At 62.3% G+C, this 115,343-nt stretch carries 96 protein-coding genes, 4 tRNA genes and 1 pseudogene (1 of these 101 running past the window's edge); 80 read left to right on the top strand and 21 right to left on the bottom strand.

Annotated features, from left to right (window positions below; all coding sequences use genetic code 11):
* Positions 1-70: 70 nt before the first annotated feature.
* Positions 71-538: a cyanophycin metabolism-associated DUF1854 family protein gene (locus tag V6M89_RS06305; RefSeq protein ID WP_332852407.1), complete on the bottom strand. Its 468-nt coding sequence runs from the start codon at positions 536-538 to the stop codon at positions 71-73.
* 12 nt (positions 539-550) lie between these two features.
* Complete coding sequence (locus V6M89_RS06310; protein ID WP_332852408.1) at positions 551-2,824, bottom strand: cyanophycin metabolism-associated ABC transporter; 2,274 nt, start codon at positions 2,822-2,824, stop codon at positions 551-553.
* Positions 2,825-3,085: 261 nt separating this feature from the next.
* On the opposite strand from V6M89_RS06310, the gene V6M89_RS06315 reads away from it, so the two are divergent.
* The 4 genes from V6M89_RS06315 (at position 3,086) to V6M89_RS06330 (ending at position 10,703) form a co-directional block, all read left to right on the top strand.
* Entirely contained in the window at positions 3,086-5,251 is a 2,166-nt protein-coding gene (locus tag V6M89_RS06315; RefSeq protein WP_332852409.1) for a cyanophycin synthetase, read from the top strand.
* A 27-nt stretch (positions 5,252-5,278) separates the two neighbouring features.
* Positions 5,279-7,849 (top strand): cyanophycin synthetase, encoded by a 2,571-nt coding sequence (cphA, locus tag V6M89_RS06320; RefSeq protein WP_332852410.1) that lies wholly within the window; start codon positions 5,279-5,281, stop codon positions 7,847-7,849.
* 201 nt (positions 7,850-8,050) lie between these two features.
* Positions 8,051-9,514, top strand: a complete 1,464-nt coding sequence (locus tag V6M89_RS06325) for a catalase (protein ID WP_332852411.1) — start codon at positions 8,051-8,053, stop codon at positions 9,512-9,514.
* Positions 9,515-9,632: 118 nt separating this feature from the next.
* Complete coding sequence (locus V6M89_RS06330; protein WP_332852612.1) at positions 9,633-10,703, top strand: patatin-like phospholipase family protein; 1,071 nt, start codon at positions 9,633-9,635, stop codon at positions 10,701-10,703.
* 1 nt (position 10,704) lies between these two features.
* On the opposite strand, the gene V6M89_RS06335 is transcribed toward V6M89_RS06330, so the two are convergent.
* Positions 10,705-11,586 carry a LysR substrate-binding domain-containing protein gene (locus V6M89_RS06335; protein WP_332852412.1) on the bottom strand — a complete coding sequence of 294 codons (882 nt, stop codon included), beginning with the start codon at positions 11,584-11,586 and terminating at the stop codon, positions 10,705-10,707.
* An 87-nt stretch (positions 11,587-11,673) separates the two neighbouring features.
* Between V6M89_RS06335 and V6M89_RS06340 the strand changes: the two genes are divergently transcribed.
* The 4 genes from V6M89_RS06340 to V6M89_RS06355 are packed head-to-tail and all read left to right on the top strand — an operon-like array spanning position 11,674 to position 15,124.
* Positions 11,674-13,167, top strand: coding sequence for an acetyl-CoA hydrolase/transferase family protein (locus V6M89_RS06340; RefSeq protein WP_332852413.1), 1,494 nt, complete (start codon positions 11,674-11,676; stop codon positions 13,165-13,167).
* A 32-nt stretch (positions 13,168-13,199) separates the two neighbouring features.
* On the top strand, positions 13,200-14,324 hold the full coding sequence (locus tag V6M89_RS06345) for a M14 family metallopeptidase (RefSeq protein WP_332852414.1): 1,125 nt from the start codon (positions 13,200-13,202) through the stop codon (positions 14,322-14,324).
* Position 14,325: 1 nt separating this feature from the next.
* Entirely contained in the window at positions 14,326-14,790 is a 465-nt protein-coding gene (locus V6M89_RS06350) for a CYTH domain-containing protein (RefSeq protein WP_332852415.1), read from the top strand.
* A 28-nt stretch (positions 14,791-14,818) separates the two neighbouring features.
* Positions 14,819-15,124: a hypothetical protein gene (locus tag V6M89_RS06355; RefSeq protein ID WP_332852416.1), complete on the top strand. Its 306-nt coding sequence runs from the start codon at positions 14,819-14,821 to the stop codon at positions 15,122-15,124.
* 25 nt (positions 15,125-15,149) lie between these two features.
* Here V6M89_RS06355 and V6M89_RS06360 read toward each other — a convergent pair whose 3' ends face one another.
* From V6M89_RS06360 to V6M89_RS06380, 5 genes are all read right to left on the bottom strand, one after another.
* Complete coding sequence (locus V6M89_RS06360) at positions 15,150-16,418, bottom strand: DUF2863 family protein (RefSeq protein ID WP_332852417.1); 1,269 nt, start codon at positions 16,416-16,418, stop codon at positions 15,150-15,152.
* A 175-nt stretch (positions 16,419-16,593) separates the two neighbouring features.
* Positions 16,594-19,302 (bottom strand): aconitate hydratase AcnA, encoded by a 2,709-nt coding sequence (acnA, locus tag V6M89_RS06365; protein ID WP_116987880.1) that lies wholly within the window; start codon positions 19,300-19,302, stop codon positions 16,594-16,596.
* Between the two features lie 104 nt (positions 19,303-19,406).
* Positions 19,407-19,913 (bottom strand): hypothetical protein, encoded by a 507-nt coding sequence (locus tag V6M89_RS06370; protein WP_332852613.1) that lies wholly within the window; start codon positions 19,911-19,913, stop codon positions 19,407-19,409.
* On the bottom strand, positions 19,913-20,917 hold the full coding sequence (locus V6M89_RS06375; protein WP_332852418.1) for an HpcH/HpaI aldolase/citrate lyase family protein: 1,005 nt from the start codon (positions 20,915-20,917) through the stop codon (positions 19,913-19,915). The genes V6M89_RS06370 and V6M89_RS06375 overlap by 1 nt, the downstream gene beginning before the upstream one ends.
* Before the next feature lie 102 nt (positions 20,918-21,019).
* Positions 21,020-22,012 carry a malate dehydrogenase gene (locus V6M89_RS06380; protein WP_116987882.1) on the bottom strand — a complete coding sequence of 331 codons (993 nt, stop codon included), beginning with the start codon at positions 22,010-22,012 and terminating at the stop codon, positions 21,020-21,022.
* Positions 22,013-22,258: 246 nt separating this feature from the next.
* On the opposite strand from V6M89_RS06380, the gene V6M89_RS06385 reads away from it, so the two are divergent.
* From V6M89_RS06385 to V6M89_RS06420, 8 genes are all read left to right on the top strand, one after another.
* Entirely contained in the window at positions 22,259-23,068 is an 810-nt protein-coding gene (locus V6M89_RS06385) for a GntR family transcriptional regulator (protein WP_116987883.1), read from the top strand.
* A 228-nt stretch (positions 23,069-23,296) separates the two neighbouring features.
* Positions 23,297-23,719, top strand: coding sequence for a succinate dehydrogenase, cytochrome b556 subunit (gene sdhC, locus V6M89_RS06390; RefSeq protein WP_332852419.1), 423 nt, complete (start codon positions 23,297-23,299; stop codon positions 23,717-23,719).
* Between the two features lies 1 nt (position 23,720).
* On the top strand, positions 23,721-24,086 hold the full coding sequence (sdhD, locus tag V6M89_RS06395) for a succinate dehydrogenase, hydrophobic membrane anchor protein (protein WP_332852420.1): 366 nt from the start codon (positions 23,721-23,723) through the stop codon (positions 24,084-24,086).
* A 2-nt stretch (positions 24,087-24,088) separates the two neighbouring features.
* On the top strand, positions 24,089-25,867 hold the full coding sequence (gene sdhA, locus V6M89_RS06400; protein WP_332852421.1) for a succinate dehydrogenase flavoprotein subunit: 1,779 nt from the start codon (positions 24,089-24,091) through the stop codon (positions 25,865-25,867).
* A 10-nt stretch (positions 25,868-25,877) separates the two neighbouring features.
* Complete coding sequence (locus tag V6M89_RS06405; RefSeq protein ID WP_090314620.1) at positions 25,878-26,588, top strand: succinate dehydrogenase iron-sulfur subunit; 711 nt, start codon at positions 25,878-25,880, stop codon at positions 26,586-26,588.
* Positions 26,589-26,646: 58 nt separating this feature from the next.
* Positions 26,647-26,928: an FAD assembly factor SdhE gene (locus V6M89_RS06410; RefSeq protein WP_070268579.1), complete on the top strand. Its 282-nt coding sequence runs from the start codon at positions 26,647-26,649 to the stop codon at positions 26,926-26,928.
* A gap of 62 nt (positions 26,929-26,990) precedes the next feature.
* Positions 26,991-28,292: a citrate synthase gene (gene gltA / locus V6M89_RS06415; RefSeq protein WP_332852422.1), complete on the top strand. Its 1,302-nt coding sequence runs from the start codon at positions 26,991-26,993 to the stop codon at positions 28,290-28,292.
* 185 nt (positions 28,293-28,477) lie between these two features.
* The gene (locus V6M89_RS06420) at positions 28,478-31,417 is read left to right on the top strand and encodes an HD domain-containing protein (RefSeq protein WP_332852423.1); all 2,940 of its coding nucleotides are present in this window, start codon (positions 28,478-28,480) and stop codon (positions 31,415-31,417) included.
* A gap of 308 nt (positions 31,418-31,725) precedes the next feature.
* Here the strand turns inward: V6M89_RS06420 and V6M89_RS06425 are convergent, their stop codons facing one another.
* Positions 31,726-32,151 (bottom strand): hypothetical protein, encoded by a 426-nt coding sequence (locus tag V6M89_RS06425; RefSeq protein ID WP_332852424.1) that lies wholly within the window; start codon positions 32,149-32,151, stop codon positions 31,726-31,728.
* Between the two features lie 95 nt (positions 32,152-32,246).
* Here V6M89_RS06425 and V6M89_RS06430 point away from each other — a divergent pair, with 95 nt between their 5' ends.
* Complete coding sequence (locus tag V6M89_RS06430) at positions 32,247-32,558, top strand: hypothetical protein (RefSeq protein ID WP_332852425.1); 312 nt, start codon at positions 32,247-32,249, stop codon at positions 32,556-32,558.
* 112 nt (positions 32,559-32,670) lie between these two features.
* Here V6M89_RS06430 and V6M89_RS06435 read toward each other — a convergent pair whose 3' ends face one another.
* Both V6M89_RS06435 and V6M89_RS06440 read right to left on the bottom strand, forming a co-directional pair.
* Positions 32,671-33,048 carry a BlaI/MecI/CopY family transcriptional regulator gene (locus tag V6M89_RS06435; protein WP_217945371.1) on the bottom strand — a complete coding sequence of 126 codons (378 nt, stop codon included), beginning with the start codon at positions 33,046-33,048 and terminating at the stop codon, positions 32,671-32,673.
* A gap of 79 nt (positions 33,049-33,127) precedes the next feature.
* A complete protein-coding gene (locus V6M89_RS06440; protein ID WP_332852426.1) occupies positions 33,128-33,991 on the bottom strand; it encodes an MBL fold metallo-hydrolase in 864 nt (287 codons plus the stop codon).
* A 104-nt stretch (positions 33,992-34,095) separates the two neighbouring features.
* Between V6M89_RS06440 and V6M89_RS06445 the strand changes: the two genes are divergently transcribed.
* Complete coding sequence (locus tag V6M89_RS06445; RefSeq protein ID WP_332852427.1) at positions 34,096-35,013, top strand: LysR family transcriptional regulator; 918 nt, start codon at positions 34,096-34,098, stop codon at positions 35,011-35,013.
* Here the strand turns inward: V6M89_RS06445 and V6M89_RS06450 are convergent.
* Positions 35,010-36,323: a leucine-rich repeat-containing protein kinase family protein gene (locus V6M89_RS06450; protein WP_332852428.1), complete on the bottom strand. Its 1,314-nt coding sequence runs from the start codon at positions 36,321-36,323 to the stop codon at positions 35,010-35,012. The genes V6M89_RS06445 and V6M89_RS06450 overlap by 4 nt on opposite strands.
* 329 nt (positions 36,324-36,652) lie before the next feature.
* Here V6M89_RS06450 and V6M89_RS06455 point away from each other — a divergent pair, with 329 nt between their 5' ends.
* The 6 genes from V6M89_RS06455 to V6M89_RS06480 all read left to right on the top strand — a co-directional run bounded on the left by V6M89_RS06455 (position 36,653) and on the right by V6M89_RS06480 (position 44,579).
* Positions 36,653-39,508, top strand: a complete 2,856-nt coding sequence (locus V6M89_RS06455; RefSeq protein ID WP_332852429.1) for a 2-oxoglutarate dehydrogenase E1 component — start codon at positions 36,653-36,655, stop codon at positions 39,506-39,508.
* A 73-nt stretch (positions 39,509-39,581) separates the two neighbouring features.
* The gene (gene odhB / locus V6M89_RS06460; protein WP_332852430.1) at positions 39,582-40,829 is read left to right on the top strand and encodes a 2-oxoglutarate dehydrogenase complex dihydrolipoyllysine-residue succinyltransferase; all 1,248 of its coding nucleotides are present in this window, start codon (positions 39,582-39,584) and stop codon (positions 40,827-40,829) included.
* Between the two features lie 107 nt (positions 40,830-40,936).
* The gene (locus V6M89_RS06465; RefSeq protein WP_332852431.1) at positions 40,937-41,248 is read left to right on the top strand and encodes a PspC domain-containing protein; all 312 of its coding nucleotides are present in this window, start codon (positions 40,937-40,939) and stop codon (positions 41,246-41,248) included.
* 14 nt (positions 41,249-41,262) lie between these two features.
* Positions 41,263-42,693, top strand: a complete 1,431-nt coding sequence (lpdA, locus tag V6M89_RS06470; RefSeq protein ID WP_332852432.1) for a dihydrolipoyl dehydrogenase — start codon at positions 41,263-41,265, stop codon at positions 42,691-42,693.
* A 78-nt stretch (positions 42,694-42,771) separates the two neighbouring features.
* Positions 42,772-43,869: a cell division protein ZapE gene (gene zapE, locus V6M89_RS06475; protein ID WP_116987896.1), complete on the top strand. Its 1,098-nt coding sequence runs from the start codon at positions 42,772-42,774 to the stop codon at positions 43,867-43,869.
* A gap of 17 nt (positions 43,870-43,886) precedes the next feature.
* Complete coding sequence (locus tag V6M89_RS06480) at positions 43,887-44,579, top strand: hypothetical protein (protein ID WP_332852433.1); 693 nt, start codon at positions 43,887-43,889, stop codon at positions 44,577-44,579.
* Between the two features lie 22 nt (positions 44,580-44,601).
* Here the strand turns inward: V6M89_RS06480 and V6M89_RS06485 are convergent, their stop codons facing one another.
* Positions 44,602-45,405: a PP2C family protein-serine/threonine phosphatase gene (locus V6M89_RS06485; RefSeq protein ID WP_332852434.1), complete on the bottom strand. Its 804-nt coding sequence runs from the start codon at positions 45,403-45,405 to the stop codon at positions 44,602-44,604.
* 148 nt (positions 45,406-45,553) lie between these two features.
* On the opposite strand from V6M89_RS06485, the gene V6M89_RS06490 reads away from it, so the two are divergent.
* The gene (locus tag V6M89_RS06490) at positions 45,554-45,754 is read left to right on the top strand and encodes a YdcH family protein (protein WP_008450659.1); all 201 of its coding nucleotides are present in this window, start codon (positions 45,554-45,556) and stop codon (positions 45,752-45,754) included.
* Between the two features lie 30 nt (positions 45,755-45,784).
* A complete protein-coding gene (locus V6M89_RS06495; protein WP_442881954.1) occupies positions 45,785-47,821 on the top strand; it encodes an ATP-dependent DNA helicase in 2,037 nt (678 codons plus the stop codon).
* A 133-nt stretch (positions 47,822-47,954) separates the two neighbouring features.
* On the opposite strand, the gene V6M89_RS06500 is transcribed toward V6M89_RS06495, so the two are convergent.
* Positions 47,955-48,929 (bottom strand): NADPH:quinone oxidoreductase family protein, encoded by a 975-nt coding sequence (locus tag V6M89_RS06500; RefSeq protein ID WP_332852435.1) that lies wholly within the window; start codon positions 48,927-48,929, stop codon positions 47,955-47,957.
* 178 nt (positions 48,930-49,107) lie between these two features.
* On the opposite strand from V6M89_RS06500, the gene V6M89_RS06505 reads away from it, so the two are divergent.
* The 9 genes from V6M89_RS06505 to pbpC all read left to right on the top strand — a co-directional run bounded on the left by V6M89_RS06505 (position 49,108) and on the right by pbpC (position 64,748).
* Positions 49,108-49,713, top strand: coding sequence for a toll/interleukin-1 receptor domain-containing protein (locus V6M89_RS06505; RefSeq protein WP_332852436.1), 606 nt, complete (start codon positions 49,108-49,110; stop codon positions 49,711-49,713).
* A gap of 10 nt (positions 49,714-49,723) precedes the next feature.
* Positions 49,724-51,688: a tetratricopeptide repeat protein gene (locus V6M89_RS06510; RefSeq protein WP_332852437.1), complete on the top strand. Its 1,965-nt coding sequence runs from the start codon at positions 49,724-49,726 to the stop codon at positions 51,686-51,688.
* A gap of 69 nt (positions 51,689-51,757) precedes the next feature.
* Complete coding sequence (gene surE / locus V6M89_RS06515) at positions 51,758-52,495, top strand: 5'/3'-nucleotidase SurE (protein ID WP_332852438.1); 738 nt, start codon at positions 51,758-51,760, stop codon at positions 52,493-52,495.
* Positions 52,492-53,367, top strand: coding sequence for a protein-L-isoaspartate(D-aspartate) O-methyltransferase (locus V6M89_RS06520; RefSeq protein ID WP_332852439.1), 876 nt, complete (start codon positions 52,492-52,494; stop codon positions 53,365-53,367). Before surE ends, V6M89_RS06520 begins: the two co-directional genes overlap by 4 nt.
* 29 nt (positions 53,368-53,396) lie before the next feature.
* Positions 53,397-54,341, top strand: a complete 945-nt coding sequence (locus V6M89_RS06525) for a peptidoglycan DD-metalloendopeptidase family protein (RefSeq protein ID WP_332852440.1) — start codon at positions 53,397-53,399, stop codon at positions 54,339-54,341.
* A gap of 7 nt (positions 54,342-54,348) precedes the next feature.
* Positions 54,349-55,356, top strand: a complete 1,008-nt coding sequence (rpoS, locus tag V6M89_RS06530; RefSeq protein ID WP_332852441.1) for an RNA polymerase sigma factor RpoS — start codon at positions 54,349-54,351, stop codon at positions 55,354-55,356.
* Positions 55,357-55,435: 79 nt separating this feature from the next.
* Complete coding sequence (gene rlmD, locus V6M89_RS06535; RefSeq protein WP_332852442.1) at positions 55,436-56,773, top strand: 23S rRNA (uracil(1939)-C(5))-methyltransferase RlmD; 1,338 nt, start codon at positions 55,436-55,438, stop codon at positions 56,771-56,773.
* A 92-nt stretch (positions 56,774-56,865) separates the two neighbouring features.
* Positions 56,866-62,601 (top strand): alpha-2-macroglobulin family protein, encoded by a 5,736-nt coding sequence (locus V6M89_RS06540; protein ID WP_332852443.1) that lies wholly within the window; start codon positions 56,866-56,868, stop codon positions 62,599-62,601.
* The gene (pbpC, locus tag V6M89_RS06545; protein ID WP_332852444.1) at positions 62,598-64,748 is read left to right on the top strand and encodes a penicillin-binding protein 1C; all 2,151 of its coding nucleotides are present in this window, start codon (positions 62,598-62,600) and stop codon (positions 64,746-64,748) included. Before V6M89_RS06540 ends, pbpC begins: the two co-directional genes overlap by 4 nt.
* 150 nt (positions 64,749-64,898) lie before the next feature.
* Here pbpC and V6M89_RS06550 read toward each other — a convergent pair whose 3' ends face one another.
* Positions 64,899-65,579, bottom strand: coding sequence for a Bax inhibitor-1/YccA family protein (locus V6M89_RS06550; RefSeq protein WP_332852445.1), 681 nt, complete (start codon positions 65,577-65,579; stop codon positions 64,899-64,901).
* 249 nt (positions 65,580-65,828) lie between these two features.
* Between V6M89_RS06550 and ndk the strand changes: the two genes are divergently transcribed.
* The 22 genes from ndk to V6M89_RS06660 all read left to right on the top strand — a co-directional run bounded on the left by ndk (position 65,829) and on the right by V6M89_RS06660 (position 86,701).
* Entirely contained in the window at positions 65,829-66,236 is a 408-nt protein-coding gene (gene ndk / locus V6M89_RS06555; RefSeq protein ID WP_020701986.1) for a nucleoside-diphosphate kinase, read from the top strand.
* Between the two features lie 73 nt (positions 66,237-66,309).
* The gene (gene rlmN / locus V6M89_RS06560) at positions 66,310-67,482 is read left to right on the top strand and encodes a 23S rRNA (adenine(2503)-C(2))-methyltransferase RlmN (RefSeq protein WP_332852446.1); all 1,173 of its coding nucleotides are present in this window, start codon (positions 66,310-66,312) and stop codon (positions 67,480-67,482) included.
* Positions 67,482-68,303, top strand: a complete 822-nt coding sequence (pilW, locus tag V6M89_RS06565; RefSeq protein ID WP_332852447.1) for a type IV pilus biogenesis/stability protein PilW — start codon at positions 67,482-67,484, stop codon at positions 68,301-68,303. Before rlmN ends, pilW begins: the two co-directional genes overlap by 1 nt.
* A gap of 13 nt (positions 68,304-68,316) precedes the next feature.
* Positions 68,317-69,306, top strand: coding sequence for a helix-turn-helix domain-containing protein (locus tag V6M89_RS06570; protein WP_332852448.1), 990 nt, complete (start codon positions 68,317-68,319; stop codon positions 69,304-69,306).
* Between the two features lie 17 nt (positions 69,307-69,323).
* Positions 69,324-70,595, top strand: a complete 1,272-nt coding sequence (gene ispG, locus V6M89_RS06575; protein ID WP_332852449.1) for a flavodoxin-dependent (E)-4-hydroxy-3-methylbut-2-enyl-diphosphate synthase — start codon at positions 69,324-69,326, stop codon at positions 70,593-70,595.
* Complete coding sequence (hisS, locus tag V6M89_RS06580) at positions 70,582-71,925, top strand: histidine--tRNA ligase (protein ID WP_332852450.1); 1,344 nt, start codon at positions 70,582-70,584, stop codon at positions 71,923-71,925. Before ispG ends, hisS begins: the two co-directional genes overlap by 14 nt.
* 51 nt (positions 71,926-71,976) lie before the next feature.
* Positions 71,977-72,630 (top strand): YfgM family protein, encoded by a 654-nt coding sequence (locus V6M89_RS06585; protein WP_332852451.1) that lies wholly within the window; start codon positions 71,977-71,979, stop codon positions 72,628-72,630.
* A 106-nt stretch (positions 72,631-72,736) separates the two neighbouring features.
* Complete coding sequence (gene bamB / locus V6M89_RS06590) at positions 72,737-73,873, top strand: outer membrane protein assembly factor BamB (RefSeq protein ID WP_332852452.1); 1,137 nt, start codon at positions 72,737-72,739, stop codon at positions 73,871-73,873.
* A 4-nt stretch (positions 73,874-73,877) separates the two neighbouring features.
* Positions 73,878-75,224: a ribosome biogenesis GTPase Der gene (gene der / locus V6M89_RS06595; RefSeq protein ID WP_332852453.1), complete on the top strand. Its 1,347-nt coding sequence runs from the start codon at positions 73,878-73,880 to the stop codon at positions 75,222-75,224.
* A 272-nt stretch (positions 75,225-75,496) separates the two neighbouring features.
* Positions 75,497-75,733, top strand: a complete 237-nt coding sequence (gene hfq, locus V6M89_RS06600) for an RNA chaperone Hfq (RefSeq protein ID WP_008450615.1) — start codon at positions 75,497-75,499, stop codon at positions 75,731-75,733.
* A gap of 48 nt (positions 75,734-75,781) precedes the next feature.
* Complete coding sequence (hflX, locus tag V6M89_RS06605) at positions 75,782-76,978, top strand: GTPase HflX (RefSeq protein ID WP_332852454.1); 1,197 nt, start codon at positions 75,782-75,784, stop codon at positions 76,976-76,978.
* A gap of 17 nt (positions 76,979-76,995) precedes the next feature.
* Positions 76,996-78,282 carry an FtsH protease activity modulator HflK gene (gene hflK / locus V6M89_RS06610; protein WP_332852455.1) on the top strand — a complete coding sequence of 429 codons (1,287 nt, stop codon included), beginning with the start codon at positions 76,996-76,998 and terminating at the stop codon, positions 78,280-78,282.
* Positions 78,282-79,193 carry a protease modulator HflC gene (gene hflC / locus V6M89_RS06615; RefSeq protein WP_332852456.1) on the top strand — a complete coding sequence of 304 codons (912 nt, stop codon included), beginning with the start codon at positions 78,282-78,284 and terminating at the stop codon, positions 79,191-79,193. Before hflK ends, hflC begins: the two co-directional genes overlap by 1 nt.
* A 187-nt stretch (positions 79,194-79,380) precedes the next feature.
* Entirely contained in the window at positions 79,381-80,541 is a 1,161-nt protein-coding gene (locus V6M89_RS06620) for an ATP phosphoribosyltransferase regulatory subunit (protein ID WP_332852457.1), read from the top strand.
* A gap of 4 nt (positions 80,542-80,545) precedes the next feature.
* On the top strand, positions 80,546-81,856 hold the full coding sequence (locus V6M89_RS06625) for an adenylosuccinate synthase (protein ID WP_332852458.1): 1,311 nt from the start codon (positions 80,546-80,548) through the stop codon (positions 81,854-81,856).
* Positions 81,857-81,872: 16 nt separating this feature from the next.
* Positions 81,873-82,418, top strand: a complete 546-nt coding sequence (locus tag V6M89_RS06630) for a phosphoribosyltransferase (RefSeq protein ID WP_116987921.1) — start codon at positions 81,873-81,875, stop codon at positions 82,416-82,418.
* 265 nt (positions 82,419-82,683) lie between these two features.
* On the top strand, positions 82,684-83,337 hold the full coding sequence (locus V6M89_RS06635) for a choice-of-anchor E domain-containing protein (protein WP_332852459.1): 654 nt from the start codon (positions 82,684-82,686) through the stop codon (positions 83,335-83,337).
* 54 nt (positions 83,338-83,391) lie between these two features.
* Positions 83,392-84,072, top strand: coding sequence for a choice-of-anchor E domain-containing protein (locus tag V6M89_RS06640; protein WP_332852460.1), 681 nt, complete (start codon positions 83,392-83,394; stop codon positions 84,070-84,072).
* 67 nt (positions 84,073-84,139) lie between these two features.
* On the top strand, positions 84,140-84,736 hold the full coding sequence (locus V6M89_RS06645) for a MarC family protein (protein WP_332852461.1): 597 nt from the start codon (positions 84,140-84,142) through the stop codon (positions 84,734-84,736).
* A gap of 81 nt (positions 84,737-84,817) precedes the next feature.
* The gene (locus V6M89_RS06650; RefSeq protein ID WP_332852462.1) at positions 84,818-85,105 is read left to right on the top strand and encodes an autorepressor SdpR family transcription factor; all 288 of its coding nucleotides are present in this window, start codon (positions 84,818-84,820) and stop codon (positions 85,103-85,105) included.
* A complete protein-coding gene (locus tag V6M89_RS06655; protein WP_332852463.1) occupies positions 85,102-85,737 on the top strand; it encodes an SdpI family protein in 636 nt (211 codons plus the stop codon). The genes V6M89_RS06650 and V6M89_RS06655 overlap by 4 nt, the downstream gene beginning before the upstream one ends.
* A 13-nt stretch (positions 85,738-85,750) precedes the next feature.
* Positions 85,751-86,701 carry an alpha/beta hydrolase gene (locus V6M89_RS06660; RefSeq protein WP_332852464.1) on the top strand — a complete coding sequence of 317 codons (951 nt, stop codon included), beginning with the start codon at positions 85,751-85,753 and terminating at the stop codon, positions 86,699-86,701.
* Between the two features lie 11 nt (positions 86,702-86,712).
* On the opposite strand, the gene uvrB is transcribed toward V6M89_RS06660, so the two are convergent.
* Positions 86,713-88,785 (bottom strand): excinuclease ABC subunit UvrB, encoded by a 2,073-nt coding sequence (gene uvrB / locus V6M89_RS06665; RefSeq protein WP_332852465.1) that lies wholly within the window; start codon positions 88,783-88,785, stop codon positions 86,713-86,715.
* A gap of 113 nt (positions 88,786-88,898) precedes the next feature.
* Here uvrB and V6M89_RS06670 point away from each other — a divergent pair, with 113 nt between their 5' ends.
* From V6M89_RS06670 to V6M89_RS06695, 6 genes are all read left to right on the top strand, one after another.
* On the top strand, positions 88,899-90,101 hold the full coding sequence (locus tag V6M89_RS06670; RefSeq protein WP_332852466.1) for an amino acid aminotransferase: 1,203 nt from the start codon (positions 88,899-88,901) through the stop codon (positions 90,099-90,101).
* A 49-nt stretch (positions 90,102-90,150) separates the two neighbouring features.
* Positions 90,151-90,226: transfer RNA gene (locus V6M89_RS06675), tRNA-Asn, on the top strand.
* A 93-nt stretch (positions 90,227-90,319) separates the two neighbouring features.
* Complete coding sequence (locus V6M89_RS06680; RefSeq protein WP_332852467.1) at positions 90,320-90,868, top strand: hypothetical protein; 549 nt, start codon at positions 90,320-90,322, stop codon at positions 90,866-90,868.
* A 114-nt stretch (positions 90,869-90,982) separates the two neighbouring features.
* Positions 90,983-92,353, top strand: a complete 1,371-nt coding sequence (locus V6M89_RS06685) for an HD-GYP domain-containing protein (protein WP_332852468.1) — start codon at positions 90,983-90,985, stop codon at positions 92,351-92,353.
* 61 nt (positions 92,354-92,414) lie between these two features.
* A tRNA-Asn gene (locus V6M89_RS06690) sits at positions 92,415-92,490 on the top strand.
* 136 nt (positions 92,491-92,626) lie between these two features.
* Complete coding sequence (locus tag V6M89_RS06695; RefSeq protein WP_332852469.1) at positions 92,627-92,917, top strand: hypothetical protein; 291 nt, start codon at positions 92,627-92,629, stop codon at positions 92,915-92,917.
* A gap of 16 nt (positions 92,918-92,933) precedes the next feature.
* Here the strand turns inward: V6M89_RS06695 and V6M89_RS06700 are convergent, their stop codons facing one another.
* On the bottom strand, positions 92,934-93,788 hold the full coding sequence (locus V6M89_RS06700; RefSeq protein WP_332852470.1) for an ABC transporter substrate-binding protein: 855 nt from the start codon (positions 93,786-93,788) through the stop codon (positions 92,934-92,936).
* 138 nt (positions 93,789-93,926) lie between these two features.
* Between V6M89_RS06700 and V6M89_RS06705 the strand changes: the two genes are divergently transcribed.
* The 4 genes from V6M89_RS06705 (at position 93,927) to V6M89_RS06720 (ending at position 96,615) form a co-directional block, all read left to right on the top strand.
* Positions 93,927-95,261 carry a GAF domain-containing sensor histidine kinase gene (locus tag V6M89_RS06705; RefSeq protein ID WP_332852471.1) on the top strand — a complete coding sequence of 445 codons (1,335 nt, stop codon included), beginning with the start codon at positions 93,927-93,929 and terminating at the stop codon, positions 95,259-95,261.
* 141 nt (positions 95,262-95,402) lie between these two features.
* The gene (locus V6M89_RS06710) at positions 95,403-96,023 is read left to right on the top strand and encodes a choice-of-anchor C family PEP-CTERM protein (protein ID WP_332852472.1); all 621 of its coding nucleotides are present in this window, start codon (positions 95,403-95,405) and stop codon (positions 96,021-96,023) included.
* 59 nt (positions 96,024-96,082) lie between these two features.
* Positions 96,083-96,158: transfer RNA gene (locus V6M89_RS06715), tRNA-Asn, on the top strand.
* A gap of 328 nt (positions 96,159-96,486) precedes the next feature.
* Positions 96,487-96,615, top strand: a complete 129-nt coding sequence (locus tag V6M89_RS06720) for a BrnA antitoxin family protein (RefSeq protein WP_332852473.1) — start codon at positions 96,487-96,489, stop codon at positions 96,613-96,615.
* A gap of 10 nt (positions 96,616-96,625) precedes the next feature.
* Here V6M89_RS06720 and V6M89_RS06725 read toward each other — a convergent pair whose 3' ends face one another.
* On the bottom strand, positions 96,626-97,492 hold the full coding sequence (locus V6M89_RS06725) for a substrate-binding periplasmic protein (RefSeq protein WP_332852474.1): 867 nt from the start codon (positions 97,490-97,492) through the stop codon (positions 96,626-96,628).
* Between the two features lie 203 nt (positions 97,493-97,695).
* Here V6M89_RS06725 and V6M89_RS06730 point away from each other — a divergent pair, with 203 nt between their 5' ends.
* The 8 genes from V6M89_RS06730 to V6M89_RS06765 all read left to right on the top strand — a co-directional run bounded on the left by V6M89_RS06730 (position 97,696) and on the right by V6M89_RS06765 (position 106,035).
* Positions 97,696-97,908 carry a hypothetical protein gene (locus V6M89_RS06730; protein WP_332852475.1) on the top strand — a complete coding sequence of 71 codons (213 nt, stop codon included), beginning with the start codon at positions 97,696-97,698 and terminating at the stop codon, positions 97,906-97,908.
* Between the two features lie 9 nt (positions 97,909-97,917).
* Positions 97,918-98,613, top strand: coding sequence for a DUF3334 family protein (locus tag V6M89_RS06735; protein WP_332852476.1), 696 nt, complete (start codon positions 97,918-97,920; stop codon positions 98,611-98,613).
* A 124-nt stretch (positions 98,614-98,737) separates the two neighbouring features.
* Positions 98,738-100,753: a methyl-accepting chemotaxis protein gene (locus V6M89_RS06740; RefSeq protein WP_332852477.1), complete on the top strand. Its 2,016-nt coding sequence runs from the start codon at positions 98,738-98,740 to the stop codon at positions 100,751-100,753.
* Positions 100,754-101,069: 316 nt separating this feature from the next.
* Positions 101,070-103,256, top strand: coding sequence for a TonB-dependent receptor (locus V6M89_RS06745; protein WP_332852478.1), 2,187 nt, complete (start codon positions 101,070-101,072; stop codon positions 103,254-103,256).
* Between the two features lie 65 nt (positions 103,257-103,321).
* A tRNA-Asn gene (locus V6M89_RS06750) sits at positions 103,322-103,397 on the top strand.
* A gap of 155 nt (positions 103,398-103,552) precedes the next feature.
* Positions 103,553-104,278 carry a substrate-binding periplasmic protein gene (locus V6M89_RS06755; protein WP_332852479.1) on the top strand — a complete coding sequence of 242 codons (726 nt, stop codon included), beginning with the start codon at positions 103,553-103,555 and terminating at the stop codon, positions 104,276-104,278.
* 53 nt (positions 104,279-104,331) lie between these two features.
* On the top strand, positions 104,332-105,519 hold the full coding sequence (locus V6M89_RS06760; protein ID WP_332852480.1) for a basic secretory protein-like protein: 1,188 nt from the start codon (positions 104,332-104,334) through the stop codon (positions 105,517-105,519).
* 66 nt (positions 105,520-105,585) lie between these two features.
* Positions 105,586-106,035, top strand: a complete 450-nt coding sequence (locus V6M89_RS06765) for an Hsp20/alpha crystallin family protein (RefSeq protein WP_332852481.1) — start codon at positions 105,586-105,588, stop codon at positions 106,033-106,035.
* Here V6M89_RS06765 and V6M89_RS06770 read toward each other — a convergent pair whose 3' ends face one another.
* On the bottom strand, positions 106,036-106,815 hold the full coding sequence (locus V6M89_RS06770; protein WP_332852482.1) for a hypothetical protein: 780 nt from the start codon (positions 106,813-106,815) through the stop codon (positions 106,036-106,038).
* A gap of 118 nt (positions 106,816-106,933) precedes the next feature.
* Between V6M89_RS06770 and V6M89_RS06775 the strand changes: the two genes are divergently transcribed.
* The 5 genes and pseudogenes from V6M89_RS06775 (at position 106,934) to V6M89_RS06795 (ending at position 112,190) form a co-directional block, all read left to right on the top strand.
* Positions 106,934-107,773: a M15 family metallopeptidase gene (locus V6M89_RS06775; RefSeq protein ID WP_332852483.1), complete on the top strand. Its 840-nt coding sequence runs from the start codon at positions 106,934-106,936 to the stop codon at positions 107,771-107,773.
* A 483-nt stretch (positions 107,774-108,256) separates the two neighbouring features.
* Positions 108,257-108,787: pseudogene (locus tag V6M89_RS06780) on the top strand (AAA family ATPase); the annotation flags it as partial.
* Positions 108,788-108,801: 14 nt separating this feature from the next.
* On the top strand, positions 108,802-109,668 hold the full coding sequence (gene tssA / locus V6M89_RS06785) for a type VI secretion system protein TssA (RefSeq protein WP_332852484.1): 867 nt from the start codon (positions 108,802-108,804) through the stop codon (positions 109,666-109,668).
* A gap of 101 nt (positions 109,669-109,769) precedes the next feature.
* On the top strand, positions 109,770-111,488 hold the full coding sequence (locus tag V6M89_RS06790; RefSeq protein ID WP_332852485.1) for a methyl-accepting chemotaxis protein: 1,719 nt from the start codon (positions 109,770-109,772) through the stop codon (positions 111,486-111,488).
* A gap of 33 nt (positions 111,489-111,521) precedes the next feature.
* Positions 111,522-112,190 carry a tRNA-uridine aminocarboxypropyltransferase gene (locus V6M89_RS06795; protein WP_332852486.1) on the top strand — a complete coding sequence of 223 codons (669 nt, stop codon included), beginning with the start codon at positions 111,522-111,524 and terminating at the stop codon, positions 112,188-112,190.
* Here V6M89_RS06795 and V6M89_RS06800 read toward each other — a convergent pair.
* Both V6M89_RS06800 and V6M89_RS06805 read right to left on the bottom strand, forming a co-directional pair.
* Positions 112,173-115,055 carry an Hsp70 family protein gene (locus V6M89_RS06800; RefSeq protein WP_332852487.1) on the bottom strand — a complete coding sequence of 961 codons (2,883 nt, stop codon included), beginning with the start codon at positions 115,053-115,055 and terminating at the stop codon, positions 112,173-112,175. The two genes, V6M89_RS06795 and V6M89_RS06800, sit on opposite strands and share 18 nt — an antisense overlap.
* A 2-nt stretch (positions 115,056-115,057) precedes the next feature.
* On the bottom strand, positions 115,058-115,343 hold the end of the coding sequence (locus tag V6M89_RS06805) for an Hsp70 family protein (RefSeq protein WP_332852488.1). The gene runs 1,568 nt beyond the window's last position; 286 of the gene's 1,854 nt are visible here — the last part of the coding sequence; its start codon lies beyond the right edge, outside the window; the stop codon is at positions 115,058-115,060.

The raw sequence follows: 115,343 nt of genomic DNA on the forward strand, positions 1-115,343 counted from the left end.
CCATTAGAGCATGAGTTCGGCTAATCAGCCGAGCTCATGCTCTAATGGCGGACCTGACCCCGGATTACGCTTACAGGAAGCGGTCGAGGATTTTCTTGCTGTGTTTATCCAGATCGCGCACGTCGCGGATCAGGTAGTGGATGCCGTGGATGTCGGAGATCAAGAGCGTGTCCACCGTCAGGCGGCGGATGTCTTCCTCGCCGCGCAGCACGAACTCGGTGTCGCCGCGATCGGTCGCCACCGACCATGTGCACGGCGTGGCGAAGCTGGTCACGCTGTTGATGCGCGCGATCTCCGGCATGAACTCGCGTCCCTCCAGCTCCTCGCGCACCAGCTGGCCCACGGCCGCCGGCAAGTCCTCGATGCGGTCGATCCAGCCCACTTCCTTGCCGTCGGTGCTCACCAGCGCGATGCCGTCGTCCGGCGCCTGCACCGGGAAGGCGCGCACCGGCGCCACGCTCTCGTGCACTTCGCCCTCGGCCGTGGTCAACACCAGGCGGCCGAAGGGATTGCGTGTCAAATCAAATTTCGTCGTCATATTCTTGTTCTCTTATTCTTTGCTGCCGCTGTCGTCGAGATCCGTGTCGACGTTGCGGGCCTGCGCCTGATACAGGCGGAAGTAGGCGCCTTCGCGCGCCATCAGGTCGTCGTGCGGACCTTCTTCCACCACCACGCCGCGGTCCAGCACCACCAGCCGGTCCGCCTTCTGCAAGGTCGACAGGCGGTGCGCGATGGCGATCGTGGTGCGGCCTTGCACCAGGTTTTCCAGCGCGCGCTGGATTTCTTTTTCGGTCTCGGAGTCGACCGAGGACGTGGCCTCGTCGAGGATCAGGATCTTCGGATCGATCAGCAGCGCGCGCGCGATCGAGATGCGCTGGCGCTCGCCGCCGGACAAGCCCTGTCCGCGCTCGCCCACCATCGAATCGTAACCCTGCGGCAGGCGCAGGATGAATTCGTGCGCGTGCGCGGCGCGCGCGGCGGCGATGATCTCGGCGCGCGTCGCTTCCGGCTTGCCGTAGGCCAGGTTCTCGGCGATGGTGCCGAAGAACAGGAACGGCTCCTGCAGCACCAGGCCGATGTTGCGGCGATAGTCCGACACCGCGAACGAGCGGATGTCCACGCCGTCCAGCATGATCGCGCCTTCCGACACGTCGTAGAAGCGGCAGATCAGGTTGACCAGCGTCGATTTGCCGGAGCCCGAATGGCCCACCAGGCCGATCATCTCGCCGGCCTTGATGTCGAGCGAAATGCCGCGGTTGACGGCGCGGTTACCGTAGCGGAAGCCCACTTCGCGCAAGGTGATGTTGCCATCGACCTTGGCCAGCTTGACCGGATTGGTGGGTTCGGGCACCGACGACACGTGGTCGAGAATGTCGAAGATGCGCTTGGCGGCCGACGCCGATTTCTGCGTCACCGAGACGATGCGGCTCATCGAATCCAGGCGGCCGTAGAAGCGGCTGGAGTAGGCGATGAAGGCCGACAGCACGCCAACCGTGATATGGCCCTTGGACACCTGGTAGATGCCGAACACCCAGATCACCAGCAGGCCCAGCTCCGTCAGGAAGGACACGGTCGGCGAGAACAGCGACCAGATTTTATTGAGCTTGTCGTTGACCGCCAGATTGTGCTTGTTGGCGGTGCGGAAGCGCGACGCTTCGCGCGACTCCTGCGCGAACGCCTTCACCACGCGGATACCGGGGATGGTGTCGGCCAGCACGTTGGTCACTTCGCCCCACACGCGGTCGATCTTTTCGAAGCCGGTGCGCAGGCGGTCGCGCACCACGTGGATCAGCCACGCGATGAACGGCAGCGGCAGCAGCGTGAACAGCGCCAGCCACGGGTCGATCGAGAACAGGATCACGCCGGTCATGATGATCATCAGGCAGTCCGACGCGAAGTCCAGCAAGTGCAGCGACAGGAACACGCAGATGCGGTCACTCTCGCTGCCGATGCGCGACATCAAATCGCCGGTGCGCTTGCCGCCGAAGTATTCCAGCGACAGCCGCAGCAGGTGGTCATACGTCTCGGTGCGCAGGTCGGCGCCGATGCGCTCCGACACCAGCGCCAGCACATAGGTCTTGCCCCAGCCCAGCACCCACGCCAGCACCGCCGACGCCACCAGGCCCGACATGTACAGCGCCACCAGCGAGGCATCGACCGGCTGCCCGTTCTGGTAGGGGATCAGCACCTTGTCCATCAGCGGGATGGTCAGGTAGGGCGGGATCATGTGCGCGCCGGTCGACAGCAGCATCAGCGCGAAGCCGAAGCCCAGCGGCAGCTTGTACGGCTTGGCGAAACGCCACAGGCGGAACAGCGTCCAGGTCGACGGCGGCGTGTAGACCACCTTGGTGCAGATCGGGCACTCTTCCTGTTCCGGCTCCAGCGGCGCCTTGCAGCTCGGGCAGACGTTTTTTTCCTCGCGCGCCACCGGCGTGCCGGTCGCATGGCTGTCGCGGTGCGCGGCGAATTGCTCGACCAGGCGGATCGCATGCAGGTTCTGGCCCAGCGTGAAGCGCCAGGCGCCCAGGCGGCCGCCGTCGTCGATCAGCTCCAGGTGGCCGACGCCCGCGTGGTCGTGGTGTTTGAGCGCCAAATCCTTAGCGAAAGGCCAACGTTGCCAGTCGCTGCGGCCCGGCGCGCGCGCCAGCACGCCGCGTTCGGTGACGAGAATTATCCCCTTGGCGAAACGAAGTTGTTCATCCAAGTCAACCTCCAGGGCACTTACAACGTTTTCCCCTTGGGAAAGTTGTGCCTGTATCTCGGAACGCCAGCGTTCAGGAAGCTCGCTCTGGCTGGAGTTGGAGGAAAGTTGTTCTGTTGTCATCGTGCAGCGTACTCCGGTGGCGAAAAGGTGGAACAAAGGTGGAACTAGTCGAAGTTGCGACTGATATAAGTGCTTTATTTACGGTATTCTGTCATTGGTTACATCCTTGACAGAAATCAAGAATAACCAGTGTTTTGTTGGCGGCAAGTATAACGCACGCGCAGGTTGGACCAAATGCAATTTGGCCGCCGGCGGTGGTACAGAGGTTAAAATACGGCGCGGGCTGGCCACGGCTGATAACAAAGATACAAGAATAGAAACATGACCAAGAAGAAAGACATAGAAGTTCTCCGCGTAACCCATTTGCGCGGACCCAACATCTGGACCTATCGCCCGGTGATCGAGGCGTGGCTGGACATTGGCGAACTGGAGAAATTTCCCTCGAATTTGTTGCCTGGCTTGTATGAGCGCCTGACCGCGATCCTGCCGGGGCTGATCGTTCACCGCTGCGGCGTGGGCGAGCACGGCGGCTTCCTCGAGCGCCTGCGCGACGGCACCTATGCCGGCCACATCCTCGAACACGTGGTGCTGGAACTGCAAAACCTGGCCGGCATGAAGACCGGCTTCGGCAAGACGCGCCAGATCGGCGACGGCACCGGCCTGTACAAGATGGCCTTCCGCACCCGCCAGGAGCAGGTGGGGCGCGCCGCGCTGGCCGCCGGCTGCGAGCTGCTGATGGCGATGATCGAAGACAAGCCTTACGACCTGGCCGCCACCATTATCGACCTGACCGACCTGGTCGAGTCGGTCTGCCTGGGACCGAGCACCGCCAACATCGTCGACGCCGCCACCGTGCGCAAGATCCCATCGATCCGCCTGACCGACGGCAACCTGGTGCAGCTGGGCCACGGCGCCATGCAGCGCCGCATCTGGACCGCCGAGACCGAGGAAACCAGCGCCATCGCCGAAGGCATCGCCAGCGACAAGGACTTGACCAAGTCGCTGCTGGCCTCCTGCGGCGTGCCGGTGCCCGAAGGCGAGCTGGTCACCAGCGCCGAAGCGGCCTGGGAAGCGGCGCAGGACATCGGCGTGCCGGTGGTGGTCAAGCCGTACGACGGCAACCACGGCCGCGGCGTCTCGCTCAACCTGATGACCGAAGCCGACGTCACCGCCGCCTACGCGCTGGCCGCGCGCAAGGGCGACAGCAAGAGCGTGATCGTCGAGCGCTTCATCGCCGGCAACGAACACCGCCTGCTGGTGGTGGGCAAGCGCCTGATCGCGGCGGCCGCCGGCGAATCGCTGTGGGTCACCGGCGACGGCAAATCGAACATCATCGAGCTGGTCGACGACCAGATCAACACCGATCCGCGCCGCGGCACCACCGAGGATTCGCCGCTGAACGCGCTGGCGCCCGAGCACGGCGCCGAGATCATCCTGGAGCTGGAGCGCCAGGGCATGACCGCCTATTCGGTGCCGCAGGACGGCCAGAAAGTGCTGATCCAGCCGAACGGCAACGTCGCCTTCGACGTCACCGACCAGGTGCACCCGCAAGTGGCCGCGATGGCCACGCTGGCCGCGCGCGTGGTCGGCCTGGACATCGCCGGCATCGACGTGGTGGCCGCCGACATCTCGCGCCCGCTGCATGAAACGGGCGGCGCCATCATCGAAGTCAACGCCAGTCCGGGCCTGCTGGCCCACCTGAAGCCGGCCAGCGGCGAGCCGCGCAACGTCGGCGAAGCCATCGTCGACCATCTGTTCGCGCCGGAGCAGGGCGGCCGCATGCCGATCGTCGGCATCACCGGCAAGCACGGCACCACCATGGCCTCGCGCCTGATCGCCTGGCTGCTGCAAATCAGCGGCAAGAAGGTCGGCCTGGCCTGCGCCGACGGCTTGTTCGTCAACGGCCGCCTGCTGCCGCGCGACGGCTTCAGCGACTGGGAAACCGGCGAGCGGCTGCTGCTGAATAAAAACGTCGAAGCCGGCGTGTTCGAAGCCAGCGCCCGCATGATCCTGACCGAAGGCCTGGCCTACGACAAGTGCGCGGTCGGCGTGGTCACCGACGTCAGCGATTTCGAAGACGTGGCCGAGTTCCATATCCCTAGCCTCGACAAGCTGTACGGCGTGCTGCGCACCCAGGTCGACGTCATCCTGCCGAGCGGCGTGGCGGTGCTCAACGCCGCCGACGCGCAAGTGGTCGACATGGCCGAGCTGTGCGACGGCGAAGTGATCTTCTACGGCGTCGACGAACACCTGGCCGCCATCGCCGAACACCGCCAGGACGGCAAGCGCGTGGTGTTCCAACGCGCCGAGCGCATCGTGCTGGCGCAAGGCTACGACGATGCCGCCAGCCTGCCGCTGTCGCCGCTGGTGCCGCCGGAAGCCGTGCTGGCCGCGATCGCCGCCGGCTGGGCGCTGGGCCTGTCGCCGGAGCTGATCGGCGCCGGCCTGCGCACGTTTGATGCGAACCCAAAGCGAACTCATCACTGATACATCACTGAAAGAACAAGCAGATTTATGGAAGTCATCCGCACCCGCGCCCTTCGCGGCCCGAATCTTTGGAGCCACCACACGGCGGTGGAAGTGATCGTATCGTGCCCGCCCGAGGAGCAGTCGATCGCCACGCTGCCCGGCTTCGAGCAGCGCCTGCACGCGCGCTTTCCCGCCATCGGCGCCCTGCAAACCACCGGCCACACCGACGCCGTGCCGCTGGCGCGCGTGCTGGAAGTAGCGGCACTGAGCCTGCAAGCGCAGGCCGGCTGCCCGGTCACCTTCAGCCGCACCACGGCCACGCTGGAAGACGGTATTTACCAGACCGTGGTCGAGTACACCGAAGAAGCGGTCGGCCGCCTGGCGATGACCCTGGCGCACAACCTGATCAACGCGGCCCTGGCCGACACCCCGTTCGACCTGACCGGCGCGCTGAACGAATTGCGCGACCTCGATGAAGACGTGCGCCTGGGCCCTAGCACCGGCGCCATCGTCAGCGCCGCCGTCGCGCGCGACATCCCGATCCGCCGCCTGACCGAAGGCAGCATGGTGATGTTCGGCTGGGGCTCGCGCCAGCGCCGCATCCAGGCCGCCGAGATGGACAGCACCAGCGCCATCGGCGAATCGATCGCGCAGGACAAGGAACTGACCAAGAAACTGCTGCACGCGGCCGGCGTGCCGGTGCCTATCGGCCGCTCGGTCGAAGACGCGGAAGACGCCTGGGCGGCCGCGCTGGAAATCGGCCTGCCGGTGGTGGTCAAGCCGAAGGACGGCAACCAGGGCAAGGGCGTCACGGTCAACGTGATGTCGAAGGAGCACCTGGAAAAAGCCTTCCACACGGCCAAGGAATTCCGCGACGACATCATGGTCGAGCGCTACCTGCCGGGCCACGATTATCGCCTGCTCGTCATCGGCAACAAGCTGGTGGCGGCGGCGCGCCGCGATCCGCCGCAAGTGGTGGGCGACGGCGTGCACACCGTGCGTGAACTGGTCAACATCGTCAATGCCGACCCGCGCCGCGGCAGCGGCCATTCGACCTCGCTGACCAAGATCCGCTTCGACGACATCGCCCTGGCGCGCCTGGCGCTGCAAGACCTGGAAGCCGATTCGATTCCCGGCAAGGGCCAGCGCGTCATCCTGCGCAACAACGCCAACCTGTCGACCGGCGGCACCGCCACCGACGTCACCGACGACGTGCACCCTGAAGTGGCGGCGCGCGCGGTGGAAGCGGCGCAGATGATCGGCCTCGATATCTGCGGCGTCGACGTGGTCTGCGACGGCGTGCTGCAACCGATCGAGAACCAGCGCGGCGGCGTGGTCGAAGTCAACGCCGCTCCCGGCCTGCGCATGCACATCGCGCCGTCGTTCGGCAAGGGCCGCGCGGTGGGCGAGGCTATCGTCAACACCATGTTCGCGCCGGGCGAGAACGGCCGCATTCCGGTGGTCGCCGTCACCGGCACCAACGGCAAGACCACCACCGTGCGCCTGATCGCCCACCTGCTGACCGCCAGCGGCTTGCGCACCGGCATGACCAACACCGACGGCGTCTACATCGAAGGCCGCCAGACCGATAGCGGCGATTGCAGCGGTCCGCGCAGCGCCCGCAACGTGCTGCTGCACCCGGACGTCGACGCGGCGGTATTCGAAACCGCGCGCGGCGGCGTGCTGCGCGAAGGCCTGGCCTTCGACCGCTGCCAGGTTGCCGTCGTCACCAACATCGGCAGCGGCGACCACCTCGGCCTGAACTACATCACCACGGTGGAAGACCTGGCCGTGCTGAAGCGCGTGATCGTGCAGAACGTCTCCGAGAGCGGCTTCGCCGTGCTGAACGCGATCGATCCTATCGTCGCCGGCATGGCGGCCAACTGCCGTGGCAAGGTGATCTTCTTCGGCGCCGAACGTGGCCATCCGGTGATCGCCACCCACCTGGCGCAAGGCAGCCGCACCGTGTACGTGGAAGACGGCCATGTGGTCGCCGCCGAAGGCAAGAACCTGCAGCGCATCGCGCTGTCGGAAGTGCCGATCACCCGCAACGGCGCCATCGGCTTCCAGGTGGAGAACGTGATGGCGTCGGTCGCCGCCGCGTGGGGCGTGGGCATCAGCTGGGACGCGATCCGCCTCGGCCTGAAAACCTTCGCCAACGATTCCGACAACGCGCCCGGTCGCTTCAACGTGTTCGACTACAAGGGCGCGACGCTGATCGCCGACTACGGCCACAATCCGGACGCCATCCTGGCGCTGGTGCAGGCGGTGGAAACCATGCCGGCCAAGCGCCGCTCGGTGGTCATCAGCGGCGCGGGCGACCGCCGCGACCAGGACATCACGCAGCAGACGCAGATCCTTGGCCGCGCCTTCGACGACGTGATCCTGTACGAAGACGCCTGCCAACGCGGCCGCGTCGACGGCGAAGTGGTGGGCCTGTTGCGTTCGGGCCTGAACGGCGCGCCGCGCACCACCCACATCCAGGAGATCTACGGCGAGTTCCTCGCCATCGACACCGCCCTGGGCCGCCTGAAGGAGGGCGACCTGTGCCTGATCCTGGTCGACCAGGTCGAGGACGCGCTGGCCCACATCGCCAAGCGCATCAGCGAAGCGTAAAACCCGGGGTCAGGTCCCCCATTAGAGCATGAGCTCGGCTTTGCTAGCCGAGCTCATGCTCTAATGGGGGACCTGACCCCGGGTTTTTTTACGCCTGCTATCATTGTCAATGACTATCGATTCCATAAATATATATAGATTTTATTTATGACGTTGTGTGGGTAGAATGATTTCACTATCAAACAACGAGGAGTCATAGCAATGAGCCAGCCACCTATCACCACCGCCTCCGGCATCCCGGTCGCCGACAACCAGAACTCCGCCAGCGCCGGCCCGCGTGGCCCGCTGCTGCTGCAAGACTTCCACCTGATCGAAAAGCTGCAGCACTTCAACCGCGAGCGCATCCCTGAGCGCGTGGTGCACGCCAAGGGTTCTGGCGCCTACGGCAGCTTCACCGTCACCCACGACATCACCAAATACACCAAGGCCAGGCTGTTCTCCGAGATCGGCAAGAAGACCGACACCTTCGTGCGCTTCTCCACCGTCGGCGGCGAGAAGGGCAGCGCCGACACCGAACGCGATCCACGCGGCTTCGCCATGCGCTTCTACACCGAGGAAGGCAACTGGGACCTGGTCGGCAACAACACGCCGATGTTCTTCATCAAGGACGGCATCAAGTTCCCCGACTTCATCCACACGCAGAAACGCGACCCGCAGACCAACCTGAAGTCGCCGACCATGATGTTCGACTTCTGGAGCAAGACGCCGGAAAGCCTGCACCAGGTGACGATGCTGTTCTCCGACCGCGGCACGCCGGACGGCTACCGCCACATGGACGGTTTCGGCAGCCACACCTTCAGCCTGATCAACGCCGCCGGTGAGCGGGTCTACGTCAAATGGCACTTGAAGACCAGGCAGGGCATCAAGAACCTGCCGGCCGCCGAAGCCACCCGCATCGCCGGCACCGATCCGGACTACGCGCAGCGCGACCTGTTCGGCGCCATCGCCGCCGGCGACTTTCCGCAGTGGGACGTCAAGCTGCAAGTGGCGACCGAGGCCGAACTGGCCGCATGGGAAGCGCGCACCGGCTGGAATCCGTTCGACCTGACCAAGGTCTGGCCGCACAAGGACTTCCCGCTGATCCCGGTCGGCGTGTTCGAGTTGAACCGCAACCCGCTGAACTACCACGCGGAAGTGGAGCAGGCCGCGCTGTCGCCTTCGAACGTGGTGCCCGGCCTGGGCTACTCGCCGGACAAGATGCTGCAAGCGCGCCTGTTCGCCTACCACGACGCCCAGCTGTACCGGGTCGGCACCAACCATCAGCACCTGCCGGTGAACGCGCCGCGCTGCCCCTTCCACAACCAGCAGCGCGACGGCGCGATGGCGATCGCCAACGGCGGCGCCGAGCAGAACTACGCGGCCACCGAAGCGGGCGGCAGCCAGCCGCAAGGCCTGGGCCACGGCGAACCGGCGCTGGCGCTGCAAGGCGGCGCGGCCCGCTACGACGGTCGCGGCAAGGAGGACGATTACACCCAGGCCGGTAATCTGTTCCGCCTGATGCCGGCGCAGGAGCAGCAGAACCTGTTCGACAACATCGCCGGCCCCTTGAGCCAGGTCAGCGCCGAGATCATCGCCCGCCAGCTGGCCCACTTCGACCAGGCCGACCCGGCCTACGGCGCCGGCGTGCGCGCCGCGCTGGCGGCCAAGGGTGTCGTGGTGGCTTAAAGGAAGACTGCGGGCCGCGCTGAATTGCACTACAATCGGATGGTGCAGTGCAGCGTAGTCCGCATCCTTCCGGAGGTCACACTTGAATCGCAAACCCGCCCCACTGTCGTCGCCTTCAATGCCGGGGCAAGTCGTACTGGCGCTGCAAGGTGGCGGCGCGTTGGGCGCCTACCAGGTGGGCGTCTACCAGGCCATGCACGAAGCCGGCGTCGAGCCGGACTGGGTGATCGGCACTTCCATCGGCGCCATCAACGGCGCCATCATCGCCGGCAACGAGCCGCGCTACCGCATGGACCGGCTGCGCCAGTTCTGGCACCGCATGGAGCAGAACGCGCTGGGCTTCTCCGTCATGCCGCGCGCGCTGGCCAACGCGGTGACGATGGGGCAGGGCATACCGGCCTTCTTCGAACCCAATCTCGGCTCATGGTGGAATCCCGACGCCAGGGTCGGCGTCGAACACGCCTCCTACTATCAAACCGCGCCGCTGCGCACCACGCTCGACACGCTGGTCGATTTCGATCTCCTCAACGATGGCGACACCCGCTTCACGGTCGGCGCGGTCAATGCGCGCTCCGGCGGCATGCGCTATTTCGACAGCCGCAAGGACACGCTGGGCGCCTCGCACGTGATGGCTTCCGGCGCGCTGCCGCCGGCCTTTCCGGCCGTGCGCATCGACGGCCAGCCCTACTGGGACGGCGGCATCTATTCCAACACGCCGATCGAGGCGGTGCTCGACGACGAGCCGCGCCGCAGCTCGGTGATCTTCTCGGTGCAGGTGTGGAACCCGGACGGCGGCGAGCCGCAAAGCATGTTGCAGGTGCTGGACAAGTACAAGGAGATCCAGTACGCCAGCCGCGCCAGCAATATCGAGCAGCAGCGCAAGCTGCACCGGCTGCGCCACGTGATCCGCCAGTTGACGCTGCACCTGTCGGACGAAGCGGCGATGTCGCCCGAAGTGCGCGAGCTGGCCTCGTGGGGCTGCGGCACCACCATGCACGTGGTGTCGCTGAAGGCGCCGCGCATCGGCAACGAGGACCACACCAAGGACATCGACTTCAGCGCCGCCGGCATCCGCGCCCGCTGGCTGGCCGGCTATGAAGACACCCAGCGCATGATCGCGCTGCGGCCTTGGGACCGCGAGATCGATCCCATCGAGGGCATCGCCATCCACGAGCTGCCGCCGCCCTAGGCTAGGCGGGCAGTACGTCCCGGCACACGTCCAGCCACGCGCGCGCCGCGTGCGACAGGTAGGGGCCGCGCCACATATGCGCCGCCTGCCACTGCAACTCCGGTTCCACCAGCCGTACCGCGTCCAGATGGCCGATCGCCAGTCGGTGGATGAACGGTTCCGGCAGCAGCGCCACGCCCATGCCGGCCGAGGCCATCGCCACCAGCCAGTCCCATTGACCGCTTTGCGCGGCGATTTGCGGCGCGAAGCCGGCCGCGCTGAAGGCGTGGCGCAGGCTGCGGGTCAGCGCGAAATCATCCTTCAGCAGCACCAGCGGCATGCCGGCCAGCGCCTTCAACTTGAGCGTGGTGCGGTGCTTTTGAAACGTGCCGCGTGCGGCCAGCGCCCAGATCGGATAGCTGGCGATGGGTGCCGTCTGCAGGTCCAGCTGCGGATCGGCCGGCAGCACCGTCATGCCGATCTCCAGTTCTCCGCTCGCCACCTGGCGCTCCAGCACCTGGCCGGCATCCTCCCTCAGCGTCAGCGCGACGTCGGGGTGGCGCTGGCGGAAGGCCTTGAGCACGGGCGTGAACAGCAGGTTGATCATCGGCGGTATGCCGATCGTCAGCTGGCCGCGCTGGGCGGCCTGGGTGTCGCGCACTTCCGCCGTCAGCTGGGCCATGGTGGCCAGCATCTGCTCGCCGCGCGCATAGACCACGCTGCCGGTGTCGGTCAGCGTCAGCTTGCGGCCGTCGCGTATCAGCAGTTGGGCGCCGACCTCCTGCTCCAGCTGCCGCACCATCTTGCTGATGGTCGATTGGGTGACGTGCAGCGACTCGGCCGCCTGGGTGAAGCTGTTCAGGCGGACCGTTTCGACGAAGTAGCGCAGCGATCGCAAGTCCATGACTAAAACGACTGGAAAGTGGGAATTTAAGTCATACAGCGACTGATCTTCGAATTCTATACTGAATCAAAGAATGAGGAGATCGCCATGTATGAAGACCGTATCCGCCACCCGGCGCTGATGGAAAAAGTGATGAGCGCCGCGCAGGCGGCCAGCTTGTTCAAGAGCGGCATGACCGTCGGCATGAGCGGCTTCACCCGCGCCGGCGACGCCAAGGCGCTGCCGCTGGCGCTGGTGGAGCGCGCCCGCGGCGAGCCGCTGAACCTGACGCTGCTGACGGGCGCCTCGCTGGGCAACGACAGCGACGGCCTGATGGCCAACGCCGGCGTGGTCGCGCGCCGCATGCCGTTCCAGGCCGACGCCGCGCTGCGCCGCAAGATCAACGCCGGCGAGGTGATGTTCATCGACCAGCACCTGTCGGAGACGGCGGAGCAGCTGCGCTCCGGCGACCTGAAAGCGGTCGACATCGCTGTCATTGAAGCGGTGGCGATCACGCCGGATGGTGGCATCGTACCCACCATGTCGGTCGGGAACTCGGCCAACTTCGCCCAGCAGGCGGGCATGGTGATCGTCGAGATCAACCTGAGCGCGCCGCTGGCGCTGGAGGGTTTTCATGACATCTACATCCCGGGCGCGCGGCCGCGCCGGGGCGCGATCCCTCTGCTGGCGCCGTGGCAGCGCATGGGCTGGACTTCGATCCCGGTGCATCCCGACCGCATCGCCGCCATCGTCATCACCGACAGCCCGGACAGCCCCTCCAACGCGCTGCCGGGGGATGCCGAGACCGACGCCATCGCGCGCCACGTGGTCGCCTTCCTGGAAGGCGAGGTGCAGGCCGGCCGCATGGGGCCGGAGCTGCGGCCGCTGCAGGCGGGGATAGGCACCATCGCCAACGCGGTGCTGCATGGCCTGATCGATTCGCCGTTCCGCCACATGACCATGTATTCGGAGGTGCTGCAGGACAGCGCGATCGAGCTGCTCGACTCGGGCCAGCTGGATATGGCGTCGGCGTCGTCGATCACGCTGTCGGCGGCGATGCATGAAAAATTCATCCTCAACATGGAACAGTACCGCGAGCGCATCGTGCTGCGGCCGCAGGAGATCAGCAACCATCCCGAGGTGGTGCGGAGGCTGGGCCTCATCGCGCTGAACACGGCGCTGGAGTTCGACATCTACGGCAACGTCAATTCCACCCATGTCGGCGGCACCCATATGATGAACGGCATCGGCGGCTCGGGCGACTTTGCCCGCAACGCCCAGATATCGATGTTCGTCAGTAAATCGGTGGCCAAGGACGGCGCCATTTCCAGCGTGGTGCCGTTTGCCGCCCACGTCGACCACACCGAGCATGACGTCGACGTGCTGGTGACGGAGTGGGGTCTGGCCGACCTGCGCGGCCTGGCGCCGCGCGAACGGGCGCCGCTGATCATCGAACACTGCGCCCACCCCGACTATCGCCCGCAACTGCGCGCCTACCTCGCCGAGGCGCTGAAGCGCGGCGGCCAGACGCCGCACGTGCTGGAGCAGGCCTTGTCCTGGCATAGCCGCTATCAGCGGGAAGGGAGCATGCTGGTAAAATAGCGTCATCGGTATTCACTTCATATTGGATCGACATGACTATCAAAATCAGCCAAAACTTTGACTCCGGCGCCATCGAGGTGCTGCGCGCGGACAGCGCGGCGGAGATCGAACTGAATCTGCGCAAGGACTCGCACGCCGACATCCACCAGTGGTTCCACTTCCGCCTGCAGGGCGCGCGCGGCCAGCAGGTGCGCATGCGCTTCCTGAATGCCGGCCAGGCCACCTACGCCAAGGGTTACGAGGACTACCAGGCCGTGGCCAGCTACGACACCGAAAACTGGTTCCGCGTGCCGACCGCCTTCGACGGCGAGATCATGACCATCAAGCACACGCCGGAAACCGACAGCGTGTACTACGCCTACTTCGAGCCGTATTCGTTCGAGCGCCACCTGCGCCTGCTGGGCGAAGTGGCCGAGCATCCGCTGGCCCGCGTGCACGACCTGGGCAACACCATCGACGGCCGCGACATGAACCTGGTCGTCATCGGCAAGCCGGAAGCGGAAAAGAAAATCTGGGTCATCGCGCGCCAGCATCCTGGCGAATCGATGGCCGAGTGGTTTGTCGAAGGCCTGATCGATTCGCTGCTGGACGACGCCAACCCGATCGCCCGCAAGCTGCTGCAGCGCTGCGTGTTCTACATCGTGCCGAACATGAACCCGGACGGCTCGGTGCGCGGCAACCTGCGCACCAACGCCTCGGGCGCCAACCTGAATCGCGAGTGGATGACGCCATCCGTCGAGCGCAGCCCGGAAGTGCTGTACGTGAAGCAGAAGATGCACGAAACCGGCATCGACATGTTCTTCGACATCCACGGCGACGAGGCGCTGCCGTACAACTTCGTGGCCGGTAACGAGATGCTGGAGAACTTCAGCGAAGAGCGCCGCGTCAAGCAGCAGGACTTCATCGACCGTTACAAGAACGCCAGCCCGGACTTCCAGGATAAATACGGCTACGCCGCCAGCAAGTACAAGGAAGACATGCTGACCCTGGCGTCCAAGTACGTCGGCCACCACTTCGGCTGCCTGGCGCTGACGCTGGAGATGCCGTTCAAGGACAACGCCGACCTGCCGGATCCGCACGTGGGCTGGAACGGCGCCCGCAGCGCGGCGCTGGGCGCGTCCATCCTGCAACCTATCCTGCTGTCGCTGGACGCCTGAGATGGGCGTTGAAATCGAGCGCAAGTTCCTGTTGCGCGGCGATGCGTGGAAGAGCCTTGGCGAGCCGGTGTTTTTTCGCCAGGGCTATCTGTCGTCGCACAAGGAGCGCGTGGTGCGGGTGCGCATCGAGGGCGATCGGGCGGTGATGACGATCAAGGGCCGCAACGTTGGCGCCACGCGCGGCGAGTGGGAGTATCCGATTCCGATGGCCGACGCGGTCGAGCTGCTGGACCGCTTGTGCGAGCAGCCGCTGATCGAGAAGTACCGCCGCCGCATAGACTACGCCGGCAACGTGTGGGAAGTCGACGAGTTCCTCGGCGCGAACGCCGGACTGGTGGTTGCCGAGATCGAACTGAGCTCGGAAGACCAGGCGTTCGACAAGCCGGAATGGGTGGGCGACGAAGTCACCGCTGACCTGCGCTACCTCAACTCCAGCTTGATAAAACACCCGTATTCGGCTTGGTAGCTCGGTGGATTTGTACTAAGCTGATTGGATGGAGAACGAGCGATTTGCCGCGCTTGAGGCGCACTACAATGCCATCCTGCCGACGCTAGCGACGAAGGCGGACATTGAGGCTTTGCGTGCTGAAATGCACAAGATGTCGGCTGAGGGCTACCGCTGGATGGTGGCCTCGATGGTCGGCATGTTTATTGGTTTCGGCGGCCTGTATTTTGCGGCCAACAGGACGCTGGATGAACGGCCGGTTCCAGTGCAAGCTCAGCCGCAGCCTCAACCTCAGCAGCCCATCATCATCTATTTGCCTCAGCCAGTGCCGGCGCCAGCCGCGCCACAAAAATAAAAAGCCCCGTGAGGGGCTTTTGTCATCAGTGGAAGTGCTCGGTGCCGGTGGGTGTATCCTCGGGCATTTCCGCGTGCGCCAGTTCGCCGACCGGGTCGGCAAACAGCGGCGCGCCGCAGTCGTCGCAGAACTCGGCCACGAAACGCTCGCCGTGCTTCTTGATCTGCGTAACGCCGGCCTCGTTCAGGTGGCTGACGATCTCCTCCACCGGCGTGATCGGCTGCTGCACCACGCCGCCCGGGCCGCCTTGCAGCGGGCCTTCCGGCGGCGTGCCTTCCTCATCTTCCTGTCCGTACAGCGGCCACACCACGCCGTAGATCACGTCCGGCGACGAACGCTGCGTGAACGCCACGCGGTATTCGTCGATCTGGCCGTCGGCGTTTTCCTCGCCGAAGCCGGCGATCACCGCGCGCAGTTCGGACGGCTCGATCGCCAGCGTATGCGTCAGGTAGTGCACGGCGGCGCGGATCGATACCGGACGGATCAACTTGTCCGCCTCGCGGCAGGCCATGTAGTAAGCCTCCGGCAGCAGCAGCTCGACGCCGCAACCCGGCAGCAAACGGTTGATGGTCGGCGTCACCTGCGCGCGCCACTGTTCCAGCGCGGTGGTGCGTTCGGTGACGAAGTTGGCCTGGTTGGCCGGCATCTGCCAACGGAACAGCGGGCCGCCCGCCGGCGCCACCACGGCCACCAGCAGGTAGCGGGTGTCGGCCAGGAAGGGCGCCGTCTCCGGCACCTTGGTGTCGGCCTTCAGCACCGTGCCCTTGAGCGCGGCCTGGGCCAGCTTGTGCACCTTGGCATAGGTCTCGACGTGGCTGCGCGGCAGCTGGTCGATCGAGAACAGCGTCGGCGACATCGCCATGTGCGTACCGTCGGCCAGCAGGTGGGCCGAGAAGTGCGCCGACAGCGTGGTCAGGATATCGGCCGGGATCGCGCCCGAAGCGATGGCGAAGCGGGTCCACGCCAGGATGGGCGCGGCCACCAGCAGCACGTCGTACTGCTTGGCGACGCCGTCGGTTTCGACGGTGATGCTGCTCGATTCGCTGACCGCTTCCACGCCATCCATCAACACGTCGTACGCGTTCAGGTCTTCCTTGAACAGGCTGTTCAAGGTCGAATCGATGGTTTCCTGGTGGCCGGTCTTGAGGAGTTTGTGGAGCTGCGCATCGAGGCTGTGTTCCCAGGAGCGCTCTTCGATACGGCTGGCCGCCTGCCCAACTGCGAGGGCATAGGTGACGAGGCGCTGGCTCTCGGCAGACAACTTATGGGATGAATCTTTGTTTGGACGACGCATAGCGCAATAAGAGTCTCATAAAAGTGGATAAAGCGGATCAGTCATGCAGATGATAACCCTTATGAACCGTATTGTAGTTGATTCGGCAAACGTGCATAAAAAAACGCCCTGTGGCCATGAGGCGGCCTTGGCCGCCTCAGCACACAGGGCGTTCTTCTGTGAAACAACTAACTTTTTACGCGGCCAGCAGCTGGCGCAGCACGAACGGCAGGATGCCGCCATGCTTGTAGTAGTCGACTTCGATCGGGGTGTCGATGCGCAGCAGCACTTTCACTTCCTGTGCCGGCTTGCCTTCGCGATGGATGACCAGGGTAGCCAGTTGTTGTGGCTTGATCTCGCCTTCCAGGCCCTTCAGGTCGTAGACTTCCTTGCCGGTGATGCCCAGCGACTCAACGCTGTCGTTGCCGATGAATTGCAGCGGCAACACGCCCATGCCGACCAGGTTCGAGCGGTGGATACGTTCGAACGAACGCACGATCACAGCCTTCACGCCCAGCAGCTGGGTGCCCTTGGCTGCCCAGTCGCGCGACGAGCCGGTGCCGTACTCTTCGCCGCCGAACACCATGGTTGGCGTGCCTTCGGCAACATACTTCATCGCTGCGTCGTAGATCGACAGCTGTTCGCCGGTAGGCTGGTGAATGGTGATGCCGCCTTCAACCGCCGAACCGTCCGCCTTGGCAGGAATCATGCGGTTCTTGATACGCACGTTGGCGAAGGTGCCGCGCATCATGATCTCGTGGTTGCCGCGACGCGAGCCGTAGGAGTTGAAGTCGGCCTTCATCACGCCGTTGGCCAGCAGCCATTTGCCCGCTGGGCCGTCTTCCTTGATGGAGCCGGCAGGGGAGATGTGGTCGGTGGTGATCGAATCGCCGAACACGCCCAGTGCGCGCGCGCCGGTGATGCCGGTGGCGGCCGCTTTCGGGGTCATCTCGAAGCCGTCGAAGAACGGTGGCTCGGCGATGTAGGTCGATGCCGGCCAGTTGTAGACATTGCCTTCGGTCGACGACACGTGTTCCCACAGCTTGCCTGGGTTGCCCTTGACGTCGGCGTAGTTCGACTTGAACACTTTCGAGTTCATCGCGAACTTCATCAGCTTGGCGATCTCTTTCGAGGTCGGCCAGATGTCGCCCAGGTACACGTCCTTGCCGTCCTTGCCCTTGCCAACTGGCTGGGTCATCAGGTCGACGGTCATGTTGCCGGCGATGGCGTAGGCCACGACCAGCGGTGGCGATGCCAGGAAGTTCGAACGGATGTTCGGGTGGATCCGCGCTTCGAAGTTGCGGTTACCGGACAGCACGGCCGAAGCGACGATGTCGTTGCTGCTGATGGCGGCGTTCAGTTCCGGGGTCAGGTCGCCGGCGTTGCCGATGCAGGTGGTGCAACCGTAGGCGGTCACGCCGAAGCCCAGTTGCTCCAGGTATGGCAGCAGGCCGGCGGCGGTCAGGTACTCGGTGACGACGCGCGAGCCGGGAGCCAGCGAGGTCTTGATGTGCGGAGCGACGGTCAGGCCGGCTTCGACGGCTTTCTTCGCCAGCAGGCCGGCGGCCAGCAGCACGCTCGGGTTCGAGGTGTTGGTGCACGAGGTGATCGCAGCGATCAGCACGTCGCCGTTTTTCACGTTCACGCCGTTGGTGGTGGTGTAGGTCTTGTTCAGGTCGTCGGCTTTTTTGTTGAAGCCGTTGTCGGTGGTCGGTTTCGAGAACAGTTCGGTGAAGTTGTTCTTCACGTTGCCGATTTCGATACGATCCTGTGGACGCTTAGGACCGGCCAGCGAAGGAGTAACGCTGGTCAGGTTCAGTTCCACCACGCGGGTGTAGTCGATGTCGCCGGCTTTCGGTACGCCGTACAGGCCCTGGGCCTTGAAGTAGGCGGCGAATGCAGCGATTTCGTCCTTGGTGCGGCCGGTGCCTTCGAAGTATTCGATGGTGGCGTCGTCAACCGGGAAGAAGCCCATGGTCGCGCCGTATTCAGGCGCCATGTTGGCGATGGTGGCGCGGTCGGTCAGCGACAGCGTCTCGGTGCCTTCGCCGAAGAACTCGACGAACTTGCCGACGACTTTTTCCTTGCGCAGCAGTTCGGTGATGGTCAGTACCAGATCGGTTGCGGTGCAGCCTTCGCGCAGGATGCCGGTCAGGTTCACGCCGATCACGTCCGGGGTCAGGAAGTAGACTGGCTGGCCCAGCATGCCGGCTTCCGCCTCGATGCCGCCCACGCCCCAGCCGACCACGCCGATGCCGTTGATCATGGTGGTGTGCGAGTCGGTGCCGACCAGGGTGTCCGGGTAGTACACGCCGTCAGTGGTCTTGTGCACGCCGCGCGCCAGGTATTCCAGGTTGACCTGGTGGACGATGCCGAAGCCGGGAGGCACGACGCCGAAGGTGTCGAAGGCTTGCATGCCCCATTTCATGAACTGGTAGCGCTCGTTGTTGCGCGAGAATTCCAGCTTCATGTTCAGGTCCAGCGCGCCCTTTTCGCGGAAGTGATCGATGGTGACCGAGTGGTCGACCACCAGGTCGACCGGGACCAGTGGTTCGATTTTCTTGGCGTTGATGCCCATCTTGTAGGCGACGTTGCGCATCGCGGCCAGGTCGGCCAGCAGTGGCACGCCGGTGAAGTCCTGCAGCACCACGCGGGCGACGACGAATGGAATCTCGTCGGTACGGTCGGCGGTCGCGCCCCAGTTGGCCAGCTGCTTGACGTGTTCTTCGGTGACTTTTTTGCCGTCGCAGTTACGCAGCACGGATTCCAGCACAACACGGATCGATACCGGCAGGCGGGAGATTTTGGCGCCCAGGCTCTTTTCCAGGGCTGGCAGGGAGTAGAACTTGCCCTTTTTGCCGGAAATGTTGAAATCCTTAAGCGTGTTCAGAGTGTTGCGGGACATGACCTCTCCTTCGTGGGTATCGTCTATTATTGAAGTTAAAACCGTGGTGCTGGCGCCCGTGCCGGCGCGCCCCTTTGGAACTTGAAACTGTGTTTGAAACTCGATTACTGAATCGTGATCTTGGTGCTGCTCGGCTCCGCCGCGGTCGGCGCTACCGGCTTCAGTTGCTCGGCGTTGCGGCACTCATTGGCCAGCTGGCGGTTCTGCTTGGAGTCCAGCAGCATGCCCTTGGCCGGAATGCCGATCCAGATCAGGCCGTACAATTTGTTTTCAAAGCGCTGTGCGCCGGTGGTGGTGCCCACGCGCGTCAGGCGGTGCAGGCGCTTCTTCCAGCGCAGCGCGATGTGCGCTTCGTCGTTGGTGTTGGCGTAGATGGTGATCTTGTTGCCCAGTTCGCAGTCGAAGTCGGTCACTGCCGAATCGGTGACGGCCGGTTCGTCGGCATCCTCGTCCGGCGTCTTGGTGTCGGCCGGCGTGGCGGCGGCTTTGCTTTTGCCAGCCTTCTTGACGGCTTTCTTGGCTGGCGCGGTGGTCTGCGCTTGCGCGCCGGCGGCCAGGGTTATGGAGGCCAGCGCGAAGCTGCAAGCGATGAGTAGTTTGGAGAGGGACATCATGGTGTTTCCAGTGTGGGGTCGGTGGGGCTGCCGTTGATCAGCGTGGCGGCGGACTCGGGCAAGCTCAGCCCGGCCAGCTTGGCGCGCTGTAAAACGGTCCAATAGTATCTGTAGCTTGCACGGTCATGCAAGCGCCCGTTTTGGGAAATTGGCCCCCATTGCTTCGCCTCTGCTTCAAGCAGGATGGCGGCCGCCTCGCTGACCTCGGACAGGCGCGGCGTGAAGGTCTTGATAATAGGTTTGATCTGGTTCGGGTGGATGCTCCACATGCGCGTGTAGCCGAATTCGGCGGCGGCGCGCTGGGCATCGTTGGCGGCGACCGCCGTGTCCTTGATCTCGGTGGTCACGTTATGCGACGGCACCTTGCCGTGCGCGTGGCAGGCGGCGGCGATCTCCAGCTTGGCGCGCACCACCAGCGGGTGCGTGAACTGGCCCGGCGTGCGCATCGCGTTGGCGGGGATCGCGCCGTAGTGCGAGGAGACGAAATCCATGATGCCGAACGACAGGCACTGCACCTGGGGCAGGGCGGCGATGTCGTAGGCTTCGCGCAGCGCGCCGTGGGTTTCGATCAGCACGTGCACCGGCAGGTCCTTGCGGCCGGCCTTGGCGGCGTGGGTGTTGATCAGCTTGATGGCGGCGGCGACTTCCTTGGCGCCGTGCACCTTGGGCAGCACCACGTAGGCCAGGCGCTGGGCGGCGGCGCAGATGATCTCGACGTCCTGGGCGAAGAACGGGCTGGCGACATCGTGCACGCGGGCGCCGATGCGGTTGAATTTGTTCTCGTCCGACAGCAGCAGCTCCGCCACCAGGCGGGCGTGGGCTTCCTCGTTGCCGGCGCTGGCGCCGTCTTCGCAATCGAGGGTGATGTCGAACAGGGGGCCAAGCTCTTGTTGCAGGGCGATCGATTTACGCATCAGCTTTTCGGAGCCGGCGTAGTGGTCGCAGGCCGGCAGCAGCAGCGGCTGGCGATTGCCCTGGAATAAAACCTCGGATGGGTGCATGCGGGAATCTTGAGTGGATACAGACACCGCGCTGCTCTCGGCAGCGCGGCGGGTGCGGCGGATCGGTGGTTTAACCGGTTCCACTTGCGGTGATGTCAGAACTTAGGCTGGCAGCAGGTGCTTGACGCCTTCGCGCTCTTCGGTCAGTTCTTTCAGCGTCAGGTTGATGCGCTCTTGCGAGAACGCGTCGATTTCCAGGCCCTGGACGATTTTGTATTCGCCGTTTTCGGTGGTCACTGGGAAGCCGAACATGGTGCCTTCAGGGATGCCGTACGAACCATCCGAAGGAACGCCCATGGTGGTCCACTTGCCGCCGGTGCCAACGTGCCAGTCGTGCATGTGGTCGATCGCTGCGTTGGCTGCCGATGCTGCCGACGACAGGCCGCGTGCTTCGATGATGGCGGCGCCGCGCTTGCCGACGGTCGGCAGGAAGGTGTTGGCGTTCCATTCCTGGTCGTTGATCAGGTCCTTGACGTTCTTGCCGTTCACGGTAGCGAAACGGTAGTCGGCGTACATGGTCGGCGAGTGGTTGCCCCATACGCACAGCTGTTCGATGTCCTTGACGGCGGTGCCGGTCTTGGCAGCCACTTGCGACAGCGCGCGGTTGTGGTCCAGGCGCAGCATGGCGGTGAAGTTCTTGGCCGGCAGCGAAGGCGCCGATTTCATGGCGATGTAGGCGTTGGTGTTGGCTGGGTTGCCGACCACCAGTACTTTAACGTTGCGCGATGCGACGGCATCCAGCGCCTTGCCTTGTACGGTGAAGATCTGGGCATTCGCTTCCAGCAGGTCTTTGCGTTCCATGCCTGGGCCGCGTGGACGGGCGCCAACCAGCACGGCGTGGTCGACATCCTTGAAGGCGGTCATCGGGTCGGAGTGGGCGGTCATCCCGGCCAGCAGCGGGAAGGCGCAGTCGTCGATTTCCATCATGACGCCTTTGAGCGCTTTCTGGGCTTTCTCGTCGGCGATTTCCAGCAATTGCAGAATGACTGGTTGGTCCTTGCCCAGCATGTCGCCGTTGGCGATGCGGAACAGCAGAGCGTAACCGATTTGACCGGCGGCGCCGGTGACAGCAACACGCATTGGGGTTTTAGCCATGATGAATCTCCAAAGTGGGAATTAAAACGTTCTCGAAGCAGGACCGGTGCCGGTCCGGGAAATCGTAATCATACTGCAAATTGAGCGCTTAGAATGGTTGCCGAAGCGTTAGCTAAAGCGTCTCGCCGGGGAGTGTAGGCCTGTGGATGGCATCTGTCAATCCTATCTTATGTCTTATATAAGACAGATAAGTTATTGCTTGTTTTTGCTGGACGGCACCGGGCATTTGTGGTGAAATCTTGGTCTATGAATTCAGTCCCGCCCAATCCGAACAGCAATTCCACTGCCGTCAGCACCGGCGGGGCTGCCGGACCGTCTGCGGGCTCCGCGGCCGCGCCGTCGCCGACTTTCTCCCCACTGTACCAGCAAATCAAGGCGCTGATCACGCAAAGCCTGCAATCGGGCGAGTGGAAGCCGGGTGAGTTGATCCCCAGCGAAGTGGAGCTGGCCAACCGCTTCAAAGTCAGCCAGGGCACGGTGCGCAAGGCGATCGACGAACTGGCGGCGGAAAACCTGGTGATGCGCAAGCAGGGCAAGGGCACCTTCGTGTCCACCCACCATGAGGCGCGCGCCCATTTCCGCTTCCTGCGCCTGATGCCCGACGAGGGCGTGCCGCACTACCCGGAAAGCAAATTCATCGAAGTCAAGCGCATGCGCGCGCCCGCCGACGTGGCGCGCCTGCTGGACCTGAAGTCCGGCGATGCCGTCATCTTCATCAAGCGCGTGCAATCCTTTGACAGCCTGCCGACCATCGTCGAGGAGCTGTGGTTGCCGGGCATGACCTTCAAGGGACTGACCGCCGAGCGCCTGGTTGAATACAAGGGGCCGATGTACGGCCTGTTCGAGTCCGAATTCGGCACCCGCATGATACGCGCGACGGAAAAGATCCGCGCCGTCTGCGCCGGCGCCGAAGATGCCCAATTGCTGCATATTCCCGTCAATACGCCCTTGCTGGCGTCCGAGCGTGTGTCGTTCACATATGGCGACAAGGCGGTGGAATTGCGCCGTGGCTTGTACTCCACGGAGCGCCATCACTATCACAATGAATTGAATTAAGGAGACCCTGAAGCACCGGAAAAGCCGCTTCAGGCAGCGAAAACAGGGCGCCGTCACACCCCGGTAGCATTGTTGCGCTGATAATACGTTGAGCTACGGAAAGTAGCCGCCGCATAGTGTTGCCAAACACTATTTTAGTTATATGTAACAATAGATATTGGTTATGAGTGCGAAAATCGGCGAAAATCGCAGTCTCGATATTTTTGTTTAAGCTTAGGAGGTCTTGTTATGTCAGAAGCCGTAAGGGAAACCCCAAAAAAAGAACGGCCGGAGTTCCGTAACATTCATGTTACCGAATTGTCCAACTACCGCATGCCTTTGGCGAGTATTGTCTCCATCCTGCACCGCATCAGCGGCTTCATGATGTTTGGCTTGCTGCCTTTCGTGCTTTATCTGCTGGAGCAGAGCTTGCGCTCCGAGATCTCCTTCGCCTACTACCAGGGGATTGTTTCCTACCCGCTGGTCAAACTGATCATCCTCGCCTTGGTCTGGGCGTATATGCATCACTTCTGCGCTGGCGTACGCCACCTGGTGATGGATGCCCACATCGGCCTGGACAAGGATTCCGCCCGCAAATCGTCCGTCGGCGTGCTGGTCGTCAGCGTGACGCTGACCGTAGTCGTCGCCCTCAAACTGTTTGGAGTTTTCTGAGATGGCAAATAACAATGTTGGACCTAAACGCCTGGTAGTCGGCGCCGGCTACGGCATGCGCGACTGGCTGGCACAACGCGTGACCGCCATCATGATGGTGCTGTACACCGCCATCCTGCTGATTTCCTTCCTGACCGGCCAGAACTTCACCTATGAAGGCTGGGCTGGCCTGTTCGCCCAGCAGTGGTTCAAGCTGATCAGCGCAGTGACCCTGTTCGGCCTGTTCTTCCACGCCTGGATCGGCGTGCGCGACATCTGGATGGACTACGTCAAAGCCGTCGGCCTTCGCCTGACCCTGCAAATCGCCACCATCCTGTGGTTGGTCGCTTGTGCCGTTTGGTCGGTACAGATACTCTGGAGTGTGTAATCGTGGCAGCTATTAAATCTGCAATCCCTACCCGCCGCTTTGACGCGGTAATCGTCGGCGCCGGCGGCTCCGGCATGCGCGCATCCCTGCAACTGGCTGAGGCCGGTCTGAACGTGGCGGTGCTGTCGAAAGTCTTCCCAACCCGCTCGCACACCGTGGCGGCGCAGGGCGGCATCGGCGCATCGCTGGGCAATATGGCTGAAGACAACTGGTTCTGGCATATGTTCGACACCGTCAAGGGTGGCGACTACCTGGGCGACCAGGATGCGATCGAATTCATGTGCCGCGAAGCACCGAAGGTCGTCTACGAGCTGGAACACTTCGGCATGCCGTTCGACCGCAATCCGGACGGCACCATCTACCAGCGTCCGTTCGGCGGCCACACCGCCAACTTCGGCGAGAAAGCCGTGCAGCGCGCCTGCGCCGCGGCCGACCGTACCGGCCACGCGCTGCTGCACACGCTGTACCAGCGCAACGTCCGCGCCCGCACCCACTTCTTCGTTGAGTGGATGGCGATCGACATCATCCGCGACGCCGAAGGCGACGTGGTTGGCGTGGTGGCACTGGAAATGGAAACCGGCGAAACGATGATCCTGGAAGCGAAGACCACCATCTTCGCCACCGGCGGCGCAGGCCGCATCTTCGCCGCATCGACCAACGCCTTCATCAACACCGGCGACGGCATGGGCATGGCGGCACGCGCCGGCCTGCCGCTGCAGGACATGGAGTTCTGGCAGTTCCACCCGACCGGCGTGGCCGGCGCCGGCGTCCTCATCACCGAGGGTGTGCGCGGCGAGGGCGGTATCCTGATCAACTCCGAAGGCGAGCGCTTCATGGAGCGTTACGCTCCGACGCTGAAGGATCTGGCGCCGCGCGACTTCGTGTCGCGCTCGATGGACCAGGAGATCAAGGAAGGCCGCGGCTGCGGTCCGAACAAGGATCACGTCATGCTGGACCTGCGCCACATCGGCGCCGACACCATCGCCAAGCGCCTGCCGTCGATTCTGGAAATCGGCCACAAGTTCGCCAACGTCGATGCCACCAAGGAACCGATCCCGGTCGTACCAACCATCCACTACCAGATGGGCGGTATTCCAACCAACATCCACGGCCAGGTCGTCACGCCTAGCGCCGACGGTTCGCAGAAGGTCGTCAACGGCCTGTACGCGATCGGCGAATGCGCCTGCGTTTCGGTACACGGCGCCAACCGCCTGGGCACCAACTCGCTGCTGGACTTGCTGGTCTTCGGCCGCGCAGCCGGCAACCACGTGGTCGCCTCGAACCTGAAGCAGAAAGAGAACAAGCCTCTGCCGAAGGACGCCGCCGACTTCGCGTTGAGCCGCCTGAACAAGCTGGAAACCTCGACCGGCTCGGAAAAAGTGCAGGGCGTCGCCAACGACATCCGCGCCACGATGCAGAAGTACTGCGGCGTGTTCCGTACCGACGAAATGCTGACCCAGGGCGCCAAGGAAATCATGGTGCTGGACGAGCGTCGCAAGCATGTGTCGTTCAAGGACAAATCCATGGTGTTCAACACCGCGCGCGTCGAAGCGCTGGAACTGGACAACCTGATCGAAACCGCGAAAGCGACGATCACGTCGGCCGTGGCACGCAAGGAATCCCGTGGCGCCCACGCCCACAACGATTTCCCGAACCGCGACGACGACAACTGGATGAAGCACACCCTGTGGTATTCGGAAGGCAACCGACTGGAATACAAAGCGGTCGTTACCAAGCCATTGACGGTTGATACCTTCAAACCGAAACCACGTACTTTCTAAGGGCTAGAACATGGCACGCACTCTCAAACTGAAAATTTATCGTTACGATCCGGACCAGGACGCCAAGCCGTACATGCAGGACGTGACGGTGGAACTGAAAGACACCGACAAGATGCTGCTGGACGCACTGCAGCGCATCAAGTCCGACGTCGACGACTCGCTGGCCCTGCGCCGCTCGTGCCGCGAAGGCGTGTGCGGTTCGGACGCGATGAACATCAACGGTAAAAACGGCCTGGCCTGCACCACCAACCTGAACGAGCTGACCGAGCCTATCGTGCTGCGTCCGCTGCCAGGCTTGCCGGTGATCCGCGACCTGATCGTCGACATGACCCAGTTCTTCAAGCAGTACGATTCGATCAAGCCTTACCTGATCAACGATTCGATCCGTCCTGAAAAAGAACGCCTGCAATCCCCGACCGAGCGCGAAGAGCTCGACGGCCTGTACGAGTGCATCCTGTGCGCCTGCTGCTCGACGTCGTGCCCATCGTTCTGGTGGAATCCGGACAAGTTCGTCGGTCCTGCCGGCCTGCTGCAAGCCTACCGCTTCATCGCCGACTCGCGCGACGAAGCCACCGGCGCGCGCCTGGACAACCTGGAAGATCCGTACCGCCTGTTCCGCTGCCACTCGATCATGAACTGCGTCGACGTTTGCCCTAAGGGTTTGAACCCGAACAAGGCGATCGGCAAGATCAAGGAATTGATGGTCCGCCGCGCGATCTAAGCGGTACCACACGGGCGGCGGCCTCGTCGCCCGTTTTCGTATAAAGTAGCACATCCATATGACTGAACCGAACAGCTCAGCGCATCAGGCCGACCCCGCCAACCGAGCGCGCCTGCGGTGGCGTTCCCGCCGGGGCCTGCTGGAAAACGACATTATCCTGACCCGTTTTCTCGATGCGCATGAAACCGAATTGACCGACGAAGAAGTGGACGCATTCACGCGGCTCCTCGATTTGTCGGACAATGCCCTGATGGATCTGGTACTGGCCCGCAAGGAGCCGGAAGGCGAGGTCGATCTGCCGCATGTGCACGCACTGTTGCAGCGACTGCGTCTCGCGTAAAGACACACCCAGAAAAGTTTCGTTTTTTTTATTTGCCGCATCTCTCCAAGAAGGAAGAGTCCATGAACACCTCTGATAACAAAGCCACCCTATCGTTTTCCGATGGCAGCCCATCGGTAGAATTCCCGATCTACAAAGGCACCGTCGGTCCTGACGTGATCGACATCCGCAAACTGTACGCCGGCACCGGCAAGTTCACCTACGATCCAGGCTTCATGTCGACCGCGGCATGCAACTCGTCGATCACCTACATCGACGGCGACAAGGGCGAGCTGCTGTACCGCGGCTACCCGATCGAACAGCTGGCCGTGAACGCCGACTTCATGGAGTCGTGCTACCTGCTGCTGAACGGCGAACTGCCGAACAAGGTTGAAAAAGAGAAGTTCGTTGAAACCGTGACCAAGCACACCATGGTCCACGAGCAGATGCAATTCTTCTTCCGCGGTTTCCGCCGCGACGCGCACCCGATGTCGGTGCTGGTTGGTACCGTCGGCGCGCTGGCGTCGTTCTACCACGACTCGCTGGACATCAACGATGCCAAGCAACGCGAGATCTCGGCCATCCGCCTGATCGCCAAGATGCCGACTCTGGTCGCGATGGCGTACAAGTACTCGATGGGCCAGCCGTTCATGTATCCGCGCAATGACCTGTCGTACAGCGCCAACTTCATGCGCATGATGTTCGGCAATCCGTGCGAAGAATACAAAGTCAACGACGTGCTGGTGCGCGCCCTGGACCGTATCTTGATCCTGCACGCGGACCACGAGCAAAACGCATCGACCTCGACCGTCCGTCTGGCCGGTTCGTCGGGCGCGAATCCGTTCGCCTGTATCGCTGCCGGTATCGCCTGCCTGTGGGGTCCTGCCCACGGCGGCGCCAACGAAGCGGCACTGAACATGCTGAAGGAAATCGGCACCGTCGAGAACATTCCTGCCTTCATCGCTCAGGTGAAAGACAAGAACTCCGGCGTCAAGCTGATGGGCTTCGGTCACCGCGTGTACAAGAACTTCGACCCGCGTGCCAAACTGATGCGCGAAACCTGCTACGAAGTGCTGGAAGAGCTGGGCCTGCAAGACGACCCACTGTTCAAGCTGGCGATGGAACTGGAAAAGATTGCACTGAACGACGAATACTTCGTTTCGCGCAAGCTGTACCCGAACGTCGACTTCTACTCGGGCATCGTGCAATCGGCGCTGGGCATTCCGGTGTCGCTGTTCACCGGTATCTTCGCCATGGCTCGCACCATCGGCTGGATCGCCCAGTGGAACGAAATGATCGCCGATCCAGAACAGAAAATCGGCCGTCCACGCCAGCTGTTCGTCGGTTCGACCACCCGCGACGTCAAGCCGCTGGACCAGCGTTAATCGCCGGTCTTTGCAGCACAAAAAAAAACGGGCTTCGGCCCGTTTTTTTGTGTGCGTAACTTACTCATAAAGCTACTTCCCTTAGATTTTAAGATAAGTATTTTAATAAGCCTGAATGTTTGATATTGTATGAAATGCCTAAGAGCGAAATTGTTGTTTGTTTAACACTTAACTAAAAATATCTTATGATTCGGCTTCCACTGCTATTCTCAAAAATTTTATCTACTTCGCCTGTTCTTGAAGCCGACGTGCAGCGAAGCTTTGACGCTTTTGAGCCATGGCTTGAGCAAAGCGGCATGCCGTTTTTTCCTGGTTTCACAGATCATAGTCCGAGACATATAACAGACGTTTTGAATACCGCAGCCTCATTAATTTCTGATGCCAGTCATGAACTTCTTAGCGCTCAAGATGTTGCAGTTTTATGCATGGCTATATTGCTTCATGATTGCGGAATGCATCTGACTCAAGATACATTCCGCGAATTAGTGCAAGAAAGAGATGCTGTGTTAATAGATGGTTTTGGTGATGCTCCTTGGGGACGGCTATGGAAGGATTTCTTGAGTGAAGCTAAACGATTTGGACAAGAGAAGCTCATTGCTATTTTTGGCAGTTCTGATCCATTAAAAATTGACGAGATAGATTTAAATAATTTAAACGAACATAATTGCCTGTTAATTGGTGAGTTTGTCCGACGACATCATACTAGGTTGGCTCATGAGATAGCTATTAATGGTGTTAAAAGGGTAGGCGGGTTGCCATTGGAACTAATAGGATTTGATGCCGATCTTAAAGATCTATCCGGTTTGATTGCTCGTAGCCACGGTATGAGTATAAGGGGCACCTTTTCCTATCTTCAAGATAAATATGATATCTTGGGTGTGTATCGTGATATAAAGACACCATACCTAATGGCTGTATTGCGCATAGCGGATTATATACAAGTAAAAAGTGAACGCGCAATCCAAACACTTTTGCGCGTGAAAGAGCTTAGAAGTCCAATATCACGGCAGGAATGGGCTGCGCATTTTGCAGTGCGCGATGTTTCAACACATCATGCCGACCCCGAGGCTTTTTATGTTCATGCCGCCCCGTTGGATGTAAGAACTTATCTGAAATTAGTATTGCTTTTTAAAGATATTCAAAAAGAGTTAGATGAAAGTTGGGCTACTTTGGGTGAGGTTTATGGCAGGAATGCTACCTTGTATCGGTTGGGGTTGACGATTAGGCGTATTCGTTCAAACTTGGATATGAGGGAAAAGTTTGCAAAAAATGTAAATTACATACCTATTAAGGCTGGTTTTGATTCTTCTGGCCCAGATCTTTTAAAGTTATTGGTCGGTCCACTATATAATTATGAGTACTCGGTTGGGATTCGAGAGCTTGTGCAAAATGCTGTAGATGCTTGCCGAGAGGCTGAAGACTTAGTCGGGCAAATAGCTAATATTGAGAGTAATTACTCTCCGGAAGTGATTGTTCAAGTCGAGGAGCAAGATGATGGCACTGGGTGGATTACTATTGCAGATAATGGCGTAGGAATGACCTTGGATACCGTTACTCGATATTTTTTGATAGCAGGCGCCTCGTTTAGAAATAGTGATTTGTGGAAGAGTCAGCATACAGTAGAGAACGGCGAAGTTCGAGTTATTCGCGGCGGCCGTTTTGGCGTCGGAGCACTTGCTGCCTTTTTGATGGGAGAGGAAATAGAAGTAACTACTCGCCATATCGATAGGCCCAGCGATTCTGGTATAAAATTTGTTGCTAGAATTGATAATCCACTTCTGGAATTGAATAAATGCACTGCTCCTGCCGGAACGACGATTCGTGTTCGTGTTACTAATAAAGAAGTGTTTTCGCACCTGCGACCACGGGCGCCGCTAAGTTTGTTACAGTCGAGGGAAAAGTTTAAGTTAAAATCATGGCATGAAGTGGATTGGTTTATTCAAGAGGAACCAGCAGTTTCGTACCATTGGAATGGGTTTAGTTACCCTATCGGTAATTATGGGGATGGCGACGATAATAGACCGATTAAATTTAACGCGGAATTTTCGCCAGATAAAGAATTGTTTGCGCCAAAACTGGGAGCGGAGGATCCGCGTTGGCGCTCTTTATCACAACCTAATCCGTACAGGGAGGTGCGGTGGAGATATGCAGATAGGGTTAAGCAAGGCTCAGGAGACAAGGAGTATGTACTATTGCCAATTAATCTGGTCTCTGTAAATGGAATTAGGGTTGAGGAACTTCGAAACCACGAGGAGCGCGGCAATCTTACTTTGCCACAGGAAGAAAGTTCATCTGGTCCGATTTACTCCATTACGCGGCCATCGATTGCAATATATGATCCCGCTGGACTATGCCCAATTAACTTGCAAAGGAGTACAGTGGCTTTTGAACGCATGGATCTCGATGAAAAAATAATTCCTGAAGTTCTAGATATGTATTTTAAAGATATTCGAAATAAAATCAGTAAATTTCTTTACTTTTATAATTTTATGGAGTTATGTAAATTGCTTGGGCGAAGTGGTTACGTCCGTTATTCTGGTCAGGTTTCGTCCGTTTTTTGTACGTCCTCTGAAGTTAAAATATTATGTGCTTCAAATATAAAAAAACTGGGCATTAAGAGAATATTTTTTGCTGATGTTTATGGCGAACCATCTAAAATTTTAATTTCTGATTTGTTGCAGCCAGATGAGGCTCTTGTGATGCGTGTGGGAAATGAAGGATATGGTTCTCAAGCTGCATTGAGCTGGTTTCGTGCCGTATTTTCATCTGATGCGACTGAGGAATACTCTAGGTCGCGCCAAGTTGGCTTTCCAGTGCTTGCTCATGATGGCGCTGTTTCAGTTATGCCAAAAAAAACCTGGGCCTCCGCTAGTGAGAAAGGAAAGGTGGCGAGATATATAATGGATAATTTGGTAGTAGATACAATTGATAAAAAATACTTTTCAATTAGTGCGTATGATTCTGGCGAAAACAGTTTTTTGATTGATCGCTGCCGGGATATTTTGACTTCGCTTGAGTCAAATGTCCCGATGGAAGTGGCAGCTTGGAAATTGAAGGAAGAACAGCCTTTTTCTGAGGCGAAATCTATACTTGCCGACGCATGGGATAAGGTGTTTTTTCAATAAAATATTTGAAATGGATGTAAATAAAATTCTTGGGTGCGCGCTTTGAGAAAACATAAACATCTGCATTTTCGGTAACAATGGCTTGGACCTGAGCTTATGTTTGTACGGCACCATCTGTTACTAAGGCTGATGTTGTTGACCTGAAGTTGAGTTGAACGAAGCCGCGCCGAAGTACATCCATCCGGAACGGTTGGACTGGCTGGAGGTGGACGCCGTGCGCAAGATCGAGGCGGACGTAGGTTGGGCAGGGGTGAAGTCATCAAGCTCGAGGTCAACGGCCAGCCCCGGAAATGATGGAGGCCCTCTACTCAGTCTTCGTCCGTTTCGGATGAAAGGCTGCGTTGGTCAGGCCGTACCACCAGCAGCCACCAGGCGATTACGCCCAGCGTCGCCTGCGGCAGATTGAACAGGAACTTGTCGATGACGACCTCTTGGCGCAGCGGCCAAGGGAGGTTGGCAGTGTCCGCGATGATATTGGTGTGATACAGGCAAACGCCCAGCAACAGCACCATAGCGATCGCCCAGATCGACGGCAGGCTGGTGACCCGGCGGCGCAGCAGCGCCGCGACCGGATAGACCACGATGCAGCAAGCGAAATAAGCAAACAGATTGGCCATCAAATCCTGCAAGCGGAAATGTGGCAGCAGGATGGGTACGGCGCAAATCGCCAGTGCTAGCATGACAGCGATAACGGGGTGAGGGCGCTCGGGCCAGTGGTTGACGCGGCTGATCATGATAGGGTTCTGATGAATGGGACCTCATTGTAGTTGAACTTGTTTTGGCGTCGCGAGTCTAAATTGGTTTTGGTCTTGTTTAAGAAGGTGATGTCATGAACATCGCTGCGCTTGAGTCATTCAAAGAACTCATGGCAAAGGTGAGGGAGTCGGAGGCATCGCTGCCGTCGGCGCCAGTTGTTGGTGAGCTTCCTCCTCTTGCTGGCCTGAGCGCGTTCGAAACTGAGATGATGTTTGTTCGCTTGCTGGAACAAGTCGGAATGCGGCTGGATGTAGAACTAGACTGCCTTGACGGCGTCCCGACAAGGGATGAACTGTTGAGCAAAATTACGAACGCCGAAGTGGCGAGTATGCTTCGGGAAGAGTTTCGGCGACTAGGCCTGACCGGTGGCGTGAGTGAGTCTTGAAGGCCTGTGCTAATGTTACGAATGATGAGATCGGTGAGTGGATTGACGAGCTCGAAGCTGGCAACGATCGTGCTAAGCCGCCAGCATGTCACACGTAATTTGGACCCTCGCCTTATTTTTCCTGATCCAGCAAGGCCTGGATTTCCTCGCGTTCCTTCTTGCTGACATGGCCGCCGCGCAGCGCTGCCAGCACCAGCGCCTTGCCGGAGCCGGAGAAGGCTTTCTGGATCAGCTCTTTCAGCAGATTGGTTTGCAGCGAGTCCTGCTCTTGCGCCGGCGCGTAGACGTGGGCGCGCTGGCTTTCGTCGCGGGTCAGCAGGCCTTTGGTGTGCATGACTTGCAGCAGCCGCAGCACCGTCGCGTAGTTCATGTCGGGGCGCGCTTCCATCGCCGCCTGATGCACCTGCTTGGCGGTCGCCGGCCCGCTTTGCCATAACAGACGCAGCATTTCCAGTTCGGACGGGGTGGGCTTCGGTGGGGCAGTGGTCATGATGATGATGGAATGCGGGACAATGCATCTAGAATAAAATATCTAGATGCATTTGTCTAGTTCTACCGCGTTCTTTACATCACCACTTCATTTCACCCTTGGCGACCTTGGCGCTGGTTTCCAGCGCGCCGTTCAGGCCGGCGTTCGGATACAGCTCCTTCATGCGGGCGATCAGCGCGGCCGAGTTGGCTGCCTTGGTGGTCTCGGCTTCGAAGCGCACCAGGTAGTCGCGGGTGAAGGCGATGCTGTCCGGCGTCAGCGCCGTGCCTTGCTTGAAGTGGCCCGGTACGACGGTGGCCGGTTTCAGCGCATTCACGCCGTCCAGCGTCGCCAGCCATTGCTTGCGCGATTCAGCCGTCTGCGTATCGGCGGTCCACACGTGCAGGTCGTTGAACAGCACCACGCCGCCCACCACCGCCTTGATCGACGGAATCCACACATAGCTGCGCTCCGGCGTCGCGCCTTTCAGGCCTTCGATCTTCAGCGTCTGGCCTTCCAGCTTGATGGTGTCGCCCTGCAGCGGCTGAGGCACGATGATGCTCTTCGGCGCGTTGTCTTTCAGTATAGGACCCCAGAACGCCACCTTGGCATCCTTCTTCTTCTCGATGCCGGCGATGGTTTGCGGCGTGGCGACGATCTTCGCATCCGGGAAGGCGGCGTGGATCACGTCCAGGCCGAAGTAGAAGTCCGGGTCGCTGTGGCTGACGTAGACCGTGGTCAGGTGCTTGCCGCCGGCGCGGATCTGCTCGACCAGCTTGAGCGCTTCGCCGCGCGAGAACTGGGCGTCGATCAGCACCGCATCCTTGGCGCCGCTGACGATCACCGAGGCGACCGGGAAGATGGCGGCTTCACCCGGATTGAACACTTCCAGTGTCAGCGGTGCGGCGGTGGCGCCGGCAACGGTGGCGGCGAGGGCGGCGGACAACAGGCTTTGCTTGATCATGATGGTCTTTCGTGTGGAGTTGGAATGACGTCATCTTAAATTTCTTTATCCGATAGAAAAATAGGGTAATCTGCACCTATTAATTGCATAAATCGGACGAATCGATGGACAGGATCACGGCAGCGCAGGTTTTCGTCAGCATCGCCGAACGTGGCAGCATGATCGCGGCGGCCGAGGCGTTGGACATGTCGCGCGCCATGGTGACGCGTTATCTGGCCGAGATGGAGGAGTGGGCCGGCGCCCGCCTGCTGCACCGGAGCACGCGCCGCCTGAGCCTGACCGATGCCGGCGACGTCACGCTGGCGCGCTGCCGCCGCATGCTGGAATTGGCCGAGGCGATGGAAGTGGGCAGCGGCGCCGATGCCGACACGCCGCAAGGCCTGCTGCGCATCACCTGCTCGCAATCGCTGGCGCAGGCCGCGCTGGCGATCGCCGTCACGGCGTTCCTGAAGCGCTACCCGCGCACGGCGGTCGACCTGCAAATGAATAACCGCGCCGTCAATCTGGTCGAACAGCGCATCGACCTGGCGCTGCGCATCACCAATGCGCTGGAGCCCAACCTGATCGCGCGCCAGCTGGGGTGGTGCGATTCGGTGGTGTGCGCGGCGCCGTCCTACCTGGCCGAGCGCGGCACGCCGCTGCGGGCCGAAGACCTGGCCGTACACAACTGCCTGACCTACACCTACTTCGGCAAAAGCCTGTGGCAGTTCACGGACCGGGATGGCGAGGCGGTGTCGGTGCCGGTCAGCGGCAACCTGTCGGCCAATGAGGATCTGATTTTGCTGAAGGCGGCAGAGGAGGGCGCCGGCATCGCGTTGCAACCCTTGTACAGCGCGGCGCCGCTGATTGCCGACGGCCGGCTGGTGGCGCTGCTGCCGGACTACGTGCCGCAGCAGATGGGCATCTACGGCATCTACACCTCGCGCCAGCACATGTCGCCGGCGCTGCGGGCGATGCTGGACTTCCTGCTGGACTGGTTCGCCCGCGACCCAGCCTGGATGAGAAGCGCTCAGCCGAGTTAGATGCTGAGCGCTGCGATCCGCTGTTCCACGTCCGCCAACGATGGCCGGGCGGCTGGATCGGTTTGAACACAGGCCGCCTGCAGTTCCGCCAGCGCCGCCTGCTGCGCGGCCGGCAGCTCGCAACGCGCCATCAATTCATCGAGCAAATGGCCGAAGGCTCGCACTTCCAGTCGTTGCAGGCCCGCAGCGTAGGGCTCGTCCAGCGCAAACAGCGAGGCCGCGCCGAAGTCGCCCAGTAGACTGCGGCCTTGGTCGCAATGCAGGATGTTGTGGCCATACAGGTCGCCGTGCATGATGCCGCGCCCGTGCAAGTGGCGCGCCGCCGAAGCGATGCCGCCGGCGATGCGCAACAATTCCGCCGGGCTGAAGCGCTTGCCGTCCGGGTAGGTGTCGCGGGTGCAGCTGTCCAGGCTGGGCGGGCCGGCCAGGTTGCCGAAGCCGGGATCGATCAATGGCATCACGCAGCCTTTCGCGCCTTCCGGGTGATCGTGCACTTCGCCCAGCACGGGAATCAGGTTGGGATGCTCACCCGAACTGACGCAGGCCGTCATCTCGCAGCGCGGCAGGCCGTCGCTGGTGACGGCGCCCTTGAACATCTTGACTGCCACGGCCAGCGCGCCGTCGGCCTGCCGCAGTACTGCCTGATGGATCACGCCGGACGCGCCTTCGCCCAGTTTCTGCTGGATGCTCAATTGATCCCAGCCGATACCGGCGATGCCCGCGCCGGCTTCTGCGGCCAGTTCGTCCGCCTCGCAGAAGGGATTGCCGGCGTAAGCCAGCCAGGACAGGCGCGGCATGTCGAGCAGCCACATCGGCAGTTCGGTCAGCCGGTTGGCGGCGATGCGCAGCAATTCCAGCCGCGAGCAGGCGGCCAATTCGGCTGGCAGGGCGCTCAGCCGATTCCCCGCCAGCATCAGCTTTTGCAGTTGCGCGCACTCGCCGATGGCGGCCGGCAGTTGCTCGACCCGGTTGTCGGTCAAGACCAGCCAGCGCAGCGCCGGCGGCAACGCGGCGGCCGGAACTTCGCGGATCTGGTTGCTTTTGAAGCCGATCATCGTCAAAGCAGGGCAGGCGCCCAGCACCGCCGGCAGCGTCGTGAACTGGTTGGCGGAGCAGAAAATGACCCGCAGCTTGTGCAGGCGCGGCAGGTCGTCCGGCAGCGAGGACAGGGCGTTGTCCGATAAATCCAGGATTTCCAGCGTGTCGGCCAGGTCGAATATCTCTTGCGGAAACTCGGTCAGGCCGCAGGACATTTGCAGTCGCTGGATGCCAGCCAGTTGTCCGGCGCGTAACTGCTCTAAGGTGTGCATGAAGGGTGTGCGGGATCGAAAAGCGCTATTCTACAATCTCCGGGGCTGCGTAAAAAAGCCGTTAAAAATTTGGAAACATTGCGAGCGAACCGAGCAGCCATGCGGTTTAAGTGAAAACGCGTACCGAAACATTTGTTACGCTTTTTGTCGCACAAATGGTTGTTGGGATACAATACCGGTGCTATCCTGAATGACCGATTTTTGTAGTACTGAAGAACTATAGCCCTTCCCCACAACTTGATGTGCAATCCGCTAACCGGTCAGGCCGTGTCGCGGAAGGTTAGATTAACCCGCTAATTCCTCGCGAAGCGCGAAGAAAGGTGAGCAAGATGATGCAACAATATACGTCCAATTCCTACCTGTTTGGTGGGAACGCACCGTACGTCGAAGAACTGTACGAGGCGTACCTCAACAACCCAGGTTCCGTGCCAGACAACTGGCGCGCCTACTTCGACGCCATGCAGCACGTGCCGGCCGTCGACGGTTCCAATAAGCCAGACGTCGCCCACGCTTCGGTCATCGCCTCCTTCGCCGAACGCGCGAAAGCCGGCCCGATCCGCACCGTGGTTGCCTCCGCCGATGCTGAAATGGGCCGCAAGCGCGTCGCCGCGACCCAGCTGATCGCCGCTTACCGCTACCTGGGTTCCCGCTGGGCCAACCTGGATCCGCTGCAACGCCAGGAACGTCCATCGATTCCTGAGCTGGAGCCGACTTTCTACGGCTTCACCGATGCGGACATGGACACCGTATTCAACATCAGCAACACCTACTTCGGCCCTGAGACCGCGACCCTGCGCGACCTGCTGAACTTCCTGCGCGACACCTACACCCGTTCGATCGGCGCAGAGTACATGTACATCTCCGATCCGGCTGAAAAGCGCTGGTTGCAGGAACGCCTGGAATCGATCCGTTCGACCCCGAGCTTCACGCCTGAGAAGAAAAAACACATCCTGGAGCGCCTGACCGCGGCCGAAGGCCTGGAACGCTACCTCCACACCAAATACGTCGGCCAGAAGCGCTTCTCGCTGGAAGGCGGCGAAACCTTCATCGCCTCGATCGATGAAATCATCCAGCGCGCCGGCGAAAAAGGCGTGCAGGAGATCGTTATCGGCATGGCCCACCGCGGCCGCCTGAACGTACTGGTCAACACCCTGGGCAAATCGCCTAAGGAACTGTTCGAAGAATTCGAAGGCAAGCACGGCGACGACCTGCCAGCCGGCGACGTCAAATACCACCAAGGCTTCTCGTCGGACATCTCGACCGCTGGCGGTCCGGTCCACCTGTCGCTGGCGTTCAACCCGTCGCACCTGGAAATCGTCAACCCTGTGGTTGAAGGTTCGGTCAAGGCGCGTATGGACCGTCGCGGCGACACCCTGGGCAAGCAAGTGCTGCCTATCCTGGTGCACGGCGATGCGGCCTTCGCAGGCCAGGGCGTCGTGATGGAAACCCTGAACCTGGCGCAGACCCGCGGCTACGGCACGGGCGGCACGGTGCACATCGTCATCAACAACCAGATCGGCTTCACCACGTCCGACCCGCGCGACGCGCGTTCGACCATCTACTGCTCGGACGTCGTCAAGATGATCGAAGCACCGGTGCTGCACGTGAACGCCGACGATCCTGAAGCCGTGGTACTGGCTTCGCAGATCGCCATGGATTACCGTCTGCAGTTCCAGAAAGATATCGTTGTCGACATCATCTGCTACCGCAAACTGGGCCACAACGAACAAGATACGCCAGCGCTGACCCAGCCGCTGATGTACAAGAAAATCGGCACCCACCCAGGCACCCGCAAGCTGTACGCGGACAAGCTGGTGGCGCAGACCGTGATCGCAGCCGATGGCGGCGAGCAGATGCAAGCGGCCTTCCGCGATGCCATGGACGCCGGCAAGCACACCGTCGATCCAGTGATCTCCAACTTCAAGAACAAGTACGCGGTCGATTGGCTGCCGTTCCTGAACCGCAAATGGACCGACTCGGCCGACACCGCCGTGCCGATGACCGAACTGAAGCGTCTGGCCACCCGCATCACCACCGTGCCGGAAAACTTCAAAGTCCACTCGCTGGTCGAGAAAGTACTGGGCGACCGCGCCAACATGGGCAAGGGCGAGCTGAACCTGGACTGGGGCATGGGCGAACACCTGGCCTATGCATCGCTGGTCGCTTCGGGCTACGCAGTGCGCCTGACCGGCCAGGACGCCGGCCGCGGCACCTTCGTGCACCGCCACGCCGTGTTGCACGACCAGAACCGCGAGCGTTGGGATGCAGGCACCTACGTGCCGCTGCAGAACATCGCCGAAGGCCAGGCGCCGTTCACCGTGATCGACTCCGTGCTGTCCGAAGAGGCGGTGCTGGGCTTCGAATACGGTTACTCGACCGCGGAACCAAACACGCTGACGATCTGGGAAGCCCAGTTCGGCGACTTCGTCAACGGCGCGCAAGTGGTCATCGACCAATTCATCAGCTCCGGCGAAGTGAAGTGGGGCCGCGCTTCGGGCCTGGTCATGATGCTGCCGCACGGTTACGAAGGCCAGGGTCCTGAGCACTCGTCCGCGCGTCCAGAGCGTTTCCTGCAGCTGTGCGCAGACAACAATATGCAAGTGGTGCAGCCGACCACCGCGTCGCAGATCTTCCACGTGCTGCGTCGCCAGATGGTGCGTCAGTTCCGTAAGCCGCTGGTGATCCTGACGCCTAAATCGCTGCTGCGTAACAAGGATGCGGGTTCCTCGCTGAACGAGCTGGCCAAAGGCGCGTTCCAGACCGTGATCGGCGAAGTCGACGAGAAAATCGACGCCAAGAAAGTCAAGCGCGTGGTCGCCTGCTCGGGCAAGGTCTACTACGACCTGGTCAACGCACGCAAGACCCGTGGCCAGACCGACACCGCCATCATCCGCGTTGAACAGCTGTATCCGTTCCCGCACAAATCGTTCGCTGCCGAACTGAAGAAGTTCCCGAACCTGGCGGAAGTGGTGTGGGCGCAGGACGAGCCGCAGAATCAGGGCCCATGGTTCCAGATTCAGCACAACATCTTCGAGAGCATGGACGCAGGTCAGCGCTTGGCATACGCCGGCCGCCCAGCGTCGGCATCGCCGGCTGTCGGCTACTACGACAAGCACTACGCCCAGCAAAAAGACCTGCTGGAAACGGCGTTCTCGAAGCTCAAGGGTTTCATCCTGACCAAATAATCACCACTTACTGACGGAGCGCCCTGCTGCTACGCGGCGGGGCGCCGCAACAATAAAATATACGGAGTTTTACATGGCACAAATCGAAGTCAAAGTCCCCCAGCTGTCGGAATCGGTAGCAGAAGCAACCATGCTGACCTGGCATAAAAAAGTCGGCGAGGCAGTCGCCCGCGACGAAAACCTGATTGACATCGAAACCGATAAAGTCGTCCTGGAACTGCCGGCCCCGGCCGCCGGCGTGATCGTCCAGATCATCAAGGGCGACGGCAGCACCGTGGTCGCCGACGAAATCATCGCCATCATCGATACCGATGGCGCCGCCAAAGTCAGCCCGATGGAAGTGTCGGCCGCACCTGCGCCTGCGCCAGCCGCCGCACCAGCAGCAGCCGCTGCAACCGGTGGTTCGAAAGGCGACGTGGCCATGCCTGCCGCCGCCAAGATCCTGTCGGAAAAAGGCCTGAGCGCTGGCGATGTCGCCGGTTCGGGCAAAGACGGCCGCGTGACCAAGGGCGATGCCCTGGCCGCCGGCGCCAAAGCACCAGCCGTTGCGCCACTGGCGCCAGCCGCCGCCAAGCCGGCACTGCAACAAGTTGCCGCGCCGTCGGGCGCCAGCCAGGGCGATCGTCCGGAAGAGCGCGTGCCGATGAGCCGCCTGCGCGCACGTATCGCCGAGCGCCTGGTGCAGTCGCAATCGACCAACGCCATCCTGACCACGTTCAATGAAGTGAACATGGCTCCGGTAATGGATCTGCGCAACAAGTACAAAGACAAGTTCGAAAAAGAGCACGGCGTCAAGCTGGGCTTCATGTCCTTCTTCGTCAAAGCCGCTGTTGCAGCGCTGAAGAAATACCCGATCATCAACGCATCGGTCGATGGCAACGACATCGTCTACCACGGCTACTTCGACATCGGTATCGCGGTCGGTTCGCCACGCGGCCTGGTCGTGCCTATCCTGCGCAACGCCGACCAGATGTCGATCGCCGACATTGAAAAGAAAATCGGTGAATTCGGCGTCAAGGCCAAGGAAGGCAAGCTGACCCTGGACGACCTGACCGGCGGCACCTTCTCGATCTCGAACGGCGGCACCTTCGGCTCCATGCTGTCGACCCCGATCATCAACCCGCCACAATCGGCCATCCTGGGCGTGCACGCGACCAAGGACCGCGCTGTGGTTGAAAACGGCCAGATCGTGATCCGTCCTATGAACTACCTGGCAATGTCCTACGACCACCGCATCATCGACGGCCGCGAAGCCGTGCTGGGCCTGGTGGCGATGAAAGAGGCGCTGGAAGATCCAGCACGCCTGCTGCTGGACCTGTAATACCCCGGTAGTTCAGGGGCTGACCCCAGGGTCCGGATAGGGGCTTCGCCCCGCCGGACCTGCGGTCCTGCCCCTCGGCGTGTGGGGTTAATCTCTAAGGATCACTAATGAGCGTATCTGAAGAAATCAAGCGTTTGCACGAATTGCACCAGGCTGGCGCGCTGTCGGACGAAGAGTTCGCCGCTGCCAAAGCCCGGTTGCTGGACAAGGAAGCATCCCCCGGCATCTCCAACGACATCACCCGATTACGCCGCTCGAATACCGATCGCTGGCTGGGTGGCGTATGCGGCGGGCTGGGCCAGATCACCGGGGTTGAATCCTGGATTTGGCGTTTGCTGTTCGTACTGTTTGTGCTGACCTTTGGCTTCGGACTCGCCATCTACATTCTGCTATGGATTTTCGTACCAGAAGAGAACTGATTGGAAAATAAAAAATGAGCAAACAATTTGACGTAGTAGTCATCGGCGCCGGTCCTGGCGGTTACATCGCGGCGATCCGCGCAGCGCAACTGGGTTTCTCGGTCGCTTGCGTCGACGCATGGGAAAATGAAAAGGGCGGCCCGGCCCCAGGCGGCACTTGCACCAACGTTGGCTGCATCCCGTCGAAGGCGCTGCTGCAATCGTCGGAGCACTTCGAGCACGCCGGTCACGCGTTCAAGGAACACGGCATCGATGTCGCCGGCCTGTCGCTGAACCTGCCGCAAATGCTGAAGCGCAAGAACACCGTTGTGAAGCAAAACAACGACGGCATCCTGTTCCTGTTCAAGAAAAACAAGGTCACCTTCTTCCACGGCCGCGCAGCTTTCGCCGGCGCCGCCACCGCTGACGGCTACCCGCTGACGATCTCCGCGCCTGCCAACGAGACCATCAACGCCAAGCAAGTCATCATCGCCACCGGCTCCAACGCGCGCCCACTGCCAGGCGCAGAGTTCGATGAAAAACTGATCCTGTCGAACACCGGCGCACTGGCCATCGAAGGCGTGCCTGCCAAGCTGGGCGTGATCGGCGCCGGCGTGATCGGCCTGGAAATGGGTTCCGTATGGCGCCGCCTGGGTTCCGAAGTGACCGTGCTGGAAGGCCTGCCTGTGTTCCTGGGCGCGGTCGATGAGCAGATCGCCAAGGAAGCCGGCAAGCTGTTCGCCAAACAAGGCCTGAACATCAACCTGGGCTGCAAGATCGGCACCATCACCAAGGGCGCCAACAACGTCACCGTGGCCTACGAAAACGCCAAGGGCGAAGCGCAGACCGCCGTGTTCGACAAGCTGATCATCTCGATCGGCCGCACCCCGAACACCGACGGCCTGGCCGCCGACAAGGTCGGCCTGAAGCTGGACGAGCGCGGTTTCGTGGCGGTCGACGACGACTGCAAGACCAACCTGCCAGGCGTATGGGCAGTGGGCGACGTGGTACGCGGCCCGATGCTGGCGCACAAGGCGGAAGAAGAAGGCGTTGCCGTTGCGGAGCGCATGGCTGGCCAGCACGGCCACACCAACTTCAACACCATCCCTTGGGTCATCTACACCTCGCCGGAAATCGCGTGGGTAGGCCGCACCGAGCAGCAGCTGAAGGCGGACGGCGTGGCATACAAGGCCGGCACCTTCCCATTCCTGGCGAACGGCCGCGCGCGCGCGCTGGGCGACACCTCGGGCATGGTCAAGTTCCTGGCCGATGCAACCACCGACGAAATCCTCGGCGTGCACATCATCGGACCGATGGCTTCCGAGCTGATCTCCGAAGCGGTCGTGGCGATGGAGTTCAAGGCTTCGGCTGAAGACATCGCGCGCATCTGCCACGCACACCCGTCGCTGTCGGAAGCGACCAAAGAAGCTGCGCTGGCGATCGACAAGCGCACGCTGAACTTCTAAGCAGCACCCATAAGCGGACTGCGGGCGGACTGCGGTCCGCCCGTTTTTATTTGCGCGCCGCCACAAAGAATCGAACACATGAACGTCGAAGAGTTTTATCAGCATGCGCTGGAAGAGCGCAATTTCAAGGCCGATGCCGCCCAGCGCCGCGCGGTGGACCGCCTGCAGCTGTGCTATGACGAATGGGTGGCCTACAAGGGCCAGCGTTCCAGCACCTTCAAGCGCCTGATCCATCGTCCCGACGTGCCGAAAGGCGTCTACATGTGGGGTGGGGTGGGGCGCGGCAAATCCTTCCTGATGGACAGCTTCTATTCGGTGGTGCCGCTGGTGCGCAAGACGCGGCTGCACTTCCACGAGTTCATGCGCGGCGTGCACCGCCAGCTCGACGAGCTGACCGGCGTCGCCAATCCGCTGGACGAGGTGGCCAAGCGCATCGCCAAGAAATACCGTTTGATCTGCTTCGACGAATTCCACATCTCGGACGTGGCCGACGCCATGATCATGTACAACCTGTTGAGCGCGCTGTTCGACAACGGCGTGTCCTTCATCATGACCTCGAACTACGATCCGAAACTGCTGTACCCGGACGGCCTGCACCGCGACCGCATCCTGCCGACCATCGCGCTGCTGTACGATAAGCTGGACGTGATGAACATCGACGCCGGCATCGACTACCGCGGCCGCGCGCTGGAACAGGTCGATTCCTACCTGACGCCGCTCAACGCCAAGACCGACAGCGCGCTGCGTGAGGCCTACGCCAGCATCGCCGAGACCGCCGATGAAGATCCGGTGGTGCGCATCGAGGCGCGCGAAATCCGCGCGCTGCGCCGCGCCGGCACCATCATCTGGTTCGATTTCAACACCCTGTGCGGCGGTCCCCGTTCGCAGAACGATTACCTGGAAATCGCCAGCCGCTTCCATACCGTGATATTGTCCGGGATTCCGATGATGTCGGCCGCGATGTCGTCGGAGGCGCGGCGCTTTACCTGGCTGATCGACGTGTTCTACGACCAGGGCGTCAAGCTGCTGATGTCGGCCGAGGTGGAGCCGGAAGAGCTGTACACCAACGGCACGCTGGCCAACGAATTTCACCGCACGGTATCGCGCATCGTCGAGATGCAATCGCGCGAGTACATGGATAAAGAGCAGCGCGCAGCGGCCGGCGCGCTGGCGTGATGCAACAGGATAAAAATATGAGACCAAGTTTGAAACCGCTGGGCGAGATGATTGCGGTCGCCGCGTTGGCGGCCCTGGCGGCGCTGGCCGCGCCGGCGCAAGCGCAGACCCGTTCGGTCGAGCAGGCCAACGCCACGCTGGCGCAAGTCGCCAAGGACCGTGCCGTGGTCCACGAGGAATTCGCCGCCAGCGAGGGCGTGTGCTACACCAAGTTCTTCGTCAATCACTGCCTGGACCAGGCCAAGGAAAAACGCCGCGCCGCGCTGGCCAAGCTGCGCGCCACCGAGGTGGAGGCCGAGCATTTCAAACGCGCCGACTCCGTCGAGAAGCGCGATGCCGACCTGGCCGAGCGCGCCCGCAAGGACGCGGAAGAGGAAGCGCAGCGCGCCGCCCAGCCGCCGAAAGAAGCCAAGGTCGTCAATGACACGCCGCGTCCGGCGCCGAACGCCGGCAAAGTGGTGGACCGCGAAGCCGGGCATGCGGCCAAGGTCAAGCAGCAGGAAGCGCAGGATGCGGCCGATGCCGGCAAGCGCGCCGCCAATGTCGCCGCGTTCGAGCAGAAAAAAGCCGAGTCGGAAAAACGCCAGGCGCAAGTGGCCAAGAAGAAGGCTGAAAGCGAGGCCAAGCGCGCCGCGCACGAAGCGTCCGAGAAGAAGAAGGCCGCCGCCGCCGAGGCCGCTGCCGCAGCAGCCTCCGCCAGGAAGCAATAAGCGTCCGCGCCACGCTTCAGCTTCAGACCGCGCGGCGCATTTTCTGGATGGTGTAATTCGGTATTTCCTTGGGTTGCGCGACCAGCTTGATGATGGCCATCGAGCAGTTGTCGCCCTTGCCCTGGGCGCGCTCGCCGGCCTTGCCGATCAGGCGTTCGGCCGCCTGGCGCGGGGTGTTGCGCGCTACCGCAGCCGCCAGTTCCGTATCCTTGAATAATTGCCACAGCCCGTCCGAGCACAGCAGGAAGGCATCGCCCGCCTGCAAGCCGTCATGGTAGCCGGCCGTGACGAAAGGCGATTTGAAGCTGTTGCCCAGCGCATTGTTGAGCAGTTTGGAGCTGCGGTGCCGCTTGGCGGCTTCCAGCGGCAGCTTGTCCTGCTGAACCAGATGCTCGATGTAGGCGCCGTCGTTGCTGCGCATGGCGCAGGTCTCGCCTTCAAAGCGGTACACCCGGGCATCGCCGACATGGGCCCACACCGCCTGGCCGGCCGGCGTCAGCACCATCAGCGCCAGCGCGCTTTGCGGTTCGGCGGTCTTGGAGATCGGGTTCATCTTGATCACCTGGTGCGCTTCTTCGGCGATTGCGCGCAACAATTCTTGCAGGCGCGGAATGCTGGGCGTGTCGCCGACGCGCATCTCGTCGAACAAGTGCTTGCTGGTCAGCAGCACCTGGTCCGAGCCGATGGCGCTGGTGTTGCCGTCGGCCAGCACCGCCATCACGTAGCCGGGCGCCTGGGCGGCCGTGAACAGGGCCACCCGGTCGTTTTGCTGGGGCCGGTTTCCGATATGCTGGGCGGTGCCCGCTTCGATTTTGTATGCGCTCATATGCGACACTGTATCCTAGACTACGGGTGAGCGATCATTATGTTGGCGGCAAGCGCGCCGTAGATTAAACTATGCACCGTGTCGCAGTTTGTTTGCAATACGTCTGTTGTTCCATTGAAACTATTTGTGTGGGTAAAGACTGAGAATTATGACTGATGTGCAAGATATCCAGCGTCGTCTGATAGAACTCGACGTCGAACACCGCGATTTGGACGCGGTCATCGACATGCTCACGCTGGACGGCCATCACGACCAGCTGCAATTGCGCCGCCTGAAAAAGCGCAAGCTGCAATTGAAAGACCATATCACTCTGCTGAAAATGCAATTAGTGCCCGACGTTCCGGCCTGAGTCCGGCTCAGCGCCACAACTAAGTTTACCTTGACCGACCACCTTCCCACGCCCGCCGACACCATCCCCGCCGTAGTCGGCGCCACGCCCGACCAGCCCCCCGGAAAACATGACGCCGAGGTCGAACGCCTGTTCGGCGCCGGCGGACCGCTGGGTCCGGCTGTGGGCGAGTATCGTCCGCGCCGCTCGCAGACCGAGATGGCCAAGGCGGTGGCCGACGCCATCGCCAACCAGACCACGCTGATCGCCGAGGCCGGCACCGGCACTGGCAAGACCTTCGCCTACCTGGTGCCGGCGCTGTTGTGGGGCGGCAAGACCATCGTTTCCACCGGCACCAAGAACTTGCAGGATCAATTGTTCCTGCGCGACATCCCGACCGTGCGCGCCGCCTTGCAGGCGCCGGTGTCGGTGGCGTTGCTCAAGGGCCGCTCGAATTACGTCTGCCATTACCATCTGGAACGCACGCTGCAAAACGGCCGCATGACCTCGCGCGACGACGTCGGCCACCTGCGCGAAATCTCGCGTTTCCTGAAAATGACCAGCTCCGGCGACAAGGCCGAGCTGGCTCGCGTGCCGGAAAACGCGCTGATCTGGAACCTGGTGACCTCGACCCGCGACAATTGCATGGGCGCCGAGTGCCAGTATTACCAGGATTGTTTCGTCATGAAGGCGCGCAAGGAGGCCCAGCAGGCCGACGTGGTGGTGGTCAACCACCACCTGTTCTTCGCCGACGTGGCGCTGAAGGATTCCGGCATCGCCGAGTTGCTGCCGTCCGCCAATACCGTGATCTTCGATGAGGCGCACCAGCTGCCGGACACCGCCACCTTGTTCTTCGGCGACACGTTTTCGACTTCGCAGGTGCTGGAATTGTGCCGCGATGTGCTGGCCGAAGGCTTGTCCAACGCCCGCGACGGCGCCGACTGGGGCAAGGTCGTCACGGTGGTGGAGAAGGCGGCGCGCGACCTGCGCCTGACTTTCCCTCAAGATATCGTCCGTTTGTCGTTGCCGCAAATCGCGCCGTCGAGCGATTTTTTCCCGGCTCTGCAGACGCTCAAGGACGAGCTGGACGGCATGCTGGCGGTGCTGGAAACCCAGGCTGCCCGCGCGGAAACGCTGGAACAATGCCGCCAGCGCGGCCTGGAACTGGCGCAAAAATTAAAAGATTGGAAATTCGATCCCAAGGCGCGGGTGGAAAAAGGCGCCGAGGCGGTGTTCTGGGTCGAGGCTTATGCGTCGTCCTTGCAGCTGCATAAGACGCCTTTGTCGATCGCGCCGATCTTCAACGGCCAGCGCGAAGGCGTGCCGCGCAGCTGGATTTTCACCTCCGCGACCTTGGCGGTGAAGAACGATTTCGGCCATTTTTCCGAGCAAATGGGACTGGAAGGGGAGCCGTCGAAGACCTGGCCGAGCCCGTTTAATTACGAGCAGCAGGGGATTTTGTACGTCCCGCAGGGTCTGCCGGACCCGAATTCCATGGGTTATACCGACGCCGTGCTGGACCATGCGCTGCCGATTATCGAAGCGGCGGGCGGAAAAACTTTCCTTTTGTGCACGACTTTGCGCGCGGTCAAGCGCGCCGCCGAGCGTTTGCGCGACGAATTCGAGAAGCGCGGCTTGCCGTATCCGCTGTTTGTCCAGGGCGATAAAGGCCGCACCGAGCTGCTGGATCAGTTCCGCAAGGCCGGAAATGGCGTGCTGATCGGCTCGCAAAGCTTCTGGGAAGGCGTCGACGTGCGCGGCGATGCGCTGTCTTTAGTGATTATCGACAAGCTTCCGTTCGCGCCGCCGGACGATCCGGTGCTGGCCGCGCGCATCGAAGTGATGGAAAAACAGGGCAAAAACGGCTTCATGCATCATACTTTGCCGGAGGCGATTATTAACCTGAAGCAAGGTGCGGGGCGTTTGATCCGCGACGAAGGCGACCGTGGCGTGCTGATGTTGTGCGATCCGCGGGTGATTTCCAAGCCGTACGGCAAGCGGATCTGGCAGAGTTTGCCGTCCTTCAAACGCACCCGCGAACAGGCGGAAGTGATTGAATTCTTCAAAAACAAGAATTCTGAACAGTAACTTCCGGTATCAAAATCCCTGCCGTCGTGCCCGCGTAGGCGGGGATCCATGCTGATTACGCGCTAGCTCGGGCTGGGCATGGATTCCCGCTTTCGCGGGAAGTCATTTCCCCCAATGGGGGAAATGACGGCGGTTACGGCAGGATCACCACCTTGCCCGTGACCTTCCTGGCCGCCATGTCGTTCAGTGCCTGCGCCGTCTCCTCCAGCTTGTAGCGGCCCGAAATATGCGGCTTGATCTTTCCCTCCTGCAACCATCCCATCAACTGACGCATGCCGGCCAGGTTGGCTTTCGGCTCGCGTTTGACGAACTCGCCCCAGAACACGCCGACCAGTGACGCACCTTTGAGCAAGGTCAAATTGAGCGGCAATTTCGGAATCTCGCCGTTGGCGAATCCCACCACCAGATAACGCCCGCGCCACGCAATCGAGCGGAACGCCGGCTCCGCATAGTCGCCGCCGACCGGGTCGTAGATCACGTCCGGACCCTTGCCGCCGGTCGCCGCCTTGATCGCCTCGCGCAAATCTTCCTTGCTGTAGTTGATCAGCACGTCCGCGCCATGCTCTTTGCACACCGCCAGCTTCTCATCGGTCGAAGCGCAAGCAATGATGCGGGCTCCAAGGGCTTTGCCGATCTCGATCGCAGCCAGCCCCACACCGCCAGCCGCGCCAAGTACTAGCATGGTCTCGCCAGCTTTTAGCGCGGCACGGTCCGCCACCGCATGATGCGAGGTGCCGTAGGTGAGGGTGATGGCCGCCGCCGTCTCGAAATCCATGCCGGGCGGCATGGGCGCCAGGGCTTGCACCGGCACCAAAAGTTGTTGCCCAAAACCACCGGTGGCGGTGAAGGCGATGACCTGGTCGCCTGGTTTGAAAGTTGTCACATCGTCAGCAACTGAGCGCACCACGCCGGCCACTTCGCTGCCGGGAACGAAAGGCAGTTCCGGTTTGAATTGATACTTGCCTTGAATGATGAGCACGTCCGGAAAGTTGACGCCGGCCGCTTTGACATCGATCACGACCTGTCCCGGACTGGCTTGTGGATCAGGCAATTCCTGGACGGTGAGGGTATCCGGCAGTCCCCAGCTTTGACATACGACAGCTTTCATGATGGTCTCCTTGGTTTAAAAATAGAACGGTCGTTAGATTTTTATAATACCTGAATCCGCCACCGGTTTGCGCAAAGTTCGGCCTGCCGCACGTTTGCGTTGGCGCAAAGTGTCGGCTGAGCTGATTGTTAGAGTTGGTTAAACGCTGCACCGCTTTAGGGCAGCAACGGAGGATGTCATGACTATCCGTCACGGCTGCTTTTTCAGTTATGCACACGGCCAGCACGCGTACATGAGCAAGTTCAAGAACGACCTGGTCGAAGCGCTCAAGTGCTACCTGGAGCCGCACTTCGACAACGAGAACGAACTCTTTGTTGATAGCGAGCAACTAGGTGGCGGCGACGACCTCGACCAGAAGATCGCGCGCGCCATGTGTGAGAGCGCTTGCATGATTGTTATTTATACACCGAAATACGAAGCCCACGCCTACACCCGCCGTGAGTTTGCAGCAATGCAACTTATTGAGAATGAACGCAAGCTTTGGTATTCGCTGCCCAGCCACCTGATCATCCCCGTCATCATGACCCGTCACCCGGACGGTTTGCCGCCGCAAATTTCCGGGCCGGGCATGTATGTCGATTTTTCCCGCTACACGCTGGCCAGCGGCGATTTGAAAACCAATCCTGAATTCCTGCCGGATATAGAAAAGATTGTTTTGCGAATTGCCGAGCATTACCACTACCTAAAACGATGCACGCCGCCGGGGCATGACTGTGGTCGTTTTGTCATGCCGGAGATCCCGCCTGAATGGCGTGCACATCCTCCTCCACACTTCCCACGCTAAAAGGTTTGCCATGGACATCACTGCCTTGTCGCTGCCGTCGTTGACTGGAACCGGCGAAGTCGTCACTTTCTATTCTTACAAGGGCGGGACCGGGCGCAGCATGGCCCTGTCCAATATCGCAGTGTTGCTGGCGCGACAACAGAACGCCACCACGCCGGTATTGATGATCGATTGGGACCTGGAAGCGCCTGGCCTGCATCATTACTTCGACCACCACGACGAGGGGCCGGGTGTGCTGGAACTGTTCGAAGCTTGCCGCGAGCAACTGATGCGCCGCCACAAAGGCGCGGCCCTGCTGGACGAGGAGGAGCTGGCCCACGAAGTGCTGGCCGCCGTCGGCTGGGAGCAATATGTCAGCCGGGTCGACCAGAGCAGCCAGTTGTACCTGATGCGCGCCGGCCGCTTCGACGACAGCTACGGCGAGCGGCTGGCCGCGATGCACTGGGACGATCTGTTCAATAGCTGCCCGGCGCTGTTCCGCTGCTTTGCCGACAATCTGGCGCGGCATTTCCGCTACGTGCTGGTCGATTCCCGTACCGGCCGCACCGACAGCGCCGGCATCTGCACGACCTTGCTGCCGCGCAAGCTGGTGGTGGTATTCACGCCCAACCGCCAAAGCCTGGAGGGCGTGCAGGCGCTGGTCACCCGCGCGACCGCCTACCGTCGCAGTCATGAGGATGAACAGCGGCCATTATTGGTCTATCCTCTGCCATCGCGCATCGAAATGGGCGACAGCGCCCAGCGCGCGCAATGGCGGCGCGGCGACCAGCAGCAACGCATACTGGGCTACCAACCGATCTTCGAGCAGTTGCTGTGTTCGTGCTACGGCATGTCGCAGATGTCGCTGGACAGCTATTTCGATGAAGTCCAGCTGCAACAAACCCGTACCTTCGCCTATGGCGAGCAACTGGCGGTGCGCATGGATCAGGGCGGCGACCGCTTTTCGCTGACGCGCACCTTCGAAGCCTTCCTCGATTGGTTGGCCGGCGGCTATTTCCCGTGGCAATCGAGCCGCGAGATTCATCTGCTGGCTTCGATAGTCGACGCGCGCCGGGCGCTGGAGGAGGGCGGCGTGCGGGCGCTGTCGCAGCCGCTGGCGCGCGATCTCAACCTGCTGGGCGAACTCTATCGTCGTGAGGGGCGGCTGCGGCAGGCGCTGACGTGCTTCGAAGAAAGCATGAGCCTGCGCCAGCGCGGCTTGGGCGAGGACCATCCGGACACCCTGGCCAGCAAGAGCAATCTGGCCGGCGTGCTGCGTGTGCAGGGCCAGCTGGATGACGCCCAGTTCCTCGAAGAATGCATCGTCGAAGCGCGCGAGCGCCTGCTGGGGCGGGAGCATCTCGATACGCTGGCGGCGCGCGCCAACCTGGCGGCCACGCTGGCCGAGCAGGGGCGCGCGGCCGAAGCGCTGGCCATGCTGGACGCGGTGCTGGACGCCTACCTGCGCCTGCTGGGCTCGGAACACCTGCTGACCTTGGCTTGCAAGGCGAGCCGGGCCGACATGCTGTTCCGGCGCGGTGACACCGAACACGCGCGCATCGCGCAGGAGCAGGTGCTGGCGGCGCGCAAGCGCCTGCTGGGTGCCGAACATGCCGATACCCTGCGCAGCAAGACCGCGCTGGGCTGCACCTTGCTGCGGATGCAAGAACTGGACGCCGCCTGCAGCCTGTTCGAGGCCGTGCTGCAGGCGCAGATCCGGCGCCTGGGCCCGGATCACCCGGATACCCGCAAGGCGCGCGCCCAGCTGGCGGACGTGCAGGTGCAACTGGGTGGGCCGGTCGGCGGGCGGATGGGCGAGCCGGCGCTGGTGCCGGAACTGCATCAGGACGCCGCCGCCGCCGATTACGGCGATGCCCTGTCGCGGCCGCTGCGCCAGCGCGAGCGGCCCGGCGCCAGCGATCTGTGGACCCGCGCGGCCGAAGAGTTGCTGGCATTGGACGGCCATTTGTCCGCTACCCGGCCGCCGTCGCGCTAGCGCAAATTTATCTGGTTTGGAGGCCGCCGGCACGCGCAGTCAGGCCATTGCTTCAGGTAAAATCTCCGTATGAGAATCCTGATCAGTAATGACGACGGCTACCTGGCGCCGGGCATCAACGCGTTGGCGGAAGCCCTGGCGCCGATCGCCGACATCGTGGTCGTGGCGCCGGACAGCAACCGCTCCGGCGCTTCCAATTCCCTGTCGCTGGACCGGCCGCTCTCGGTGCAACGGGCAGCCAACGGTTTCTATTTTGTCAACGGTACGCCAACCGACTGCGTCCACGTGGCGCTGACCGGCATGCTGGACTACAGGCCCGACCTGGTGGTGTCCGGCATCAACAACGGCCCGAATATGGGCGACGACACGCTGTACTCCGGCACCGTCGCCGCCGCCACCGAGGGTTATCTGTTCGGCATCCCCGCCATCGCCTTCTCGCAGGGCGCCTACGGCTGGGAGCACATCGAGGACGCCGCGCGTCATGCGCGTGACATTATCCAGCGCTATTATGAAACGTTGCCGGCGCCGTATCTGCTGAACGTCAACATCCCGAACCGGCCCTACGAGCAGCTGACGATTCCGGTCGCCACGCGGCTGGGCCGGCGCCACCAGGCCGAGCCGGTGATACGGGCCCAGGATCCGCGCGGCAGGGAAATTTTCTGGATCGGCCCGCCGGGCGCGACCAAGGACGCAGGCGAGGGCACGGATTTCTACGCCTGCGCCCAGGGCCAGACCTCGATCACGCCGCTGCAGATCGACCTGACCCACAAAACTCAACTTGATGCATTGGCAAAGGCCCTGGCATGAACGACAAGAACCGTAGCTTTCCCCTCCCGCTATCCTCGGTAGTCGATAAGGGGGCCAAGAAGGCGACGGTGTTCGCGCCGGTGGCGACGCCGCAGACGGCGACCCAGAACGCGGCCCGCCACGTGGCGCCGCAGCACGGTTATGCCACGCCGCGGCCGATGGCGGCGCCATCCAAGTCGCACAGCTACGCGATGGAACGGGCGCAGCCGGTGCAAGCGCCGGCGCCGCGCGGCAATCCGCTGGTGTCGGACGCGGTGCGCCGCGCCATGGTGCAGCGGATCGCCAGGCAGGGCGTCAAGGACGCGGTGGTGCTGGGGGCGATGGAGAACGTGCCGCGCCATATGTTCATGGACGAGGCGCTGGCCTCGCAAGCGTATATCGACGCCTCGCTGCCGATCGGCCACCACCAGACCATCTCCCAGCCCTACATCGTCGCCCGCATGATCGAGGTGATGCGCAACGGCGGCCCGTTGCAGCGCGTGCTGGAGATCGGCACCGGCTGCGGCTACCAGGCGGCGGTGCTGTCCTGCGTGGCGCAGGAGGTGTATTCGATCGAGCGCATCAAGCCGTTGCACGAGCTGGCCAAGGCCAATCTGCGGCCGCTGCGCGTGCCGAACCTGCGTTTGCACTACGGAGATGGTATGCTAGGCCTGCCGCAAGCGGCCCCGTTCGACGGTATCATCCTGGCGGCCGCCGGCCTGGAAGTGCCGCAAGCACTGCTGGAACAGCTGACCATAGGTGGTCGGCTGGTGGCGCCGGTGGGCGTCCGCGCGCAGCACCTGGAATTAATTACACGCATCGGCAAGGCAGAATGGGCCAGCGTCACGCTGGAAGACTGCCATTTCGTGCCGCTGCGTCCGGGCACGATATGACGTGCCCGTATCATTAGACTAAGATGAGAATGACAAATAAAAGTAACTTGCTCGCAATGAGCTTTGCGCTCGCTTTATTGAGCGCCTGCAGTACCACCCCGAATCAGGCACCGGTCGTCGACCGCACCGTGCCGCCGCCAGTCAAACCCGCCACGCCGAGCGAAACGGCGCAGATCGCCCGCGACGAGCGCGGCCTGTACACCGTCAAGAAAGGCGATACGCTGATCCGCATCGCGCTGGAATACGGCCAGAACTACCGTGACCTGGTGACCTGGAACAACCTGGCCAACCCGAACGACATCAAGGTCGACCAGGTGCTGCGCGTGCTGCCGCCCGACAGCGCGGCCAACGGCGTGCAGACCGGCGCCATCGTCATGCCGCCGGCGGAAAAGACGCCGCCGACCCCGCCAGTGGTCAAGAAAACCGAGCCGAAAGGCGAGAAAAAACCTTATTCGGACAGCGCGCTGGCCGAATTGCAACGCGCCGACAGCAACGGCAACGGTAACGGCAAGGCCGAGGGCGGCATCAAGCCGGCCCCGGCGCCATCGCCCGCCGTCACCTCCGTGCCGCCGGCCGCCGCCGCTGCCAGCGCCAGCGCCGACGAGGAAAAACTAAGCTGGATGTGGCCGTCCGATGGGCGTGTCATCGCCACCTTCGACGAAGGCAAGAACAAGGGCGTGGACATCGCCGGCAAGGCGGGCCAGCAAGTCGTGGCTGCCGGGGCCGGAAAAGTGATGTATGCCGGCAGCGGCATCCGTGGATATGGTAATCTCGTTATTGTGAAACACAGTAATAGCTTGTTGTCGGCCTACGCCCACAATCGTACTATTGTGGTCAAGGAAGGCCAGAGCGTGACCAAGGGACAAATGATTGCTGAAATGGGCGATTCGGATGCCGATTCCGTCAAGCTGCACTTTGAAATCAGGCAGCAGGGCAAACCGGTGGACCCGTCCAGATTCCTGCCTAACCGCTAGCTGAACCATGACACAGACGCCGCACGACCCGATGGATGACGACTCGGCCCCGGACGAATTCCCGGACGAGAGCAATGATGATGTTGCCATCGAATCTGCGGATGGCGAGGCGGAAACCGTCGAACCGGGCGCGGTGCTGGAAAGCGTCGATGAATTGAAAAAGGTGCTGGCGGCCGAACTGTCGACCGACACCACCCAGCACTACCTGAACCAGATCGGCACCCGTCCGCTGCTGACGGCGCCGCAGGAAGTGCACTACGCCACCCGCGCCAAGGCCGGCGACTTCTCCGCCCGCCAGACCATGATCGAGCACAACCTGCGTCTGGTGGTCTCGATCGCCAAGCACTACATCAACCGCGGCGTGGTCCTGCTCGACATGATCGAGGAGGGCAACATCGGCCTGATGCGCGCCATCGACAAGTTCGAGCCGGAGCGCGGCTTCCGTTTTTCCACGTACGCGACCTGGTGGATACGCCAGAGCATCGAGCGCGCCATCATGAACCAGGCCCGCACGGTGCGCCTGCCGGTGCACATGGTGCGCGAGCTGAACCAGATCCTGCGCGGCAAATACCATCTCGAAGCCCAGCACCACAACGGCAAGGACGCCACCGCCGAGGACATCGCCGAACTGGTCGGCCGCCCGGTGGAAGAGGTGCAGGACATCCTCGCGCTGTCCGAGCACGCCACCTCGCTCGATGCGCCGCTGGACAACGATCCGCAATCGTCGCTGATGGACATGCTGCCCGGCGACGCCGACGACAGCCCGGACGCCCGCGCCGAGCACCACGAAATGACCTTGCTGGTGCGCGACTGGCTGACCAAGCTGCCGGACAAGCAGCGCATCGTCATCATGCGCCGCTTCGGCCTGGACAACGACGATCCGGCCACGCTGGAAACGCTGGCCGAGGAAATGGGCGTCACCCGTGAGCGGGTGCGCCAGATCCAGCAGGAAGCGCTGGTCAAGCTGAAACGTGCCATGGCCGCGCGCGGCGTGGTGCGCGATTCCCTGCTGTAGTTCATTCCCATTCTGCTATCATGTTGGCCCCGGCACACGAGTGCCGGCGCTAGCCATTCCCTTTTTAATATTGAACGTTATGCAAGAAAATACAATCTTCATCAAGTCGCTCGACATGGACGCCCGCGGCGTCGGCCATCTGGAAAATGAAGACGGCTCCCAAGGTAAAGTGGTGTTTGTCGAAGGCGCCCTGCCTGGCGAGACGGTGAAATTCACCACGTTCAAGAAGAAGAAAAACTGGGAAATGGCGCGCATGGACGAGCTGTTGCGCGAATCCTCTCTGCGCGTGAAGCCGGAGTGCGTGCACTTCGAGATGTGCGGCGGCTGCTCGATGCAGCATCTGGAGCCGACCGCGCAGGTCGCGATCAAGCAGCGCGTGCTGGAAGATAACCTGCAACACATCGGCAAGGTGCGTCCGCTGTCGGTGATGCGTCCGATGTACGGCCCGACCTGGGGCTACCGCTACCGCGCGCGCCTGTCGGTGCGCCATGTGGCCAAGAAGGACACGGTGCTGGTCGGCTTCAACGAAAAGAAAACCATCTTCGTGGCCGATATCAAGAGCTGCCTGATCCTGCCCAAGCATGTCTCGGATCTGCTGCTGCCGCTGCGCGCGCTGATTGGTTCGCTCACCTTGTTCGACCAGATTCCGCAAATCGAATTGGCCATCGGCGAAGGCGTGACCGCGCTGGTGCTGCGCATCATGTCGCCGCTGGGCGAGGGCGACGATGTCAAGCTGAAGGCCTTCGCCGACCAGCACAATATCCAGTTCTGGCTGCAGACCAAGGGTCCTGAGACGGCCGCACCCTTTTACCCGCTGGACCAGGAGCTGTACTACCTGCTGCCGGAGTTCGGCATCAAGATGCCGTTCAAGCCGGTCGACTTCACGCAGGTCAACCACTACATCAACCGCGTGCTGGTGACCAAGGCCCTGCGCCTGCTGGACGTGCAGCCTGAGGACCGCGTGGCCGACCTGTTCTGCGGCCTGGGCAACTTCACGCTGCCGCTGGCGACGCAGGCGCGCGAGGTGGTGGGCATCGAAGGCCTGACCTCGCTGACCGAGCGCGCGCTGGACAACGCCAAGGCCAACGGCCTGTCGGACAAGACCACCTTCTACACCCGCAACCTGTTCGAGGTCACGGCCGATCACCTGGTCGAGCTGGGCAAGTTCGACCGCATGCTGATCGACCCACCGCGCGACGGCGCCATGGCGCTGAGCGAAGCGCTGGTGGCCCTGAGTCAGACCCGCGCCGACCTGCTGCCCAAGCGTATCGTCTACGTGTCGTGCAGCCCGTCGACGCTGGCGCGCGACGCCGGTATCCTGGTGCAGGCTGGCTATGTGCTCGACAAGGCTGGCGTGATCAATATGTTCCCGCATACGTCGCATGTGGAATCAATGGGCGTGTTCAACTTGGCTTGATGCGTTAGCCTGATGTTTTTCTTGTAATGTTATTGACATTGCTGGGGGCGTTTGCAACACTGGTCTGATTCCTCATCAGCACCGGAGTTGGCATGCGCCTCCTGTCTCGCTTTATCAGCATGGCCGCCTTGTGCAGCCTGCCGCTGGCCGTCCTGGCCCAGACTTCCGTCACCTCCTTTTCTCCTTCCGGCGTCGTCAAAGGCGTGCGGCAGGCGACCGCGCGCTTCAGCGGCCAGATGGTCCCATTGGGCGACATGCGCCTGGGCGATCCGTTCACCGTCGATTGTCCGGAAGAGGGCAAGGGCCGCTGGATCGACGGCAAAAACTGGAGCTACGATTTCGTCCGCGACCTGCCGGCCGGCGTGGCATGCAGTTTCACGCTGAAGCTGGACGCGAAGGACCTGGCGGGCAAGCCGCTATCCGGTGAGCGCCGTTTCGCCTTTAACACCGGCGGTCCCGCCATCGTGCAATCGATGCCGCGCGAGGGCGCGGCGGATATCGACGAGCAGCAGATCTTCATCCTCGGCCTGGACGCGCCGGCCAGCGACGACACCGTGGCCGCGCATGCGTGGTGCCGCGCCGAAGGCATCAACGAAAAAATCGGCGTGCGGGTGCTGGCCGGCGCGGAGCGCGAGCAGATACTGGAACAGCGCAAGTCCTTCATGGACCGCTACCTGACCATCTACTTCAAGGCGCGCGGCGTGGTGTGGGGCGCCACCGCGACGGTGCGCAGCAAGCGCCTGGAAAAGCTGCCGCTGGCGGTCCTGCAATGCAAGCGCCGCCTGCCTGCGAACGCGGAAGTTTCGCTGGTCTGGGGCGCGGGCATCGCGGCGGACAGCGGCATCGCGACCACGCAGGAGCAGACCTGGTCGTACAAGACGCGCCCCGAGTTCACCGCCAAGTTCAGTTGCGACAGACTGAAAACCGACGGCGGCTGCATCCCCTTCCTGCCTGCCCGCCTGGAGTTCACCGCGCCGATCCGCATGGCCGATGCCCTGGCCATCAAGTTGACCGGCTCTGGCGGCAAAGTCTTCAAGGCCAGCGTCAACAAGGAAGAAGCCAAGGCCGATTACGTCAGCTGGCTGACCATTGAAGGTCCGTTCCCGGAGAAGTCCAAACTGATGCTGTCGCTGCCGGCCGGCTTGAAGGACGACGCCAACCGACCCTTGCTGAATCAGGCGCGCTTCCCGATGGCGGTGCAGATGGACGTGCAGCCGCCGCTGGTCAAGTTCCCGGCGCGCTTCGGCATCATCGAGGCCAAGGGCGACCGCCTGCTGCCGGTCACGGTGCGCAATGTCGAGGGCACGCTGGCCGGGCGCACGTCGCGGGTCGACGGCGCGTCCTTGCGCGTCAACGACGGCGGCGTCGCGCAGGATGAGCAGGACCGGCAGGTCATGTCCTGGCTGCGCCGCCTTTCCGGCTATGGCTGGGAACCGCGGGAGCTGTATGGCGAGGCCTTGTATCAGCCGCTGCTGGGCGAGAGCAAGAAGGCGCCGGTCGGCGCGGTCGAGCGCTTCACCATGCCCAAGCCGGGCGGACGCCAGGCCTTCGAGGTGGTCGGCATCCCGCTGCGCAAGCCGGGCTTCTACGTGGTCGAACTGGCCAGCCCCAAGCTGGGCGCGGCGCTGAACGACAAGCCATCCACCGCCTATGTCAGCACGGCGGCGCTGGTGACCAATATGGTGGCGCACTTCAAGCGCGGCGCGCAGTCGTCGCTGGTGTGGGTGACGTCGCTGGACAAGGGCAAGCCGGTGCCGCAAGCGCAGGTGACGGTGCGCGATTGCGCCGGCAAGCAGATATGGCAGGGCGTCACCAACAACATGGGCGTAGCCAGCATCGCGAAGGAACTGCCAGAGAGCAGCTGCGAATCCGCCGGCGGCTACTTCATCAGCGCGCGCAATGGCGCGGACATGACCTTTACGCTGTCCAGCTGGACGCGCGGCATCGAGAGTTGGCGCTTCAACCTGCCGACCGAAGGCAGCAACGCCGACAACGTCATCGCCGCCACCGTATTCGACCGCACGCTGCTGCGCGCCGGCGAAACGGTGCATATGAAGCATTTCCTGCGCCGCCATGTCGAACAGGGCATCGCGCTGGTCGGCGCGAACGATGCGTCGCGTAAGGCGCGGCCGGGCAGCATCTTCGTCATGCACGAAGGGAGCGAGCAGAAATATGAGCTGCCGATCGCCTGGAACGCCAACGGCAGCGCGGAAAACCAGTGGGCGATACCGGCCGACGCCAAGCAGGGCTGGTACTCCGTCATGCTGGGCGGCCGCACGGCGGGACGCTTCCGCGTCGAACAGTTCCGCGTGCCGACCATGAAGGCCATCCTGCAAGGACCGAAGACGCCGGCCATCCAGGCGCCGGCTGTGGACCTGGATGTGCAGCTCAGCTACCTGTCCGGCGGCGGCGCCGGTGGCGCGGCCGTGCAGCTGCGCACCGTGGTGCAGGACAAGGCGGTCAACTTTGAGGACTATGCGGATTTTACCTTCAGCGCCGGCGACGTCAAGGTCGGGGTGGAGCGCAGCAACGGCGCCTTCGATGAAGACGAAGGCATGTTCGAGGAGGGCGAGGCCGACGCCGATGCCAACGGCGGCGCGGTCAGCGGCCCGTCCGGCATCAAGACCCGCAGCCTCACGCTGGACAAGGCCGGCGGCGCGCGCGTCACGCTGGACCAGCTGCCGACGGTGCAAACGCCGCACGACCTGACGGCAGAAATGTCCTACCAGGACGCCAACGGCGAAACGCTGTCCGTCTCTACACGCATACCATTGTGGCCGTCCAGCTACGTGATCGGCATTCAGCCGGACGGCTGGGTGCTGAGCAAGGACGCGCTGAAATTCCAGGTGGTGGTGCTGGACCTGCAAGGCAAGCCGGTGGCCGATGCGCCGGTGTCGGTGGACTTCTTCCAGCGGCAATCGTACTCGCATCGCCGGCGTTTGATCGGGGGCTTCTACGCCTACGAGAACAACAACGAAGTCAAGGCGCTGGGCGCCGCTTGCGAAGGCAAGACCGACGACAAGGGCCTGTTGATCTGCCAGGTCAAGGCGCCCGCGTCGGGCAACCTGATCCTGCGCGCCAAAACGCAGGACGGCCAACAGCGCGTTGCGATGACCAACCGCGAAACTTGGGTGGCCGACGGCGCCGACTGGTGGTTCAACGCCACCGACAACGACCGCATCGACCTGCTGCCGGAGAAGAAGCGCTACGAGCCGGGCGAAACGGCCAGCTTCCAGGTACGCATGCCGTTTCGCGAAGCGACTGCTTTGATCACCGTGGAGCGCGAAGGCATCATCGATACCTATGTGCGGCCGTTGTCGGGCAGCTCGCCGGTGTTCACCATCCCGGTCAAGAACAGCTACGCGCCCAATGTGTACGTATCGGCGCTGGTGGTGCGCGGCCGCGTGGCCAGCGTGCAGCCGACCGCGCTGGTCGACCTGGGCAAGCCCGCCTACAAGCTGGGGATCACGCCGCTGCGGGTGGGCTGGTCAGCCAATGAATTGAAGGTGCAGGTCACGGCCGACAAGCCGGTCTACAACATCCGCGACAAGGCCACCGTGGCGGTCAAGGTCACGCGTTCGGACGGCTCGGCGCCGCCGGCAGGCGCCGAGGTGGCGCTGGCGGCGGTCGATGTCGGCCTGCTGGAGCTGATGCCCAACACCAGCTGGGATCTGCTGGAAGCGATGATGCAGCAGCGCAGTCTGCAAGTGGAGACGGCGACCGCGCAGATGCAGGTGGTCGGCAAGCGCCACTTCGGCCGCAAGGCCGTGCCGCATGGCGGTGGCGGCGGCAAGGGCGCGGGGCGTGAGCTGTTCGATACGCTGCTGTTCTGGAAGGCTCGCGTCACGCTGGACGCCAACGGCGAAGCCACGGTGCAGGTGCCGATCAACGACTCGCTGACGGCCTTCCGCATCGTCGCCATCGCCAGCGCCGACGCCGATTTGTTCGGCACCGGCCGCACCGAGGTGCGCAGCTCGCAGGATCTGATACTGCTGTCAGGCCTGCCCGCGCTGGTGCGCGAGGGCGATCGCTTCCGCGCCGGCTTCACGCTGCGTAATACCACCAATGCCGCCGTCAAGGTGGCGCTGACCGCCAATGCGGGCGGCAAGGCGCTGGCGCCGCAGCAGGTGGCGCTGGAGGCGGGGCAGGCGCAGGATATAGGCTGGGATTACCAGGTGCCGCCGTCCGTCAGCTCGTTGGCGTGGGACGTGAGCGCCAGCATCGTAACTGATGGCGAGGGCGGTGCGGCGTCGCGCGACCGGCTGAAGGTCAAGCAGAAGGTGGTGGCCGCCGTGCCGGTCCGCACCACGCAGGCGACCTTGCTGCAGCTTGATGGCAAGCAGTCCATGCAGGTGCGCTTGCCGGACGATGCGTTGCCGGGACGCGGCGGTGTGCAGGCACAGTTCAGCGCCAGGCTCGGTAGTGACCTGCCGGGCGTGCGCGACTACATGAGCGCTTATCCATACCGCTGCTTCGAGCAGGTCAGCTCGCGCGCCATCGCGCTGCACGACAAGACGATGTGGCAGTCGGCGGTCGATACGCTGCCTGCGCATCTGGACGCCGATGGCTTGGTCAAGTACTTCGCCAGCATGCAGCAGGGCTCCGATACGTTGACCGCCTACGTGCTGTCGGCCTCGCAGGAAGCCGGCTACGTCATTCCCGATGAACTGAAGGGGCGCATGGAGAGTGGCCTGATGGCCTTCGTGCAGGGCAAGGTGACGCGCTACTCGTCGCTACCGACCGCCGACCTGGCGATCCGCAAGATGGCCGCGCTGGAGGCGCTGTCGCGTTCCAACGGCATCCTGCCGGAGGCGCTGGAGTCGTTCTCGGTCGAGCCGAATTTGTGGCCGACGTCCGCCGTCATCGACTGGTACCTGGTGCTCAAGCGCTCGCCCAAGCTGCCGCAGCACGCGCAGCGACTGGCGCAGGCGGACCAGATCCTGCGTTCGCGCCTGAACCTGCAAGGCACGACGATGGGCTTCTCAACCGAACGCACCGACGACTGGTGGTGGCTGATGGCCTCCGCCGACAGTAACGCCAACCGGTTGCTGCTGGCGATGGTCGACAACCCGGCCTGGAAGGAAGATATCGGCCGCCTGGCGCGCGGCGCGCTGGGACGGCAGAAGAAGGGCCGCTGGGGCACGACGGTGGCCAATGCCTGGGGCACGCTGGCGATTGACCGCTTTTCGCAGAAGTTCGAGAACGTGGCGGTGACCGGCACCAGCAGCGCCACGCTGGGGCAGGCCAGCAAGAGCATCGCCTTCGGCGGCGCGACCAAGGGCGGCAGCGCGCTGCTGCCATGGCCGCGCGGCAGCGGCGAGCTGGAACTGGCCCACGCCGGCACGGGCAAGCCGTGGGTGACGGTGCAGACGCTGGCCGCATTGCCTCTGAGGACGCCGGTATCGAGCGGCTACAAGATCGCCAAGACCATCACGCCGGTGGAGCAGAAGAAGGCCGGCGTCTGGTCGCGCGGTGACGTCTATCGCGTGCATCTGGATCTGGAAGCGCAGTCGGACATGACCTGGGTGGTGGTGGACGATCCGATCCCGGCCAGCGCCACGGTGCTGGGCTCCGGGCTGGGACGCGATTCGCGATTGCTCAGCAGCGGCAACAAGAACAGCGGTTGGACCTGGCCGGTGTTCGAGGAGCGCACCTTCGAGGGCTATCACGCGTTCTATCAGTTTGTCCCGAAAGGCAAGTGGAGCGTGGAGTACACTGTGCGCTTGAATAATCCGGGCCAGTTCAACCTGCCGACCACGCGCGTCGAAGCGATGTACAGCCCGGAGATGTTTGGCGAAGCGCCGAATGCACCGATGAGCGTTAAATGAAACTGATTGCGGCAACACTGCTGGCGCTGGCCGGCGCCGCGCAAGGCGCACCGGCCGCCGGCGCAGCCGGTCCAGCCGGTCCAGCCGGTGCCGCCGCCGCATCCACCGGCGTGCCGACGCCGGAGCAGGTGCGCGCCGCCTACCGCTCCTCGGAAGCCCAACTGCTGGACCGCCACGGCCAGCCGGTGCAATCGCTGCGCATCGACATGAAGGTGCGCCGCCTGCCGTGGGTGGCGCTGGCCGACATCTCACCCAGCCTGCCGGCGGCGGTGCTGCAAGCCGAAGACCAGCGTTTCTACGAACACGGAGGCGTCGACTGGAGCGCGGCAACCAAGGCCGCCTGGGACAACCTGTTCCGCAGCCGTCCGCGCGGCGCCTCCACCATCACCATGCAACTGGCGGCCCAGTTGGACCCGCATCTGCAAGCATCGGCCAAGGGCCGCAGCTGGGGCCAGAAGTGGGACCAGATCAAGGCCGCCCGCCAGCTCGACGCGACGTGGACCAAGCCGCAGATCATGGAAGCGTATCTGAACCTGGTGTCCTTCCGCGGCGAGCTGCAAGGCGTGGGCGCGGCGGCGCGCGGCTTGTTCGGCAAGGCGCCGTCGGGATTGAACCTGACCGAATCGATGATCCTGGCCAGCCTGTTGCGCGGGCCGGGCGCGGCGCCCAAGGTGGTGTGGCAGCGCGCGTGCGCGCTGTCGCGCGAGCTCAAGGCGCCGGCCACCTGCAATGAGATCGAGCTGCGGACCCTGGTCGCGATGGGCCGTCCGTTACTGGCGGCCGAGCTGCCGCCGGCGCCGCAAGTGGCGCAGCAGCTGTTGACCGGCGCCAGTGGCGGCCAGGCGGTGCGCAGCACGCTCGATGGCGATTTGCAGCGTTACGCGCAAACGGCCTTGCGCCAGCAGTTGATGACGCTGAGGGAGCGCAACGTCAACGACGGTGCGCTGGTGGTGCTGGATAACGCCAGCGGCGAGATCCTGGCCTACGTCGGCAACGCCGGCGGCGGCGAGGTCGATGGCGTGGCGGCGTTGCGGCAGGCCGGGTCCACGCTCAAGCCCTTTCTGTACGAGCTGGCGCTGGAGCGCAAGCTGATCACGGCGGCCTCGGTGATGGACGACACCGCGATCGATATCTCCACGCCGTCCGGCCTGTACATCCCGCAGAACTATGACAAGGACTTCAAGGGCCACGTCAGCGTGCGCACCAGTCTGGCCAGTTCGCTCAATGTGCCGGCGGTGCGCACGCTGGTGATGACAGGCATGGAGCGCTTCTACGAGCGCCTGCATGACGTAGGGCTGAGCAGCCTGACCGAGTCGCCAGACTTTTACGGCTATTCGCTGGCGCTGGGTTCCGCCGAGGTGTCGCTGCTGGAGTTGAGCAACGCGTATCGCACGCTGGCCAACGGCGGCATGTACGGTGCGGTGACACTGGGGTCGCGCGCCGGTGCTGCGCCTGCGCCCACGTCGCGCCGGGCGCTGGATGCCAGGGCCGCCTTCATCGTCGGCGACATCCTGTCCGACCGCGCCGCGCGCAGCCTGACCTTCGGCTTGAAGAACGAGCTGGCCACCACCTTCTGGAGCGCGGTCAAGACCGGTACCAGCAAGGACATGCGCGACAACTGGTGCATGGGTTACTCGGATAAATACACGGTCGGCGTCTGGGTCGGTAATTTCGACGGCCAGTCGATGTGGGATGTTTCCGGCGTCACCGGCGCGGCGCCGGTGTGGCGCGACGTGATGGATTACCTGCACCGTGGCCAGGCCGGCCGCGCACCGCAACCCCCGGCGGGCGTGCTACGCCAGCAGATCGTCTACCAGCCGGCGGTGGAGTCGGCGCGCGGCGAGTGGTTCATCGCCGGCACCGAAACTCCGGTCATCGCGCTGGTGCAGGATACACAGCGCGCGGCGAAGATTCTGTATCCGGGCGAGGCCAGCATCATCGCCATCGACCCCGACATCCCGGACGCCGTCCAGCGCGTCTTCTTCCAGGCCCAGGCAGGGAAGGGCCTGTACTGGCGCCTGGACGGCGCCGACCTCGGCCAAGCCAACGCCGACTACGCCTGGCGCCCCGTCCCCGGCGCCCACCAGCTGGCCCTGATCGACGCCAACGCCCAAGTCGTCGCCACCACCCGTTTCCATGTCCGCTGACGGCCGGGGCGCCGTCATTCCCGCGAAAGCGGGAATCCATAGGCCGCGTCCCGAGTGGCTCAGCATGGATTCCCGCCTTCGCGGGAATGACGGGTCAGTGAAATAAAAAAGCCGGCGCTAGGCCGGCTTTCGAGGGTGTTGCGGGTTCGCTTAGTCGCGGTTGCCGCCGAAGATGCCCAGCAGCGACAGCAGGTTGACGAAGATGTTGTACACGTCCAGGTAGATGTTCAGCGTGGCGCGGATGTAGTTGGTCTCGCCGCCGTTGATGATCTGCTGTACGTCATACAGGATGTAGGCCGAGAAGATCGCGATCGCTACCACCGAGATCACAATCGCCAGCGCCGGGATGTTCAGGAAGATGTTGGCGATCGAGGCCAGCAAAATCACCACCACGCCCGCGAACAGCCACGTGCCCATGCCCGAGAAGTCGCGCTTCGAGACGGTGGCCACGGTCGCCAGCACCGCGAATACCGTCGCCGTGCCGCCAAACGCGGTCATGATCAGGAAACCGCCGTTGGAGAAGCCCAGGATGCGCGACAGCAAAGGCGTCAGCATCAGTCCCATGAAGAAGGTGAAACCCAGCAGCAGGGCCACGCCCAGGCCGGAATCCTTGTTCTTTTCAATCGCCCAGATGAAACCGAAGGCCACCGCCAGGAACAGCAGTGTCATCAGTCCGCCGCCCAGCGGCAGGTGCAGCGAGACGCCCAGCGCCGCGCCAAAGATGGTCGGCACCATCGACAGCGCCAGCAGCCAGTAGGTGTTGCGCAGCACTTTGTGCTGCACCGACTGACGGCTTCCCGCCAGGTCGTAGGTGTTTTGCATGTTGTTCATAAGGAACCTCCTTCATAGTGATTCGAATACCGCTTGCCAAAAGCATAGCACGCCGGGGTAAAAATGCGCAAAATAGGCCCTGAAACCCGCTTAAAGATGGCTTAATCTAGCCATAGTCCTAATTTATGGTCGCTCTTGCAAGCTTATCTATGCCTGATTCTCGGTATATGGGGTGTTCTATGGTAAAATCAAAGGTTGATTGAGTTATCAATTTTGTTTTAAACCTTTCTTTTTATTGGAGTTTTTTAAATGGCAATCGAACGCACCCTGTCGATCATCAAACCAGACGCAGTTGCAAAAAACGTAATCGGCCAAATCTACAGCCGTTTCGAAGGCGCTGGCCTGAAGATCGTTGCTGCTCAAATGAAGCAACTGTCGCGTGAAGAAGCTGAAGGCTTCTACGCTGCGCACAAAGAGCGCGGCTTCTTCAAGGATCTGGTTGACTTCATGGTCTCCGGTCCAGTCATGATCCAGGCTCTGGAAGGCGAAAACGCAGTCCTGAAAAACCGCGAACTGATGGGCGCTACCGATCCTAAGAAGGCTGAAAAAGGCACCATCCGCGCCGACTTCGCCGACTCGATCGACGCTAACGCTGTTCACGGTTCCGACGCTGTCGAAGCTGCACAAGTTGAAATCGCTTACTTCTTCGGTAAGTAATTTTTAGTAGATCCGTTTCCGCACTGCGGTGCGGAAACGGAAAAAAATGATTAGTACTGTTTTGAACCAGAATATGAACGCACCTCTGACCAACTTGCTGGACTTCGATCCCGCGCAACTTATCGCTTACTGCGCCGAGTTGGGAGAGAAGCCGTTCCGCGCCAAGCAACTGCAACGCTGGATCCACCAATTCGGTGCGTCGGATTTCGACAGCATGACCGATCTGGCCAAGTCGCTGCGCGACAAACTGAAAACCCGCGCCCACGTCACGGCGCCGGCCGTCATCAGCGACCACACGTCCACCGACGGCACCCGCAAATGGCTGGTCGACGTCGGCAACGGCAACGCGGTCGAAACCGTGTTCATCCCGGAAGAGAACCGCGGCACGCTGTGCATCTCGACCCAGGCCGGCTGCGCCGTCAACTGCCGCTTCTGCTCGACCGGCAAGCAAGGCTTCTCGCGCAACCTCAGCGTCGGCGAAATCATCGGCCAGCTGTGGATGGCGGAATTCGAACTGCGCCGCACCAAGGGCATCGAGCCCGGCCCGAAAGGCGAACGCCAGATCACCAACGTGGTCATGATGGGCATGGGTGAGCCGCTGCTGAACTTCGAGCCGACCGCCACCGCCCTCAAGCTGATGCTGGACGATAACGCCTACGGCCTGTCGCGCCGCCGCGTGACCCTGTCCACCTCCGGCGTGGTGCCGATGATGGACAAGCTGTCGCAGGAAGTGCCGGTGGCGCTGGCCGTCTCGCTGCACGCCTCGAACGACAAGCTGCGCGACAGCCTGATCCCGCTGAACAAAAAATACCCGCTCAAAGAGCTGATGGCCGCCTGCAAGCGCTACCTGGAGTTTGCGCCGCGCGACTTCATCACCTTCGAGTACTGCATGCTCGACGGCGTCAACGACTCCGACGAGAACGCCCGCGAACTACTGGCCCTGGTGCAGGACCGCGAGTTCGGCGTCAACTGCAAATTCAACCTGATTCCGTTCAATCCCTTCCCGGAATCGGGCCTGCTGCGCTCCAAGAACCCGCGCATCAAGGCCTTCGCCCAGATCCTGGTCGACGGCGGCATCGTCACCACCATCCGCAAGACGCGCGGCGACGATATCGACGCCGCCTGCGGCCAGCTGGCCGGCGAAGTCCAGGACCGCACCAAGGTCGCCCAGCGCATGGAAAAAATGGCCGAGTACCAGCAGAAATTCGGCGCTGACTTCGGCAAGATCGTGGAGATCCGTTCCTGATGACCTTCCTGGCGCAGCGTAGCCGGCTCAGTCTCGTCGCCTTGTGCGCGGCAGGGGCGTTGGCCGGCTGTGCGTCGCCGGGACCTGAACGCGGCAAGAGCGGCCAGGCCGAGCTGACCACCGTGTCGGACCAGACAGCCGCGCAGCGCAAGGTGGAGATCCGCATGCAGCTGGCGGTCGGCTACTTCGAGCAGGCGCAGTACACCTTCGCGCTGGACGAGGTCAAGCTGGCGCTGGCCGCCGATCCGAACTACGCCGACGGCTACGGCATGCGCGGCCTGATTTACCAGGCGATGGGCGAGCAGGGCCTGGCCGAAGACAACTTCGTCCGCGCCCGCAAGCTGGCGCCGGCGAATCCGGATTTGGCCAACAATTACGGCTCTTTCCTGTGCCAGGCCGGCCGCGTGGCCGAGGCGCTGCCGCTGTTCGATGCGGCGCTGGGCAACCGTGCCTACCGTTCGCCGGCCAACGCCGCGAACAACGCCGGTTCCTGCGCATTGAAGATCAAGGATTACGCCAGCGCGGAGCGTTATCTGCTGCAAGCCTTGCAGTTGACGCCCGACCTGCCGGCCACCAACGCCAATCTGGCGCGGGTTTATTTTGAAAAGCGCGATTATGTGCGCGCCAATTTCTTCATTACCCGTCTGAACAAGGTGGCAAAGATGGAGAGCCTGACGGCCGATGTGCTGTGGCTCGGGATTAAGGTGCAGCATAGAGTGGGCGACACGGGTGCGGAAACCAGCTGGGCGACGCAATTGCGCCGCCACCACCCCGGTTCGACCGAGTATGCTGCTTATCAACGTGGGGCGTTTGATGAGTGAGACAGGGATACCAATGAATTCAGAGTGGGCAGAACCGCCAAAGGACCAGGGCAGCAGCCTGGCCACGCCCGGAGCACAACTGGCAGCCCGGCGTGAAGCGATGGGGCTGACGGTCGAACAGATTGCCGATCAACTGAAACTGGCGCCGCGCCAGGTCAAGGCGCTGGAAGCGGGCGACTACGCCGCGCTGCCGAATATGGCCGTGGTGCGCGGCTTTGTGCGCGCCTACGCCAAGGTTGTGAAGCTGGACGCCACGCCGCTGGTGGCGATGATCGAAGTTATCTCGCCAACCAGCCATGAAGCGGCGCCGCCGCGCAAGGAAATCGCGGCCACCTTCACCGAGTCGCGCTTCCCGTCGATGACGGGCCGTTCGCCAGGTCCGGCCGCATGGCTGGTGGGCGTCGCCGTCGTGGTGGTGGTTGCCGCCGCCGGCGCCTACGCCTATCAGGCCGGTTTGATTCCGGCCACGCTGTTCCAGCGCTCGGACAAGGACGAAGCGGCCAGCGCCAGCGCAGCCGTCGAGGCGCCCAAGCCGGCCGACGTGGCGCTTGCGCCGATCGAGACCACGCTGGCCAAGCCGGGCCAGGAAACCGCGCCGTTGCAGTCGCCTAGCGTGCCGCTGATTTCGGTGCCGCCGCAAGGCGCGGCGACGGATGCGGCGCCGGCAGCGGCCACGCCGGCCGCTGCGGTGCCTGCACCGGCGCCTGTTCCTGCCGCGCCAATCGCGCAAGTATCGCCGCCTGCCGCCGCTGCGGCGACGGCCAACGGCACCCAGCTGGTGCTGAAGGTAACGCAGGATTCGTGGGTGGAAATCCGCCGCCCGGGCACGACGCCGCTGATTTCGCGGCTGGTGAAAGCCGGCAGCACCGAGACCTTTGACATCAAGGATGCGGCGCTGCTGATCGTCGGCAAACCGACCGGCGTGGAAGCCACGTTGGGCGGCGCGCCGCTGGCGTTGCCGCCGGTCGCAGGCGGCACGATTTCGCGCGTCAATATCAAATAAGTACGAATAGAACGATCATGTCTTCAACGCAAACAGCTATTCCTTCGGGACCATTGAATCGCCGCGCCAGCCGCAGCGTGCTGGTGATGCACGGCCAGCGCAAGATCTGGGTGGGCGGCGACGCCCCCGTGGTGGTGCAGTCGATGACCAATACCGACACCGCCAACGTGATCGAGACCGCGATCCAGATCAAGGAACTGGCGCGCGCCGGTTCGGAACTGGTGCGCCTGACGGTGGACCGTCCGGAAGCTGCCGCCGCGGTGCCGTATATCCGCGAACAGCTGGACAAGATGGAGATCGACGTGCCGTTGGTCGGCGACTTCCATTACAACGGCCACACGCTGTTGAACGATTATCCGGAGTGTGCCAAGGCGCTGTCGAAGTACCGTATCAACCCGGGCAACGTCGGCAAGGGCGCCAAGCGCGATACGCAGTTTGCGCAGATGATCGAAGTGGCCGCGCGCTACGACAAGCCGGTGCGCATCGGCGTCAACTGGGGCAGCCTGGATCAGGCGCTGCTGGCCCGCATCATGGACGAAAACGCCGGCCGCGCCGAGCCGTGGTCCGCACAGGCGGTGATGTACGAGGCGTTGATTACCTCGGCCATCGAGAACGCCGTGCGCGCCGAGGAACTGGGCCTGGGCCGCGACAAGATCATCCTGTCGTGCAAGGTCTCGGGCGTGCAGGACTTGATCGCCGTGTACCGCGAACTGGCCAAGCGCTGCGACTATCCGCTGCACCTGGGCCTGACCGAAGCGGGCATGGGCAGCAAGGGCATCGTCGCTTCGACGGCCGCGCTGTCGGTGCTGCTGCAAGAGGGTATCGGCGACACCATCCGCATCTCGCTGACGCCGGAACCGGGCGGCGACCGCACCAAGGAAGTCGTGGTCGGCCAGGAGATCCTGCAGACCATGGGCCTGCGCAAATTTACGCCGATGGTGATCGCGTGCCCGGGTTGCGGCCGCACCACCTCGACCACCTTCCAGGAACTGGCCGACAACATCCAGACCTATCTGCGCGACCAGATGCCGGAGTGGAAAAAGACCTATCCGGGCGTGGAGGCGATGAACGTGGCCGTGATGGGTTGCATCGTCAACGGCCCTGGCGAATCGAAGCACGCCAACATCGGCATCAGCCTGCCGGGCACCGGCGAATCGCCGGCCGCGCCGGTGTTCGTCGACGGCGCCAAGTTCGCCACCTTGCGCGGTGAGCGCATCGTGGAAGAGTTCCAGGAAATCGTACTGAATTACGTGAAAAAGAATTACAGCCAAGAATATGTCCAAAACTGAAAAAATTGTCGCCGTCAAAGGCATGAACGACATCCTGCCGACCGATTCGCATCTGTGGCAGCTGTTCGAGAACACCGCGCAATCGGTGGTGCAAAGCTACGGCTTCCAGCAGATCCGCACGCCGATCGTGGAAAACACCGCGCTGTTCGCGCGCGCCATCGGCGCCGTGACCGACATCGTGGAAAAGGAAATGTACTCGTTCGAAGACTCGATGAACGGCGACAAGCTGACCCTGCGCCCTGAAGGCACGGCCGGCACGGTGCGCGCGGTGATCGAGCATAACCTGGTCTACGAAGGTCCTAAGCGCCTGTGGTACACCGGCCCGATGTTCCGCCACGAGCGTCCGCAGCGCGGCCGCTATCGCCAGTTCTACCAGTTCGGCTGTGAAGCCGTCGGTTTTAACGGCCCGGACGTCGACGCCGAAATGATCATGCTATGCCGCCGCCTGTGGGATGACCTGGGCCTGGAAAACATCCGGCTCGAACTGAACTCGATCGGCGACGCCGAAGAGCGCGCGCGCCACCGCGTCGACCTGATCGCGTATCTGGAACAGCACGAGGACGTGCTGGACGCCGAAGCCAAGCGCCGCCTGCACAGCAACCCGCTGCGCATCCTGGACACCAAGAATCCGGCGTTGCAGGAAATCGTCACCGCCGCGCCGAAGCTGCTGGACTACCTGGGCGAAGAATCGCTGGCGCACTTCAACGGCGTGCGCAAGATCCTCGACCACAACAACATCCCGTACGTGATCAACCCGCGCCTGGTGCGCGGCCTCGATTACTACAACCGCACCGTGTTCGAATGGGTGACGGACGCACTGGGCTCGCAAGGCACCGTGTGCGCCGGCGGCCGTTACGATCCGCTGATCGCTTCCTTCGGCGGCAAGCCGACGCCCGCCGTCGGTTTCGCGATGGGCATCGAGCGCCTGCTGGAACTGATGAAGGAAGCCGGCGAGCCGGCCGCGCCTGACCAATGCGACGTCTACCTGGTGCACCAGGGCGAAGCGGCGCAGCTGCAAGCCTTCGTGCTGGGCGAACGCCTGCGCGACGCCGGCCTGGACGTGGTGATGCACGCCTCGACCGCCAACGGCCCTGGCAGCTTCAAGACCCAGATGAAAAAAGCCGATGGCAGCGGCGCCTCGTTCGCCGTCATCATCGGTGAAGACGAAGTGGCCAACCACACCGCCAGCGTCAAGGCGATGCGCGCGGAAGAGGGCGCAGCACAGCAATCGACGGTGCCGTTCGACGACGTCGTCGATTTCGTGGTCGACCAGATCACCGACAGCGGCGACCATCACCACCACGTGCACGACGAGCATTGCAATCACTAAGCCGTACTTTCAATAACCCGCGTTTATTTAACCTCTAGCAGACGAACTGACATGGCATACGATCTCGAAGAACAAGAACAAATTGCAACCCTCAAAGCATGGTGGGACAAGTACGGCAATCTGACCTCGTGGGTGCTGATCGCCGGCCTGGCCGCGTATTCGGGTTTCACCGGTTGGAACTACTACCAGCGCAACCAGTCGATGCAAGCCGCGGCGCTGTACGACGAAGTGCAGGCGGCGGTGACCGCGAAAGACAACGCCAAGGTGCTGCGCGCCGCCGGCGACATGGAAAGCAAATTCGGCAACACCGCCTACGCCTCGATGAGCGCACTGGTGGCGGCCAAGAGCAGCTTTGAAGCGAACGACCTGAAATCGGCCAAGGCCCAGCTGCAATGGGCGGCCGAGCATGGCGGCGACGAGTTCAAGGCGGTGGCCAAGGTACGCCTGGCCGGCCTGCTGCTGGACGAGAAAGCCTACGATGAAGCGCTGAAGGTGCTGGCAGGCGACGTGTCGCCGCAGTTCGCCGGCTCCGTGGCCGACCGCAAGGGCGACATCCTGGTCGCGCAGAACAAGCTGGTGGAAGCCCGCGCCGCCTACCAGGCCGCGCTGGACGCCACCGACAAGAAGAACCCGGGCCGCCAGCTGATCCAGCTGAAGTTTGAAGCCATCGGCGGCTCCGTGCCGGCCGCCAAGGACGCCGCATAACCCAGCGTCATTCCCGCGCAGGCGGGAATCCATGCTGATCATATTCAGCATGGACCCCCGCCTTCGCGGGGGCGACGATGTACGTAACGATCAAGGTTGAAAATTTATGCGTATTACCGAAAAAGTTATTGCTGCAAGCGTGTTTGCGATGTTGGCCGGTTGTTCCTTGTTCTCGTCCAAAGATACCAAGAACCAACCGGCGCCGCTGGTTGAGCTGAAGGGCGGCACCACGCCCAAGACGGTCTGGAAATACTCGATGGGCAAGGCCGGCACCGCCGTCTTTACCCCGGCGCTGGTGGGCGACAGCCTGTACGTGGCCGACGCCGACGGCGCGCTGGCGCGCCTGAACGCGGCCACCGGCAAGGAACAATGGCGCGTCAAGACCGGCACCGATTTGACCGCCGGCGTCGGCAGCGACGGCGAGGTGATTGTGGTCGGCGGCGTCAAGGGTGTTATCCTCGCGTATGACGCCAGCGGCAAGCAGCTGTGGAAAGCCCAGGCCAGCAGCGAAGTGCTGTCGTCGCCGGTGGTGGGCGGCGGCATGGTCATCGTGCGCAGCGTCGACAACCTGATCACCGCGTATGACGCCAAGACCGGCGCCAAGCGCTGGAACGTCACCCGCACCACGCCGGCCCTGACCCTGCGCAACGCGCCGGGCATGGTGGTCAACGGCCCTAACGTGTACGTGGCCCAGCCGGGCGGCAAGCTGCTGGCGCTGGTGCTGGCCACCGGCCTGCAGCGCTTTGAAGTGGTGGTCGGCGAACCGCGCGGCGCCACCGAGCTGGAACGCGTCACCGACATCGCCGGCACCCCGGTGATACTGGAAAAAGATGTTTGCGCCGTGTCGTACCAGGGCCGCGTGGCCTGTTTCGACGCCATCACCGGCGCGCCGCACTGGAGCAAGCCTGCTTCGTCCGACGTGGGCGTGGCGGTGGACCAGCGTTTTGTATTCGTCTCCGACGACAAAGGTGAAGTTGCAGCCTATAGCCGTGAAAACGGCAGCAACGCCTGGAAGAACGACAAGCTGGCTTACCGCCGCCTGTCGACGCCAGTTTCCTACGGCCGTGCAATTGCCGTGGGCGACTACCAGGGTTATGTCCATCTCCTGTCACGGGAAGATGGCGCATTAATAGGTCGCGCCGCGACCGACGGCAGCCCGATCCAATCGGACCCTGTCATCGCCGGCACGAATTTGATTTTCCAAACCCAATCAGGGACAGTGACCGCTCTCGCGGTCGAGTAATAAAATGAAGCCGGTAATCGCACTAGTGGGTCGACCCAATGTAGGGAAATCGACCTTGTTTAATCGTCTGACCCGCTCGCGCGATGCGCTGGTGGCGGACTTGCCTGGGTTGACGCGAGATCGTCACTATGGCGAGGGCCGTGTCGGCGAACGTCCCTTCCTCGTCATCGACACGGGCGGCTTCGAGCCGGTCGCCAAGGAAGGCATCATGCATCAGATGGCGCTGCAGACCAAGCAGGCCGTGGCCGAAGCCGACATCGTCGTGTTCCTGGTCGACGGCCGCCAGGGCCTGACGCCGCATGACAAAACCATTACCGACTTCCTGCGTAAAAGCGGCCGTCCGGTCATGCTGGTCGTGAACAAGTCGGAAGGCATGCGCTACACCTCTGTCGTCGCCGACTTCTACGAACTGGGACTGGGCGAGCCTTACTCGATCTCGTCGGCACACGGCGACGGCGTCGCCGACCTGGTGGAGGAGGCGCTGGACCTGGCCTTCGCCCAGCGTCCGGACGATCCCGAGGAACTGGAAAAGACCGAGCACGGCATCAAGCTGGCGCTGGTCGGCCGTCCGAACGTCGGCAAGTCCACGCTGATCAACACCCTGCTGGGTGAAGAGCGCGTGATCGCCTTCGACATGCCGGGCACCACCCGCGACTCGATCGAGATTCCGTTCGAGCGCGAAGGCAAGCAGTACACGCTGATCGACACCGCCGGTATCCGCCGCCGCGGCAAGGTGTTCGAAGCGATCGAGAAATTCTCGGTCGTCAAGACCCTGCAATCGATCTCGGAAGCCAACGTCGTCGTGCTGATGCTCGACGCCCAGCAGGACATCTCCGAGCAGGACGCCCACATCGCCGGCTTCGTGCTGGAGACCGGACGCGCGCTGGTGATCGCCGTCAACAAGTGGGACGGCCTGCGCACCGACGAGCGCGACGAGATCAAGATCGACATCGACCGCAAGCTGGACTTCCTGTCCTTCGCCAAGATGCACTTCATCTCGGCGCTGAAGTCGCAGGGCATCGCTCCACTGATGAAGTCGGTTGAATCGGCCTACGCCGCCGCCATGTGCAACCTGTCGACGCCTAAGCTGACCCGCGCCCTGATCGAGGCCGTGGAGAAGCAGGAGCCGCGCCGCAAGGGTTCGATCCGTCCGAAGCTGCGTTATGCGCACCAGGGCGGCATGAATCCACCGGTGATCGTCATCCACGGCAATGCCCTGGACGCGGTCGGCGAGCCGTACAAGCGCTATCTGGAAAAGCATTTCCGCGATACCTTCCAGCTGGTGGGCACGCCGCTGCGCATCGAACTGCGCACCGGCAAGAACCCGTTCGCAAAAACTCAAGGCAAGTAACGTCATTCCCGCGCAGGCGGGAATCCATGCTGAGCCAATACATCAAGCGGCCTATGGATTCCCGCTTTCGCGGGAACGACGCGGAAAATTCGCGTTTTTTTGCAGGTGCGCCCTGCAAAAAAGACAAAAACAGGTTACAGTGGCTTAGAAGCACCATTCCCGGCGTGGCGAACGGTGTTTCAGCGAAAATTGTTTGACTTTCGCTGGGCCACGTACTTGAAATTAAGCGTTTCGCCTCCAATTCCAACACAACAACATAAAATGGAGCTGTTATGAGCAACAAAGGGCAACTGTTACAAGACCCATTCCTCAATGCCTTGCGCAAAGAGCATGTTCCTGTCTCGATCTACCTGGTCAACGGCATCAAGCTGCAGGGCCATATCGAATCGTTCGACCAGTACGTCGTACTGCTGCGTAACACCGTGACCCAGATGGTCTATAAGCATGCCATCTCCACCGTGGTACCGGCACGCGCCGTCAACCTCAACATTGAATCCGAAGCGGAATAAGCGCTTGCAACACTGCTTCTTCTCAACTCGCCCAGCCTTGACCGTCGTATGCGCGCAGCTCTAGTCGGTATCGATTTCGGTCAGGGCGACTTTGCCGCCAGCGTCGAGGAACTGAACCTGCTGGCCCGCTCAGCAGGTGCGGAACCGGTGACGACGATCACGGCCAAGCGTTCCTCCCCGGACGCCGCCTATTTCGTCGGCAGCGGCAAGGCCGATGAAATCGGTCTGGCCGTGCTGGATCACCGCATCGAAATCGTCATCTTCAATCACGCCCTGTCGCCTGCCCAGCAGCGCAACCTGGAAAAGCGCCTGAACATCCGCGTGCTGGACCGCACCAGCCTGATTCTCGACATCTTCGCCCAGCGCGCCGCCTCCCACGAGGGCAAGCTGCAGGTGGAGTTGGCTCAGCTGCAGCATCTGGCCACGCGCCTGATCCGCGGCTGGACCCACCTCGAGCGTCAAAAAGGCGGTATCGGTTTGCGCGGCCCCGGCGAAACCCAGCTCGAGACCGACCGCCGCCTGATCGGCGAGCGGGTCAAGGCCTTGCGCGCGCGCCTGGACAAGCTGCGCAAGCAGCATGAAACCCAGCGCCGTTCGCGCGGCCGCAGCCAGACGTTCTCGGTGTCGCTGGTCGGCTATACCAATGCCGGCAAGTCGACGCTGTTCAACGCCGTCACCAAGGCTGGCGTGTATGTCGCAGATCAATTGTTCGCCACGCTGGACACCACCTCGCGCCGTGTGTACATGGGGCAGGAAGTGGGCAACGTGGTGATCTCGGACACGGTCGGTTTCGTGCGCGAGCTGCCGCACCAGCTGGTGGCGGCGTTCCGCGCCACGCTGGAGGAGACCATTCATGCCGATTTGCTGCTGCACGTCGTCGACGCTTCGTCGCCGGTGCGCATGGAGCAGATCGAGCAGGTCAACCTGGTGCTCAAGGAAATCGGCGCCGACCATATCCCGCAGATCCTGGTGTGGAACAAGATCGACGCCGCAGGGCTGGAGCCGTCGGTCGAGCGGGATGAATGTGATAAGATTTCCCGCGTTTTCCTCAGCGCCCGCACCGGTCAGGGAACCGACCTTCTGCGCGGCGCCATCGTGGAATGGGCCAAGAACGCGCCGGGTGCCCGGCTCAATCAGGCTTACGACACTGGCGAGGAGGCTGACGTGGAAGCAGACGTAGAAGCAGGCGAAGAAGCAACTGAGCCGGATAGCAGTCCCACCCTCACTCATGTCGGATCACACTAATGCGTGTCTCGTCACTTATGAAACGTCTCGGCCTGAAGCTGTCGCTGAACGATCCCCAATGGGGCTCGGGCAAAAAAGACGGCAAGCCGCAAGCCAATGAAGGCAAGAAGCCCGGCGAAGGGCCGCCTGACATGGAGCAGCTGTGGCGCGATTTCAATCAGCGCCTGAACAGCTTCTTCGGTCAGAAGAATCGTCCCGACGGTAACGGCGGCGGCAACGGCGGCGGTCCTCGCCCCGACCTGGCCGGCATGCGCGCCACCGCCGGCGCGATCGGCGCCGTGATCGGCCTGATCTGGCTCGCCAGCGGCTCCTTCATCGTGCAGGAAGGCCAGGCCGGCGTGGTCTACACCTTCGGCAAGATCAGCCATGTGACCGGTTCCGGTTTCAACTGGCGCTGGCCGTATCCGTTCCAGAGCGACGAAACCGTCAAGGTCTCGCAGATGCGCATGGTGGAAATCGGCTACCGCAACAACATCAAGAACAAGCAGGCGCGCGAATCGCTGATGCTGACCGATGACGAAAACATCATCGACATCCAGTTCGCCGTGCAGTTCAAGCTGAAGGATCCGGTGGCCTGGCTGGTGAACAACCGCGACGAGGAGGAAACCGTACGCCAGGTGGCCGAGACCTCGATCCGCGAAATCGTCGGCAAGAACAAGATGGACTTCGTGCTGTACGAGGGCCGCGACAAGGTCGCCCTCGAAACCCAGCAGCTGATGCAGCAGATCCTCGACCGCTACGCTTCCGGCGTGCTGGTGTCGAACGTGACCTTGCAGGCGGTGCAGCCGCCGGAGCAGGTGCAGGTCGCCTTCGACGATGCCGTGCGCGCAGGGCAGGACCGCGAGCGCCAGAAGAACGAAGGCCAGGCCTACGCCAACGACGTGATCCCAAGAGCACGCGGCGGCGCCTCGCGCCTGTTGCAGGAAGCCGAGGGCTATCGCTCCATGATCACCGAGAACGCCACCGGTAACGCCTCGCGCTTCAAGCAGGTGCTGGCCGAGTACCAGAAGGCGCCGGGCGTCACGCGCGACCGCATGTACCTGGAAACCATGCAGCAGATCTTCACCAGCACCAGCAAGGTGATGGTCGACGCCAAGTCCGGCAGCAATATGCTGTACCTGCCTCTGGATAAGATGATCGCCCAGGCTGCGGCCACCGACAGCGCCGCCGCTGCCGCCCGCGCCGCCTCGCAGGCCGCCGCCTCGTCGTCGGCGCTGCCGGCCGAAGTGATGCCGCAGGTGGAAGTCAGTCGCCAGCGCGATTCACGCGCCCGCGATGCCTTACGTGAACGGGAGGGTCGTTAATGAACCGCATAGCCAGTACCCTCATTGCGGCCTTTGTCGCGTTCCTGCTGCTGTCGTCCACCATGTTCGTGGTCGACCAGCGCAAGTACGCCATCGTGTTCGCGCTGGGCCAGATCAAGGAAGTCATCCGCGAACCGGGCCTGCATTTCAAATTGCCGCCGCCGTTCCAGAACGTGGTCTACCTCGATAACCGCATCATGACCATCGAGACCCCGGACGCCGAGCGCTTCATCACGGCCGAGAAGATGAACATCCTGGTCGACAGCTTCGTCAAGTGGCGCATCGGCCGTGCCGAGAGCCAGCCCAAGCTGTACTACGTGACCTTCGGCGGCGACGAGGGCCGCGCCCGCGACCGCATGTCGCAGATCGTCAAGGCGGCGCTGAACGAGGAAATCACCAAGCGCACCGTGGGCGAGGTGATCTCCGGCCAGCGCGGCAAGGTGATGGAGGCGATCCGCGCCAAGGTGGTGGCGGAATCGTCGCAGATCGGCGTCGAGATCATCGACGTGCGCCTCAAGCGCGTCGAGTATGTCGAGCAGATCAACAACTCGGTGTACGAGCGCATGAAGGCAGAGCGCATGCGCGTGGCCAACGAACTGCGTTCGACCGGTAGCGCCGAATCGGAGAAGATCCGCGCCGACGCCGACCGCCAGCACGCCGTGATCATCGCCGAAGCGTATCGCGACGCCGAGCAGATCCGCGGCGAGGGCGATGCCAAGGCCTCGGCGATCTACGCCGAAGCGTTCGGCAAGAACCCGGAGTTCTACAAGTTCTACCGCAGCCTGGAAGCCTACCGCGCCACCTTCAAGAATCGCAGCGATGTGATGGTGATGGATCCGAGCTCGGACTTCTTCAAGTACTTCAAGGGCTCCGGCGCCGCCGGACCGGCCGCAGCTCCAGCCAAGAAATAAGTTGTCTAGTCATTCTCGCGAAAGCGGGAATCCATGCTGACTATGGATTCCCGCCTGCGCGGGAATGACCGCCGCTGTATCTTTTTCCCCTCCCGCAACGCATTTTCGCGTAAAATATCAGGTTCGGCCTTCCGCTTCACGGGCCTCGGCGCGTGCGCCACATTGTTCATTTTTAAACTGCCTCCCCATGCCGAATTGGCTTTTGCCTGAGAATATCGCCGACGTTTTGCCGTCGGAAGCGCGCAAGATTGAAGAGTTGCGTCGTCTGATGCTGGATAATTTCCGTCTGTACGGATATGAACTGGTGATGCCGCCGTTGCTGGAGTACCTGGAGTCGCTGATGACCGGCGCCGGACAGGATACCGATCTGCGCACCTTCAAACTGGTGGACCAGCTGTCGGGCCGCATGCTGGGCCTGCGTGCCGACATGACGATCCAGGTGGCGCGCATCGACGCCCACCTGCTGAACCGCGACTCGGTCACCCGCCTGTGCTACGCCGGCAGCGTGCTGCATACCCGTCCGTCGGGCCTGCACGCCACCCGCGAGCCGCTGCAGATCGGCGCCGAGATCTACGGCCACGCCGGCTTGGAAGCGGATGCCGAGATCCAGGAACTGGCGCTGGCGTCGCTGGCCCTGGCCGGCTTCACCGAAGTGCGGCTGGACCTGACGCATGTGGGCGTGCTGCGCGCCATCCTCGAAGGCGACGCCGCGGCCAAGAAGGATGAAGCCCAGCTGTACCTGCTGCTGCGCGCCAAAGACGTGCCGGGCCTGCAGGCGTTGACACAAAATTATTCGCCGGTGGTGCGCGACGCGCTGCTGGCATTGCCGAATCTGTACGGCGACGTCGAAGTATTGAAGCGCGCGCGCGAAGTGCTGCCGGACCTGCCGGGCATCGGCAAGGCGCTGGCCGAGCTGGCCGCATTGGCGGCCTCGGCCATCAATCGCGCCGAAGTGGCGATCGACCTGGCCGACCTGCGCGGCTATCAGTACGAAAGCGGCGCGATGTTTGCGCTGTACGTGCCGGGCCTGCCGAACGCGGTGGCGCGCGGCGGCCGTTACGATCACGTAGGCGAGGCCTTCGGCCGGGCGCGTCCCGCCACCGGCTTCTCGCTCGACCTGCGCGAACTGGCGCGCCTGTTGCCGACCGCGGAGCGCAAGCATTCGATCCGCGCGCCGTGGGGCAATGCGCCGGAATTGAAGGAAAAAATCGCCGAACTGCGCAAGTCCGGCGAAGTCGTGATCCAAAGTATGCCGGGTCACAGCAACGAACTGGACGAGTTCGAGTGCGATCGCGCTCTGGTTCTCGACGATAATGGTAGTAACTGGATTCTTAAAAACTTAGGTTAGTGTGATGTCAAAGAAAAACGCAAAAAACGTCGTCGTCATCGGTACCCAATGGGGCGATGAAGGTAAAGGCAAGATCGTCGACTGGTTGACCGATCATGCACAAGGTGTGGTCCGCTTCCAGGGTGGCCACAATGCCGGCCACACGCTGGTCATCGGCGGCGTCAAGACCGCGCTGCAACTGATCCCGTCGGGCATCATGCGCCCGGGCGTGGCCTGCTACATCGGCAACGGTGTGGTGGTGTCGGTGCCGGACGTGCTGCGCGAAATCGACAAGCTGGAAAAAGTCGGCGTCGAAGTCGCGTCGCGCCTGAAGGTGTCGGACGCGGCCCCTGTGATCCTGCCTTACCACTCGGCACTCGACCTGGCGCGTGAAGCCAAGCGTGGCGAAGCCAAGATCGGCACCACCGGCAAGGGCATCGGCCCGGCCTATGAAGACAAGGTTGCGCGCCGCGCGATCCGCGTCGCCGACCTGCTGAACGAAACCCGTTTCTCCGAGAAGCTGGCCGAGAACCTGGACTACCACAACTTCGTGCTGGAACACTACCTGAAGGCGCCTAAGGTCGACTATCAGAAGACCCTGGACGACGCGCTGGCCTACGTGCCGCGCCTGCGCCCTATGGTCACCGACGTCTCGAGCGCGCTGTACGCCGCGCACAAGGCCGGCGCCAACCTGCTGTTCGAAGGCGCGCAGGGCTCGCTGCTGGACGTCGACCACGGCACCTATCCGTTCGTCACCTCGTCGAACTGCGTGGCCGGCAATGCCGCCGCCGGCGCCGGCGTCGGTCCGAACATGCTGCACTACATCATGGGCATCACCAAGGCTTACACCACCCGCGTCGGCTCCGGCCCGTTCCCTTCGGAACTGCCTACCGATGCAGGCGTTGGCCATCACCTGGCGCAAGTGGGCCACGAATTCGGCACCGTGACGGGCCGCGCCCGCCGCTGCGGCTGGTTCGACGCGGCGCTGCTGCGCCGTTCGGTGCAGATCAACGGCGTGACGGGCATGTGCCTGACCAAGCTGGACGTCCTGGACGGCCTGGAAACGCTGAAGCTGTGCACCGGCTACACCATCGACGGCGTGGCCGTGGACATCTTCCCGTCCGGCGCTGAAGAAGCCGCCCGTTGCGTGCCGGTGTACGAAGAAATGCCGGGTTGGACCGACAGCACCGTGGGCGCCAAGTCGCTGGCGGCACTGCCGGCCACGGCCCGCGCTTACATCAAACGTATCGAAGAGTTGGTCGGCGTGCCGGTTGACATGGTATCGACCGGCCCGGATCGTGAGGAAACGATCGTGCTGCGTCATCCATTCGAGTAATAAAAGGATTTTGCAAATGACGACCCCACAATCGAACGACAAACACCTCTGGGTCTCCTGGGATGAATACCACCGCCTGATCGAGCGCCTGGCGCTCAAGGTGCACGAGTCGGGCTGGAAGTTCGACCAGGTGCTGTGCCTGGCGCGCGGCGGCGTGCGTCCTGGCGACGTGTTCTCCCGTATCTTCGACGTGCCGCTGGCGATCCTGTCGACCAGCTCGTACCGCGAAGAAGCCGGCACCGTGCGCGGTGACCTGGACATCGCCAAATACATGACGATGACCAAGGGCCCGCTGAGCGGCCGCATCCTGCTGGTCGACGACCTGGCGGATTCGGGCGTCACGCTGGTCAAGGTGATGAAGCATTTGACCGACAACTTCGAAGGCGTGACCGAAGTGCGTTCGGCGGTGATCTGGACCAAGGGCAGCTCGGTGTTCAAGCCGGACTACCAGATGGAAGAACTGCCGCACAACCCATGGATCCACCAGCCGTTCGAAGACTACGACGGCATCCGCCCGCACCAGCTGGCGGCATGGATCAAGAAGGGTGAGAGCGGCAACTAAACGTTAAATACACTGCGTTTATTGCTCCACAGAAAAGCGGCCACTGGCCGCTTTTTTTATTTGTATGCCATGGACAACGAATAAATACTTTTAGGTAACTAAAGTTGCATATTTAATCTGTTAGATGTGTAAAAAGAAATGCAAATAGGATATTTCGTGTTAAGATAGCTTTAAGGTTTGGCGGAAACGATTTTTTGGCCATGCCATGTAGTTTAGCTGGGCAGAAAGAATTCCCTCGAGAAAAATAATCTGAATTGGAACATTTATGAATCTGAATAAAATCGCACAAGCTCTCTTCGTAGCAGGCTGCTTCGTCTCCGCCGCTGCATCGGCCGCAACCCAAACCTTCACCAGCAATGTCATCGCCAGCACCCAGACCGACCTGACCGCCGTGCTGAATTTCGCACAGTTCAACGCTTCGCTGGGTACGCTGACCTCCGTCAAGTTCGATCTGTTCGCCAACGTGGCCGGCAATGTTGACCTGACCAATTACAACGACGACGCGATCACCGTTCCTGTCAGCCTGAGCGTGGACGTTTGGCTGAACCGTCCGGACCACAGCACCCTGGCACTGTTCTCGGCCCCAGTGCTGAACCAGGATGCGACCATCGACGGCAACGGCACCCTGACCCTGCACAACGCCTTCACGATGTCGAACAGCGCCATCTTCAGCGGCGCCAGCGATCTGTCGCTGTTCACCGGTAACGGCAACGTCGCTACGCTGTTCGCAGCCAAGGCCTTCACCCAGGCTAACGGCGACGGCGTCGAAGCAGACTTCATGACCACGGTCGGCGGCTACGGCAATGTTACCTACACCTACACCACCGCTCCGGTACCTGAACCAGAAACCTACGGCATGCTGCTGGCTGGCCTGGCCCTGGTAGGCGTGGCCGCCAAGCGCAAATCGCGCAAGGCCTGAGTCGCCCGATCACGATACGCCCGCCGATAAACCGGACCATACTACGGATAGAACATGAAAAAACTGACTCAAACCCTCGTCGCCATCGCGGCCCTCAGCGGCGTTGCCGCTGCCCAGGCAGCCACCCAAACCGTCACCGTCAATTCCAACGTCATCGCCAACGCCAAAGTGGCCAACGGCGTACTGGACCTGACCAAGTTCAACACCTCGCTGGGTACCCTGCAATCGGTGAAAGTTGAGCTGTTCAGCTCCTTCACGCCGACGCTGAAAGTGGAAAACCTGAGCACCAGCTCGGGCTCGACGATCAACGCCAGCGCCAGCGAAACTCTGGTGCTGAGCGCCGCCACCGGCACGCTGGTGGTACTGCAAGGTACTGTTACCAAGAGCTTCGTCGAAGCGTCGTTTGACGGCAACGCCAACTACGCGGGCCTGTCGGGTGCGACCTACGCTCCTGGCGCCACGCTGTTCAGCAACTCGGCGGTGTTCTCGGACGCCGGCACGCTGTCGCTGTTCTCCGGCGCTGGCGTCGTGCACGCCAACCTGGCTGGCGCCGCCACCTCGGCCTTCAACGGCACTTCGGGCAACACCAAGTCGCTGAGCGTGACGGCCTTCAACGGCTACGCCAACGTGACCTACACCTACGCGCTGCCAGTACCCGAGCCGGAAACCTACGCCATGCTGCTGGCTGGCCTGGGCCTGATGGGTGTGGTAGCACGCCGCCGCAAATCGGCATAAGCTGAATCTGGTGGTACACTGCAAACGGGAGCTTCGGCTCCCGTTTTTCATTTGACCCAGGGATGCCATGACCCAGAACTTCTTCCAGACCTTCATCCTGCTGCTGCTGGTGACCGACCCGTTCGGCAATGTGCCGCTGTTCGCCAGCGTGCTCAACCCGGTGCCGGTGGCGCGCCGCTCGCGCATCGTCATCCGCGAGTGCGCGATCGCCTTCGTGCTGCTGCTGGTGTTCATGTTCTTCGGCCGCCACTTCCTGGCTGCACTGCAATTGTCGGAAGTGTCGCTGCGCATCGGCGGCAGCGTGATCCTGCTGCTGATCTCGATCCGCATGATCTTCCCGCATCCGGACGGCGTGCTGGGCCGTACCGAAGGCGGCGAACCGTTCATCGTGCCGCTGGCGATCCCGGCGCTGGCAGGGCCGTCGGCGCTGGCCACGGTGCTGCTGTTCTCGCGCGAGAGCACCGGCGAAGTGCTGGTGCACGTGGCCGCGCTGGCGGCCGTGGGCGTGGTCTGGCTGGCCGTGTTCCTCAGCGCCGAGAAGCTGCAGAAAGTCCTTGGTCCCCAGGTGATGACGGCCTTCGAGCGGCTGATGGGCCTGATCCTGACGGCGATGTCGGTCGAGATGCTGCTGGGCGGCATACGCGAGTTCGTCAAAACTTTGTAACGCAGGGCGGGGAGGGCGCTTGACTTGGCCCTCAAGCCGGCCTATATTTAGATAACTGTCTAATTAGATGTCTGCCTTAATATGAATGCTTCCAACAATGCCTTCAAGGCCATCGCCGATCCGGCGAGGCGCGAGATACTGCGCCTGCTGCGTTCCGGGGAGATGACGGCTGGCGACCTGGCGGCGCATTTCGACATGAGCAAGCCGACCATGTCGCATCACTTCTCGGTACTGGCCGACGCCGACCTGATTACGCGCCGCCGCGAAGGACAGACCATCTGGTACGGCTTGAACACCACGGTGCTGCAGGATGTGCTGTCATGGATGATGGACCTGGCAGGCGCCGACACCAAAGGGAGGAAGAAATGAGAACGCGTTATCTGCTGTTTTGCGCTTTGCTGATCGCCGTCGCCACTGCGGCCACCGTCTACTTCTGGCCGCAGCTGCCCGCGCGGGTGCCGGTGCACTGGAACGCCGGCGGCGTGGTCGATGGCTATGGTCCCAAGGCGGCCTTATGGCTGCTGGGCCCCGGCATGATGGCGATGGTGGCGTGGCTGGGCATGGTGATGCCGGCGATCTCGCCGCGCCGCTTCGAGATCGGCGACTTCGAACCGACCTACTACTACGTGAGCGGCGTCGTGGTCGGCCTGCTCGCTTATGTCTACGCGCTGGTGCTGGCGGCTTCGCTGCACGTCCAGGTGCCGATGGGGACGGCCATCCCGGCCGGCATGTTCGTGCTGCTTATCCTGGCCGGCAACCCGATGGGCAAGGTGCGCCGTAACTTCTTCATGGGCATCCGCACGCCGTGGACGCTGGCCAGCGAGCGCGTTTGGTACGCCACGCACCGGCTGGCGGCGCGGCTGATGGTGGCCAGCGGGGTGCTGGGACTGTTCGCCCTCTGGCTGGGCGCCCCGATATGGGTCTTGCTGGCGCTGATGCTGGCCTGGGCGCCGCTGGCCGTGGGCTACTCGCTGCTGCTCTACAAACGTCTTCCTCGTTGATCGGAGAATTGGTATGCGCTTCAAGCTATTGCTGTCTTTGTTGATGTTGTCTGTGTCGGCCCATGCGGCCCAGCGTCCGGTGTCGCTGGATGTGGGCGGCGGTACCTTGTATGGCACCGAGCTGCTGCCTGACGGCGGCGGCAAGTTCCCGGTGGTGCTGCTGCACGCCGGTTCCGGTCCCACGGACCGCGACGGTAACAACAAGCTGCTGCCGGGGCCCAACGATTCATTGCGCATGGTGGCCGAGGCCTTGGCCCAGCGCGGCATCGCCTCGGTGCGCTACGATAAGCGCGCCATCGGCGCCAGCGCGCTGCCGGTGTGGAAGGAGCAGGACCTGCGCCTGGACGACTACATCGGCGACGCCACCGCATGGCTGCGCAAGCTGCGCGCCGATCCGCGCTTCTCGCGCGTGGTGATGGCGGGGCATAGCGAAGGCGCGCAGATCGCCGCCGAGGCCTGCAGGCAGGCCGCCACCGATGCCTGCGTGCTGATCGCCGGCGCCGGCCATCCGCTCGATGACATCCTGCGCGACCAGCTCAAGGGCAAGCTGCCGCCGGAGCTGGAGGCGCAGAACGAACGCATACTGGTCGCGCTCAAGCAGGGCAAGACGGTAGACGATGTGCCGCCGGGCTTGATGATGCTGTACCACCCGTCGGTGCAGCCGTATCTGATCTCGTCGCTGAAGCACGATCCGCGCGCGGCGGTTGCGGCGTTGACGATGCCGGTGCTGATCCTGCAAGGCACGTCCGACATCCAGGTACAGGCGTCGGAGGCGCAGGCGCTGGCGGCGGCCGCGCCGCGCGCCAGACTGGTGGTGGTGGAGGGCATGAACCATCTGCTGAAGATGGTCGGCGACGACGAGGCCAAGCAGAAGAAATCCTACGGCAGCCCCGAGTTTCCGGTGGCGCCGCAGTTGATCGACGCCTTGAGCAGCTTCGTCAAGGCGCCGTCGGCGGGCAAGTGAGCCAGTGACGATCAGGCGATATTGTCCGCGCCCGGCGCGCCGAACAGCTGCTGCTTGAGGTGATGCAGCTGGTCGCGCACCTGCGCGGCTTTTTCGAACTCCAGGTTCTTGGCGTGATCGAGCATGGCCTTCTCCAGGCGCTTGATCTCCTTGCTGATCTGCTTCTCGCTCATGGATTCGTACTTGGCCGTCTCCTGCGCCACTTGCAGCTCTTCGCGCGCTTCCTGCGGGCTGTAGACGCCGTCGATCATGTCGCGGATCACCTTGTGCACGCCGCGCGGCACGATGCCGTTGGCGGTGTTGAAAGCGATCTGCTTGGCGCGGCGGCGTTCCGTCTCGCCGATGGCGCGCTCCATCGAATCGGTCATGCGGTCCGCGTACAGCAGCGCCACGCCGTTCAGGTTACGGGCGGCGCGGCCGATGGTCTGGATCAGCGAGCGTTCGGAACGCAGGAAGCCTTCCTTGTCGGCGTCCAGGATCGCCACCAGCGACACCTCCGGCAAATCCAGGCCTTCGCGCAGCAGGTTAATCCCCACCAGCACGTCGAAGGTGCCGAGGCGCAGGTCGCGCAGCAGCTCGACCCGTTCCACCGTCTCGATGTCGCTGTGCAGGTAGCGCACCTTGATGCCGTGATCGCTCAGGTATTCGGTCAGCTGTTCGGACATGCGCTTGGTCAGCGTGGTCACCAGCACGCGCTCGTTCTTGGCGACGCGCAGCGTGATCTCAGACATCAGGTCGTCCACCTGCGAGCTGGCCGGACGCACGATGATCAGCGGGTCCACCAGGCCGGTCGGACGCACCACCTGCTCGACCACCTGGTCGGCGTGGGTGCGCTCGTATTCGGCCGGGGTGGCGGAGACGAACACCGTCTGCCGCATCTTCTGCTCGAACTCCTCGAACTTCAGCGGCCGGTTGTCCATCGCGGACGGCAGGCGGAAGCCGTAGTCCACCAGGTTGGCCTTGCGCGAACGGTCGCCGTTGTACATGGCGCTCAACTGGCCGATCAGCACGTGCGACTCGTCGAGGAACATCAGCGCGTCCTTCGGCAGGTAGTCGACCAGCGTCGGCGGCGGTTCGCCGGGCAGGGCGCCGCTCAGGTGGCGCGAGTAGTTCTCGATGCCCTTGGTGAAGCCGATCTCGGTCATCATCTCCAGGTCGAAGCGGGTGCGTTGTTCCAGCCGCTGTTCCTCGATCAGCTTGTTCTCCTTGCGGTAGAACTCCAGCCGCTCGCGCAGCTCCACCTTGATGGTCTCGATCGCGCGCAGCACGGTCGAACGCGGCGTGACGTAGTGCGAACCCGGATAGACGGTGAAGCGCGGGATCTTCTGCTTGACGCGGCCGGTCAGCGGATCGAACAGCTGGATCGATTCCAGCTCGTCGTCGAACAGGTCCAGGCGCACCGCCAGTTCCGCATTCTCCGCCGGGAAGATGTCGAGCGTGTCGCCGCGCACGCGGAAGGTGCCGCGGCCGAAGTCCACTTCGTTGCGGGTGTACTGCATCTGGATCAGGCGGGCGATGATGTCGCGCTGCGAGACGCGGTCCTTGGCGCGCAGCGTCAAAATCATCTGGTGGTACTCGGTCGGATTACCGATACCGTAGATCGCCGACACGGTGGCGACGATGATGACGTCGCGCCGCTCCATCAGCGACTTGGTGCACGACAGGCGCATCTGCTCGATGTGCTCATTGATGGACGAATCCTTTTCAATGAACAGGTCGCGCTGCGGCACGTAGGCTTCCGGCTGGTAGTAGTCGTAGTAGGAGACGAAGTACTCGACCGCGTTCTCCGGGAAGAACTCGCGGAACTCCGAATACAGCTGCGCGGCCAGCGTCTTGTTCGGCGCGAAGACTATGGCGGGGCGGCCCTTGCGGGCGATCACGTTGGCCATCGTGTAGGTCTTGCCGGAGCCGGTCACGCCGAGCAGGGTCTGGAAGAACAGGCCGTCGTCGATGCCTTCGCACAGCTGGTTGATCGCGGTGGGCTGGTCGCCGGCCGGCGGGAAGGGTTGGTGCAGCTTGAACGGCGAGTCCGGGAAGGTAACTACCGTTGCGTTTGGGGTGTCTACTACTGGTAAATCAGCCATCTTGTCCGACCTTTGTTAAAATAATGGCCTGCCAGCGGCCTGAAGCAGTTTTTCATTGGGCGCTGTCTACCTTCAACCGCTGCGTACCGCTTCCAATCGAATCCAATCTTATCATGACGAATCCTAGCTTGTTCAGCGCCATCGACATGGCCCCACGCGACCCTATCCTGGGCATTACCGAAGCCTTCAACGCCGACCAGAATCCGGCCAAAATCAATCTGGGCGTGGGCGTCTATTATGACGACAACGGCAAAGTGCCGCTGCTGTCGTGCGTGCAGAAAGCGGAAGAAATCCTGATCGCCGCGCCGGCCCCGCGCACCTACCTGCCGATCGAAGGCTTGGCCGCCTACGACAAGGCGGTGCAGGAGCTGGTGTTCGGCGCCGACAGCGCCGTGATTCAAGAGAAGCGCGCCGTGACCGTGCAGGCCATCGGCGGCACCGGCGCGCTGAAGATCGGCGCCGACTTCCTGAAGCGCTTCGCGCCGGATTCGCAGGTCTACATCAGCGACCCAAGCTGGGAGAACCACCGCGCGCTGTTCGAAAGCGCCGGCTTCACCGTCAACAACTACGCTTACTACGATGCGGCCACCCACGGCGTGAACTTCGCCGGCATGCTGGCCGACCTGAAGGCCATGCCGCGCGGCTCCATCGTGCTGCTGCACGCCTGCTGCCACAACCCGACCGGCGCCGACCTGAGCTCGGCCCAGTGGGATGAGGTGATCGCGGCAGTGACCAATGGCGGCCTGGTGCCGTTCCTGGACATGGCTTACCAGGGCTTCGGCGCCGGCATCGCCGAAGACGGCGCCGTGGTGCGCCGCTTCGCTGCCGCCGGCGGTCCGTTGCTGGTGTCGAACTCGTTCTCGAAGTCGTTCTCGCTGTATGGCGAGCGCGTGGGCGCGCTGAGCGTGGTCGCCGCCAGCGGCGAAGAGGCGAGCCGCCTGATGTCGCAGCTGAAGCGCGTGGTGCGCACCAACTATTCGAATCCTCCGGTCCACGGCGGCAAAGTGGTGGCCACCGTGCTGACCACGCCCGAGCTGCGCCAGATGTGGGAAGACGAGCTGGCCGGCATGCGCGTGCGCATCAAGGAAATGCGCGAAGCCTTCGTCGCCAAGCTGAAGGCCAAGGCGCCGGCCCACGATTTCGCCTTCGTGCGCGACCAGGTCGGCATGTTCTCGTACTCGGGCCTGAGCAAGGCGCAGGTCGAGCTGCTGCGCGCGCAATCAATCTACGCGGTCGATACCGGCCGGATTTGCGTCGCCGCGCTCAATTCCCGCAACATTGACATCGTTATTGACGCGATCGCCAAAGTCCTTTAAAATCTTGCTTCTTCGGGTTGAGCGACTAAGCTTAACCTGGATGTGCTAATCCCTGATAGCTCAGTTGGTAGAGCGACGGACTGTTAATCCGCAGGTCCCTGGTTCGAGTCCAGGTCGGGGAGCCAGAATTTTAGTTGTAAAGAATCAAGGGGTTACATGTTTCGGCGTGTAGCCCCTTTTTTCGTTCTAGTCCTGCATTTGATAACAATGAGAGGCGTATGAAAGTACTTTCGCTGAAATGTGAGAATTGTGGCGCAACACTCGATGTAGATCATTCAATGAGCTCGGTCGTTTGCGATTACTGCAGGGGCGAGCAACTGGTCGAGCGCGGCGAAGAGGACATTTCGCTACCAGAGCAGGAGGAAATGCTGGCCGATGCGAGCGCGAATCTGATCATGAAGCGTATGGCGTCAGAGCGTGCGATTGAGCGATTTGAAAGCGATATTCTCGAGATATGCGAAGAGCGCGACAGCAATATTCAAGCTCTTCAAGGAACTGAAAGCAAACAGGGCTGTTTAGGTCTTTCATTCCTGTTGGTCGGTATTGCAGTCACACTAATTTTGCTTGATGCATATTCAATTCCTCTTTGGTTCGCAATCCCTGTTGGTTTCATCCTGCTGGTGTTAATGGGGGTCTTCCTCGGGCCTCGGAAAGAGACTGAGAAGACGATCGCAGCAAAGGCCGCAGCTAAAATGGCGCCCCTGGAGGAGCAGATTGCCAGGCATCAGGCGATTATCGATTCCTGCGATTATGGTACGGCAAGTTAGCGGCAAATCTGGATTTTATTTCTACGTAGTAATATATATTGCTTTCGGTTAACTTTATGGCTATCATTTCGATAGTTGAAAATTCGGCCTCGCGCCGCTACCGGAAGGAACCCAATGTCTGCCCTGCACGCCGCCCCTGTCAATCGCCATTACCTGGAAAAGGTGATGTCGGTGGCCGAAGTCATGGAGGTGGAGGTGATCGTCGACATCCTCGACGTGCGCGGCTTGAAGCTGGTTGCCAAGGGCACCCAGGTGACCCGTGCCCTCCAGGAAAAGCTGATCCTGCATAAATTGCGGCAACCGTTTGAAAGTTGCGTGCGGGCGAGCGGCAGCGTCGATGCGCGCGCCATCGTCGCCATCGCCAGCCGCCTGATCGATACCAGTCCGTCGGTGGCCCACATCGTGCGCGCCACCAGCAAGGGCGGCGCCTCGGTGCTGGCGCAGCTGGGCCGGCTGGAATTCGGCAGCGCACTGGAGATGATGCTGACCGTGGCCGACCGCAGCGGCGCTCAGGCGCTCGAACACGCGGTGCTGGTCAGCCTGCTATCCATCTGCATGGCGCAGAAGCAGAGCCTGAGCGAGCAGGACCAGATGGTGGCCGGCCTGTCGGGCATGCTGCACGATATCGGCGAGCTGTACATCGCCCCGGCCCACCTGGCGCGCGGCAGGCGGCTGCTGCCGCACGAGTGGTCGCATGTGGTCGTGCATCCGCGCATCGGGCAGATGCTGATCGACGAATTGGGCAGTTATCCATTCTCGGTCGGCCGGGCGGTGGCCGAGCATCACGAACGTTTCGACGGCAGCGGCTACCCGCGCCAGATCAGCGGCGACCAGATCAGCGCGCCGGGGCAGGCGGTGGCGGTGGCGGAGATGATCGCCGGCCTGTTGTTGAAGGATCATCCGCTGGAGCGGGCCGAGCTGGCGCTGAAGATCATCCCCGGCGAGCACTCGCACCAGTTGCTGTCGGCCATCTCGGGCGCGCTGCGGATGGCTCCCCCGGAAGTGGGCGCCGATCCGGTCCGCGCGCAGGGCGGGGAGGGCGTGGGGCGCTTGTTTGCCCGCATTGCGTCCATCCTCGACATCGGCGAGGGATTGACGATGGGGGCGGCTGCGAAGTCGCCCAGCACACTGCAACTGTTGCACAAGACGATGGGGCGGGTCCGCAATATTCGGCGTGCGTTCATCAGCACCGGCCTGGATGTGTATTTGCGGCCGGAACCGGACATGGGGGCCGGCACGGACCATATGCTGCTGTTCGAGCGCGAGGTGGCCTGCCGGGAAATTCAATGGCGGCTGCGCGACATCGCGCGCGACCTGGCGTTGCAAACCACGACCCCGGACGAGCGGCTGGCGCTGGCGCCGCTGGTGCGCATGCTGGACGATGACTTGCCTGGCGAGCCGGCTGGCGAAGCTGGCGTTGTCATGCCGATAAGGCCGGCGCACTCCGGCGCGAACGTGGCGAGTGTGCGGCGCTACGGCACCTGAAGAAAATTTTTCCCCAAGGGGAAGCCAAATTGGCTGTGAGCAGCTATAATATTGCCTCTTTTCCCTGATAGCTCAGTTGGTAGAGCGACGGACTGTTAATCCGCAGGTCCCTGGTTCGAGTCCAGGTCGGGGAGCCAGAATTCAAGGGCCACATCGTAAGGTGTGGCCCTTTTCTATTCCGGCCTGCAAAGGCAACGCGACAAAAACTCAACAACAGGGTACAGTCCCGACATTCCTTGTGCGCGCAAGCCAAACAATCAGATGGCTCCCAATATGCTTTCATCAATCGCTGCTGCTGTTGCTTGGGGGCTGGCGGTGGCTGCCAATTTAGGCTTCATGTTGATGTGGGCGGTTTTTGGGCTGGCGGCTTCAGGTTCGGAGCACAAAGCCATGACATTGGAAATTATCCTTGCAGCCCTGAGCGGTATCGCAATTTCGTTGGCGGTATCAATCAGGTACATGCGGCGGCAGAGAAAACTGATGGGCGTGCTGAGTATCTTCCTGATGACACCTGTCGCATTTCTATTCCTAATTGTGGTTGGACTGTTCTACAAGGCGCCATGAAAGGCTGAGCCGCTGGCTACGGGGGACTCAACCACTTGCTGAGTTTCTTGCATTTCTGCGGGATCAGTTCTGGTCGGAATTGGCAATCCAGCGAGACGAAGAAGTCGCGCGTCACGCCGTAGTCGCGTTGATAGCGATCCAGTATGCGGTCGATCTCTCCGGTGGCGTAAAGTTGCGCGATGCCGTGCTCAAACCCGTCCCGCTGCGCCTCCGTGCGGAACCGCATCCAGTAGAATTTTCCCGGCCCCAGCACGTCGTGGTACGCCAGCTCCGCTTCGGCAATGCGTTTCTGGGGCAGTTGCTGCTTGAGGTAATACTGGAACACATCGGGCTGCGAAATAATGACGTCGGTGCGGTCCAGGAACAGGGTGCCGGAAGGCATGGTGGTTGCCTCCCTGTAGTGCGGATGATCCGCCGTCGCTGCGGCGTAGGCCGGCCCCAGCACCTTTTGCGCGTTGCGGAACGCGGTCACCCGATACTTTCTCAAGTCATCCACGCTGGATAGCGTTGGAATCCGGCTGCGCAAGGTAATCGCCATGTTGTGGAAATACGTAACCGGCCACCGGCTCAGATAACCATCCTGCGCTTGCCGGGGAGCGGATGCCGTCGTCACGTCAAACACACCCTGGTGAAATTGTTCTTCAAAACGCACATTGGGCAAATAGAGAAATTCGACGGTGACCTGCTGCGATGCGAACGCGGCGCGCAGCACGTCGGCAAACAAGCCGGATGCGCGGTCCGAAAGCACGAAGGGTGCGATCACGCTTTGCAGGCCTATCTTGACGGTAGTGGGGCTGGGACTGGCTGGCGCCTGCTGTATGACGGGGCTTGCGGCGGCAGTCGCGGCAAACACTACGGCGGTTAACCACATCGGCGCCCCCATCAGTCCAGTTAGCTTTTTTCATTATAGCCAGAATAATTTCACAGATCTCCTGCAAATGGGCCTACCATTTGCCAATCAACACGTAATTTGTGTCCCTTGTACCGACTGATCAAGGAGCTCGCCGTTATGTTCCAACAACGTGTCGTCTCAGACGATTTCCTGGGGAAGTGGCAGCAGACCACGAATGTGATGGCGGGCATCTTCGATGTGCCGGCCGGCCTGATCATGCGAGTCGGGGCGGAGCAGATCGAGGTGTTGGTGTCCAGCCACACGCCAGGCAATCCCTATGAAGCGTACGAGAAAGCCAACCTGAACACCGGCCTGTATTGCGAAACGGTGATGGCGACACGGTCGCTGCTGCATGTGCCGCACGCGCTGGAGGACGAGCACTGGAAAGACAATCCCGATGTCGCGCTGAACATGATTTCCTATCTGGGCGTGCCGCTGCTGTGGCCCGACGACGAGGTATTCGGCACGATATGCGTACTCGACAGCAAGAAGCGCTCATACCAACAACGCTATGTCGATTTGCTATGGGAGATCAAGAAGGCGATCGAGGCGGATTTCAAGGTCATGGAGCAGCAGCGGAAATTAATCTCAAGTAATGCCGATCTGCTCAGCGCCAACCAGGCACTGTCGCTCAGCAATGGCGAGTTGAAGACGGCGCTGGACAAGATCGGCGCGATGCAGGGTGAATTGCTGCGCGCGGAAAAGATGTCGGCCCTTGGTAATCTGGTGGCCGGCGTCGCGCATGAACTCAATACGCCGATCGGCAATGGCCTGCTGGTCGCGAGCACACTCAAGAGCAATGTCGGTGCGATGGCCAAGGAGTTGGCGGCTGGCGTAACGCGCAAGCATATGGACGACTTCATCGGCGGCGTCGACCAGGGCGCCGATATCCTGCTGCACTGCCTGGGGCGGGCGGCCGAGTTGGTGGATAGTTTCAAGCAGGTCGCAGTGGACCAGTCCAGCAAGCGCCGGCGTCAATTCGACCTGAGGAAAACATTCGGCGAGATCCTGGCGACCGTGGGAGCGCTCATCCGCCAGAGTGGCCACCAGGTGCTGTGCGAGGTGGACGGCGACATCGCCATGGATAGCTACCCCGGCGCGCTTGAGCAGGTGCTGCTGAATTTGATCAACAATGCCTTGGTGCATGCCTTCCCCGACGGCGCGCCAGGCCAGATCCGCGTCGCGGCCTGCCTGCATGCCGACGATGTTGTGGAAATCAGCGTTGTCGATGACGGCATCGGCATTCCGCAAGCCAATCTGGTGCGCGTGTTCGAGCCGTTCTTTACCACCCGGCTGGGGCAGGGCGGTAGTGGCCTGGGGCTGCACGTGGTCTACAACCAGGTGACGACCGCCTTGTGCGGCAGCGTGCAGGTGGTGAGCGAACCGGGCCACGGTGCCTGCTTTACGCTGCGGGTGCCGCGTGTAGCGCCGCCAAGCCTGTCCGCAGCATAGACTGGGCAACGGTCAAGCGCCGATTTGTTGTTTTCGGGATATTTCTAAAATGAAACAGTTGATGTTTCCTTGTTATCGTATACCATGACGTTAATTCTAGGAAATTCTAGTTGCCGTTGTGATATTAAATGGGGAAATGACATGTTGAAAATTAAAAAACTGGCTGCAATCGCTGCGTTGGCCGCGCTGGCTCCACTGGCGCATGCATCGTCGGAGTTGATCGTCAATGGTGGCTTCGAGTCCGCTGCAAACGCTTTCAGCGGCAATTTCGTCACCTTCAGCTCCGGCCTGGATGGCTGGACCATCAACGACGGCAGCGTGGACCTGATCCGCAGCTACTGGCAGCCTGCCGGCGGCAGCTATAGCCTGGACCTGAATGGCAGCGGCACCGGCACGATTTCCCAGTCGTTCGCCACCACGGTCGGCGGCACTTATAACGTCAGCTTCAGCCTGGCCGGCAACCACGACGGCGGCGGCGATAAGACCATCACCGTTGGCGTGACCGATCCGCACAGCTTCTCGTTCGCGCTGGCCGGCAGCTCGCACGGCGCCATGGGCTGGCAAACCGAGAGCTTCAGCTTCGTCGCCACCTCGGCCCTGAGCACGCTGACCTTCGCCGGCAGCCCTGCCAACACCTACTACGGCGCGGCGCTGGACAACATCTCGGTCACCGCGGCTGTGCCTGAGCCGGAAACCTATGCCATGCTGTTGGCTGGTCTGGGCCTGGTGGGCGCGATTGCGCGTCGCCGCCGCCCTGCATAAAAAAAATTCACGGCGGGGTCGCCAAATCCTTTTTGAGCGGATATAATTCGGGCCTCAATTCCCTGATAGCTCAGTTGGTAGAGCGACGGACTGTTAATCCGCAGGTCCCTGGTTCGAGTCCAGGTCGGGGAGCCAGAATACAGTAGCACGCCAAAAACCCAACCCTAACCGGTTGGGTTTTTGCGTTTTAAGGCCCGATTATTTACGGATGGTGGCCCGAGCTGAGGGCCTTGAGTGGTGGGGATGGCTGCCGGTTGGGCAGGGGGGGCTGTTCCATTTTGGGGCCTATGCCGCGAATCGGGAGACTAAAGTCTAGTGGCCCCATGGCTGGCGGAGAGGGATTAGGCATTCATCTTGATTTGTTTCAGGCGAAGTAGAGCGTTTCGTTGATGAGCCTGCTTTAACCAATCGTACTAACAAATTATCCTTGTTGCTCTAATTTTTCGTTAGTACACTTAAATCAATGTTAACCGTCATCGTTCGTTTTGATCAAGACGTTCTCGATGCACTCAAAGCGAGTGGGAAAGGATGGCAAACTCGGGTGAACGACGTTGTGCGGGACTGGTTGGCCCAACAATCAAAGGCGAGCTGATTTCGGGCCGCTATTTCTCCTGCCGCAACGGCGGGAAGAAGAAATACTCGGGATGTTGCCGTATCATCTCCGCTGTCTGCGGCGACAGCAGCGGATTGGGCAGCTGAAACACCAAACGGTTCTTCATATTGTTGGCGATCAAGGATTTGCTCCAGCGCTTGTCGAAGATCGTGTTGAAGCTGCCGTCTTCCATCATCAGCCGCAGGCCTTTTTCGATGCGCTCGGCCAGCGCCTTCTTCTTCGGCGTGACAAAGAAAAACACCGGCGCGGGGTAGGCGATCGCGATATTCCTTTCGACGACCAGGTCGGGGTCCCGCTGCTTGGCCAGTTCGTCGTCGATCTCGTTCGCGCCCAGGGAGATGCCGTCAAAACGCTTGGCCTTCAGCATCAGGAACAGGCTTTCGTACGAAGATGAGGTGACGACATGCAGGCCGGCTGCGGTTTTGATCGCCGTGTCCGGCCAATCCAGGCCTTGCCCGATGCTGACGGTCTTCAGGTCGTCAAGGGTCTTGATGCGCTCGAATTTGTCGAGCGACTCCTTGCGGATGATCAGCAGCCTGCTTCCGAGCAATCCTTTCATCAGGGGAATGCGGACCGTGATCACCCCCTGCTCGCGCGCCAACGACGTCATGCTCCAGTAGATATCCAGATCCTGGCCGGTGCGCAGCTGCGCGAACGCACGGTCCTGGTTCATCCGGGTTTCCACCCAGTGCCATTGGTCGGGCTCTGGTCCTGGGGCCCTGGCCAGCGCTTCGGTGAGGAGTTCGAGTATGTAACCCGTCCAGGGTTCGCGCTGGTTGTGCTTGGGTACGCCCAAGTCTTCGGCGTCGACGCGCAAGCACATCAGGCTGACCAGTATTGCAAGAAATATGCGCATTGTTATGCCTCCCTGCTCAGCCGATTATAGGTGGACTCGGCCGGCCTGTGGTGGTCGGCGTGCCGCGCCCCGCATCAGCGTAAATTTCCGGCGTTGGGCTTTTTGCATTTTGGCACGCGATTCTCACCGAAATGCGCGATTCCGATGGACGGGAATCTTGCACCTCGGTATTCTGAATCTTATTTCTGGCCGAAGGAAAAGCGATGGTCATCTCAGCCGAGGCGGTCGATCAGGTGCAACGGGTGCGTGAGCTGGAGCGCGAAGTGGCGCTGTTGCGCAGCACCCTGGCCGCCCTGCCGTCTGGCGGCAGGGACCAGGAATGGAAAGATGAGGTCGTCCGCTTGCTGAGCGAAGTGGTCTTGTTCCGTCTCTCGCTGGACCAGGAAACTGTGCTTTCATCTTTTAAAAATAACTAGAGGTAGATCATGAGCGAGGAAAACAAGGAAGTTGTGTACGGGACTGAAGACTTGTTGATGAGTCTGTGTAACTCGGTAACCCGTGTCCTGAACGTCGCCACCCAGAGCAAGGTCAATTATTCCGGCATGGTGCAGCGGATCACAAAGACCGGCCTCAAGCCCGACATCGGCTGCTTCGTGCTGTTCGACGGAGGCTTCACCGGCCTGGTGGTGCTGAACTTCGCGGCCGACACGGCCATGGAAATCTACGAACGCTACATGTTGCACATGGGCATGCCGAAGTCCGAGCTGGCCAGCTCCCATACGTCGGACGAGGTGTCCAACATCATGGGTGAGCTGATGAACCAGATCGTCGGCGACTTCACCGGCAAGGTGCGGCGCGAGCTGCAAACCAATATCACGCAGAACCAGCCGAAGATGCTGGTGCTGACCAAGCAGGTGATGTTGAGCGTGGACACACCGTTGGATCGCCCTGAGATGCGGCGCGTCACGTTCTATACGGAAAAGAGTAATATCTTTTATCTGGAGCTGGCGATCGACCGAACCGAGTTCATTCGTTTGCACGACTTCGACTCCAGCGAGATCACCGATACGGACGCCTTGATGGACTTGGAGCGCGGCAATCAGGGTGGTGGATCAACAGCCCCGTCTGCTTCTGCCGAAGATGAAGCCAACGATGAGCTGCTGAGGTCGCTTGGCATGTAGCAAGATCTGCGACTTGTGCTATTAAAGCCACCACGACCGCCTGGGATAAGACTATGATCAAAAGCAACGGGCCGTAGTTTGCCGGTGGGTGCGGCCCGGTGACTTACACTCACGGAGGCGCGACATGGACAAGCACACTCTTCTTGGCAGCCTGCGGCTCGGGCACAAGTTCCTGATCCTGAGCCTGATCGCGGTGATCCTGGCCAGCATCCCCACCTGGCTGTACATGCGCGAAGCAGGCAAGGGGCTGGATGCTTATCTGGACGAGCGCGCCGGCATGCCGGCCGTGGTGGGCGGCCTGCGCATGGTGCAGCTGACCCAGCAGCATCGCGGCCTGGCGGCGCTGGTGCTGGGCGGCGCGACCAACGATGACAAGCGCGCGGCAAAGCAGCAGGAAGCCGACAGCGCCTACGCGGCCACCGATGACCTGGTCAAAACCCTGCACGACGCCACGCTGGATGCCGCCTGGTCGCAGGCGCGCAGCGACTGGCAGACCTTGCGCTCCCAAGTCTCCTCAAAAAGCCTGACGGTGCCGCAAAGCTACGCCGCGCATACCGCGCTGGTGCCCAAGCTGCTGAAGGTGAACGACCTGATCGGCGACTACTACGGCCTCAGCCTCGATCCCGACCGCGACACTTACCAGCTGATCCAGGCCATGTTCTATCAGCTGCCCTATCTGTCCGAGGAGCTCGGCAAGACCCGCGCCAAGGGCGCCGGCCTGCTGGCGAAAAAGGAGGCCAGCCCGGCCGACCGGTTGCTGCTGTCGTCCATCGTCGCGCGCGTGACGGACCGGCTGGACCAGACGCTGACCGCATTCGGCAAAGCCGCCCGCTACAACCCGGATTTCGACACCGCGCTGGCGCCGGCCATGCGCGAGGCCGCCCAGGCCGCCACCAAGATCACCGACCTGGCCCTCCATGAGATCGTGCAGCCGGAGGCGCTGACCTATTCGGCGGAGAACTACGTGGCGCTGGCTACCCAGGCCATCGACCTGCAGTTCGCGCTCAACGCCGTCGCCAGCAAGCAGTTGGACGCCCTGTTGGACGAGAAGATCCGCGCTTTCTACACCACCCGCTGGCTGATGCTGGGCGCCATGCTGGGCCTGGTGGCGCTGGCCGGCTATGTGGCGCTGCTGATATCGCGTTCGGTAACGCGGCCATTGAGCAACGCCATCGCCGTCGCGCAAAGCGTTGCGCGCGGCAACCTGGTGAGCGACTTCGACGTTGGCGCGCCCAACGAAGTGGGGCAGGTGCTGCGCGCGCTCAAGGATATGAACGACAGCCTGCGCAACATCGTCGGCGACGTGCGGGGCAGCATCGACCATATCAGCGCCGCCACGCGCGACATCGCCAGCGGCAATGCCGATGTGTCGTCGCGGCTGGAATCGCAGGCGTCCAACCTGGAGGAGACCGCATCGTCGATGGAGGAACTGACCTCTACCGTCAAGCAGAACGCAGACAACGCGCGCCAGGCCAACCAGCTGGTGATCAGCGCCTCCGATGTGGCCAGCCGCGGCGGCGAAGTGGTGTCGCAGGTGGTGCAGACCATGGGCGAGATCAACGAGAGCTCGCACAAGATCGTCGACATCATCAGCGTGATCGACGGCATCGCTTTCCAGACCAACATCCTGGCCCTGAACGCGGCGGTGGAAGCGGCGCGCGCGGGCGAGCAGGGGCGCGGCTTTGCCGTGGTGGCATCCGAGGTGCGCAACCTGGCGCAGCGTTCGGCCGCCGCCGCCAAGGAAATCAAGGAGCTGATCGGCCGTAGCGTCGAGAAGGTCGAGGTCGGCAATCGGCTGGCCGACCAGGCCGGCGAAGCGATGGGTGAAATCGTCACCAGCGTGCAGCGCATCACCATCATCATGTCGGACATCGCGACCGCCTCGGCCGAGCAGGGCGCCGGCATCGAGCAGGTCAACCACGCGATCACGCAGATGGACGACATGACCCAGCAGAACGCCGCCCTGGTCGAGCAGACGGCGGCGGCGTCCGCCAGCCTGGAAGAACAGACCCAGGCCCTGGTCGGGGCGATGAGTCGCTTTGTGCTGGGCAACGAGAAAGCCGCCGGCGGCGCCACCGCGCCCCGTTCAGCGGCAAGGCATGTTGTGCAACAACAACGTTTGGCGATCCGGCATGGTTGAACAACAAGCTTGATCGATCAGTCATTCCAACCGGGGCGGCGGGCTGCGTAGCCTTTTATTATTCAGTCCGCCCTCCTGCGCCACCAAATTTCTAACAGTAAATTCCCATTTGCTTATATTGCCCTTGCAATACCTGCTATCAATGAAAGAAAATACCGCCTTTCTGCAAGACGGTGCATTCTAGACATCGAAAAACGGCCTCACATCCGCTTGCGCCGCCACGGACACGATAGATGACCGGGTGGTATCAAAAAGAAAGAGAGAACAGGAGACACTGTTTTTAACTCTTTGCCTTACCTCAAAATCGGGAAATTGAATGATCAAACTGTCGAAGATGCACAAGCGCCTGCTGGCGCTGAGCGCCGTTATGCCTATCGGTACCGCCATGGCGCAAACCGCCGTTCAACCGCAACTGGAAACCGTCACCGTCACCGCCCAGCGCCGTGCCGAAAACATCAAGGACGTGCCGGTCTCCGTCACGCTGTTGAAGGACGAGAAGCTGGATGTGCTGCTGTCCGGCGGCCAGGACATCCGCCTGCTGGCCGGCAAAGTGCCGTCGCTGAACGTGGAGTCGTCGAACGGCCGTACCTTCCCGCGCTTCTACATCCGCGGCTACGGCAACACCGACTTCAGCACCTTCGCTTCGCAGCCGGTGTCGCTGGTGTATGACGACGTGGTGCAGGAAAACGGCATCCTGAAAGGTTTCCCGATCTTCGACGTGGCTGGCGTGGAAGTGCTGCGCGGCCCACAGGGCACGCTGTTCGGCCGCAACACCCCGGCCGGCGTGGTCAAGTTTGAATCCGAAAAGCCGAACACCAAGAAGATTGAAGGCTATTACAACCTGTCGTGGGCGACCCACAACACCATCAACGCCGAAGGCGCCGTCAACCTGCCGCTGAGCAGCGAATGGGCGATGCGCGTTTCGACCCTGCGCCAGCACCGCGACAACTTCGTCGACAACACCTTCACCAAGCAGAACGATGTGCTGGAAGGCTACAACGAACACGCCGAACGCGTGCAGTTCCTGTACACCCCGAGCACCACCTTCAACGCCTTGTTCAACGTGCACTCGCGCACCACCGACGGCAGCGCCCGTCTGTTCCGCGCCAACCTGATCAAGAAGGGCACCAACGACTTCGCCGACGGTTACAGCTTCACCAAGATCGCCACCAACGGCCAGAACACGCAGAGCCTGAGCACCAACGGCGCCAATGCCCGCCTGAGCTGGGACCTGGGCGCGGTCAAGCTGTTCTCGATCACCGGCTACGAAGCCGTGGACAACTACTACAGCCGCGGCGACATCGACGGCGGCAGCCCGGCCGGTCCCGGCTTCATTCCATTCCAGGTACAGACCGGTGGGGGCCTGAGCGGCCTGCAACAGTACACCCAGGAATTCCGCGTCGAGTCGAAGAACCCTGGTCCGCTGAACTGGCAGAGCGGCGTCTACTACTTCAAGGAAAGCGCCAGCGGTTACAGCGACAATTTCGACAGCAACACCCAGCTGCAAACCTCGCACCTGGCCAGCCACCAGAACAACACCGCTGCGGCAGTGTTCGGCTCGCTGACCTATGACCTGTCGGATCAGCTGGTGCTGCGCGGCGGCCTGCGCTACACCCACGACAAGAAGGACTTCGCCACCGTTGAATCGTTCAACGTGACGCAGATCGGTCCCAAGTCGGTGGACGAGAGCAAGAACAAAGCCAACTGGGACATGAGCGCGACCTACAAGATCAACAAGGACGTCAATGCCTACGCCCGCGTAGCGACCGGCTTCCGCGCGCCGAGTATCGCCGCCGCGTCGGCATCGGTGCCGATCACCGTGGCCGATGCTGAAACCATCGTGTCGTACGAAGCCGGCATCAAGGCCGACCTGTTCAACCGCCGCGCCCGCGCATCGGTCAGCATCTACAACTACGATGTGAAGAACCAGCAGCTGACCGTGGTCGGCGGCACCTCCAACGTGACCAAGCTGATCAACGCAGCCAAGACCGTCGGTCGCGGCCTGGAAGCGGACTTCGAAGCCTTCGTGACGCCTGACTTCAAGGTCACCGCCGGCGGTTCGTACAACTTCACCAAGATCGAAGATCCATCGCTGTCGGTCGCCAAGTGCGGTTCGTGCACCGTGACCGATCCGCTGAACGCGGCCGGCCGCGTCAGCATCGACGGCAATCCGCTGCCGCAAGCGCCCAAGGTCATCCTGAACGCCACCGCGCGCTACAACTGGGCGCTGGCTGACGGCAACCTGTTCGTGCTGACCGACTGGGCTTATCGTAGCAAGATCAACTTCTTCCTGTACGAAGCCAAGGAATTCACCGGCAAGTCCATGGTTGAAGGCGGTCTGCGCGTGGGTTACAACTGGCAGGGCGGCAAGTATGAAGTGGCTGCATTCGGTCGCAACATCACCAACACCGAGCGTATCATCGGCGCGATCGACTTCAACAACCTGACCGGTTTCGTCAACGAACCGCGCCAGTTCGGCGTGCAGTTCAAGGGCAGCTTCTGATTTTTTGGAAATTTGCCTGCTAGCCTAGACAGCTAGAAATTGGCCGTATATAATGCGGCCTCTTTTCCCTGATAGCTCAGTTGGTAGAGCGACGGACTGTTAATCCGCAGGTCCCTGGTTCGAGTCCAGGTCGGGGAGCCAGAATTATCGAAGGGCTACGCTTAGGCGTAGCCCTTTGTCATTTCTGAGTTGTGAAAGAGCGTAAAGTAGATGAGGGACTTCAAGCAGTATTCCGGTTATGCTGGATCAACGCCAACAAGCAGCGCGCTTTTTCGGACTAATCCAAGGAGTGGGGAATGAAGGGTATCTCTTGGCTTGCCTTCGTTTTATTGGAGGCTGCCGCTGCCGGGGCCTATGCTGCTGGCCCCGCCTTGGAACTGCACATTGTTCATCGCCCGCCATATCTCGTGGTTGGGCCGAATCTGCAGGTCAGCGGTTCGACGGTCGAGCCTGTTCTCAGGGCGGTTGAAAAAGCCCATCTCGACGTCGTATGGCGCGAAATGCCCGCCTTGCGCCAACTGGCGCTCTTGCGTAAAAATAGCGGCAAGTTCTGTTCGGTGGGCTGGTACAAGACACCGGAGCGCGAAAAATTTGCCAAGTACTCCAATCCGGTATCGCAGGACGGTCCCTGGGTTGCCGTGGTCTCGTCCAGGTTCCCACGCACTGCCGCGACCGTCGACGGCATCCTGTCCGACGCCAAAATGACGGTGTTGGTGAAAGAAGGCTTTGTCTACGGCAGCTACCTGGACGACAAGTTCAGCACCATGAAGGCGGCGCGCATGACCACGGCGGGAGAGACGCCGCAGCTGTTCAATATGATCGCCGCCGGGCGCGCCGACGTGATCTTCGCCCCGAAGGAAGAGGCGGAATATTATCTGGCGCATGGCGTCATGCATGCGGAGCAGATGCGCTTCATCACCTTCAAGGAAATGCCCCAAGGTTATTACCGCTATCTGATGTGCTCCCTGCAAGTGGACGACAGTGATATCGCCAGGTTCAACGCGGCGCTCATTGCAAAATAGCCATGTCTTTCATGCTATATTTTGTGCCTTACCAATTTGATGGAATGGCGCAGATGATGAAGAGATTGCTTGCTGCGGTTGTGCTGGCGTTGCCCATGACGGCCGGATGGTGTGCGAAGCCCTTGCCGGTGCAAGTGCGCCTGACGCATATTGCGCCCGATACCTGGCGCGCCGACTATCGGTTTTCGCAGCCGGTGACGTCGATGCAGTTCGAGCCGGTGGCCGATTTCCGCAAAACCGCATGGAAGGTGTTGACGCCCGGCGTGACGCTGACCACCGGCGGCGAGCATGACACGCTGGCCGCCGCCGACGGCAAACCGCTGCGACAGCTCAGCGTGGAAATCTCGACCTTCGATCAACTGCTGGAGAAGCAATACGTCGCCATGGACCGCTTCTCCGACGGCGGCCGCCTCATCTACCTGGGCTTCCTGCAAGGCGAGGCAAGGCAGGGCAAGGTGGTGCGCGATATCGCGGCCAACTTCACGCTGGAAGGGCTCGGCAAGGAAACCGTGCTGGTGCCCGCCACTCCGGCCGCGCCTTCCAACAACGCCACGCCCTATGCCTACTTCGGTCCGCAGTCGCCGGTCACCGCCGGCGAGGCACAGGTGGTGCTCGACCCCAGCCTGTCCGACTGGGCGCGGGAAACGCTGCTCGACACCACGGCCAGGATGTCCACCTACTACCGCGCGGCGTATCGACAGAAGCTGCGGCAGCCCTTCCTGCTGCTGGTGGCGGTCAGCGATACCGCCTCGCCGGGCCTGTCGATCAAAGGCGGCGTGGTCGGCACGCAGATCGTCTACCGTCTCGGCGGCACGGCCTTGCTGACTGCCGAAAGTACCAAGAAACGGGAGATGGTCGCCAAGGTCGTGGCGCATGAAATGGCGCATCTGTGGCAGAACAATGTGCGCCGCGGCGGCATCAGCGAGCACTCGCCGCCGTGGGTACACGAGGGCGGCGCCGAGGCCATGGCGCTGGACGGTCTGCTGCGCAGCGGCATCTGGAGCGCCGAGCAAGGCCAGGCTTTCACCACCGCCACCCTGGACGAGTGCGCGAAGCTGGAACACAGCTTCGACAGTTTTCGCGGCATCTACGCCTGCGGCTTCGAGCGCTACAACAAGCTGAAGGTCGACATCGTGCCGCTGTGGCGCGACATGATCACCGCCGCCGACAGCAAGGGCGAGTTCTACAACGAGGCGATGATCAACTCGCTTGTCGCGCGCGAGGGCAAAGCCGCGCCTTGATGTGCGTCAAAGGAGGGGATGGGGCGTTTCTTATCATGGTAGTCCAGACATTTGATGGAGGCTGCCATGGCTAACAGTTTGATGCGTCTTGATCCTTTCCGCGACCTTGCCCGTTTCGATCCCTTCCGCGACATGGATGAAATGTTCCGCGACTTTGCGCCGGCGGCGTGGCGTGGCGCCGACGTGGCGCCGCGCATGCGCATGGATGTGAGCGAAACCGAAAAAGAGTATCTGGTCAAAGCCGAAATCCCGGGCGTGCAGAAGGAAGACATCAAGGTGGCCGTCAACGGCAACCAGGTGTCGCTGAGCGCAGAGATCAAGGACGAACAGCAGGCCGGCGCCAACAAGACCGGCGCCCTGCGCAGCGAACGCTACTACGGACAAATCCAGCGCAGCTTCACGTTGCCGCAGGATGTGGATGACGAGCAGGCGGAGGCGCGCTACGAGAACGGCGTGCTGCACCTGACCCTGCCGAAAAAGGTCGGCACCGGCGGCAAGCAGCTGTCGATCCAATGATCAGTGCGAGGGGGCGTTGCAGGCCGGGTCGGCATCCCAGCGGCCGGAGCAGATGCGCGAGCGGCACAGCATGCCTTCGATCAGTCCCAGCTGCTTGCAGCGCGCCAGCAATTGCGCGGTGCTGTCGCCCTCCTGGCGCTCGACCACGTCGCGGTTGCGCTCCGGCAGTACGGCCGTCGGTTTGTTTGAGTGCGCGACCAATGCTGTGAGTAGGGCGACATCGGTATCGCCGGAAGCCGCTGTCGATGCCGCGACGGCGGGGCGCGCCGCCTGCAAGCGTGCAACGGGCGCGGCGGCGGTGCTGGCGGCGCCTGCCTGTCTGTGTGCTGTGCTGGCCGCACGCGGCGCTTCGGACCTTGCCAGCGTGGGCACGGCAGGTGCTGCTGCTACCGACGACGGGTGAGCCTCCGGCGTCGGCGATGTCCTGACTATCGATTCATTCACAATCGCCGCCGCTTGGTTGGCCGGCGGGCTGGCCGCAACTTGCGGCTCCACTGTTTCAATTGACCGCCGCTCGAAATGCGTGCGTACGCTGCTGCGGCTGCGCCCGAATGAGCCAGGGGTGAGCGTGTCATCGTGCACCAGCCACGCTACCGTGCAAATTGTCACCACCAGCAGGCCCAGGCCGATGCCCCAGCCGTCGATGTTCCAGCCGCTGGTGAGGGGCGGTTTGGGCGCTGTCTTCGGACCATGCTCCAGGTGCGCCAGTATGCGCTTGCCGCCATCCGCCGCCGCGCGATTGGAACTCATCAGGTCGGGTTTTTGCTTCGACGTATCCACGGTATTTCCTCCGAATTTGATCTGGTCTTTCACGCCGCTTGCTGGAGCGCCTACGATGAAGCGTTCTTGCCCCTCAGTGTCCGATCTGCGGAGCGACCTTGTCTTGACGGAGCGCACTATGTTTGTCTTTTCGGTACTGCTGTATTTCATCCTGGCCTGTGCGGGCGCTTGGCTGGTGCTGTTTCCTGCTGGGCGCGATGTGGTGACGCAGTCGATGTCGGCCATCGGCCGGCGCATCGAACAGGGATTGCGCGGTGGCTACCGGCAGGGCTCGCAGCAGGCTGCGCGAGCGGGACGCAGCGCCGGCGGCGGCTTGCTGCGCGGGCTGAAGTTCTTGCAGCGCCGCTATCTATTGGTGCTGTCGGCCACGGTGCTGTTGACCGTGCCGCCGATGCTGGCGCTGGTGCTCAGCGGACGCAGCATGCTGGGCGGCTATGACAGCGACAGCCACGCCATCAACGACCAGGTGGCGGATCTGCTGAAGGGCGAGCAGCTGGCGGCGCCGGCGCAGTTGCCGCCGCTGGTCTTCACGACGACGGAGGTGACGCTGGTGCGGCCGCTGCTCGACGGCGCCAACCGCAACTGGCAGCTGCTCGATCCCGTCTTCGCCCAGCGCCTGCTGCTGGTGTTCAGGATCATGAAAGAGAGCCACGGCTACGACATGGCGATCCTGGAGGGCTACCGCAGCCCGGAGCGGCAGAACTCGCTGGCTGCCGCCGGTCCCAGCGTGACGAACGCCAAGGCCTTTCAGAGCTATCACCAGTTCGGCCTAGCGGCGGACTGCGCCTTCCTGCGCAATGGAAAATTGCTGATCTCCGAAAAAGATCCGTGGGCGATGCGCGGCTACCGCCTGTACGGCGAGGTGGCCGAATCGGTGGGCCTGCGCTGGGGCGGCCGCTGGACCATGATGGACTTCGGCCACGCGGAGTTGCGGGTGGCTGGCACCGTGCGGAAATAGCTCTGCATGTGGCGATAGTTGCGCAGTCTCAAGAAATCCCAGCATTATTGGTGGCAACATTTATTGGTCCGCTTGCTGCTCAGGCGCTGTTGTCCAAGCCGGCCTAGACCCATGATGCGAAGAATCTGGACCTTCCTCACCGATACCCGCCACCTGACCATCATCGGACTGACTGCGATGGCGGCCTTGTTCTACCTCGGCGCGCAAGTGCTGGAGCTGGCCCTCATCTGGGCGCTGGCGGCCACCGCGCTGATGCTGTTGCTGGCCGGCCTGGCCTGGCTGTGGCGACGCCGGCGCGCCCGCCGCGAATCCGAACAACTGGGCGCGGCCATCGGCGCCCAGTCCGCCGCCGAGGCGCCGCCGCAGGACCAGTCCGGCGCCGAGGTCAAGCTGATCCGCGACGACATGCTGAAGGCGATCGACACCATCCGCGGTTCGAAGATGGGCATCGTGTCCGGCACGCGTGCTTTGTACGAGCTGCCGTGGTTCCAGGTCTTCGACAAGGGCGTGATGGACGACGCGGAGGGCCGCGAGATCGACTTCCGCAACACCATCATCATCGCCACCTCCAACGCCGGTTCGGCCGCCATCATGCAGGCTTGCCTGAGCCAGGAAACGCCGCCGACCGAGACCGCGCTTGAAGAATTGCTGCGGCCCCACCTGGTCAGGCATTTCAAGCCGGCCTTCCTGGGCCGCCTGAAAGTGGTGCCGTACTATCCGATAGCCGATGCGGTGCTGGTGCAGATCATCGCGCTCAAGCTGGATCGCATCGGCCAGCGCATCCGTGATCATCACCACGCGGAATTCAGCTACGACCAGGCGCTGATCGAAGCGGTGTGGGCGCGCTGCACCGAGGTCGATTCCGGCGCCCGCAACGTCGACCATATCCTCAACGGCAGCCTGCTGCCGGAGATCGCCGAGGCGGTGCTGCAGCGGATGTCGGAGGGCGCCGCCATCGGCAAGATCAAGGTTGGCGCCAGCAAGCAGGGCCAGTTCAAATACACCATCAAATAGCGCGGAGGCGGACCATGTTCAGCATCGCCCAACTGCTGCAGCCCATCAGCGCAGCGCAACCCTGCGGCGAGGACGTCGCCTTCAGCCCGGAGGTGGACCAGATCGCCCAGGCGCGCGTGCACGACGACCCTACGCTGGACCAGGGCGAATGGATCTCCGCCTTGAAGGAAGCCGATTGGCCGCTGGTCGCCAGCCGCAGCGCCGGAATGATCGCCAGCCGCAGCAAGGACATGCGGCTGGCGGTATGGTTGGCTGAGGCCTTCGCCAAGACGCGCGGCCTGCGCGGCTTGGGCGACGGCTATGCGGTGCTGAGCGGATTGTGCGAACACTATTGGGACGGCATGTATCCGGTCGCCGACGACGGCGACTACGAACAGCGCATCGGCAACCTGTTCTGGCTCCTGGCCCGCACGCCGCCGCTGGTCAAGGAGATGCCGCTGACGGAAGGCGCGGCGCTGCTGCCGGACGCCGAATACTGCCTCGCCATGCTCACAGGCCTGGAATGCATCGTCGACCAGCGCCTGGGCGCGGAGGGCCCGGGCTTCAGCGCCGCCAAGGACTGCCTGCAGGCCGTGATCCGAAGCGTGGCTCCGGCGGGGAGCGTGCCGGCATTGGCGGCCGCCGGTGACGCCCCGGCCGGCCAGGTGGCCGCGGTTGCCAGCGGGACGCCGCAAGACCGTCGCCAGGCGCTGGCGCAGCTGCGGGTGATCGCCGATTTCTTCCGCCGCACCGAGCCGCACAGCCCCGTGGCCTACCTTGCCGAAAAGGCCGCCAGTTGGGGGGACATGCCGCTGCACGTCTGGCTGCGCGCCGTGATCAAGGATCCCGCCGCCATCTCCAGCGTCGAGGAGCTGCTGGGCGCGCAAACCGCCGGCGAATGAGTAATATCCGCGAGGAAATATTTCCTTTGGAACTATAGTTTTCCCCTAAATGGTGCTAGAGTGGATTGAAAGGCCAATTCATCTCCATTTTGAGGACTGCTATGAACAACCTGAAAATCGGCACTCGCCTTGGTTTCGGCTTTTCACTCATCCTGTTGATGCTGACGGCGATGACCATCATCGGCATCCTTCGGCTGAGCAGCGCCAGTTCGCTGACCGACCGCATGATCAACGAGAAGATCCGCGACGAGCGGCTCATCGCGGAGTGGGGCAAGATCATCGAAGTGAACGCCGCCCGCACCACCGGCGCCTGGATGGTCGCCGATCCCGCCGACCAGAAAAAACTGGAAGGCATGATGGCCGAATCCTCCGGCCGCGCGACCAAGATCCAGGACCAGATCGGCGCCAGCATCGAGGACGAGGAGCTCAAGCCCTTGTTCAAGAAGGTGCTCGATACGCGCAAGACTTACACCGAGATCCGCAAGGCCGTCTTCGCCGCCAAGAATGCCGGCGATCTGGAAAAGGGCAAAAGCCTCTACGAAGGCGAGATGGTGCAAAGCCGCACCCTCTATCTCGACGCACTGAAAAAATTCGCGGACAAGCAGGCGGAATTGCTGGACCAGGCGGCAGTCGAGATCCAGCAGCAGTACACCAGCGGCCGCACCTTGCTGGTGTTGCTGGGATTGGCGGCGATTGTCATGGGCGTATTCGCCGCATGGTGGATCACGCGCACCATCACCAATCCGATCAACGAAGCGGTGAAGGTGGCGGAGACGGTATCGTCGGGCGACCTGACCAGCGATATCCAGATCAGCAGCAGCGATGAAACCGGCCAGTTGATGAGCGCTCTCAAAAACATGAACACGAACCTGGTCAACATCGTTGGCCAGGTGCGCAATGGCACCGACCTGATGGCCACCGCTTCCACCGAGATCGCCGCCGGCAACCATGACCTGTCGTCGCGCACCGAGCAGCAGGCCAGCTCCTTGCAGGAAACCGCATCCTCGATGGAGGAGCTGACATCGACCGTGCGCTTCAACGCCGAGAACGCGCGCGAGGCCAACAAGCTGGCCGTCACCGCATCGGAAATCGCCAGCCGTGGCGGCGCCGTGGTGGGTGAAGTGGTCAGCACCATGGGCTCGATCAACGACTCGTCGCGCAAGATCGTCGACATCATTTCGGTCATCGACAGCATCGCCTTCCAGACCAATATCCTGGCCCTGAACGCAGCGGTGGAAGCGGCGCGCGCCGGCGAGCAGGGACGCGGCTTTGCCGTGGTGGCATCCGAAGTGCGCAACCTGGCGCAACGCTCGGCCGCCGCCGCCAAGGACATCAAGGGCTTGATCGACGATTCGGTGCAGAAGGTGGCGCAGGGTTCGGACCTGGTCGACAAGGCTGGCCAGACCATGAACGAAATCGTCGTCAGCATCAGCCGTGTCACGCAGATCATGACCCAGATCAGCCACGCCAGCGAAGAGCAGAGCATCGGTATCGCGCAGGTCAACGACGCGATCACGCAGATGGATCAGGTAACGCAGCAGAACGCGGCGCTGGTGGAGGAGGCCGCAGCGGCGGCCGAATCGATGCAGGAGCAATCTGCCAAGCTGGCCGACGTGGTCAGCGTGTTCAAGCTCGATGCGTCGCAAATGGCGACGCAGGCCCGTGCTTTGCCGCCTGCGCGGACGCCTGTGCGGCCGCGTGACGCGGTGCAGTCGCTGCGTCCGGCGCCGGCGGTGGCCGCTCCGGCCCGCAAGGTGCTGGCGACGGCGCCCAAGCGCGCGGCGGCGGCTTCCAGTGAATCAGACTGGGAAGAGTTCTAAGCATATCCGGCGCCTTCGGTACAATGGCGGTCTATGACGACCAGTACCGACGGCGCCGCCGCACCATCCACTCCACGTTCCACCCGCGCGCTATGCGCTACCTGTCTGCGTCCGCAGCAGACCTGCATTTGCCATTGGGTAGCCGCGTTGCCGAACCAGGTGGAGGTGCTGATTCTTCAACACCCGATGGAAGTGAACAACGCCAAGGGCAGCGCGCGCCTGCTGCATTTGAGCCTGGCCGACAGCCGCCTGGAAGTGGGCGAGGCCTTCGCATCGGAGCATTTGCAGGCGCTGTTGTCGCCTGAGCGGCGCAGCGTGCTGCTGTATCCCGACACGGCGGCCGATAAGTCGCTGGGCCTGGCCGCACCGCAGCCGTTCGATGCATCCTGGCTGCGCGAGCCGCAGCTTCTGCGCCTGGTGGTGCTGGACGGGACCTGGCGCAAAAGCCGCAAGATGCTTTACCTGAATCCAGCGCTGCAAGCCTTGCCGCGCCTGCCGCTACGCGATACGCCACCATCGCATTACCTGATCCGCAAGGCGCATCTGCCGGACCAGTTGTCCACGCTGGAGGCCACGGTCTACGCGCTGGCCCAATTGGAAAACGATATAAATAAATTCAATCCGCTGATCGACGCCTTCGACGGCTTCGTGGCGCAGCAGGCTGGCTACGTCGTGCGGCCGCCATCAGGCGATCAGCTTTAAGCCCGGAGGCAGGGCTTCGCCCAGCATGCGTTTTTCGTCGGCCTGGTCGAGCTGCACCACCTCGCGCACCATCGCGCTCCAGTTGGCAGGCGCGCCAACGGCGGCAAGGCGCCGCAGGATTTCCACCCGCAGCGTTTCGCCGATATCGCGGGTGCGGTCGCCCGTCATGCGCGCCAGATGGGCGGCGGCGAAACCGGCCGGCTCCACCTTCTTCCAGTCCAGCGACAGGATCGCGGCCAGCCATTGTTCGACGACGGCCGTTTCCACCACATCGTGCGCGCTGCCGTGGAAGGGCTGGCGCGCGCCGACCCGGCTCAAGCCCCACAGGAAGCGGGCCTGCGCTGCTTCGGCCTTGCCAACTTCGGCGGCGCCGCTGCGGGTTTTATTGGCGGCGGCTTTGACTGCGGCCTTGGTCGCCGCCTCCAGCTGCCCCAGCATCCACGCGCCGATTTCGGCCTTGTAGTTGCCGGGGATGCGCTCCAGCGATGCGCCCAGGCGCAGCATGTCTTCCTCGCTGCCGTTGACCAGCGTGTGCGGACGGCGTCCGCGTTCCTGCGCGTCGGCCTGCACGTTGAAGGCGAAATCGTCCAGCACGCGCAACTGCGCTTCCACACTCAGGCCGCCGGCCACGCGGCGCCACAGCGTCCACCATTCTGCGCAGACCTGGCTGTCCTTGTGGTGCTGGATGCCGGTGTCGAACATGGCCCACAGTTGCTCGATGCGCCATTCGTCCAGCGTGTAGCCAAAGCCGGGACGCAGGCAGTAACCGCTCAGGTTCAGCCACGCGCGTTCATGCTCGGACGAGCGGCGGCGGCCTTTGGCGCGCTGCATCAGCGCGTCGAACAGGCGGCGCAGCAGCGGCGTGGCCCAGCTCTCGCGGCTGCCCAGCAGGTGTTCGAGCTGCGCGCGCAACTGCTTGACTTCCTTGATGTCGACCTGCTGCGCGCGGCTGCCGAAGATGCGGTCTATCTTGTCGATGGCTGCATCGAAGCCGGCAGGCATCGGCGCTTCCTGCGGTGCTGCGGCATCGGCTTCGCCATCATCGACGGCGGACTCGCCGCGCAGCTGGAACTCCAGCAGCCAGCGCTGGGCGCCCTCGATGGCGACGCAGTGCACGTCCAGCGTGCCGACTTCGCTCAGCGTGGCGGCCAGTTGCACCGGGATCTCCTTGCGGGCGTCGGCGCTGCTGCTGTCGCGCAGCACGGTGGCGATCGGTGGCAACTGGATGTATTCGTCGGCTTGCAGCTCGACCAGCTCACCGGCTTGCGGTGGCGCGGCTTCGGAGATGGAGGAGGCCAGGTGGAAGCGCACCGGCCGGCCAAGGCGCAACGCGAAGGTGCGGTCGGCCAGCAGGATCTCGCGGTTCTCGACGCTGCCGCGCGGCAGGATGCAGACCGCGCGGCGCGGCTTGTCCTGGCGCGCTTCGTCGTCGAGCAGCAGGAAGTAGCTGCGCGGCGAGCCGCCGCCGATCACCGGCGCTTGTCCGGCCTGGCCCAGCGCGTAGGCGACGCCGCCGCGCGCCACCGCCACATCCGGATTGTCGTTGTGCAGAACTTGTAGCGGCTGCCCGCGCCAGTTGGCCAGCGTGGCCTCAAGGCGGCGGGCCAGCGCGTCGGCGCGGAATACGCCGCCGTTGAGCAGTAGCGTGTCCGGAATGGGAACGGTGTCGCGGTCGTCCGCAGCGATGCCCAGCGCCTCGCGCGCGGCTGCCGCGTGCTGGCGCAGGAAGCTGGCAAGGTGACGCGTGATCGCCGCATCGCTGGCGTAGGGCAGGCCGAATTCGACGATGGCGCCACGGCCGCGTCGCGCGGGTTCCTGCTGTTCGTTGAGGGGGAAGAAGCCATCCACCACCAAGGCGGCGACTTCCTCGCGCGTCAGGTCGGCCGAGCGCGATCCACCGATCAGGCGCGAGCCGGAACCGAGCAGGGTGACGGTGGTGCGCTCTGGCGCATTGGCCGCCAGCAGCAGCTCCTTCGCCGCGCGGCAGCGCTCCGCCAGTTGCGACAGGCTGCTGGCGGACAGGCGCGCCGCCACACCGCCGGCATTCGCCGCCATGCGCGTCTCGACCAGATGCGCCAGCGCCAGGTCCATATTGTCGCCGCCGAGTATCAGGTGGTTGCCCACGCCGATGCGGCTGATCTGCGGCTGGCCTTCGATCATTTCGACCTTGATCAGACTGAAGTCGGTGGTGCCGCCGCCGACGTCGCACACCAGTACCAGACGGGTGTCCGCCAGGTCGGTGGCCAGCGTCGCGCGCTGGCGGAATAGCCAATCATAAAACGCCGCCTGCGGTTCTTCCAGCAAGCGCAAGCCGGGCAGGCCGGCCATACGCGCCGCTTCCAGCGTCAATGCGCGCGCGCCTTCGTCAAAGGATGCCGGTATAGTCAGCACCAGCTGTTGATGCTCCAGCAGATGCGTGGGGAAGCGCGCATTCCACGCCGCCCGCACATGCGCCAGATATGAGGCGCTGGCGGCCACCGGCGACACCTTGGCCACATCGGCCTCCGCGCCCCACGGCAGTATCGGCGCCATGCGGTCCACCTGGGGATGGGACAGCCAGCTCTTGGCGCTGGAGACCAGCCGCCCCGGCACCTGCGCCCCCAGCTTGCGCGCCAGACGCCCGACCACCACTTGCGACAGACCCGCGACATCGGCCGCAGGCCAAGGCAGTTGCAGATCGCCGTCCGCCAGCTCGCCCTGCGCCGGGTGGTAGCGCAGCGAAGGCAGCAGCGCACCGGCGCCGACTTCGCCCGGCGCCACCAGCTGTTCGATCTCGAACAGGCGGATCTGCGCGCTGCCCGGCTCAGAATAAGCCAGCACCGTGTTGGTGGTGCCGAGATCGATACTGACGACGTATTGACTCATGCTCAGGCTTGGGCACCCGCGCGTACGTCGAACTCCACCTTCCAGCGCTGGCCGTCGTTGGCCACCGCTTGCAGTTCCAAGGTGCCCGACTCGGTCGCCATCGCATGCAGGCGCACCTGCACCACGTCGCTGGTCTGGCGGCCTTCCGGCGACAGCGTCGCCTGAATCTCGTTCAACTCGATCAGCTCATCGGCGCTCCAGAAGTCCAGCAGGTCGCCGATCTGGTCCTGGCGGCGCACCGACGAACCGAAGAAGCGGAACTGCACCGGCTCACCGACCACCAGGCCG

The organism is Duganella sp. S19_KUP01_CR8 (assembly GCF_036688705.1).
Classification (GTDB): domain Bacteria; phylum Pseudomonadota; class Gammaproteobacteria; order Burkholderiales; family Burkholderiaceae_D; genus Rugamonas.

Bases quoted from the DNA above. Each gene is read 5' to 3' on its own strand.
- V6M89_RS06305 (WP_332852407.1), bottom strand. From the start codon at position 538: ATGACGACGAAATTTGATTTGACACGCAATCCCTTCGGCCGCCTGGTG.
- V6M89_RS06310 (WP_332852408.1), bottom strand. From the start codon at position 2,824: ATGACAACAGAACAACTTTCCTCCAACTCCAGCCAGAGCGAGCTTCCT.
- V6M89_RS06315 (WP_332852409.1), top strand. From the start codon at position 3,086: ATGACCAAGAAGAAAGACATAGAAGTTCTCCGCGTAACCCATTTGCGC.
- cphA (WP_332852410.1), top strand. From the start codon at position 5,279: ATGGAAGTCATCCGCACCCGCGCCCTTCGCGGCCCGAATCTTTGGAGC.
- V6M89_RS06325 (WP_332852411.1), top strand. From the start codon at position 8,051: ATGAGCCAGCCACCTATCACCACCGCCTCCGGCATCCCGGTCGCCGAC.
- V6M89_RS06330 (WP_332852612.1), top strand. From the start codon at position 9,633: ATGCCGGGGCAAGTCGTACTGGCGCTGCAAGGTGGCGGCGCGTTGGGC.
- V6M89_RS06335 (WP_332852412.1), bottom strand. From the start codon at position 11,586: ATGGACTTGCGATCGCTGCGCTACTTCGTCGAAACGGTCCGCCTGAAC.
- V6M89_RS06340 (WP_332852413.1), top strand. From the start codon at position 11,674: ATGTATGAAGACCGTATCCGCCACCCGGCGCTGATGGAAAAAGTGATG.
- V6M89_RS06345 (WP_332852414.1), top strand. From the start codon at position 13,200: ATGACTATCAAAATCAGCCAAAACTTTGACTCCGGCGCCATCGAGGTG.
- V6M89_RS06350 (WP_332852415.1), top strand. From the start codon at position 14,326: ATGGGCGTTGAAATCGAGCGCAAGTTCCTGTTGCGCGGCGATGCGTGG.
- V6M89_RS06355 (WP_332852416.1), top strand. From the start codon at position 14,819: ATGGAGAACGAGCGATTTGCCGCGCTTGAGGCGCACTACAATGCCATC.
- V6M89_RS06360 (WP_332852417.1), bottom strand. From the start codon at position 16,418: ATGCGTCGTCCAAACAAAGATTCATCCCATAAGTTGTCTGCCGAGAGC.
- acnA (WP_116987880.1), bottom strand. From the start codon at position 19,302: ATGTCCCGCAACACTCTGAACACGCTTAAGGATTTCAACATTTCCGGC.
- V6M89_RS06370 (WP_332852613.1), bottom strand. From the start codon at position 19,913: ATGTCCCTCTCCAAACTACTCATCGCTTGCAGCTTCGCGCTGGCCTCC.
- V6M89_RS06375 (WP_332852418.1), bottom strand. From the start codon at position 20,917: ATGCACCCATCCGAGGTTTTATTCCAGGGCAATCGCCAGCCGCTGCTG.
- V6M89_RS06380 (WP_116987882.1), bottom strand. From the start codon at position 22,012: ATGGCTAAAACCCCAATGCGTGTTGCTGTCACCGGCGCCGCCGGTCAA.
- V6M89_RS06385 (WP_116987883.1), top strand. From the start codon at position 22,259: ATGAATTCAGTCCCGCCCAATCCGAACAGCAATTCCACTGCCGTCAGC.
- sdhC (WP_332852419.1), top strand. From the start codon at position 23,297: ATGTCAGAAGCCGTAAGGGAAACCCCAAAAAAAGAACGGCCGGAGTTC.
- sdhD (WP_332852420.1), top strand. From the start codon at position 23,721: ATGGCAAATAACAATGTTGGACCTAAACGCCTGGTAGTCGGCGCCGGC.
- V6M89_RS06405 (WP_090314620.1), top strand. From the start codon at position 25,878: ATGGCACGCACTCTCAAACTGAAAATTTATCGTTACGATCCGGACCAG.
- V6M89_RS06410 (WP_070268579.1), top strand. From the start codon at position 26,647: ATGACTGAACCGAACAGCTCAGCGCATCAGGCCGACCCCGCCAACCGA.
- gltA (WP_332852422.1), top strand. From the start codon at position 26,991: ATGAACACCTCTGATAACAAAGCCACCCTATCGTTTTCCGATGGCAGC.
- V6M89_RS06420 (WP_332852423.1), top strand. From the start codon at position 28,478: ATGATTCGGCTTCCACTGCTATTCTCAAAAATTTTATCTACTTCGCCT.
- V6M89_RS06425 (WP_332852424.1), bottom strand. From the start codon at position 32,151: ATGATCAGCCGCGTCAACCACTGGCCCGAGCGCCCTCACCCCGTTATC.
- V6M89_RS06430 (WP_332852425.1), top strand. From the start codon at position 32,247: ATGAACATCGCTGCGCTTGAGTCATTCAAAGAACTCATGGCAAAGGTG.
- V6M89_RS06435 (WP_217945371.1), bottom strand. From the start codon at position 33,048: ATGACCACTGCCCCACCGAAGCCCACCCCGTCCGAACTGGAAATGCTG.
- V6M89_RS06440 (WP_332852426.1), bottom strand. From the start codon at position 33,991: ATGATCAAGCAAAGCCTGTTGTCCGCCGCCCTCGCCGCCACCGTTGCC.
- V6M89_RS06445 (WP_332852427.1), top strand. From the start codon at position 34,096: ATGGACAGGATCACGGCAGCGCAGGTTTTCGTCAGCATCGCCGAACGT.
- V6M89_RS06450 (WP_332852428.1), bottom strand. From the start codon at position 36,323: ATGCACACCTTAGAGCAGTTACGCGCCGGACAACTGGCTGGCATCCAG.
- V6M89_RS06455 (WP_332852429.1), top strand. From the start codon at position 36,653: ATGATGCAACAATATACGTCCAATTCCTACCTGTTTGGTGGGAACGCA.
- odhB (WP_332852430.1), top strand. From the start codon at position 39,582: ATGGCACAAATCGAAGTCAAAGTCCCCCAGCTGTCGGAATCGGTAGCA.
- V6M89_RS06465 (WP_332852431.1), top strand. From the start codon at position 40,937: ATGAGCGTATCTGAAGAAATCAAGCGTTTGCACGAATTGCACCAGGCT.
- lpdA (WP_332852432.1), top strand. From the start codon at position 41,263: ATGAGCAAACAATTTGACGTAGTAGTCATCGGCGCCGGTCCTGGCGGT.
- zapE (WP_116987896.1), top strand. From the start codon at position 42,772: ATGAACGTCGAAGAGTTTTATCAGCATGCGCTGGAAGAGCGCAATTTC.
- V6M89_RS06480 (WP_332852433.1), top strand. From the start codon at position 43,887: ATGAGACCAAGTTTGAAACCGCTGGGCGAGATGATTGCGGTCGCCGCG.
- V6M89_RS06485 (WP_332852434.1), bottom strand. From the start codon at position 45,405: ATGAGCGCATACAAAATCGAAGCGGGCACCGCCCAGCATATCGGAAAC.
- V6M89_RS06490 (WP_008450659.1), top strand. From the start codon at position 45,554: ATGACTGATGTGCAAGATATCCAGCGTCGTCTGATAGAACTCGACGTC.
- V6M89_RS06500 (WP_332852435.1), bottom strand. From the start codon at position 48,929: ATGAAAGCTGTCGTATGTCAAAGCTGGGGACTGCCGGATACCCTCACC.
- V6M89_RS06505 (WP_332852436.1), top strand. From the start codon at position 49,108: ATGACTATCCGTCACGGCTGCTTTTTCAGTTATGCACACGGCCAGCAC.
- V6M89_RS06510 (WP_332852437.1), top strand. From the start codon at position 49,724: ATGGACATCACTGCCTTGTCGCTGCCGTCGTTGACTGGAACCGGCGAA.
- surE (WP_332852438.1), top strand. From the start codon at position 51,758: ATGAGAATCCTGATCAGTAATGACGACGGCTACCTGGCGCCGGGCATC.
- V6M89_RS06520 (WP_332852439.1), top strand. From the start codon at position 52,492: ATGAACGACAAGAACCGTAGCTTTCCCCTCCCGCTATCCTCGGTAGTC.
- V6M89_RS06525 (WP_332852440.1), top strand. From the start codon at position 53,397: ATGACAAATAAAAGTAACTTGCTCGCAATGAGCTTTGCGCTCGCTTTA.
- rpoS (WP_332852441.1), top strand. From the start codon at position 54,349: ATGACACAGACGCCGCACGACCCGATGGATGACGACTCGGCCCCGGAC.
- rlmD (WP_332852442.1), top strand. From the start codon at position 55,436: ATGCAAGAAAATACAATCTTCATCAAGTCGCTCGACATGGACGCCCGC.
- V6M89_RS06540 (WP_332852443.1), top strand. From the start codon at position 56,866: ATGCGCCTCCTGTCTCGCTTTATCAGCATGGCCGCCTTGTGCAGCCTG.
- pbpC (WP_332852444.1), top strand. From the start codon at position 62,598: ATGAAACTGATTGCGGCAACACTGCTGGCGCTGGCCGGCGCCGCGCAA.
- V6M89_RS06550 (WP_332852445.1), bottom strand. From the start codon at position 65,579: ATGAACAACATGCAAAACACCTACGACCTGGCGGGAAGCCGTCAGTCG.
- ndk (WP_020701986.1), top strand. From the start codon at position 65,829: ATGGCAATCGAACGCACCCTGTCGATCATCAAACCAGACGCAGTTGCA.
- rlmN (WP_332852446.1), top strand. From the start codon at position 66,310: ATGAACGCACCTCTGACCAACTTGCTGGACTTCGATCCCGCGCAACTT.
- pilW (WP_332852447.1), top strand. From the start codon at position 67,482: ATGACCTTCCTGGCGCAGCGTAGCCGGCTCAGTCTCGTCGCCTTGTGC.
- V6M89_RS06570 (WP_332852448.1), top strand. From the start codon at position 68,317: ATGAATTCAGAGTGGGCAGAACCGCCAAAGGACCAGGGCAGCAGCCTG.
- ispG (WP_332852449.1), top strand. From the start codon at position 69,324: ATGTCTTCAACGCAAACAGCTATTCCTTCGGGACCATTGAATCGCCGC.
- hisS (WP_332852450.1), top strand. From the start codon at position 70,582: ATGTCCAAAACTGAAAAAATTGTCGCCGTCAAAGGCATGAACGACATC.
- V6M89_RS06585 (WP_332852451.1), top strand. From the start codon at position 71,977: ATGGCATACGATCTCGAAGAACAAGAACAAATTGCAACCCTCAAAGCA.
- bamB (WP_332852452.1), top strand. From the start codon at position 72,737: ATGCGTATTACCGAAAAAGTTATTGCTGCAAGCGTGTTTGCGATGTTG.
- der (WP_332852453.1), top strand. From the start codon at position 73,878: ATGAAGCCGGTAATCGCACTAGTGGGTCGACCCAATGTAGGGAAATCG.
- hfq (WP_008450615.1), top strand. From the start codon at position 75,497: ATGAGCAACAAAGGGCAACTGTTACAAGACCCATTCCTCAATGCCTTG.
- hflX (WP_332852454.1), top strand. From the start codon at position 75,782: ATGCGCGCAGCTCTAGTCGGTATCGATTTCGGTCAGGGCGACTTTGCC.
- hflK (WP_332852455.1), top strand. From the start codon at position 76,996: ATGAAACGTCTCGGCCTGAAGCTGTCGCTGAACGATCCCCAATGGGGC.
- hflC (WP_332852456.1), top strand. From the start codon at position 78,282: ATGAACCGCATAGCCAGTACCCTCATTGCGGCCTTTGTCGCGTTCCTG.
- V6M89_RS06620 (WP_332852457.1), top strand. From the start codon at position 79,381: ATGCCGAATTGGCTTTTGCCTGAGAATATCGCCGACGTTTTGCCGTCG.
- V6M89_RS06625 (WP_332852458.1), top strand. From the start codon at position 80,546: ATGTCAAAGAAAAACGCAAAAAACGTCGTCGTCATCGGTACCCAATGG.
- V6M89_RS06630 (WP_116987921.1), top strand. From the start codon at position 81,873: ATGACGACCCCACAATCGAACGACAAACACCTCTGGGTCTCCTGGGAT.
- V6M89_RS06635 (WP_332852459.1), top strand. From the start codon at position 82,684: ATGAATCTGAATAAAATCGCACAAGCTCTCTTCGTAGCAGGCTGCTTC.
- V6M89_RS06640 (WP_332852460.1), top strand. From the start codon at position 83,392: ATGAAAAAACTGACTCAAACCCTCGTCGCCATCGCGGCCCTCAGCGGC.
- V6M89_RS06645 (WP_332852461.1), top strand. From the start codon at position 84,140: ATGACCCAGAACTTCTTCCAGACCTTCATCCTGCTGCTGCTGGTGACC.
- V6M89_RS06650 (WP_332852462.1), top strand. From the start codon at position 84,818: ATGAATGCTTCCAACAATGCCTTCAAGGCCATCGCCGATCCGGCGAGG.
- V6M89_RS06655 (WP_332852463.1), top strand. From the start codon at position 85,102: ATGAGAACGCGTTATCTGCTGTTTTGCGCTTTGCTGATCGCCGTCGCC.
- V6M89_RS06660 (WP_332852464.1), top strand. From the start codon at position 85,751: ATGCGCTTCAAGCTATTGCTGTCTTTGTTGATGTTGTCTGTGTCGGCC.
- uvrB (WP_332852465.1), bottom strand. From the start codon at position 88,785: ATGGCTGATTTACCAGTAGTAGACACCCCAAACGCAACGGTAGTTACC.
- V6M89_RS06670 (WP_332852466.1), top strand. From the start codon at position 88,899: ATGACGAATCCTAGCTTGTTCAGCGCCATCGACATGGCCCCACGCGAC.
- V6M89_RS06680 (WP_332852467.1), top strand. From the start codon at position 90,320: ATGAAAGTACTTTCGCTGAAATGTGAGAATTGTGGCGCAACACTCGAT.
- V6M89_RS06685 (WP_332852468.1), top strand. From the start codon at position 90,983: ATGTCTGCCCTGCACGCCGCCCCTGTCAATCGCCATTACCTGGAAAAG.
- V6M89_RS06695 (WP_332852469.1), top strand. From the start codon at position 92,627: ATGCTTTCATCAATCGCTGCTGCTGTTGCTTGGGGGCTGGCGGTGGCT.
- V6M89_RS06700 (WP_332852470.1), bottom strand. From the start codon at position 93,788: ATGTGGTTAACCGCCGTAGTGTTTGCCGCGACTGCCGCCGCAAGCCCC.
- V6M89_RS06705 (WP_332852471.1), top strand. From the start codon at position 93,927: ATGTTCCAACAACGTGTCGTCTCAGACGATTTCCTGGGGAAGTGGCAG.
- V6M89_RS06710 (WP_332852472.1), top strand. From the start codon at position 95,403: ATGTTGAAAATTAAAAAACTGGCTGCAATCGCTGCGTTGGCCGCGCTG.
- V6M89_RS06720 (WP_332852473.1), top strand. From the start codon at position 96,487: ATGTTAACCGTCATCGTTCGTTTTGATCAAGACGTTCTCGATGCACTC.
- V6M89_RS06725 (WP_332852474.1), bottom strand. From the start codon at position 97,492: ATGCGCATATTTCTTGCAATACTGGTCAGCCTGATGTGCTTGCGCGTC.
- V6M89_RS06730 (WP_332852475.1), top strand. From the start codon at position 97,696: ATGGTCATCTCAGCCGAGGCGGTCGATCAGGTGCAACGGGTGCGTGAG.
- V6M89_RS06735 (WP_332852476.1), top strand. From the start codon at position 97,918: ATGAGCGAGGAAAACAAGGAAGTTGTGTACGGGACTGAAGACTTGTTG.
- V6M89_RS06740 (WP_332852477.1), top strand. From the start codon at position 98,738: ATGGACAAGCACACTCTTCTTGGCAGCCTGCGGCTCGGGCACAAGTTC.
- V6M89_RS06745 (WP_332852478.1), top strand. From the start codon at position 101,070: ATGATCAAACTGTCGAAGATGCACAAGCGCCTGCTGGCGCTGAGCGCC.
- V6M89_RS06755 (WP_332852479.1), top strand. From the start codon at position 103,553: ATGAAGGGTATCTCTTGGCTTGCCTTCGTTTTATTGGAGGCTGCCGCT.
- V6M89_RS06760 (WP_332852480.1), top strand. From the start codon at position 104,332: ATGATGAAGAGATTGCTTGCTGCGGTTGTGCTGGCGTTGCCCATGACG.
- V6M89_RS06765 (WP_332852481.1), top strand. From the start codon at position 105,586: ATGGCTAACAGTTTGATGCGTCTTGATCCTTTCCGCGACCTTGCCCGT.
- V6M89_RS06775 (WP_332852483.1), top strand. From the start codon at position 106,934: ATGTTTGTCTTTTCGGTACTGCTGTATTTCATCCTGGCCTGTGCGGGC.
- tssA (WP_332852484.1), top strand. From the start codon at position 108,802: ATGTTCAGCATCGCCCAACTGCTGCAGCCCATCAGCGCAGCGCAACCC.
- V6M89_RS06790 (WP_332852485.1), top strand. From the start codon at position 109,770: ATGAACAACCTGAAAATCGGCACTCGCCTTGGTTTCGGCTTTTCACTC.
- V6M89_RS06795 (WP_332852486.1), top strand. From the start codon at position 111,522: ATGACGACCAGTACCGACGGCGCCGCCGCACCATCCACTCCACGTTCC.
- V6M89_RS06800 (WP_332852487.1), bottom strand. From the start codon at position 115,055: ATGAGTCAATACGTCGTCAGTATCGATCTCGGCACCACCAACACGGTG.